At 71.8% G+C, this 111,078-nt stretch carries 108 protein-coding genes, 1 tRNA gene and 2 pseudogenes (2 of these 111 cut by a window edge); 56 read left to right on the forward strand and 55 right to left on the reverse strand.

The window, feature by feature from the left end:
• From lysX to ABD831_RS00610, 4 genes are all read left to right on the forward strand, one after another.
• Positions 1-1,598 carry the final stretch of a bifunctional lysylphosphatidylglycerol synthetase/lysine--tRNA ligase LysX gene (lysX, locus tag ABD831_RS00595; protein ID WP_344940028.1) on the forward strand. 1,735 nt of this gene lie to the left of the window's left edge, so the window shows 1,598 of its 3,333 coding nt (coding positions 1,736-3,333); its start codon lies beyond the left edge, outside the window; it ends in the stop codon at positions 1,596-1,598.
• Positions 1,589-2,704, forward strand: a complete 1,116-nt coding sequence (locus ABD831_RS00600; RefSeq protein WP_344940031.1) for an alpha/beta hydrolase — start codon at positions 1,589-1,591, stop codon at positions 2,702-2,704. The genes lysX and ABD831_RS00600 overlap by 10 nt, the downstream gene beginning before the upstream one ends.
• Positions 2,697-3,713 (forward strand): SGNH/GDSL hydrolase family protein, encoded by a 1,017-nt coding sequence (locus ABD831_RS00605; protein ID WP_344940033.1) that lies wholly within the window; start codon positions 2,697-2,699, stop codon positions 3,711-3,713. The genes ABD831_RS00600 and ABD831_RS00605 overlap by 8 nt, the downstream gene beginning before the upstream one ends.
• A gap of 72 nt (positions 3,714-3,785) precedes the next feature.
• Positions 3,786-5,471, forward strand: a complete 1,686-nt coding sequence (locus ABD831_RS00610; RefSeq protein ID WP_344940036.1) for an alpha-amylase family protein — start codon at positions 3,786-3,788, stop codon at positions 5,469-5,471.
• Between the two features lie 30 nt (positions 5,472-5,501).
• Here the strand turns inward: ABD831_RS00610 and ABD831_RS00615 are convergent, their stop codons facing one another.
• On the reverse strand, positions 5,502-6,470 hold the full coding sequence (locus ABD831_RS00615; RefSeq protein ID WP_344940039.1) for an SDR family NAD(P)-dependent oxidoreductase: 969 nt from the start codon (positions 6,468-6,470) through the stop codon (positions 5,502-5,504).
• A 57-nt stretch (positions 6,471-6,527) separates the two neighbouring features.
• On the opposite strand from ABD831_RS00615, the gene ABD831_RS00620 reads away from it, so the two are divergent.
• Positions 6,528-7,709 (forward strand): zinc-dependent alcohol dehydrogenase, encoded by a 1,182-nt coding sequence (locus ABD831_RS00620; protein WP_344940041.1) that lies wholly within the window; start codon positions 6,528-6,530, stop codon positions 7,707-7,709.
• A gap of 66 nt (positions 7,710-7,775) precedes the next feature.
• The gene (locus ABD831_RS00625; RefSeq protein WP_344940044.1) at positions 7,776-8,144 is read left to right on the forward strand and encodes a hypothetical protein; all 369 of its coding nucleotides are present in this window, start codon (positions 7,776-7,778) and stop codon (positions 8,142-8,144) included.
• Positions 8,145-8,193: 49 nt separating this feature from the next.
• On the opposite strand, the gene ABD831_RS00630 is transcribed toward ABD831_RS00625, so the two are convergent.
• On the reverse strand, positions 8,194-9,066 hold the full coding sequence (locus ABD831_RS00630; protein WP_344942973.1) for an SDR family oxidoreductase: 873 nt from the start codon (positions 9,064-9,066) through the stop codon (positions 8,194-8,196).
• A 208-nt stretch (positions 9,067-9,274) separates the two neighbouring features.
• Between ABD831_RS00630 and ABD831_RS00635 the strand changes: the two genes are divergently transcribed.
• On the forward strand, positions 9,275-10,093 hold the full coding sequence (locus ABD831_RS00635; RefSeq protein WP_344940046.1) for a sigma-70 family RNA polymerase sigma factor: 819 nt from the start codon (positions 9,275-9,277) through the stop codon (positions 10,091-10,093).
• A gap of 15 nt (positions 10,094-10,108) precedes the next feature.
• On the opposite strand, the gene ABD831_RS00640 is transcribed toward ABD831_RS00635, so the two are convergent.
• Positions 10,109-10,882, reverse strand: coding sequence for a GAF and ANTAR domain-containing protein (locus tag ABD831_RS00640; RefSeq protein ID WP_344940048.1), 774 nt, complete (start codon positions 10,880-10,882; stop codon positions 10,109-10,111).
• A 124-nt stretch (positions 10,883-11,006) separates the two neighbouring features.
• On the opposite strand from ABD831_RS00640, the gene ABD831_RS00645 reads away from it, so the two are divergent.
• The 5 genes from ABD831_RS00645 (at position 11,007) to ABD831_RS00665 (ending at position 16,735) form a co-directional block, all read left to right on the forward strand.
• A complete protein-coding gene (locus tag ABD831_RS00645; RefSeq protein WP_344940051.1) occupies positions 11,007-12,359 on the forward strand; it encodes a cation:proton antiporter domain-containing protein in 1,353 nt (450 codons plus the stop codon).
• Between the two features lie 200 nt (positions 12,360-12,559).
• Positions 12,560-13,666: a glycosyltransferase family protein gene (locus ABD831_RS00650; RefSeq protein WP_344940054.1), complete on the forward strand. Its 1,107-nt coding sequence runs from the start codon at positions 12,560-12,562 to the stop codon at positions 13,664-13,666.
• The gene (locus ABD831_RS00655; protein ID WP_344940057.1) at positions 13,654-14,736 is read left to right on the forward strand and encodes a glycosyltransferase; all 1,083 of its coding nucleotides are present in this window, start codon (positions 13,654-13,656) and stop codon (positions 14,734-14,736) included. The genes ABD831_RS00650 and ABD831_RS00655 overlap by 13 nt, the downstream gene beginning before the upstream one ends.
• Complete coding sequence (locus ABD831_RS00660) at positions 14,733-15,788, forward strand: glycosyltransferase (RefSeq protein WP_344940060.1); 1,056 nt, start codon at positions 14,733-14,735, stop codon at positions 15,786-15,788. The genes ABD831_RS00655 and ABD831_RS00660 overlap by 4 nt, the downstream gene beginning before the upstream one ends.
• A complete protein-coding gene (locus ABD831_RS00665; RefSeq protein WP_344940063.1) occupies positions 15,785-16,735 on the forward strand; it encodes a galactosyltransferase-related protein in 951 nt (316 codons plus the stop codon). Before ABD831_RS00660 ends, ABD831_RS00665 begins: the two co-directional genes overlap by 4 nt.
• Before the next feature lie 25 nt (positions 16,736-16,760).
• On the opposite strand, the gene ABD831_RS00670 is transcribed toward ABD831_RS00665, so the two are convergent.
• Entirely contained in the window at positions 16,761-17,288 is a 528-nt protein-coding gene (locus tag ABD831_RS00670; RefSeq protein WP_344940066.1) for a universal stress protein, read from the reverse strand.
• 180 nt (positions 17,289-17,468) lie between these two features.
• Here ABD831_RS00670 and ABD831_RS00675 point away from each other — a divergent pair, with 180 nt between their 5' ends.
• The 6 genes from ABD831_RS00675 to ABD831_RS00700 all read left to right on the forward strand — a co-directional run bounded on the left by ABD831_RS00675 (position 17,469) and on the right by ABD831_RS00700 (position 23,795).
• On the forward strand, positions 17,469-18,134 hold the full coding sequence (locus ABD831_RS00675; protein ID WP_344940069.1) for a hypothetical protein: 666 nt from the start codon (positions 17,469-17,471) through the stop codon (positions 18,132-18,134).
• Positions 18,135-18,141: 7 nt separating this feature from the next.
• Positions 18,142-18,651, forward strand: coding sequence for a pyridoxamine 5'-phosphate oxidase family protein (locus tag ABD831_RS00680; protein ID WP_344940072.1), 510 nt, complete (start codon positions 18,142-18,144; stop codon positions 18,649-18,651).
• A 127-nt stretch (positions 18,652-18,778) separates the two neighbouring features.
• On the forward strand, positions 18,779-20,512 hold the full coding sequence (locus ABD831_RS00685; RefSeq protein WP_344940075.1) for a sensor histidine kinase: 1,734 nt from the start codon (positions 18,779-18,781) through the stop codon (positions 20,510-20,512).
• Positions 20,488-21,267 carry a response regulator gene (locus ABD831_RS00690; RefSeq protein ID WP_344940078.1) on the forward strand — a complete coding sequence of 260 codons (780 nt, stop codon included), beginning with the start codon at positions 20,488-20,490 and terminating at the stop codon, positions 21,265-21,267. Before ABD831_RS00685 ends, ABD831_RS00690 begins: the two co-directional genes overlap by 25 nt.
• 353 nt (positions 21,268-21,620) lie before the next feature.
• The gene (locus ABD831_RS00695) at positions 21,621-23,162 is read left to right on the forward strand and encodes an LCP family protein (protein ID WP_344940081.1); all 1,542 of its coding nucleotides are present in this window, start codon (positions 21,621-21,623) and stop codon (positions 23,160-23,162) included.
• A gap of 84 nt (positions 23,163-23,246) precedes the next feature.
• Positions 23,247-23,795 carry a copper chaperone PCu(A)C gene (locus ABD831_RS00700; protein WP_344940084.1) on the forward strand — a complete coding sequence of 183 codons (549 nt, stop codon included), beginning with the start codon at positions 23,247-23,249 and terminating at the stop codon, positions 23,793-23,795.
• 11 nt (positions 23,796-23,806) lie between these two features.
• Here the strand turns inward: ABD831_RS00700 and glsA are convergent, their stop codons facing one another.
• Both glsA and ABD831_RS00710 read right to left on the reverse strand, forming a co-directional pair.
• Entirely contained in the window at positions 23,807-24,859 is a 1,053-nt protein-coding gene (glsA, locus tag ABD831_RS00705; RefSeq protein WP_344940088.1) for a glutaminase A, read from the reverse strand.
• On the reverse strand, positions 24,856-26,370 hold the full coding sequence (locus tag ABD831_RS00710) for a leucyl aminopeptidase family protein (RefSeq protein WP_344940091.1): 1,515 nt from the start codon (positions 26,368-26,370) through the stop codon (positions 24,856-24,858). The genes glsA and ABD831_RS00710 overlap by 4 nt, the downstream gene beginning before the upstream one ends.
• 118 nt (positions 26,371-26,488) lie before the next feature.
• On the opposite strand from ABD831_RS00710, the gene ABD831_RS00715 reads away from it, so the two are divergent.
• A complete protein-coding gene (locus ABD831_RS00715) occupies positions 26,489-28,294 on the forward strand; it encodes an SLC13 family permease (protein WP_344940093.1) in 1,806 nt (601 codons plus the stop codon).
• Positions 28,295-28,488: 194 nt separating this feature from the next.
• Here ABD831_RS00715 and ABD831_RS00720 read toward each other — a convergent pair whose 3' ends face one another.
• The 3 genes from ABD831_RS00720 to ABD831_RS00730 form a co-directional block, all read right to left on the reverse strand.
• Positions 28,489-28,695, reverse strand: coding sequence for a hypothetical protein (locus ABD831_RS00720; protein WP_147065972.1), 207 nt, complete (start codon positions 28,693-28,695; stop codon positions 28,489-28,491).
• 96 nt (positions 28,696-28,791) lie between these two features.
• The gene (locus ABD831_RS00725) at positions 28,792-31,632 is read right to left on the reverse strand and encodes a winged helix-turn-helix domain-containing protein (RefSeq protein WP_344940096.1); all 2,841 of its coding nucleotides are present in this window, start codon (positions 31,630-31,632) and stop codon (positions 28,792-28,794) included.
• Between the two features lie 456 nt (positions 31,633-32,088).
• Positions 32,089-33,525 carry an FAD-dependent oxidoreductase gene (locus ABD831_RS00730; protein WP_344940099.1) on the reverse strand — a complete coding sequence of 479 codons (1,437 nt, stop codon included), beginning with the start codon at positions 33,523-33,525 and terminating at the stop codon, positions 32,089-32,091.
• Positions 33,526-33,645: 120 nt separating this feature from the next.
• On the opposite strand from ABD831_RS00730, the gene ABD831_RS00735 reads away from it, so the two are divergent.
• Positions 33,646-34,014: an ArsR/SmtB family transcription factor gene (locus ABD831_RS00735; RefSeq protein WP_344940102.1), complete on the forward strand. Its 369-nt coding sequence runs from the start codon at positions 33,646-33,648 to the stop codon at positions 34,012-34,014.
• A gap of 12 nt (positions 34,015-34,026) precedes the next feature.
• Here ABD831_RS00735 and ABD831_RS00740 read toward each other — a convergent pair whose 3' ends face one another.
• The 4 genes from ABD831_RS00740 to arsB form a co-directional block, all read right to left on the reverse strand.
• Positions 34,027-34,566 carry a DinB family protein gene (locus ABD831_RS00740; RefSeq protein WP_344940105.1) on the reverse strand — a complete coding sequence of 180 codons (540 nt, stop codon included), beginning with the start codon at positions 34,564-34,566 and terminating at the stop codon, positions 34,027-34,029.
• A 97-nt stretch (positions 34,567-34,663) separates the two neighbouring features.
• Positions 34,664-35,086 (reverse strand): arsenate reductase ArsC, encoded by a 423-nt coding sequence (locus ABD831_RS00745; protein ID WP_344940108.1) that lies wholly within the window; start codon positions 35,084-35,086, stop codon positions 34,664-34,666.
• A complete protein-coding gene (gene arsA / locus ABD831_RS00750) occupies positions 35,083-36,912 on the reverse strand; it encodes an arsenical pump-driving ATPase (protein WP_344940111.1) in 1,830 nt (609 codons plus the stop codon). The genes ABD831_RS00745 and arsA overlap by 4 nt, the downstream gene beginning before the upstream one ends.
• Positions 36,912-37,898 (reverse strand): ACR3 family arsenite efflux transporter, encoded by a 987-nt coding sequence (gene arsB / locus ABD831_RS00755; protein ID WP_425582784.1) that lies wholly within the window; start codon positions 37,896-37,898, stop codon positions 36,912-36,914. Before arsB ends, arsA begins: the two co-directional genes overlap by 1 nt.
• 292 nt (positions 37,899-38,190) lie before the next feature.
• Between arsB and ABD831_RS00760 the strand changes: the two genes are divergently transcribed.
• A complete protein-coding gene (locus ABD831_RS00760) occupies positions 38,191-38,535 on the forward strand; it encodes an ArsR/SmtB family transcription factor (RefSeq protein ID WP_344940114.1) in 345 nt (114 codons plus the stop codon).
• Positions 38,536-38,563: 28 nt separating this feature from the next.
• On the opposite strand, the gene ABD831_RS00765 is transcribed toward ABD831_RS00760, so the two are convergent.
• The gene (locus tag ABD831_RS00765) at positions 38,564-39,400 is read right to left on the reverse strand and encodes an aldo/keto reductase (protein WP_344940117.1); all 837 of its coding nucleotides are present in this window, start codon (positions 39,398-39,400) and stop codon (positions 38,564-38,566) included.
• 115 nt (positions 39,401-39,515) lie between these two features.
• Between ABD831_RS00765 and ABD831_RS00770 the strand changes: the two genes are divergently transcribed.
• Complete coding sequence (locus tag ABD831_RS00770; protein ID WP_344940120.1) at positions 39,516-40,484, forward strand: aldo/keto reductase; 969 nt, start codon at positions 39,516-39,518, stop codon at positions 40,482-40,484.
• Here ABD831_RS00770 and ABD831_RS00775 read toward each other — a convergent pair.
• Complete coding sequence (locus ABD831_RS00775; protein WP_344940123.1) at positions 40,420-40,914, reverse strand: hypothetical protein; 495 nt, start codon at positions 40,912-40,914, stop codon at positions 40,420-40,422. The genes ABD831_RS00770 and ABD831_RS00775 overlap by 65 nt on opposite strands.
• A 158-nt stretch (positions 40,915-41,072) precedes the next feature.
• Here ABD831_RS00775 and ABD831_RS00780 point away from each other — a divergent pair, with 158 nt between their 5' ends.
• Positions 41,073-41,441, forward strand: coding sequence for a YidH family protein (locus ABD831_RS00780; RefSeq protein WP_344940127.1), 369 nt, complete (start codon positions 41,073-41,075; stop codon positions 41,439-41,441).
• Between the two features lie 20 nt (positions 41,442-41,461).
• Complete coding sequence (locus ABD831_RS00785; protein WP_344940130.1) at positions 41,462-41,770, forward strand: DUF202 domain-containing protein; 309 nt, start codon at positions 41,462-41,464, stop codon at positions 41,768-41,770.
• A 57-nt stretch (positions 41,771-41,827) separates the two neighbouring features.
• Here the strand turns inward: ABD831_RS00785 and ABD831_RS00790 are convergent, their stop codons facing one another.
• Complete coding sequence (locus ABD831_RS00790; RefSeq protein ID WP_344940133.1) at positions 41,828-44,035, reverse strand: MMPL family transporter; 2,208 nt, start codon at positions 44,033-44,035, stop codon at positions 41,828-41,830.
• Between the two features lie 274 nt (positions 44,036-44,309).
• Here ABD831_RS00790 and ABD831_RS00795 point away from each other — a divergent pair, with 274 nt between their 5' ends.
• Positions 44,310-44,870: a TetR family transcriptional regulator gene (locus tag ABD831_RS00795; protein WP_344940136.1), complete on the forward strand. Its 561-nt coding sequence runs from the start codon at positions 44,310-44,312 to the stop codon at positions 44,868-44,870.
• Between the two features lie 8 nt (positions 44,871-44,878).
• Here ABD831_RS00795 and ABD831_RS00800 read toward each other — a convergent pair whose 3' ends face one another.
• Both ABD831_RS00800 and ABD831_RS00805 read right to left on the reverse strand, forming a co-directional pair.
• Positions 44,879-45,316: a DUF7144 family membrane protein gene (locus ABD831_RS00800; RefSeq protein ID WP_142176870.1), complete on the reverse strand. Its 438-nt coding sequence runs from the start codon at positions 45,314-45,316 to the stop codon at positions 44,879-44,881.
• Positions 45,317-45,412: 96 nt separating this feature from the next.
• Positions 45,413-47,443 (reverse strand): alpha/beta-hydrolase family protein, encoded by a 2,031-nt coding sequence (locus ABD831_RS00805; protein WP_344942977.1) that lies wholly within the window; start codon positions 47,441-47,443, stop codon positions 45,413-45,415.
• Positions 47,444-47,556: 113 nt separating this feature from the next.
• Between ABD831_RS00805 and ABD831_RS00810 the strand changes: the two genes are divergently transcribed.
• Complete coding sequence (locus ABD831_RS00810) at positions 47,557-48,993, forward strand: ATP-binding protein (protein WP_344940140.1); 1,437 nt, start codon at positions 47,557-47,559, stop codon at positions 48,991-48,993.
• A 13-nt stretch (positions 48,994-49,006) separates the two neighbouring features.
• Here the strand turns inward: ABD831_RS00810 and ABD831_RS00815 are convergent, their stop codons facing one another.
• The 3 genes from ABD831_RS00815 to ABD831_RS00825 are packed head-to-tail and all read right to left on the reverse strand — an operon-like array spanning position 49,007 to position 52,810.
• Positions 49,007-50,149, reverse strand: a complete 1,143-nt coding sequence (locus ABD831_RS00815; RefSeq protein ID WP_344940142.1) for an ABC transporter ATP-binding protein — start codon at positions 50,147-50,149, stop codon at positions 49,007-49,009.
• Positions 50,146-51,762 carry an ABC transporter permease gene (locus ABD831_RS00820; RefSeq protein WP_425582769.1) on the reverse strand — a complete coding sequence of 539 codons (1,617 nt, stop codon included), beginning with the start codon at positions 51,760-51,762 and terminating at the stop codon, positions 50,146-50,148. The genes ABD831_RS00815 and ABD831_RS00820 overlap by 4 nt, the downstream gene beginning before the upstream one ends.
• Positions 51,763-51,769: 7 nt before the next feature.
• Positions 51,770-52,810 (reverse strand): iron ABC transporter substrate-binding protein, encoded by a 1,041-nt coding sequence (locus ABD831_RS00825; protein WP_344940145.1) that lies wholly within the window; start codon positions 52,808-52,810, stop codon positions 51,770-51,772.
• A gap of 167 nt (positions 52,811-52,977) precedes the next feature.
• Here ABD831_RS00825 and ABD831_RS00830 point away from each other — a divergent pair, with 167 nt between their 5' ends.
• Positions 52,978-53,325, forward strand: a complete 348-nt coding sequence (locus tag ABD831_RS00830; RefSeq protein WP_344940147.1) for a histone-like nucleoid-structuring protein Lsr2 — start codon at positions 52,978-52,980, stop codon at positions 53,323-53,325.
• Between the two features lie 48 nt (positions 53,326-53,373).
• Here the strand turns inward: ABD831_RS00830 and ABD831_RS00835 are convergent, their stop codons facing one another.
• The 6 genes from ABD831_RS00835 to ABD831_RS00860 form a co-directional block, all read right to left on the reverse strand.
• Positions 53,374-53,598 (reverse strand): hypothetical protein, encoded by a 225-nt coding sequence (locus ABD831_RS00835; protein WP_344940150.1) that lies wholly within the window; start codon positions 53,596-53,598, stop codon positions 53,374-53,376.
• A gap of 175 nt (positions 53,599-53,773) precedes the next feature.
• Positions 53,774-54,400, reverse strand: coding sequence for a DUF3618 domain-containing protein (locus ABD831_RS00840; protein ID WP_344940153.1), 627 nt, complete (start codon positions 54,398-54,400; stop codon positions 53,774-53,776).
• Positions 54,397-54,849 carry a phage holin family protein gene (locus ABD831_RS00845; RefSeq protein WP_344940156.1) on the reverse strand — a complete coding sequence of 151 codons (453 nt, stop codon included), beginning with the start codon at positions 54,847-54,849 and terminating at the stop codon, positions 54,397-54,399. Before ABD831_RS00845 ends, ABD831_RS00840 begins: the two co-directional genes overlap by 4 nt.
• The gene (locus tag ABD831_RS00850; protein WP_344940159.1) at positions 54,846-55,721 is read right to left on the reverse strand and encodes a hypothetical protein; all 876 of its coding nucleotides are present in this window, start codon (positions 55,719-55,721) and stop codon (positions 54,846-54,848) included. Before ABD831_RS00850 ends, ABD831_RS00845 begins: the two co-directional genes overlap by 4 nt.
• A 146-nt stretch (positions 55,722-55,867) precedes the next feature.
• The gene (locus tag ABD831_RS00855) at positions 55,868-56,524 is read right to left on the reverse strand and encodes an HAD family hydrolase (RefSeq protein WP_344940162.1); all 657 of its coding nucleotides are present in this window, start codon (positions 56,522-56,524) and stop codon (positions 55,868-55,870) included.
• On the reverse strand, positions 56,521-57,234 hold the full coding sequence (locus ABD831_RS00860) for a GAF and ANTAR domain-containing protein (protein WP_344940165.1): 714 nt from the start codon (positions 57,232-57,234) through the stop codon (positions 56,521-56,523). The genes ABD831_RS00855 and ABD831_RS00860 overlap by 4 nt, the downstream gene beginning before the upstream one ends.
• A gap of 139 nt (positions 57,235-57,373) precedes the next feature.
• Here ABD831_RS00860 and ABD831_RS00865 point away from each other — a divergent pair, with 139 nt between their 5' ends.
• Positions 57,374-58,114, forward strand: a complete 741-nt coding sequence (locus tag ABD831_RS00865; RefSeq protein ID WP_344940168.1) for a GAF and ANTAR domain-containing protein — start codon at positions 57,374-57,376, stop codon at positions 58,112-58,114.
• Positions 58,115-58,144: 30 nt separating this feature from the next.
• On the opposite strand, the gene ABD831_RS00870 is transcribed toward ABD831_RS00865, so the two are convergent.
• Positions 58,145-58,468 (reverse strand): ANTAR domain-containing protein, encoded by a 324-nt coding sequence (locus ABD831_RS00870; protein WP_344940171.1) that lies wholly within the window; start codon positions 58,466-58,468, stop codon positions 58,145-58,147.
• Positions 58,469-58,628: 160 nt separating this feature from the next.
• Here ABD831_RS00870 and ABD831_RS00875 point away from each other — a divergent pair, with 160 nt between their 5' ends.
• The 3 genes from ABD831_RS00875 (at position 58,629) to ABD831_RS00885 (ending at position 64,325) form a co-directional block, all read left to right on the forward strand.
• Positions 58,629-58,913, forward strand: a complete 285-nt coding sequence (locus ABD831_RS00875; RefSeq protein WP_221628611.1) for a hypothetical protein — start codon at positions 58,629-58,631, stop codon at positions 58,911-58,913.
• A gap of 97 nt (positions 58,914-59,010) precedes the next feature.
• Positions 59,011-62,955 (forward strand): Pls/PosA family non-ribosomal peptide synthetase, encoded by a 3,945-nt coding sequence (locus tag ABD831_RS00880; protein WP_344940177.1) that lies wholly within the window; start codon positions 59,011-59,013, stop codon positions 62,953-62,955.
• Complete coding sequence (locus ABD831_RS00885) at positions 62,952-64,325, forward strand: M1 family metallopeptidase (RefSeq protein WP_344940180.1); 1,374 nt, start codon at positions 62,952-62,954, stop codon at positions 64,323-64,325. The genes ABD831_RS00880 and ABD831_RS00885 overlap by 4 nt, the downstream gene beginning before the upstream one ends.
• A gap of 17 nt (positions 64,326-64,342) precedes the next feature.
• Here ABD831_RS00885 and ABD831_RS00890 read toward each other — a convergent pair whose 3' ends face one another.
• On the reverse strand, positions 64,343-65,044 hold the full coding sequence (locus ABD831_RS00890) for a 4'-phosphopantetheinyl transferase family protein (protein ID WP_344940183.1): 702 nt from the start codon (positions 65,042-65,044) through the stop codon (positions 64,343-64,345).
• Positions 65,037-65,282 (reverse strand): three-helix bundle dimerization domain-containing protein, encoded by a 246-nt coding sequence (locus ABD831_RS00895; RefSeq protein ID WP_344940186.1) that lies wholly within the window; start codon positions 65,280-65,282, stop codon positions 65,037-65,039. Before ABD831_RS00895 ends, ABD831_RS00890 begins: the two co-directional genes overlap by 8 nt.
• 322 nt (positions 65,283-65,604) lie before the next feature.
• Here ABD831_RS00895 and ABD831_RS00900 point away from each other — a divergent pair, with 322 nt between their 5' ends.
• The 5 genes from ABD831_RS00900 (at position 65,605) to ABD831_RS00920 (ending at position 69,123) form a co-directional block, all read left to right on the forward strand.
• Complete coding sequence (locus ABD831_RS00900) at positions 65,605-66,687, forward strand: sigma-70 family RNA polymerase sigma factor (protein WP_344940189.1); 1,083 nt, start codon at positions 65,605-65,607, stop codon at positions 66,685-66,687.
• The gene (locus ABD831_RS00905) at positions 66,680-67,603 is read left to right on the forward strand and encodes an STAS domain-containing protein (RefSeq protein ID WP_344940192.1); all 924 of its coding nucleotides are present in this window, start codon (positions 66,680-66,682) and stop codon (positions 67,601-67,603) included. The genes ABD831_RS00900 and ABD831_RS00905 overlap by 8 nt, the downstream gene beginning before the upstream one ends.
• Positions 67,603-68,016, forward strand: coding sequence for an STAS domain-containing protein (locus tag ABD831_RS00910; protein ID WP_344940195.1), 414 nt, complete (start codon positions 67,603-67,605; stop codon positions 68,014-68,016). Before ABD831_RS00905 ends, ABD831_RS00910 begins: the two co-directional genes overlap by 1 nt.
• Positions 68,013-68,354 (forward strand): phosphatase RsbU N-terminal domain-containing protein, encoded by a 342-nt coding sequence (locus ABD831_RS00915; RefSeq protein WP_344940198.1) that lies wholly within the window; start codon positions 68,013-68,015, stop codon positions 68,352-68,354. Before ABD831_RS00910 ends, ABD831_RS00915 begins: the two co-directional genes overlap by 4 nt.
• Before the next feature lie 217 nt (positions 68,355-68,571).
• A complete protein-coding gene (locus ABD831_RS00920) occupies positions 68,572-69,123 on the forward strand; it encodes an ABC transporter substrate-binding protein (RefSeq protein ID WP_344940201.1) in 552 nt (183 codons plus the stop codon).
• Between the two features lie 116 nt (positions 69,124-69,239).
• On the opposite strand, the gene ABD831_RS00925 is transcribed toward ABD831_RS00920, so the two are convergent.
• A complete protein-coding gene (locus tag ABD831_RS00925; RefSeq protein ID WP_344940204.1) occupies positions 69,240-70,286 on the reverse strand; it encodes a LuxR C-terminal-related transcriptional regulator in 1,047 nt (348 codons plus the stop codon).
• Positions 70,287-70,783: 497 nt separating this feature from the next.
• On the opposite strand from ABD831_RS00925, the gene ABD831_RS00930 reads away from it, so the two are divergent.
• Both ABD831_RS00930 and ABD831_RS00935 read left to right on the forward strand, forming a co-directional pair.
• Positions 70,784-71,473 (forward strand): GIN domain-containing protein, encoded by a 690-nt coding sequence (locus tag ABD831_RS00930; protein WP_344940207.1) that lies wholly within the window; start codon positions 70,784-70,786, stop codon positions 71,471-71,473.
• Positions 71,474-71,636: 163 nt separating this feature from the next.
• Positions 71,637-72,848, forward strand: a complete 1,212-nt coding sequence (locus ABD831_RS00935; RefSeq protein ID WP_344940209.1) for an amidohydrolase — start codon at positions 71,637-71,639, stop codon at positions 72,846-72,848.
• Between the two features lie 57 nt (positions 72,849-72,905).
• On the opposite strand, the gene ABD831_RS00940 is transcribed toward ABD831_RS00935, so the two are convergent.
• The gene (locus ABD831_RS00940; RefSeq protein WP_344940212.1) at positions 72,906-73,322 is read right to left on the reverse strand and encodes a hypothetical protein; all 417 of its coding nucleotides are present in this window, start codon (positions 73,320-73,322) and stop codon (positions 72,906-72,908) included.
• A gap of 338 nt (positions 73,323-73,660) precedes the next feature.
• On the opposite strand from ABD831_RS00940, the gene ABD831_RS00945 reads away from it, so the two are divergent.
• A complete protein-coding gene (locus ABD831_RS00945) occupies positions 73,661-74,137 on the forward strand; it encodes a CoA-binding protein (RefSeq protein WP_142176847.1) in 477 nt (158 codons plus the stop codon).
• A gap of 79 nt (positions 74,138-74,216) precedes the next feature.
• Complete coding sequence (locus tag ABD831_RS00950; protein WP_344940216.1) at positions 74,217-75,221, forward strand: YihY/virulence factor BrkB family protein; 1,005 nt, start codon at positions 74,217-74,219, stop codon at positions 75,219-75,221.
• A 2-nt stretch (positions 75,222-75,223) separates the two neighbouring features.
• Here ABD831_RS00950 and ABD831_RS00955 read toward each other — a convergent pair whose 3' ends face one another.
• Together ABD831_RS00955 and ABD831_RS00960 are read right to left on the reverse strand one after the other, a co-directional pair.
• Entirely contained in the window at positions 75,224-77,620 is a 2,397-nt protein-coding gene (locus ABD831_RS00955) for a lysylphosphatidylglycerol synthase domain-containing protein (RefSeq protein ID WP_344940219.1), read from the reverse strand.
• Positions 77,621-77,930: 310 nt separating this feature from the next.
• On the reverse strand, positions 77,931-78,377 hold the full coding sequence (locus ABD831_RS00960; protein ID WP_344940222.1) for a DUF6325 family protein: 447 nt from the start codon (positions 78,375-78,377) through the stop codon (positions 77,931-77,933).
• A gap of 327 nt (positions 78,378-78,704) precedes the next feature.
• On the opposite strand from ABD831_RS00960, the gene ABD831_RS00965 reads away from it, so the two are divergent.
• Positions 78,705-79,370 carry a hypothetical protein gene (locus tag ABD831_RS00965; protein ID WP_344940225.1) on the forward strand — a complete coding sequence of 222 codons (666 nt, stop codon included), beginning with the start codon at positions 78,705-78,707 and terminating at the stop codon, positions 79,368-79,370.
• On the opposite strand, the gene ABD831_RS00970 is transcribed toward ABD831_RS00965, so the two are convergent.
• From ABD831_RS00970 to ABD831_RS00980, 3 genes are all read right to left on the reverse strand, one after another.
• A complete protein-coding gene (locus ABD831_RS00970; RefSeq protein ID WP_344940228.1) occupies positions 79,363-80,187 on the reverse strand; it encodes a bestrophin-like domain in 825 nt (274 codons plus the stop codon). The two genes, ABD831_RS00965 and ABD831_RS00970, sit on opposite strands and share 8 nt — an antisense overlap.
• Positions 80,188-80,462: 275 nt before the next feature.
• Positions 80,463-81,245, reverse strand: coding sequence for a hypothetical protein (locus ABD831_RS00975; protein ID WP_344940232.1), 783 nt, complete (start codon positions 81,243-81,245; stop codon positions 80,463-80,465).
• Positions 81,246-81,648: 403 nt separating this feature from the next.
• Positions 81,649-82,596: an AraC family transcriptional regulator gene (locus ABD831_RS00980; RefSeq protein WP_344940235.1), complete on the reverse strand. Its 948-nt coding sequence runs from the start codon at positions 82,594-82,596 to the stop codon at positions 81,649-81,651.
• A 167-nt stretch (positions 82,597-82,763) separates the two neighbouring features.
• Between ABD831_RS00980 and ABD831_RS00985 the strand changes: the two genes are divergently transcribed.
• On the forward strand, positions 82,764-83,153 hold the full coding sequence (locus ABD831_RS00985; RefSeq protein WP_344940238.1) for a nitroreductase family deazaflavin-dependent oxidoreductase: 390 nt from the start codon (positions 82,764-82,766) through the stop codon (positions 83,151-83,153).
• Positions 83,154-83,701: 548 nt separating this feature from the next.
• On the opposite strand, the gene ABD831_RS00990 is transcribed toward ABD831_RS00985, so the two are convergent.
• A tRNA-Tyr gene (locus ABD831_RS00990) sits at positions 83,702-83,782 on the reverse strand.
• A 136-nt stretch (positions 83,783-83,918) separates the two neighbouring features.
• On the opposite strand from ABD831_RS00990, the gene ABD831_RS00995 reads away from it, so the two are divergent.
• Complete coding sequence (locus ABD831_RS00995) at positions 83,919-84,413, forward strand: YajQ family cyclic di-GMP-binding protein (protein ID WP_344940241.1); 495 nt, start codon at positions 83,919-83,921, stop codon at positions 84,411-84,413.
• An 84-nt stretch (positions 84,414-84,497) separates the two neighbouring features.
• Here the strand turns inward: ABD831_RS00995 and ABD831_RS01000 are convergent, their stop codons facing one another.
• Positions 84,498-85,286: a DUF4031 domain-containing protein gene (locus ABD831_RS01000; protein ID WP_344940244.1), complete on the reverse strand. Its 789-nt coding sequence runs from the start codon at positions 85,284-85,286 to the stop codon at positions 84,498-84,500.
• Between the two features lie 146 nt (positions 85,287-85,432).
• On the opposite strand from ABD831_RS01000, the gene ABD831_RS01005 reads away from it, so the two are divergent.
• A complete protein-coding gene (locus tag ABD831_RS01005) occupies positions 85,433-85,723 on the forward strand; it encodes a WXG100 family type VII secretion target (RefSeq protein WP_344940247.1) in 291 nt (96 codons plus the stop codon).
• A 217-nt stretch (positions 85,724-85,940) separates the two neighbouring features.
• Here ABD831_RS01005 and groL read toward each other — a convergent pair whose 3' ends face one another.
• From groL to ABD831_RS01020, 3 genes are all read right to left on the reverse strand, one after another.
• On the reverse strand, positions 85,941-87,572 hold the full coding sequence (gene groL / locus ABD831_RS01010) for a chaperonin GroEL (RefSeq protein WP_344940249.1): 1,632 nt from the start codon (positions 87,570-87,572) through the stop codon (positions 85,941-85,943).
• 223 nt (positions 87,573-87,795) lie between these two features.
• Positions 87,796-88,221 carry an HIT family protein gene (locus ABD831_RS01015; RefSeq protein ID WP_344940252.1) on the reverse strand — a complete coding sequence of 142 codons (426 nt, stop codon included), beginning with the start codon at positions 88,219-88,221 and terminating at the stop codon, positions 87,796-87,798.
• Positions 88,222-88,265: 44 nt separating this feature from the next.
• Positions 88,266-88,799 (reverse strand): hypothetical protein, encoded by a 534-nt coding sequence (locus ABD831_RS01020; protein WP_344940255.1) that lies wholly within the window; start codon positions 88,797-88,799, stop codon positions 88,266-88,268.
• 104 nt (positions 88,800-88,903) lie between these two features.
• Here ABD831_RS01020 and ABD831_RS01025 point away from each other — a divergent pair, with 104 nt between their 5' ends.
• Positions 88,904-89,800 (forward strand): MBL fold metallo-hydrolase, encoded by an 897-nt coding sequence (locus tag ABD831_RS01025; RefSeq protein ID WP_344940258.1) that lies wholly within the window; start codon positions 88,904-88,906, stop codon positions 89,798-89,800.
• A 360-nt stretch (positions 89,801-90,160) separates the two neighbouring features.
• Here the strand turns inward: ABD831_RS01025 and ABD831_RS01030 are convergent, their stop codons facing one another.
• From ABD831_RS01030 to ABD831_RS01060, 7 genes and pseudogenes are all read right to left on the reverse strand, one after another.
• Complete coding sequence (locus ABD831_RS01030; protein ID WP_344940261.1) at positions 90,161-90,853, reverse strand: type IV toxin-antitoxin system AbiEi family antitoxin domain-containing protein; 693 nt, start codon at positions 90,851-90,853, stop codon at positions 90,161-90,163.
• Positions 90,854-91,105: 252 nt separating this feature from the next.
• Complete coding sequence (locus tag ABD831_RS01035) at positions 91,106-92,155, reverse strand: P1 family peptidase (RefSeq protein WP_344942984.1); 1,050 nt, start codon at positions 92,153-92,155, stop codon at positions 91,106-91,108.
• Positions 92,156-92,172: 17 nt separating this feature from the next.
• Positions 92,173-92,637: a GNAT family N-acetyltransferase gene (locus tag ABD831_RS01040; protein ID WP_344940264.1), complete on the reverse strand. Its 465-nt coding sequence runs from the start codon at positions 92,635-92,637 to the stop codon at positions 92,173-92,175.
• 99 nt (positions 92,638-92,736) lie between these two features.
• Positions 92,737-93,054 (reverse strand): annotated as a pseudogene (gene napA, locus ABD831_RS01045) (nucleoid-associated protein NapA); the annotation flags it as partial.
• 172 nt (positions 93,055-93,226) lie between these two features.
• Positions 93,227-94,588 (reverse strand): pyridoxal phosphate-dependent decarboxylase family protein, encoded by a 1,362-nt coding sequence (locus tag ABD831_RS01050; protein WP_344940267.1) that lies wholly within the window; start codon positions 94,586-94,588, stop codon positions 93,227-93,229.
• 66 nt (positions 94,589-94,654) lie between these two features.
• Positions 94,655-95,302, reverse strand: a complete 648-nt coding sequence (locus ABD831_RS01055; RefSeq protein WP_344940270.1) for an HAD family hydrolase — start codon at positions 95,300-95,302, stop codon at positions 94,655-94,657.
• A 9-nt stretch (positions 95,303-95,311) separates the two neighbouring features.
• Positions 95,312-96,490 carry an N-acetylglucosamine-6-phosphate deacetylase gene (locus ABD831_RS01060; protein WP_344940272.1) on the reverse strand — a complete coding sequence of 393 codons (1,179 nt, stop codon included), beginning with the start codon at positions 96,488-96,490 and terminating at the stop codon, positions 95,312-95,314.
• Positions 96,491-96,534: 44 nt separating this feature from the next.
• Here ABD831_RS01060 and ABD831_RS01065 point away from each other — a divergent pair, with 44 nt between their 5' ends.
• The 4 genes and pseudogenes from ABD831_RS01065 to ABD831_RS01080 form a co-directional block, all read left to right on the forward strand.
• Positions 96,535-97,212, forward strand: a complete 678-nt coding sequence (locus tag ABD831_RS01065) for a uracil-DNA glycosylase (RefSeq protein ID WP_344940275.1) — start codon at positions 96,535-96,537, stop codon at positions 97,210-97,212.
• Complete coding sequence (locus ABD831_RS01070; RefSeq protein ID WP_142176827.1) at positions 97,209-98,033, forward strand: GDSL-type esterase/lipase family protein; 825 nt, start codon at positions 97,209-97,211, stop codon at positions 98,031-98,033. Before ABD831_RS01065 ends, ABD831_RS01070 begins: the two co-directional genes overlap by 4 nt.
• Before the next feature lie 215 nt (positions 98,034-98,248).
• Positions 98,249-98,905 (forward strand): hypothetical protein, encoded by a 657-nt coding sequence (locus ABD831_RS01075; RefSeq protein ID WP_344940279.1) that lies wholly within the window; start codon positions 98,249-98,251, stop codon positions 98,903-98,905.
• A gap of 30 nt (positions 98,906-98,935) precedes the next feature.
• Positions 98,936-99,208: pseudogene (locus ABD831_RS01080) on the forward strand (DUF559 domain-containing protein); the annotation flags it as partial.
• A gap of 121 nt (positions 99,209-99,329) precedes the next feature.
• Here ABD831_RS01080 and gabT read toward each other — a convergent pair.
• On the reverse strand, positions 99,330-100,667 hold the full coding sequence (gabT, locus tag ABD831_RS01085) for a 4-aminobutyrate--2-oxoglutarate transaminase (protein WP_344940282.1): 1,338 nt from the start codon (positions 100,665-100,667) through the stop codon (positions 99,330-99,332).
• A gap of 368 nt (positions 100,668-101,035) precedes the next feature.
• Between gabT and ABD831_RS01090 the strand changes: the two genes are divergently transcribed.
• Positions 101,036-102,568, forward strand: coding sequence for a S53 family peptidase (locus tag ABD831_RS01090; RefSeq protein WP_344940285.1), 1,533 nt, complete (start codon positions 101,036-101,038; stop codon positions 102,566-102,568).
• A 144-nt stretch (positions 102,569-102,712) separates the two neighbouring features.
• Here the strand turns inward: ABD831_RS01090 and ABD831_RS01095 are convergent, their stop codons facing one another.
• Genes ABD831_RS01095 through ABD831_RS01105 form a run of 3 tightly spaced genes read right to left on the reverse strand, consistent with a single transcriptional unit; the run spans position 102,713 to position 104,063 of the window.
• Complete coding sequence (locus ABD831_RS01095) at positions 102,713-103,153, reverse strand: VOC family protein (protein ID WP_344940287.1); 441 nt, start codon at positions 103,151-103,153, stop codon at positions 102,713-102,715.
• 5 nt (positions 103,154-103,158) lie between these two features.
• Positions 103,159-103,674 (reverse strand): SRPBCC family protein, encoded by a 516-nt coding sequence (locus ABD831_RS01100; protein ID WP_344940290.1) that lies wholly within the window; start codon positions 103,672-103,674, stop codon positions 103,159-103,161.
• The gene (locus ABD831_RS01105) at positions 103,671-104,063 is read right to left on the reverse strand and encodes an ArsR/SmtB family transcription factor (protein ID WP_344940293.1); all 393 of its coding nucleotides are present in this window, start codon (positions 104,061-104,063) and stop codon (positions 103,671-103,673) included. The genes ABD831_RS01100 and ABD831_RS01105 overlap by 4 nt, the downstream gene beginning before the upstream one ends.
• A gap of 141 nt (positions 104,064-104,204) precedes the next feature.
• On the opposite strand from ABD831_RS01105, the gene ABD831_RS01110 reads away from it, so the two are divergent.
• Genes ABD831_RS01110 through ABD831_RS01125 form a run of 4 tightly spaced genes read left to right on the forward strand, consistent with a single transcriptional unit; the run spans position 104,205 to position 107,301 of the window.
• Entirely contained in the window at positions 104,205-104,600 is a 396-nt protein-coding gene (locus ABD831_RS01110) for a TOBE domain-containing protein (RefSeq protein ID WP_344940296.1), read from the forward strand.
• A complete protein-coding gene (gene modA, locus ABD831_RS01115; RefSeq protein ID WP_344940299.1) occupies positions 104,597-105,409 on the forward strand; it encodes a molybdate ABC transporter substrate-binding protein in 813 nt (270 codons plus the stop codon). The genes ABD831_RS01110 and modA overlap by 4 nt, the downstream gene beginning before the upstream one ends.
• A gap of 36 nt (positions 105,410-105,445) precedes the next feature.
• The gene (locus tag ABD831_RS01120; RefSeq protein ID WP_344940302.1) at positions 105,446-106,231 is read left to right on the forward strand and encodes an ABC transporter permease; all 786 of its coding nucleotides are present in this window, start codon (positions 105,446-105,448) and stop codon (positions 106,229-106,231) included.
• The gene (locus ABD831_RS01125) at positions 106,228-107,301 is read left to right on the forward strand and encodes an ABC transporter ATP-binding protein (protein ID WP_344940305.1); all 1,074 of its coding nucleotides are present in this window, start codon (positions 106,228-106,230) and stop codon (positions 107,299-107,301) included. Before ABD831_RS01120 ends, ABD831_RS01125 begins: the two co-directional genes overlap by 4 nt.
• An 18-nt stretch (positions 107,302-107,319) precedes the next feature.
• Here ABD831_RS01125 and ABD831_RS01130 read toward each other — a convergent pair whose 3' ends face one another.
• Together ABD831_RS01130 and ABD831_RS01135 are read right to left on the reverse strand one after the other, a co-directional pair.
• A complete protein-coding gene (locus tag ABD831_RS01130; RefSeq protein WP_344940308.1) occupies positions 107,320-108,600 on the reverse strand; it encodes an MFS transporter in 1,281 nt (426 codons plus the stop codon).
• Positions 108,601-108,828: 228 nt separating this feature from the next.
• A complete protein-coding gene (locus ABD831_RS01135) occupies positions 108,829-109,725 on the reverse strand; it encodes a peptidoglycan DD-metalloendopeptidase family protein (RefSeq protein ID WP_344940311.1) in 897 nt (298 codons plus the stop codon).
• Positions 109,726-109,858: 133 nt separating this feature from the next.
• Here ABD831_RS01135 and ABD831_RS01140 point away from each other — a divergent pair, with 133 nt between their 5' ends.
• The gene (locus ABD831_RS01140; RefSeq protein ID WP_344940314.1) at positions 109,859-111,004 is read left to right on the forward strand and encodes an acyl-CoA dehydrogenase family protein; all 1,146 of its coding nucleotides are present in this window, start codon (positions 109,859-109,861) and stop codon (positions 111,002-111,004) included.
• 40 nt (positions 111,005-111,044) lie between these two features.
• Positions 111,045-111,078: the 5' portion of an SDR family NAD(P)-dependent oxidoreductase gene (locus tag ABD831_RS01145; RefSeq protein WP_344940317.1), read on the forward strand. It continues 743 nt past the right edge of the window; the window shows 34 of its 777 coding nt (coding positions 1-34); the start codon lies at positions 111,045-111,047; its stop codon lies off the right edge, out of view.

The raw sequence follows: 111,078 nt of genomic DNA on the forward strand, positions 1-111,078 counted from the left end.
AGCTCGACGCCGACCACCTCGCGCAGGCCGCAGCCGTCGAGGCGGCCGCCGTCGACGTCGCCGACCTCGGGCCGCGTCGCTCGGACCAGTTCCGCCACCGGGCGGCGATCCTCGACCGCATGCGTGAGGCCGGTCTCGACCCCTATCCCGTCGGCGCCGGGTCGGCCACCACCACGGCGATCGCCGACCTCGGTCCGTCGCACTGGGACGAGCCATGCACCGTCTCGGTGGTCGGTCGCGTGCGGCAGGTACGCGACCACGGCGGCGTCGTCTTCGCCACCCTCGTCGACGGTGGCGCCTCCGTCCAGGTGCTGCTCGACGCAGCCCGGTTGGGGCGCGAGCGCCTCTGGCAGCTGACGGCGTTCGTCGACGTCGGCGACCTGGTGCGTGTCGACGGCACGACCGGCCTCTCCCGCTCGGGCACCCGCAGCCTCCTCGCACAGACCTGGCGGATGGAGGCCAAGTCGCTGCACCCCGTCCCGTTCCGAGCCTTCGACGACCCCGCGGCGAGGGCCAGGCAGCGCTCGACCGACCTGCTGGTGCACCCCGGTGACGTCGAACTGCTGCGGCAGCGCTCGGCGGTGGTCGCATCCCTGCGTCGCAGCCTCGGCGACGCCGGCTTCCTCGAGGTCGAGACGCCGATGCTCCACACCACCCACGGCGGTGCGAGCGCCCGGCCGTTCCACACCTTCATCAACGCCTACGGCATCGACCTGTCCCTGCGCATCGCCCCCGAGCTGCACCTGAAGCGACTCCTCGTCGCCGGCCTCGGGCCGGTCTTCGAGCTCGGCCGCAACTTCCGCAACGAGGGCGCCGACGCGACGCACAACCCGGAGTTCACCTCGCTCGAGGTCTACCAGCCCCATGCCGACTACACGACGATGCGCCACCTCACGGAGCGGCTCGTCCGCGACGCGGCCCGCACCGTCCACGGCCGCGAGGCCCTCCCCCTGCCGAGAGACGGGGCAGCCCGTGGGCGCGGCGGCGAGGTCGGGCTCGTCGACATCAGTGGTGAGTGGCCCGTCGTGCCGGTGGTCGAGGCCGTCTCGGAAGCGGTCGGCCGCCGGATCACCATCGACACCGACATGGACGTGCTGCTCGGGCTCGCCGGAGCGCACGGCATCCCGGTGCGACCGCAGATGCGGGCCGGCGCGGTCATCGAGGAGCTCTACGCCGAGCTCGTCGAGCCGGCGACGCTGCTGCCCACCTTCTACACCGACTTCCCGATGGAGACCTCCCCCCTGACCCGGCCGCACCGCACCAAGGCGGGACTCGTCGAGCGCTGGGACCTCGTTGTCGCCGGGATGGAGGTCGGCACGGCATACAGCGAGCTCACCGACCCCGTCGACCAGCGGGCGCGCCTCACCGAACAGTCGCTCAAGGCCGCCGCAGGCGACCCCGAGGCCATGGAGCTCGACGAGGACTTCCTCCAGGCCCTCGAGCTCGGCATGCCGCCGACCGGCGGCCTGGGTCTCGGCGTGGACCGGCTCGTCATGCTCCTCACCGACACCTCCATCCGGTCGGTGCTCACCTTTCCCTTCGTCCGCCCGACCTCCGGGCCGCGACCCGACCGTGAAGCGAGCCCTGCATGGAACTGACCGACCCGGGCGTCATCGTGCTGCTGGCCGGCCTCGCCCTCGTGCTGTTCGCCCTCGTCGTCGCAGGGCTGCCCCGGTGGGGCAACGCCGGGGTGCGAGCCGTCGTGCGAGGCGTTCAGGTCGTGCTGCTCAACTTCCTCGTCGTCGCGCTCGCCGGCGCGGCACTCAACGACCAGTACCTCTTCTACTCCAGCTGGGGGGACCTGTTCGGTTCGCGCTCCGCGTCGGTGCAGGTGCACCACGGCGGAACGACGCCCGAGGTCGTGGCGGCTCCCGTGCAGGGTCCGGGGCTGCGCGGGGTGACGACGCCGACGGTGCTGCCGCCGCTGCCGCAGCCGGGGTCACGCCTGCAGAACTACACCGTCGTCGACACGCGGTCGAACGCCGAGGGACAGGTCTTCGTCTACCTGCCGGTCGGCTACGACCCCAGGTCGCCGCGGGCCTACCCGGTCATCGTCGGGCTGCACGGCTTCCCGAGCGGGCCTCGGGGGTTCATCAGGCTCAACTTCATCAGCACCGTCGACGCGCTGACCGCGGAACACCGGATGGCGCCGTCGATCGTCGTGGTGCCCCGCATCGACACGCCGGCCGGGCTCGACACGGAGTGCGTCAACGGGGGTCCCGGGATGCCGCAGACCGACACCTGGCTCGCGCACGACATCCCCGCCTGGACGGCGCACCACTTCCGCGTCCAGAGGGCGCGGACGTCGTGGGCCACGGTCGGCTACTCCTACGGGGCGTGGTGCGCCGCCTCGCTCTCGATGCGTCACCCCGACGTCTTCGGGGCCGCGGTCGTCCTGCTCGGCTACTTCCGCCCCGACTTCAGTGCCGCCTACGACCCGCTCACCGCCAAGTCGGAACGGGGCTACGACCTCGTGACCATGGCGCACACGGCGCCGCCGCCCGTGGCGATGTGGGTGCTGACCTCGAGGGAGGACCCGCTGTCGTACCCGACGACGTCGAAGTTCCTCAGCGTCGCCCGTCCGCCGCTCGACGTCACCGGCACGGTCCTGGCCCACGGCGGCCACCGCGACTCGGTGTTCACGCCCTACGTCCCCGCGTCGTTGGCGTGGCTGGCCCAGACCCTGCCGGGTTTCCGTGCCTGACGGTCGACGGGGTATGCCGCGTGGCGCCTCCTCGGGCACGCGCTCGGGACCCGCGTGGCGGGCGAGGCCGCACCACGTGCTCGTGGCCCTGCTCGGCATCGCCGTCCTCGTCGCGCTCGCCGTGAGCGGCGTCGTGCCGGGCCTCGACTCGATCACGTCGGCGGGCGGTCCCGGCTCCGCCGCCTCCGTCCCCTCCGTGCCGGTCCCGGCGAGCAGGTCGTCCGCCGCACCGACCGGGGCCGGAACACCCTCGGCCCCAGCAGCCCTCCCGCCCGGCCCGCTGACCCTCGTCGGGCTCGGGGACTCCGTGCCCTCCGCGGGGTCGTGCGGCTGCACGGGCTACGTCGAGCAGGTCGGCAGCCGGCTCGAGCAGCTGACCCACCACGGCTGGGTGGTGCACAACGACGCCAACGGTGGCTGGACGACCGCCGACGTCGAGGGCGACCTGGGCTCGGCCCCGACCCGCTCCCACCTCGCAACCGCCGACCTCGTGCTCGTCGAGGTGGGCGCCAACGACTTCGACCTCGACCGGGTCGACGACCAGGGCTGCTTCCCGGCGGCGGGGTCGTCCTGCTGGTCCGCGACGATCGCCGGCCTGCGCGACGGGCTGACCCGGATCATCCAGGGGATCCGCAGCCTCGACCACCGCCCCGACCTGCGCATCGCCCTGCTGGGCTACTGGAACGTCACGGTCGACGGCTCCGTGGGACGCGCCCTGGGTGAGGACTTCGTGCTCGGCAGCGACGAGCTCACGCGCCTCGTCAACACCACGGTCGAGCAGGTGGCGGCCGCCACGGGGGCGGTCTACGTCGACGCCTACACCCCCCTCAAGGGACAGACGGGCACGCGCGACCCCACGGCAGACCTGCTCGACGACGGCGACCACCCCAACGCCTCCGGTCACACCCTGCTCTCGACGGCTGTCGTCGACGAGCTGCGCACCATCGGAGCCGTCGCGACCTGGACGGCGCCGTCGGGGCCCGGGCGCCCGGCCTCACCGGGGCATTGACGCCTGCCCTCCGGTGCGGTTGCGTGTCGCGCAGGGCATCTCGCCCGAGGAGAGAGGAGTCCGGCCGTGCGGATGAGTGACACCGGGGACATCTGGTGGAAGAACGCCGTGGTCTACTGCGCCGACATCCAGACCTTCTCGGACTCCGACGGCGACGGCATCGGCGACCTGCGCGGCATGACCGACCGCATCGAGTATCTCGCCGACCTCGGGGTGACCTGCCTCTGGCTCATGCCCTTCTACCCGACGGCCCGCAAGGACGACGGCTACGACATCACGGACTTCTTCGGGGTCGACCCCGAGCTCGGGACGCTCGGCGACTTCGTCGAGCTCGTCCGCACGGCCGACGCGCACGGCATCCGCATCATCGTGGACTTCGTCATGAACCACACCTCCGACCAGCACCCGTGGTTCAAGTCCGCCCGCCGCAGCCGCGACGACCCCTACCGCGACTACTACGTCTGGAGCCGGACCAAGCCCAGGTCGAGCAAGAAGGACGTCGTCTTCCCCGACGAGGAGGACAGCATCTGGGAGCGCGACGAGACCACGGGCGAGTACTACCTCCATCACTTCTACAAGCACCAGCCCGACCTCAACGTCGCCAATCCGGCTGTGCAGGAGGAGATCTCGCGCACCCTGGGATTCTGGCTGGCTCTCGGCGTCTCGGGGTTCCGCGTCGACGCCGTGCCCTTCCTCTTCGCCCGCGACGGCGTCCCCGGCATCGAGGACGCCGCGGCCGAGGCGGCCTTCAACCCCGACCGCTACCTCGGCGACGTGCGCTCCTTCGTGACCAGGCGTCGGGGAGACGCCGTGCTCCTCGGCGAGGTCAACCTGCCCTATCCCGACCAGCTCCGCTTCTTCGGTGGCGCCGACGGGGACGGCCTCAACATGCAGTTCGACTTCATCGGCATGCAGCGCTTCTACCTGTCCCTGGCACGGGGAGACGCGGGACCGCTCGCGGAGGCGCTCCGCGAGCGACCGGCTCTCGACGTGACGAGCCAGTGGGCCAGCTTCGTACGCAACCACGACGAGCTGACGCTGGACAAGCTGAGCACGAAGGAGCGCCGTGAGGTCTTCGCGGCGTTCGGTCCCGACCCGGACATGCAGCTCTACGGTCGGGGCCTGCGCCGGCGGCTGCCGACCATGGTCAGCGGTGACCAACGGCGCCTGCGCCTCGCCTACTCCCTCGCCTTCTCGTTGCCGGGCACACCTGTCCTCTTCTACGGCGAGGAGATCGGGATGGGTGAGAACCTCGACATCCCCGGCCGCCTGGCCGTGCGCACGCCGATGCAGTGGACGCCGTCACCGAGCGGCGGCTTCTCCTCCGCCCCTCCGCGCCGGCTCACCCGGCCCATGCCCACCGGCCTCTGGGGGCCCGAGCACGTCAACGTCGTGGACCAGCGGAAGGACCCCGACTCCCTCTGGTGGTTCGTGCGCGCCCTGGCCCGCCGGTACCGGCAGCTCCCGCAGAGCGGCTGGTCGACGGTCGAGGTGCTGGACCACCCGGTCCCCTCGGTCCTGGCGCACCTGAGCCGGTGCGAGGAGTGGGCGCTCCTCGCGCTCCACAACTTCGGCGAGGACGGCGCCATCGTGCCCCTCACCCTCTCCGACGTGCCGGAGGGGGCGCGGCTCGTCGACGTGCTGGGGAGCCTGCCCGACCTTCCCCTGGACCCGTCCGGTCACCTCGAGCTCGACCTCGGGCCCTACGGCTACCGTTGGCTGCTCGTCGCCGGCGCCGACGAGGAACCGCTCCTCTGACGGACCCCCGGGCGCGCCCGTCCCCCGCGCTCACTCGAGGTTGCGTCGTGCCGCCCGTTCACCGAGCGTCGTCAGGCGGTCGACGAAGGACGACCCGAGCCGGCGTGCCGCCTCGCGACCGTCAGCGGTCCGCGCGCCCTCCCGGCCCGGCGCGTCGGGCAGGAGCCGACCCACCAGCCCGAGGACGCGCGTCGTCGTCCCCGGTGCGAGGCCGCGCACCCGGATGCCGAGCCAGGCCAACGGCGTGAGGACGACCATCGGTCGACCGGCCAGCACGGCGTCGACGATGCGCCGCGCGGCGCGATCGGCATCGACCGAGACGAGCGGCAGCGAGGCGGCCGGCGCGAACCACGCATACTCCGCCGGCGCGTCGCCGCCGAAGCGCGCGTGCTCGTGACCACCGGTACGCATGAGGCCGGGCACGATCGTCGTGGCCGTGACGCCGGTGCCGCTGAGAGCAGCGGCGAGGCCGTCCGAGAAGCCGACCGCCGCGAACTTGGCCGTGGCATAAGGCAGCAGGTGCGGCGGCGACACCATGCCACCGATGGAGGTCACCGTGCCGATCCGGCCGTGACCGCGACGACGCATGTGCGGCAGCACCGTCATGGCCGCGTGGATGGGACCCCACGCCATGGTGTCCATCGCGTCCTCGAAGTCGTGCAGGACCAGCGACTCGACGGGCGCGGCCTGGATGACCCCGGCCACGGTCACGAGCACCTCGATCGGGCCGACCGTGTGCTCTACCCGGCCGACGAGCTCGCCGACCTCGTGCCGGTCGCGCACGTCGCACCGCTGCGTCGACACCGGCCCCCAGTCGGACAAGGTTGCGGTCGCGCGCTCGAGCTCGTCCCCGTCGCGGGCCGCCACCACCACGCGGTGCCCGCGGGCCAGCAGCTCTCTCGCGATGAGCAGGCCCAGACCCCGGGAGCCGCCGAGGACGACGGCGACAGGCCTGTCGTCGTGACCCGGGCTCTCGGTGGCAGGCGATCCTTCGGTCATGTCCATGCTCGCTCCCAGCGGGTTTTCCCTCGCACCGCCATGGGTAGGTGCCAGCACATGAAGGCACTCACCTGGCACGGCATCGAGGACGTCCGCGTCACCGACGTACCCGACCCCGTCATCACTGACACCACCGACGCGATCGTCCGCGTCACGTCGACGGCGATCTGCGGCTCCGACCTGCACCTCTACGGCGTCCTCGCCCCCTACCTCCAGCCGGGCGACGTCCTCGGACACGAGTTCATGGGCAGCGTCGAGCAGGTCGGACCGGACGTGGCGACCCTCGCCGTCGGGGACCGGGTCGTCGTGCCCTTCAACATCTCCTGCGGACGCTGCTGGATGTGCCAGCGCGGGCTCTTCGCCCAGTGCGAGACGACACAGAACACCCAGACGGGCAAGGGCGCGAGCCTCTTCGGCTACACGAGCCTCTACGGCTCCGTGCCCGGCGGACAGGCGGAGTACGTCCGGGTGCCGCACGCGGACTTCGGTCCCATCGTCATCCCCACGGAGATGCCCGACGAGCGCTTCCTCTACCTCTCGGACATCCTGCCGACCGCCTGGCAGGCCGTCGAGTACGCCGATGTGGGCGCCAACGACACCCTGGCAGTCCTCGGCCTGGGTCCCGTCGGACAGCTTGCCGTGCGGTCGGCCCTGCACCGTGGGGTCGGACGCGTCATCGGGGTCGACCTCGTCCCGGACCGCATCGAGAAGGCTCGAGCCAGCGGCGCCGAGGTCATCGACGCGAACGACACCGACGTCGCCCAGGCGCTCCTCGACCTGACGGACGGGCGAGGACCGGACGCCGTGATCGACGCCGTCGGCATGGAAGCACACGGAAACCCGTGGTCGGAGAAGGTGATCGGGGCAGCGAGCCGACTTCCCAAGCCGGTCGCCCGGCAGGCCATAGAGCGTGTCGGCATCGACCGTCTCGCCGCCCTGCACACAGCGGTCGCGGCCGTCCGCCGGGGCGGCACGCTCTCGATCAGCGGCGTCTACGGCGGATCGGCCGACCCCATGCCGATGATGGAGCTCTTCGACAAGGGACTGACCGTCCGGATGGGCCAGTGCCACGTGCGACGTTGGAGCGACGAGCTGCTCGACATCGTCCGCGCCGAGGACGACGTGCTCGGGCTCGAGGGACTGGCCACGCACCACGCGGGCCTGGCCGACGCACCGGACCTCTACCGGGTCTTCCAGGAGAAGCAGGACGAGTGCCTCAAGGTCGTCCTGACGCCCTGATCACCGCACGACCGCGCGGGGGGAACACAGAGGAACGACGAGGAACGCACGACCGAAGGAGACGCCATGAGCGTGACGAGTTTCCAGGACCTACCCCTCGCCGACCGCGACCGCGAGTGGGACGGCGACGCAGCCGAGAAGCGGGTTCGCGAGTGGGCGGGTGCCACGAAGGAGCCCAACGAGAAGTACCGCGACGCCCACGTCTGGTACGACGCCGAGCAGAAGTCGAACTTCACGGCATACAAGCTCCTCGTCGCAGACGTCGTCGACGGCAGGCTGCGTGCGGTGCCCCGCGGCGTCATGGCCGCCGCCGCGGTCATGCAGGGGTCCCGGGGCGGCGTGGACCTTCCCGAGAAGGACCGCGACCGTGTCCGCAGCCACCTCGCGAAGTACTACGCCAAGATGGGCGAGGACGCCCCGTGGGAGCGCGACTGAGCCGTCGCGCCCTCATCGATCCCCCGGCCACCCTGCGGTCACACTCCGGTCAGAAGACCGCTCCCCCGCCGGTGACGCCGAGGATGGTGCCCGACACGTAGCTCGCGTCGGCCGGCGACGCGAGGAAGACGTAGGCCGGGGCCACCTCGCCGGGCTGGCCGGCGCGTCCCAGCGGTGTGTCGGCGCCGAACGTCTCGATCTTCGCGCTGTCGCGGGTGGCCGGCTGCAGCGGCGTCCAGATGGGACCAGGAGCTACCGCGTTGACGCGAATTCCCTTGGGGCCCAATGACGCAGCGAGGTTGACCGTGAGGTTGTTGAGCGCCGCCTTGGTCGCGGCGTAGTCGAGCAGGGCCGGTGACGGGTCATAGGCCTGGATCGAGGTCGTATTGATGATCGATGAGCCCGGCTGCAGGTGCGGCAGCGCCGCCTGGCAGAGCCAGAGCACCGCGTGCAGGTTGGTGCGCATGACACGTTCGACGTGCTCGGGCTGAAGTCCCTCGAGCCCCTCCGGACCGCGGGCCCAGTGGTAGCCGGCGTTGTTGACGAGGATGTCGAGCCCTCCGAGGCCCCGGACCGCGTCGGCCACGGCGCGCAGGCAGTTCTGCCGCTCGACGAGGTCACCAGGAACGAGAACCGCTGCGCCACCGGCCTTCTCGATCCACTCGGCGGTGTCCTCGGCATCGGACTGCTCACCCGGCAGGTAGCTGATCGCGACGTCGGCGCCCTCGCGGGCATAGGCGATGGCCACCGCACGCCCGATCCCGGAGTCACCGCCGGTGATGAACGCCCTTTTTCCGTCGAGCTTTCCGTGACCGACGTACGTCTCCTCGCCGTGGTCGGGCCTCGGCTCCATCAGGCTCGTCAGGCCCGGGGGCTCCTGCTGCTGGGCGGGAAACCCACCCTTGTCGTCGTGACGCACCATGCTCTCGGCGCGGTCGGCGATGTCAGTCACGGGCCCATCCCTTCGGTCGGCGGCGCTACCTCCTGCACCTACCCACTCGCCGGTCTCGAGGACCGGGCGGGACGGCCGCCGCCCATTGCGCAATCGCCACGGGCGTGGCACTGTCGAAAGGTCTGAGCGGTCCAACCACAGTGCCGACTCCGTCATCCGAAACATCCGGAGATGAGTCATGGCGCAGCACACCCCTCACACCCGACCGTCGTTCGCGGAGCGCGACGCAGAGACCTCGGAGCTCTTCGAGCGCCTGGCGTCGAGCCGCACCGCGGAGGAGTCCGAGCAGGTCGTCGAGCAGATTGTGCTCCTCTACCTCGACCTGTGCACGACCATGGCCGGACGCTACGACGGACGTGGCGTCGAGCACGACGACCTCGTCCAGGTCGCCCGCCTCGCGCTCGTCAAGGCGATCCGTCGCTACGAGCCCGGCCACGCCCCCTCGTTCGCGGCCTACGCCGTCCCCACGATCTCCGGAGAGCTCAAGCGCTGGTTCCGCGACCGCGGTTGGGTCGTGCGTCCGCCGCGCCGGCTCCAGGAGCTGCGCGCCGACCTCCAGGCCGTGCGCGCCGAGCTCGAGCAGGCACTGGGAGCCACTCCCACCGACGCGGACCTCGCCGAGGCCGTCGGCGCCACGGTCGACGAGGTGCGTGAGGCGGCGTCCGCCGCGACCGGTTTCCGCCCCCTGTCGCTCGACTGCAGCCCGGCCGACGACGACCGACCGGGCCTGTCGACCTTCCTCGCCGCCGACGACGACCGGATGGAGGGCGCGGACGACCGCGTGTGCCTCACGGAGGCCCTGACCGAGCTCGACGACGACGAGCGCGAGCTGCTGCTCATGCGCTATGTCGAGGGCATGACCCAACGGGAGATCGGCGAGGCCCGAGGGGTCAGCCAGATGCAGGTGTCGCGCACGCTGAGGCGCATCACGGTGCAGCTGCACGACCACCTCGCCGAGCAGCCGGCGGCCACCGAGGAGATGAACACCGCCTCCTGAGCCCGGTCAGCCCGGTCAGCCCGTGGCGCCCTCGCGTCCTGCCGGCGACCCCGGGGGACGGCCCGAGATGGCGGGCAGGGCGCCCGTGTCGACCACCTGGAGCGCCACGTCGTGCAGCTTGCGGTTGGAGTTCTGGCTCGCCATCCGCAGCAGGCCGAAGGCCTGCTCTCGCGTCACGTGGTGGCGGGCCATGAGGATGCCCATGGCGACCCCGATCTCCCGGTTGCTGGCCAGCGCCTTCTGGAGGTTCTCGACCTGCAGCTGGTTCGCCGACAGCGCCACGGCGAGGGCACCGTGGGTGGCCAGCATGAGTCCGACCAGCTCGGCACGCTCGTCGAACGCTCCCACCTCGTCGGCGTAGATGTTGAGCCCGTCGATGGTGTCGTCCACCTCGTGGCCGAGGCGATAGCTGAGCATGCTGAGCAGACCGAGCTCGCTCGAGACCTTCGCGCCGTACTCCGGCCACCGGTCGTCGTGGCGCAGGTCGCGGGGGCGGTAGAGGGTGTCCTCGACGATGGCGTCGAGGCAGGGGCCCGAGCCGAGGGCGTACTGGATGTCGTCGGCACGCTGGGCCAGCTCGTCGGTCGCCGCAACCGTCCGGAAGCGGCCGTGGTCGTAGCTGGTGATGCTCGCGCAGCGAGCTCCCGGGACCCGGTCGACGGCCATCCGGGCCACGGCGTCCAGCGCCGCCGACGGACCCATGGACTCGAGCTCGGCGCCCAGCTGGGCGAAGGACTCGGCGACGGCTCGAAGCTCGTCGTCCGTCTGCTGCGCCCGGTCGTCACCCATTCGGTTCCACCACCTCCACGCAACGACGGTAACGCTCGGAGCCGGCAGGTGATGGTCGATCGGCGGCTGAACCGGTCGGGTATGTCACGGGGAGGCCAACCCCGAGGAGTACCCGCGTGTCGTCATGTCCATCAACCTGATCTACCTCATCGCCGGAGTCGCGATGTTCCTCGCCGCGGTGCTCCCCTCCGTGCTCGACCGGTATGCCGTGTCGGCGGCGATGGTGCTCCTCGTCCTCGGCATGGCCATCGGACTGCTGCCGCTTCCCGAGGGGATGCGCCTGGACCCCGTCGCCATCCGACCGCAGGTCGAGCGGGTCACCGAGTTCACGATCCTCGTCGCCCTGATGGGCGTCGGCCTCGCCATCGACCGCTCGTTCGACTGGCGCAGCCGGGCCGCGTGGGCGGCCTGGTCTCCGACGTGGCGCCTGCTGGCCGTGGCGATGCCCCTGACGATCGCGTCCGTCGCCCTGCTCGGGTGGGGACTCGGGCTCGCGCCGGCGGCCGCCTTGCTGCTCGGCGCGGCCCTGGCGCCGACCGACCCGGTGCTGGCCAGCGACGTGCAGGTCGAGGGACCCGCGGTCGACGGCACCGGCGACTCCGGCACCGACGACGACGAGGCGCTGGGCGAGCCTGTCGACGAGAAGGACGACGTCCGGTTCGCGCTGACCTCGGAGGCGGGCCTCAACGACGGCCTGGCCTTTCCGTTCGTCACGGCTGCCGTGCTGATGGCCTCCGCCGGCGGTCTCTCCTCGATCGGCTCGTGGGGCCTGCACTGGTTCGCCTGGGACCTCGTGGGCAAGGTCGTCGTGGGGGTTGCCGCGGGTGTCGCGGTCGGCTGGGTCCTGGCTCGCATCGCCTTCCGGTCGTCGCGACGCTCACTCCGTCTCGCCGAGCAGGGGGAACCGCTCCTGGCCCTCGCGGCCCTCGTCATGACGTACGGCTTCAGCCAGCTCGTCGGGGGCTACGGCTTCGTGTCGGTCTTCGCCTGCGGCATGACGCTGCGCGCGGCGGAGCGCAACCACAACTACCACCGGTCGATGCACGAGGTGGTCCAGCGGCTCGAGCGACTGCTCACCCTGCTCATCCTCCTCATGCTCGGCATGTCCATGACCAAGGGCGTGCTCGGCGAGCTGGACTGGCGGGGCGTGGTCATCGCCCTCGCCCTCGTCTTCGTGGTCCGACCCGTCGCCGGCTGGGCCAGTCTGCGTCTGCGAGCCCGCGAGCCCGGGCTGCCCGGCGGCCTCGGTCGCAAGGAGATGCTCGCGACCGCGTTCTTCGGGGTGCGTGGCATCGGCTCGCTCTACTACCTCTCCTTCGCGGCCGGCGAGCACGCGTTCGCCGACGAGCGGTGGCTCTGGTCGACGGTCGCCTTCACGATCCTGCTCTCGGTCATGGTCCACGGCACGCTGGCGACGCCGGTCATGCGGTACCTCGAGCGACGCCGCGACCGGGCCGGCGCCATCCCCGTGGACTGACGCGGCCCCCGCGGAGCCCGCACGACAAACCGCTGGAACCACCCATAACCCCACACATCGGGCACGTTCGAGGCAGTCGGTGTGCCTGGCGCGGTTCGCGGGTATGAGAAGTGCCGGAGGCTCCAGCCCAGCGGCCCCCGACCCCGCGCCGACGCCCCCTCGATCGGTGTGCGTCGGCTGGTGCACCGAGAGGCAACCGGTTGAGTCCCGTCATCGCGTCCGTTCCCGCAGGCCACGTCTACGTCCGACACCTCGCCCCACCGGACGGGGAGACGACGGTGACCCGGCTTCCCGACCCGCGCCCGCGCGCGGACGTCCCCGACGCCCAGTGGTGGCCGCCCCGGATGCTCGAGCCGGGCTGGGTCGACGAGCACGCGGACGAGTTCGACGTCATGCACGTGCACTTCGGCTTCGACGCCGTCTCACCCGACGACCTCGCCGACGTCGTCGCGAGCCTCCGCCGCCACGGCAAGCCGCTCGTCGTCACGGTGCACGACCTGCGCAACCCGCACCACGTCGAGCGCGGACTGCACGACGCCCAGCTCGGGGTCCTCGTCCGGGCGGCGGACGCTGTGCTCACCCTGACTCCCGGCGCGGCGGCGGAGATCGCGGCGCGATGGGGCCGCGACGCGCTCGTCGTCCCCCACCCCCACGTCGTCGAGGAGCCGTGGCTCTCCCGGGAGCGGGCGCCGCACCCCGGTTTCGTCATCGGCGTCCACGCCAAGAGCCTGCGCGCGAGCATGGACCCGCTCCCGGTCATCGAGGAGATCGTCGCCACGCTTCCCGACCTCCGGGGCGCCCGGCTCCGCGTGGACGCCCACACCGACGTCATGACCCCGGGCCACCCCAGGCACGCGACGGACCTCGAGCCGCGACTGCGCGCGCTCGCCGACAGCGGCCAGGTGGACCTGCACGTGCACGACTACTTCACCGACGCCGAGCTCTGGGACTACCTCCAGTCGCTGGACGTGTCGGTCCTGCCCTACCGCTTCGGCACCCACTCAGGCTGGCTCGAGGCCTGCTACGACCTGGGAACGACGGTCGTGGCCCCCGACTGCGGCTACTACGCGGAGCAGCGGCCCTGCATCCTCTACGGCGTGCCGGGGTCGGCGCCCGCCCGGACCGAGGGCAGCGCCCCGCCGCTGCGCGACGCCCTGCTGCGCGCCCACCGCGACCGCCCGGCGTGGCGGGCCGACCCGGACGAGCGCTGGCGCGAGCGCCTGGAGATCTCCCGGGTCCACGAACAGGTGTATGCCGCAGCGCTGGCCGACGTCGCCGCGAAGGGGGGTGCGTCGTGCACGTCGTAGTGCTGGCTGCCTCGAAGCACCCGATCGCCGAGCCCTTCGCCGGCGGCCTGGAGTCCTTGACCTGGCACCTCGTGCGCGGCCTGCGCCAGCGTGGCGTCGACGTGACGTTCTTCGCCGGTCCCGGCAGCGACCCCGCCCTGGGCGCCCATGAGCTCGACATCGCGCCGCTGCGCCTCAGCGACACGGCTCGCGCAGACGTGTCGATGGTGCCGGAGGCATGGCTGCGGGAGCACCACGCCTACCTGCAGGTCATGGTGGCTCTCCAGCGACGCGAGGACATCGACGTCGTCCACAACAACAGCCTTCACCACCTCCCCGTCGCCATGGCGCACTCGCTGCACGCGCCCGTCCTGACGACCCTGCACACGCCTCCGACCCCGTGGCTCGAGGCCGCCATCGCCATCGACGCCCGGCCGCGGGACGCCCTGCGGCGTGGCCGTTTCATCGCCGTCAGCGAGCACACGGCTGCCTCCTGGTCGCACGTCGCCTCCGCGGACGTCGTGCACAACGGTGTCGACGTCCGGCGCTGGGTCGCCGGCCCGGGCGGCGACGAGCTCGTGTGGGTCGGTCGCATCGTTCCCGAGAAGGCCCCGCACCGCGCCATCGCGATGGCGCGCGCCGCGGGGCGGCGGCTGCGTCTCGCCGGGCCTGTCGGTGACGCCGAGTACTTCGCCCGACATGTCGCCGGAGAGCTCGGCGACGGCGTGACCTACGTCGGCCACCTCGACACGGACGGCCTCGTGGCCCTCGTGGGCAGCAGTGCCGCCACGCTCGTGACGCCCGAGTGGGACGAGCCCTACGGCCTCGTCGCCGCCGAGTCGCTGGCCTGCGGCACCCCGGTGGTCGCGCTGGACCGCGGCGGACTGCGGGAGTTCGTCGTGCCCGGTGTCGGTGTCCTCCTCCCGCACGACGCCTCCGGGGCCGAGGCAGCGCAGGCCGTGGCGACCGCGGTCGGGCTCGATCGTGCGGACTGCCGCGCGCACGCCGTCGCCGCCTGCTCGGTGGACCGCATGGTGGAGCAGTATCTCGGCCTCTACCAGTCGCTCGCCGCCCTGCCCGGTGCCGCGTGATCGGCTACTACGTCCACCACCAGGGCCTGGGCCACCTCACGCGACTGCAGGCCGTCGCCGCGCACCTACGCTCGCCCGTCACCGGCCTCAGCTCCTTGCCCAGGCCCGCCTCCTGGGACCAGGACTGGGTGCAGCTCGAGCGCGACGACACGATGTCGTCGCCGACCATCGCCGCCGCAGACCCGACCGCCCACGGGGTGCTGCACTGGGTGCCCCGCCATGACCCAGGGCTGGCCGGCCGCGCTGCCGCGGTCTCGGACTGGATCCGCCACGCCCGTCCCTCCCTCGTCGTCGTCGACGTGTCCGTCGAGATCGCCGTGCTGAGCCGCCTCTGCGGTGTGCCGGTGGTCGTGCTCGCCATGCCCGGCGTCCGCACCGACCGCACCCACACCCTCGCGTACGACCTCGCCGACGCGCTCCTCGCGCCGTGGCCGGAAGCCGCGCACACCGAGGGGTGGCCGCGGGCCTGGCGGGCGAAGCTCTGGGCGGTCGGCGGCCTGTCCCGTTTCGACGGCCGACGCCCCGGTCCCGCTCGGTCCGTCGCCCCGGGAGCCCGACGTCGCGTCCTGCTCCTGTGGGGCGGTGGTGGGCGTGGCACGTCGGCCGCCGAGGTCGCGGCCGCACGAGCCGCCACGCCGGGCTGGAAGTGGGTCGAGCGGGGTCCCGGGTCGCCCTCGCCCGACCTGTGGGCCGACCTCGCGGCGGCCGACGTCGTCGTCACCCACGGCGGCCAGAATGCCGTCGCCGAGGTCGCGGCCGCTCGCCGGCCCGCCGTCGTCGTGGCCCAGCCACGTCCGTTCGACGAGCAGGTGGCCACGGCCCGGGCGGTCGACCGCCTCGGCGTCGCCGTCGGGGTCGGGACGTGGCCGGACGCCGCAGACTGGGCCGGCCTGCTCGACCGTGCCCTGTCGCGGGGAGGTGAGGGCTGGCGTCGGTGGTCCACGGGTCATGGCGCAGCCTCCGCCGCCTCCCGGCTCGACGCGATGGTCGACCGTCACCGCGCAACGACCACGCAGATCCCGTCGACCCGGGCTGCGCGGACCGCTTCATGACCGACCCGAACGGCCCCCGACACGGCGCACGCGCGAGCGCGGGGGGCCTCGCCGTCGTCACCATCGTGCACGGGCGTCACCAGCACCTCGAGCGCCAGCTGTGGGGCCTGCGCCAGCAGACCCGCCTGCCCGACGCCCACGTCGTCGTCGCGATGGACGACCCGCACGTCGAAGCCACAGCCCGCAGCCACGCGGGCGACTGGGCGGTCCACACTGCGGCCACGCCACGTCAGGACGGCCACCTGCCCCTGGCCGCCGCCCGCAACCTCGGCGTGGACGTCGCCGCCCGGGCCGGCGCGGACCGCGTCGTCCTGCTCGACGTCGACTGCATCCCCTCGCCACGACTCCTGGAGCGGTATGCCGCCGTGCTCGGCGACGTGGGCAGCCGCAGCCTCGAGCTGGACCCTCCCGAGGCCGGCGCGGGCGCCATCGCCGCGCCTGTGGTCCTGGCCGGGGAGGTGGCCTATCTGCCGCCCGCGCCGGAAGGCAGCGACTACCGCGACCTCGGGCTCGCGGCCCTGGACCGGCTCGCCGACCCGCACCCGGGACGTCCCGTCCTCTCCGCCGACGACGTGCTCCCGGCTGCCGACCTGCGGCTCTTCTGGTCGCTGTCCTTCGCCGTCACCGTGTCCCACTGGCGCGCGATCGGCGGCTTCGACGAGGGCTACGTCGGCTACGGCGGAGAGGACACCGACTTCGGGCAGCGCCTCGGCGCCGCCGGCGGTCTCCTCCTGTGGGTGGGCGGCGCCCGCGCCCACCACCAGCACCACCCGACGTCGTCGCCCCCGGTGCAGCACGTCCACGACGTCGTCGCGAACGCCAACCGGTTCGCCGAGCGCTGGGGATGGTGGCCCATGGAGGGATGGCTCGAGGCGTTCGCCGCACGAGGACTCGCGCACCGGTCGGCCGACGGCAGCTGGCAGGTCAGCGGCCCGGCGCTCGTCTGAGCAACCGGTCGTCCGAGGGACCTGCTCAGCGCGCGAGGACCACCGTGCTGAGCGCGTGCTCGAGCACCGCTCGGCTGGTCGAGCCGAGGGTCATCCCGACGAAGCCGCCACTACCCGTCGCCCCGAGCACCACCTCCTCAGCGGTGGCAGAGAGGCGGATGAGCTCCTCGGCGGCGTGCCCGGAGAGCACGCGTTGCTCGACGACGACGTCCGGGAAGTCCGCCGCGACCTCGTCCACGACCTCCCCGAGGTAGGCCTCTGTGGCCTCCTGGGGGTCGGCCGTGAACCACCACGGCGACGCGCCCACACGCTCGGGCGGCGCCAGTGGGTAGAGGTGCCACACCGCGGCGGCGACGACCACGTCGCCCTTGGCACGCGCGTCGGCGCAGGCCCAGCGCAGCGCGATGCGGCTCTGCTTCGAGCCGTCCACCCCCACCACGATGCGGCCCCTCGACCCGGACTCGTGAGCCTCGGGCTCTCGCTCCACGGGTGCTGCCGACCGTGTGGCGTCGGCAGCCGTCGGTCCGCCGTCGGGGCGTGTCGTCTCGTCCATGGTGCTCACCTCTCCCCCGAGCCTGCGCCCTCGTCCGGCGACGCGACAGGTGCATCGGTCCTGTCCGGTTCGGGACCTTGGTCCCACCCGTGGCGCGACCTTCGGCCATACCTACCGCAGGCCCGAGACGCGCACCATCGACGCAGCGCCGCACCCGGCGGCTTCGACCAGGAGAGCACCATGTGCACCGTCCTCATCACGTACTCCACCCCGCAGCCGCCCGGGGAGTCCACTGCCCCGGCGCCCGTCGCCGCTGACGACCGGGGCACCAGCCCCGTCCCGGAAGCGCCGTCGACGCCGTCCTTCGCCGACACGACGGCCGGCATCGACGAGGCCATCGCGGCTGCCGTCGCCGACGAGCTCACGCGAGCAGGCCACCGGGTCGCCTGCCGTCCGAGCGTCGCCGTCACCACGACGAACGGCTTCGACCTCGTCGTCGGCGTCCACCACCTGCGAGTCAGCCACTGGAAGGGCGGGACGCCGCGGCCGGTCGACGCGGACGACCCGGAGGCCGCCGAACCGGGACGGGCCGAGAGGCTCGCGGCGGGCGAGGACCAGCCGGACGTCGCGTCGACGATCCCGATGACGTGGTGCGCCGACTGGCGCGCGGTCGACGCCTGGGCCCGGAGTGTCGGCGACCACCTCGTCCACGTACTCGAGCTGCGCACCGAGCTGGCCCGCGTCCGGGCCGAGCTCGATCGGTGCCGGACCATGCTGCTGGCGGCGACGCCCGAGCCCCGCGCACTCTCGGCCGCCGAGCTCGGCCGTCCCGTCGCACGGGGGGCGGCTCCAGGCGTCCACCGGCCGCACCGGCGGACCCAGGACAAGCAGACGACAGGAGCGTGAGACGCCCATGTCCGGACAGCTGACGGGTCCTGAGCGCGCTGGGGCGTGGCACGCGCACCGGTCGAGCCGCAGGATCAACTACGTCGACCTCACGCCCGACGAGTGCCAGACCCTCCTCGAGTCCCGGGACATCGGACGCATCGGCTGGAACGCCGGCCACGGTCCGCAGATCTTCCCCGTGAGCTATGCGTGCGTGGCCGACCTCGTCGTCTTCCGCACGTCACCGTTCGGGGTCCTCTCCGAGCTCGTCCGCCCGAGCCAGGTCGTGTTCGAGGTCGACGACCTCGACCCGACCCGGCACACCGGCTGGAGCCTCATCGCCCACGGACGCGCCCAGGCCGTCGCGTCGCCGGCGCTGCTGACCCACCTGTGGACCGTCGACGGCGCGGAACCCTGGGCAGGCGGCGTCCGCAACGTCTTCATCGGCATCACGATCGAGCGGCTGACCGGCCGGTCCTTCGGCTCCCAGCGGGTGCCCTCCGCTGCACGAGGAGGCGCCCACTCGCAACCTTCATGACAACCTTCACGAACCTGCCCGCAACCGCCCCCGGCGGAGGCAGTCGGGCCTAGCCTTGGTACATGACGTCGACGCGCGCGACGACCCCGGACCCGGTCGCAGCGTGGCCCGCGAGGACTGCCCGCTGATGGTCCGGAGCGCTCTCTCCCTCCACGACCCGTCAAGCCCTCCGGGCTCGGCGGAGGAACGCCTGCGCGGCCTCCTGGCCGCCAACCGGTCGGTCGTCTCCGAGCTCGCCCTGCCGGGCGTGCTGCGACGCATCGTCGAGGCGGCGCGCGCCATCGCGGGGGCGCGTTACGCCGCGCTGGGGGTGATCGGGCCCGACGGCATGCTGGAGCAGTTCATCCACACGGGCATGGACGAGGCCACGGTCGAGCGGATCGGCCAGCTGCCCACCGGTCGCGGCGTGCTCGGTGCGCTCATCGAGCAACCTGCACCGATCCGACTGCACACGATCTCCGACGACCCGCGGTCCGTCGGCTTCCCGCCCGGGCACCCGCCCATGGTGGGCTTCCTCGGGGTGCCGGTTCGCTCCCGTGGGGAGGTCTTCGGCAACCTCTACCTCACAGATCGCCTCGACGGGTCGGACTTCAGCTCCGACGACGAGGAGCTCGTCGTCGCGCTGGCGGCGAGCGCGGGCATCGCCATCGAGAACGCACGTCTCTACGAGGAGTCGCGGCGCCGGCAGGAGTGGCTGCGCGCGTCCGCGGAGATCAGCCGTGACCTGCTGAGGCCCGGACTCGGCGACGAAGTCCTCGTGCGCATCGCCGACGCCATGCTGCGGCTCGCCGACGCCGACGTCGTCACCCTCGACTTCCCTGAGGCGGACGATCGGGACGCGTCCGTCCACGAGAGCCCGGACGGCGCGGGCCGTCTGTTCATCGAGGTCGCACGCGGGGTGGAGACGGACCACCTCGTCGGGACGGCATACCTCGCAGGCCCGTCGCTCGCCGGCACGGCGATGCGCGAGCGGCGACCTGCCCTCGTCGACGGGACGTGCCCGGCGCAGCCCGCGCTCACGCCAGTGATCGCGGACGGGATCTGGGGCCCGGCGATGGCGTGCCCGCTCGTCGGCGAGGAGGGCGTGCGCGGCGCGGTCGTCGTGGCGCGCCGCGTCGGGAGCAGACCCTTCAGCACGGCCGACGTCGAGACGGCCGAGCAGCTGGCGCTGCACGCCGCCGTCGCGCTGGAGCTGGCTGACGGGCGGCGCGACGAGGAGCGCATCGCCATGCTCGAGGACCGCCACCGCATCGCACGCGACCTCCACGACCACGTCATCCAGCGGATCTTCGCCACCGAGCTGACCCTCGAGGCGGCCAAGGGGCGCGCCATCGACGTCGCCGTGCGCGAGGCGCTCGGGCGCGCGGTGGAGGACCTCGACGAGACCATCCGACGCATCCGCGCCGCCATCTTCGAGCTGCAGGAGCCGACGTCGTCCTCCCCGGATGCCCGGGCCGTCCTGCTGGAGGTCGTGACGTCCTCGTCGGCCGGTCTCGGTTTCGAACCAGCGCTCCGCCTCGAGGGCCCGGTCGCAGCCGTGCTCGACCCTCCGCTGCTGCACGACGTGACCGCCGTCCTGCGCGAGGCGCTGACCAACGTCGTCAAGCACTCCGAGTGCTCCAACGTCGACGTCCACGTGGCCGTCACCGCATCGTCGGTCACCGTCGAGGTCACCGACGACGGGCCGCCGTCCGCGCTGAACAGCTCGGCCGGCTCTGGACGAGAGCACCCGGACGGTGGCAGCCACCGACGTGGTCTGGCCAACCTCGCGAGCCGCGCACGAGCGCGCCACGGTGAGTGCACGCTGACCACGGACGAGAGGGGAACGGTGCTGACATGGATCGCACCCCTGACGGCGTGACACCGCCGATCACGGTCTTCCTGCTCGACGACCACGAGATCGTCCGGCGCGGCCTCGTCGACCTGCTCGAGTCGCACGACGGCTTCAGGGTCGTCGGTGAGGCCGGCACCGCCGCCGAGGCGCTGCGCCGCATCCCCACGCTCGCGCCCCAGGTCGCCCTGCTCGACGCGCGCCTGCCCGACGGGAGCGGCATCGACGTCTGCCGCGAGGTCCAGATGAGCAGCCCCAGCACCCGGTGCCTCATCCTGACCTCCTACGACGACGACGACGCCCTCTTCGCGGCCGTCATGGCCGGCGCCTCCGGCTACCTGCTCAAGCAGATCCGCGGGCCCTCCCTGACCGAGGCCGTCGCCCACGTCGCCGCGGGACACTCCCTCATCGACCCGGCCCTCGTCGAACGCCTGCTGGAACGCATCCGCCGCCCCGACGCCGAGGGCGCCGGCCAGAGGCAGAACGGCCACGACAGCCACGGGGGGCGGCCCGGTCACGGTCCAGGACACGGCCGGTCCGGGCCCTGGACCCCTGCCGACTCCCTCACCGACCGCGAGCAGGAGATCCTCGACCTCATCGCCGAGGGCCTGACGAACCGGCAGATCGGCGTCCGTCTGCACCTGGCCGAGAAGACCGTCAAGAACTACGTCTCCGGCCTGCTGGCCAAGCTCGGCTTCGAGCGCCGCACCCAGGCAGCCGTCTACGGCGCCCAGCACGGGATCCAGCACGGTCCCGAACCGGTCGAGCACCACGGACGACCCTGACTGCACACGGCGGCCCACGGCGGAGGGCCGTGTAACGCATCGTCGTCGGCGCCGATGGTGTGAGTGAGACGGCACCCGATCCCCCGAGCGGGTGCCGTCTCGCTGTCCGCCGACGTGTCGTCTCCTGCGGACGCCACCGCCGCCCCTGCTGGTTGAAGGGCGACGATGCCGCCACGTGCCTTGTACCCGCCCGGAGCTCGGACGAACAGGACATCTCCGGCCGAGGTCGGACGCCGGCTGCGCTCCACTGCCCTCACGCCGCGGCGGCGCGCTGCGTTCGCCACCTGCGTACAGGCGCCCAGCGGCATCATGGATGGCGGATGACCTGCGTGGTGCGGGCCGGGAGGAGGGCGATGGATGCGGAGAGGCCGCGCTCGCGTCGGGCCGTCGCGCTCACGGCCCTCGGCACGCTGCTGCCTGGGGCCGGACTGACGCAGACCCGGAGCCGCTGGATCGGGTGGGTCCTGCTCACGGTCACGCTGACCGGCCTCGCCGTCGGGGCGCACGCCGTGCTTGCTCGCGGCGTCACGGCCGTCGCCCTCGACCTCGCGTCGCGGCCCGAGATGCTGATGCCCGCGGCGCTCGCCATCGCGCTCTGGGGGCTCGTGTGGTGCGCGTCCATCGTGCTCACCGCCGTCCAGGCCAGACCACCCGGGCTCAGCCGGGGACGCAGGTGGCTGCTCGCGGCCTTCACCACGGTCATGGTGCTCGTCGTCGGGGGCGGGACCTACATCACCGTCGACTACGCCCTCATCACCCGCGACACGGTGGGCGCCGTCTTCTCGGCCTCGCCGTCGGGGCCCGGCGCCCAGGGCGCCGCGAGCAGTCGGGACACCGGGGACACCGGAGACACCGGAGACACCGGGAGCACCGACCCGTGGGCCGGGCAGGCGCGGGTCACCGTGCTGCTCCTCGGCTCCGACGCCGGCGCCGACCGCACGGGCGTCCGCACCGACTCGATGATCGTCGCGAGCATCGACACGAGGTCGGGACGCACGACCCTCGTCTCGTTGCCGCGCAACCTGCTCTTCGCGCCGCTCGCCCCGGACAGCCCGCTCCGCGCCCGCTACCCGTCGGGTCACTTCGGCGAGCCGGACCGCACCTGCGCCCAGAACACTCCCGGCGCGACCGGCCAGTGCCAGCTCACCAACCTCTACGGCGAGGCCGAGGCCTATGCCGCCGACCACCCCGGCGCCTACGCCAAGGGCGTCGTGCCCGGACGGGAGGAGATCCGGGGCACCGTCCAGCAGATCGTGGGGCTGCCGATCGACCATGTCGTGGTCATCGACCTCAGGGGGTTCTCGCTCCTCGTCGACGCGATGGGCGGCCTCGACATCACCGTCAAGGACGCCGGGACCGGCGGCCCGCTGCCGATCGGCGGCCACGTCACGGCGGACAACCGCGTCGTCGGCGTCAAGGAGTGGTTCACGGCGGGGCGCCAGCACCTCGACGGCTGGCACGCGCTCTGGTACGCCCGGTCACGCGCCGGTGACAGCGACGACTACAGGCAGGCCCGCCAGCGCTGCGTCGTCCAGGCCATCCTCGACCAGGTCGACCCCGCCGCGATGGTGCGGCAGTACCCACGGCTGGCCCGGATCGCTCGCGACAACATCTACACCGACATCCCCGTCCGCAGCCTGCCCGCCTTCGTCGAGCTGGTCGAACGGGCCCGACGCGCACGGGTCGACAGCGTCTCGCTGACCCTCGCCGACGGCATCAAGCCCTGGGACCCCGACTACGCGAGGATCCGCACGCTGGTGCGCAGGGCCGTTGCGGCGCCGAGGCCCGCCGCGGCGTCCCCGACGACGGCGCCGACGGTATCGCCGCCCACGACCTCGCCGCGCCGGCTCACCCCCACGCCGAGCCCGACGACGACCCCGTATGCGCAGTGCTGAGTCGTCGCGGCCCGCTGCCCCACCGCCCGCGATCACCCGCCGCGGGGGAGTCGCGCGGTCGGCGCCGCTCCTAGCGTGGCGGGCATGAGGACCAGCCCGATCGTCGTCGCCGCGCTCCTGACCGCCGGCCTCGTGCCGCTCTCGGCGTGCACGTCGCAGCCGGACCCGGTGCAGCAGCGCATCACCAACCCGGCCCGGGGCACGAGCGTCAACGCGCAGGTCGGCAACATCCGCCTCCTCGCGACCCGCATCGACGCTCCCGAGGAGCGCAAGCTGCTCGGAGGCTCCAACACGGGCCTGTTCACGACGCTCGCCAACGACGGCGACACCGCCGACCGGCTGGTGGCCGTCAGCACGGTCTATGCGCGGCAGGTCGTCATGCGCCAGGGCACGGACGGCGCGCAGAGCCCGGTGTCGATCGAGGTCCCCGGCGCAGGCGTCGTGTCGCTGCAGTACCCGGGCGGACTGCACCTGGAGATGGTCGACCTCAAGGTCGACGTCCGGGCCGGGCGCCTGCTGCCGGTGACGTTCCGCTTCGAGAAGGCCGGCACCGTGACGGTCAACGTCTTCGTCGACGGTTTCGGACTGCCCACCGTCTCGCCGGTCTCGCCCGTGGCGCCCGCGACCAGCTAGTCACGCCCTGGTCAGGCACCGGGCAGAGCGACGTGCGGGTCGGCCGCCGAGGCGAAGACGTTGAGCCCCAGGACGTGGCTCAGGGAGCGGGTGATCAGCTGCCCGCGCACGCTGTTGCCGGCGTCGTCGAGCGGCGGTGACCACACGGCCAGCCCGCCCTTGCCCGGCGCCACCGTCACGACCGCACCGCTCACCCCGCTCTTGCCCGGTAGCCCGACCTCCCAGAGCCAGTCGCCCGACAGCTCGTAGAGGCCGGCCGTCGCCATCACGGCGAGCACGTGGGCGCACGTCCGGTCGGAGACGACGCGCTCCCCCGTCATCGGGTTGACGCCACCGTCGGCCAGCGTCGCCGCCATGACGGCGAGGTCGTGGACGTCGACGGACACCGAGCACTGGCGGGTGTAGAGGTCGGTGGCGACGTCGGGGTCGCAGTGGACCCGACCGTAGCTGTGCAGCAGGTGGGCGATGCCGCGGTTGCGCAGGTTGGTGCCCGACTCGCAGGCGTAGACGTCGTCGTCGACGGCGAGACGCCGGCCGGCGAACGCCGACAGGCCCGCGAGGACGACGTCCCAGGCGCTGGCCGCCCCGGCGTCGCCGCCACGCAGGTCGGCGACCTCGGGCGCCAGGCTGGTGGCGGCGATGGCGCCCGCGTTGACCATCGGGTTCATGGTGCGGTGGTCGTGCACCTCGACGGCCATGACGGAGTCGAAGGGCAGCCCGGTCGCGTTGGCGCCCAACAGGTTCCGGGCCCGGTCGGCTCCCAGGGCCTCGACGACGAGCGCGAGGACGAAGGGCTTCGACACGCTCTGGATCGAGAAGCGCACACCGGCGTCACCGACCTCGAAGGCACTCCCCGTCACCGACGCCACCGAGGCCGCACAGGCCGCCGGGTCCGCGTCGGCCAGCTGGGGGATGTAGGTCGCGACGACGCCGTCGGCGACGTGCCGGTGCCGGTCGTATGCCGCCTGCACCAGCTCACGGACCGTGGTGTCCTCGGGCAGGTGCCCGGTCGACACCTGGCCGAAGGGTCCGTCCGGGGACAGGTCGGTCACGGGCAGGCTCACGCGTCTGTCTCGGTCACCTCGAAGGTGCAGGCGAGCTCGACGAGCAGCCGGGTGCCGAAGCCCGTCGCCCCCTGGTTGCGCCAGCCGACGGCCTCGGGCAGCTGCGCGGTGCCGGCGATGTCGATGTGCGCCCACGGCTTGCCGCCGACGAACTCCTCGAGGAAGAGCGCCGCGGTGATCTGTCCCGCGTTGGGCCCTCCCAGGTTGGTCATGTCGGCGATGGGTGAGTCGAGCTGCTTGCGGTAGGGCCGGTGCAGCGGAAGCGGCCACACTGGCTCGTCGACGGCGGCACCGGCTGCCCGCACCTGGTCCACCAGCGCGTCCGAGTTGCCCATGACGCCGGCGATGTCGACGCCGAGGGCACGCAGGCAGGCACCGGTCAGGGTGGCGATGTCGACGATGGCGTCGACGTCGAGCTCCACGGCGAGCGCGAGCGCGTCGGCCATGACGAGGCGGCCCTCCGCGTCGGTGTTGCGCACCTCGACGGTCTTGCCGTTGCGCATCCGGAGCACGTCGCCGAGCTTGAGGGCCGACCCGGAGGGCATGTTGTCGGTGCACATGAGGTAGCCGGTGACCTCGGTCTGGCAGCCGGCGTCCCGCAGGGCCGTCATGGCGGCGAGCACCGTGGCGGCACCGGTCATGTCGTTCTTCATCTGCGCGTGCGACTCGTCGCTCGGCTTGATGCTGATCCCGCCCGAGTCGTACATGATGCCCTTGCCCACGAGCGCGAGGTGACCGCGCGACGGACCCTCGGGCACGTAGTGCAGCCGGATCATGCGGGGCTCCTCGACACTGCCGAGGTTGACCCCCAGGAGCCCACCGCAGCCGAGCTCGACGAGCTCGTCCCTGCCGACGACCTCGACCTCGAGACCAGCCGGAGGTCCGAGCTCCTGCGCCACCTCTCCGATGCGGGCCGCGGTGAGCGCTGCGGCCGGGCAGTTGGCGAGGTCGCGCCCGAGGGCTGCGGCACGTGCGAGCACCTCACCGCGGCGCACCCCCTCGACGACTGCCTCCGAGTCCGCGGCGGGGGCGACGATGACGAGTCGCTCGAGGGATCCGCCGTCGTGGGAGTCACTGATCCGGAATTCCCACCGGGCGAGCAGGACTCCCTCGGTGACGGCCCGTGCGAAGTCGCCGGGTGACAGCCCGATCTCCCGCGCGGGCAGCTCGACGGCCAGCCGGCTGTGCTGGGGCACCGCCCTGGCGAAGGTCGCTGCGAGGTCCCTGAGGACCGCCTCGTCGAGGTCGTCGGCGCCACCGATGCCGACGGCGACGAGCGCACGCCCCCCGCTGGGAAGCACGAGCGTCTGGCCGCGCCTGCCGGTGAAACCGACTGCGGCGAGGGCAGCCGCGTCCTGTCCGAGCTCGCCCGGTGGGTCGGAGCCCTCCGCCACGGGCACGGCGACCGCACCGACCTCGTCTGGTCCCGGCAGCTGCGTGACGACGTCCACGGCGGCGGCCGACCGTGTCGAGGGAACGGGATCCAGGGTGCGCATGGCGGGAGTGCTCACGCCGACTCCTTCCGGAGGCATGGGTCTTGGTCGCTTCGAGCATGTCCGCCCTGCGCTTCCTGCCGATTCACCCGTCGCGGGTGACCGCGTCCCCGGCCGGGACCCCGACGATGGGAGCGTGAGCCCGGCCACCACGAGCCTGGTCGTTCTCGCCGCGACCGTCGCCCTCTTCGTCTGGAACCGTCTCCCCGTCGGGAGCGTGGCCGTGCTGACCTGCCTCGCGCTCTACGCGACCGGCCTCGTCGACGCCCACACCGCCCTCTCCGGCTTCGGCGACCCCGTCGTCGTCTTCATCGCGTCCCTCTTCGTCGTCAGCGAGGCCATCGACTCGACGGGCGTGACGACCTGGGCAGGACAACGCCTCATCGATGTCGTCGGCGACGGGGCGGTGCGGCTCACTGTCGCCGTGCTCGGCCTGTGCGCCGTCCTCACGGCCGTCATCACCCTCAACGGGTCCGTGGCGGCCCTGCTGCCCATGGTGCTCGTCCTCGCCACCCGCATCAGGCGCTCACCGTCGCTGATGCTGATGCCGATGGCCTTCGCCGGGAGCGCCGGCTCCCTCCTGGCCCTGACGGGCAGCCCCGTCAACGTCATCGTGTCCAACGCCGCCGTCGAGGCGGGCTCGCAGCCTTTCCGCTTCTTCGACTTCGCGGTGGTCGGCCTGCCCCTCGTCATCGCCACGGTCGGTCTCGGCGTGCTGCTCGGTCCACGGGTGCTTCCCCGTCGGTCCTCGTCCCAGCCCGTGCGCGACCTCGGGCGACACGCCAACCGGCTCGCCGCCTACTACGAGCTGCACGACGGCTTCTACCGCCTGCGCGTGCGACCCGGCTCCCCCGTCGTCGGGGTGCCGGCCGCCCGGCTCGACCTCACGGCATACCCCGGCGTGACGCTCATCGGCGTGCAGAGCGCGGGGGGCCACTCCGTCACGGGTGCGACGGAGGTCGGCGACGACGACGTCGTCATCGTCAGCGGCGCCAGCGACGCCGTGAGCCGCCTCGTGCCCGAGCTGCGCCTGGCGGTCGCGATGCGGCCGATCACGGTGGAGACCGCCGGTCTCATGAACCGGGAGGTGGGCGTCGCGGAGGTCGTCGTGCCGCCGCGCTCGCCGCTCGTGGGCGAGACCTCCTTCCCGGGCCAGATGCGTGCGGCCGACCTCGTCGTGCTCGGCATCCGCCGTCTCGGCAAGGATGTCGGGGCGGCGTCCCTCGAGCTGGTGGCCGGTGACAGCCTGCTGCTGCACGGCACGTGGTCCTCCATCGAGGAGCTGGTCCACGACCGCGACGTGCTTCTCGTCGACTCCCCCGATCTCGTTCGGAGACAAGCGGTTCCGCTCGGTCCACGGTCGGGGCGGGCCATCGCCGTACTGCTCGCCATGGTGGTGCTGCTCGCTCTGGGACTCGTGCCGCCGGCGATCGCCGGGCTCGCCGCCGCGACGGCCATGGTGCTGACGAAGGTGGTGAGCGTCAACCAGGCCTACCGCGCCGTCTCGTGGCAGACCGTCGTGCTCATCGGAGGACTCATCCCGCTGTCCACCGCCATCGAGACGAGCGGTGCCGCAGACCTCGTCGCCAGGGGGCTCATCGACGTCGTCGGCAGCGGCCGCCCGTACCTGCTGCTCGCCGCCCTCTTCACCGTCACGGCGGTCGTGGGTCAGGTGGTGAGCAACACGGCGACGGTGCTCATCGTGGTGCCGATCGCCGTCGCCGCAGCCCAGGAGACGGGCGTCTCGGTCCAGCCCGTGCTCATGCTCGTGGCCGTCGCCGGCGCCGCGTCGCTCCTCACCCCGATCGCGACACCGGGCAACATGATGATCATGGGACCGGGCGGCTACCGCTTCGGTGACTACTGGCGGCTGGGGCTCCCGGTCCTGCTCGTCTGGATGGCCGTCGCCCTCGCGGTCATCCCGCTCGTGTGGCGATTCTGACCTGCGTCGAGCACGCCGACGCCGCCGAGCGGCAGCGCCGTCAGCGGGTAGCTGACGAGCAGAGCGCGACGACGACCTCGACGCCCGAGACGACGGCGGCCGGGACCCCCACCCGCGGCGATGACGAGCGCCGCCACCACGGTGGGGCGGGCTCCTCCGACTCGTCGGACACGGGCTCTCAGTCCGTCGGTCCGTCAGTCCGGGAGCCGGCGCAGCTCGAGCAGCGTGAAGCCGAGATCCTGGAACCGGTCGAGGATGCCGTGCAGGTGCGGGGCGTCGACGACGTCGCCGTACATGACCGATCCCGTCGTGCCGGTCGCGACGGTCGACTCCTCGAGCTCGGGGAAGGCCGATCGGGCGACGTCGGGGATGTGCTCGACCAGGATGAACTCGTAGCGCACGCTGCCCCCTCCACGGGTCGATCCGATGCCGAAGCTCCTGGTTCGATCGTGCCGCGCCCCGTCCGGTGGGGCGTCACCCCGGGCGGGTGAGCCTGCCTAGAGGAGGCCGAGTCGGCGGGCGGCGGCGACGGCGTCACGCCGGGAGCCGACCCCCAGCTTCTGGAAGAGGGAGCGCAGCTGGGTCTTGACGGTGTTGCGGCTCACGGCCCGCGCCTCGGCGATCTCGGCGACGGTGAGCAGCGAGGGGAGCTCGCGCAGCAGGCTCAGCTCCCGGGAGCTGAGCGCGACGTCGAGGAGCGGCTCGGCCGGGACGTCGCTCGTCGCCCGCACGTGCTCGCGCAGCTCGCGCGCGAACGGCTCCAGCTCCCCGAAGCGACCCGCTCCGGCTGCGAGGAGGTCTGAGACTTCGGGCGCGACCTCGAGGACCATCCGCAGGGCGCGCTGGGGTGCGGCCAGGGTCAGCGCGGCGACCAGCTCCTCGTGCGCCACGGTCGGCTGGGTGTTGCGATGGGCCACCACCGCGGCGACGAGGTGCACGGTGACCGAGACCCGCAGGGCCTGCGTCCCGGAACCGGTGTCGGGCGCAGGGGCCAGGAGCGGAGCCACGGCTGTTCGCGCCGCAGTGTCGTCGCCGGCGCGCAGGTGTCGGACCGCGGCCATCGTGACGACCTCGGCGGCGGCCCCGGGAGCTTCCTTGCTCAGCTGCTCGATCTCGTGTGCGAGCCGCGGAAAGCCGGCCAGCAGGACGATCCGGTGGGCGCGAGCGAGCTCCCCGACGGCCAGGCGAGGGGTCATCGTCACGTGCCCCGCGGTGCGGGCACCCGCCATGACCCGGTCCACGACGTCCTGCCGGATCCCCGGCTGCTCGGCAGCCTCGAGGAGATCGAGGTTGGCCTCGAGCATGCGTGCCAGACGTCCCAGCTGCTCGAGACCTCGCGCAGCCGTCGACAGCGCACCGGTGGACGCCTCCACCTCCCCGTCCGACACGGCCCGGTCGCGGGTCAGGCTCGCGGTCCCCTCGGTCATCATCGACTCCACGACGCCGAGCAGCTCGAGCGCGGTCCGGTTGCGGTCGCGGGCGGTCGCGTCGTCGAGGACGTTGAAGGCCGCCCAGCCGGCGAAGACGTGGGCAGGGAGCAGACGGGGCGAGGTGGCCCACGGTGTGCCTTCGGACTCCGCGAGGGCACGCTCGGACCAGGCCGCCATGTCGACGAGGTCCTCGAGGCTGGCCGCTGCCGCGGCCAGGCCCACCATGGCCTGCAGCGCGGGCAGGGGGTGACCGGCCGCCCGGGCGGTCGCCAAGGCCGACCGGTAGGCCGTCCTGGCCTCGGCGAAGCGTCCGTCGCCGAGAAGGACGTCGCCGCTCGTCAGCTCGTCGAGCAGGGTGAGGTCGGTGTGGGAGTGGGGCACGAGACCGCGCCCGCGGGCCCGCTGCTCCCCGGACCACGTGGTGAAGGTCGAGCTCAGCGCGGCGGCGAGCCCCTCGGCGAGCTGTTCGGCACCGCTCGACCCGGACTCCTGCATCCTGTCGTCGGGACCGGGGTGCCGCGCGGGCTCCTCGCCCACGAAGGACAGCCAGCGCAGCCCGACCGCCAGGAGTCGCTCGAGCGGCAGCATCGCGGGGTCGACGGCGGGGGCGCCGTCGCCACTCGGGGCCTGCGTGAACCACGACCCTGGTTGCGTCACGAGCGAGGTGAGCTGGCTTCTCGCTGCCTCGGGGTCGGCCAGGTCGAGGCTCGCCAGCGCCGCGACGGCCGTCATGACCGGGTCGCCGGCGTGCACCGTGCGCACGGCCGCCTCGACATCCGACGCGCGCCCGTCGAGCAGCAGGTGGAGGGCGTGCTGGTGGATGACGTCGCTCATCAGGTCGAGGTCACCCGCGGCCTCCGCGTGACGCAGCGCCTGTCCCGGGACGTCGTGGGCGGCATACCACTGGGCGGCTCGTGCGTGCACCTCCCGGGCGCCGCCCACACTGCCTGCCTCGAGCATCGCGCCGAGGTAGCTGCGCAGGAGCACGTGGTAGCGGTAGGTCGGCGTGCCGACCCGGTCGACCGTCACCATCGCGTTGTCCGCGGAGAGCGCGTCGAGGAGGGCCCCCGCGTCGTCGCGCCCGGTGACCGCAGCGCCGAGGTCTGCCGTGAGGTCGTCGAGGACCGAGGTCGACAGGAGGAAGTCACGCGTCGACTCGTCGAGGCTCGAGAGCACCTCCTCCACGAGGTAGCCGGACATGGCTCGGTCGCTCCGCGCGAACTCGCGCAGGAAGGCGTCGGCGTCCCGGCCTCGGGCGAGCGACACGGCGGCGAGCGCGACGCCCGCGGCCCAGCCCTCGGTGAGCTCCTGCAGGTGGCGCACCTGCTCGTCCTCGAGTGTCAGGTCGTGCCGCGAGAGCAGCTCGCGGGTGTCGTCGAGGGAGAAACGCAGGTCGTGCTCACGCACCTCGACCAGCCGCTCCTCGAGGCGCAGGCGGGCCAGGTGCAGCCCCGGCTCGGACCGGGTCCCGACGACGACGTGCAGGTGGGAGGGCGCCCAGCGGACCAGCATCTCGACGAGGTCGAGGCAGCGCGGGTCACGCACGAGGTGAAGGTCGTCGAGGACGAGCCACGTGTCCTGCGGCGCGGTCCGCGTCAGCTCGACCAGCCACGTGACGAAGGCGTGGCCGACCATGCTCGGCACGGTCTCGTCCGTGGGCCCAGCCCCCGCTCCCGCGGCCCGCACGGCACCGAGCAGCGTCTTCGCCATGACCTGGGGGTCGTTGTCCTCGCGGTCGAGCGAGGCCCACCCGACGTGCCCTCCGCGCTGCTCCAGCTCGCCCGACCAGTCCGCGAGGAGGGTCGTCTTGCCCGTGCCCACGGACCCGGCGACGAGCACCATGGTGCCGCTGCCGCGCTCGGTCGCGGACGCGAGGGGGGTCGGTGCCGGGATCGTGGCGCGACGCACGGTGCGACCCGTGAGTCCTGGGGCCCGGTGCTTGGGCGACGGACGCGGAACGACCGTCTCGTCACCCCCGGCGCGGCTTCCGGTCGTGCTGACGGTCCCCGAGTCCACGATGGTCAGCGACCGTCGCGGCGCCCGGTGCGTGTCGTGCACGCGTCGGCGGGTCCGGTCCTTCGACTGCTTCTGGCGAATGCGGCTGCAAGAGTCATCTCGGTGCACTTTCGGGAGGGGTACGCCTAGGACACGTGCGGACCGACCGCTCGACCGCCGTTCACCACGTGCCTCCGCGGTGAACGGCCACTCGGCCCGGTTTCACCGTACCTTCGCTCCGTCGCCCCGGCGCGCTTTCGGCGTGCTGCCGGCAGGAGCGTCCACGTGGCGGGCTCTCGGGCCGGGGGCAGCGCGGAGCCGTAGCCGCGAGGGAGCCGGAGCCGTGAGGGAGCCGCCGGTCGTGGTCACTCAGCACGCAGTGGGCCGGCGCCCTCCACCGCTGCTCGACGGTGCACCGATGCTGACGAGCTGCGGAGCCGTGGGTGCGCAGCACCCGCCACCCTGCTCGCCGTCGGCCTTCGTGGCATCCGAGTCGTCGAACAGACCCGCGCCTCCACACACTCCGGTCTCGGGCAGGGTGAGCTCGACGCGCGCGGCCGCCTCGCGGTCACCGGCCAGCGCCGCAGCGACGGAACGCACCTGCTCGTAGCCGGTGAGGGCCAGGAAGGTCGGCGCGCGCCCGTAGGACTTCATGCCGACGACGTAGACGTCCTTCTCGTCGTGACCGAGCTCGGCGGCTCCGTGCGGGTAGACGGTGCCGCAGGAGTGCACGTTGGGGTCGATGAGCGGGGCGAGACCGACGGGCGCCTCGAGTCGGTCGTCGAGACGCAGGCGCAGCTCCGACATGATCGAGTGGTCGGGCCGGAAGCCGGTCAGCCCGACGACCTCGTCGAGGCCGTCGACGCGGCTGCCGTCCTCGCCGACGAGGGTGAGCGCACCGCCCCCGTCGGGGCGCGAGGCGAGCTCGACGGCTCGGGTGCGGAAGCCGGTGACGACCTCGACGTGCCCCGCCGAGACGGCATCACGGGCCCGCACGCCGAGGGCGCCGCGCGCGGGCAGCTGGTCGGCCTCCCCGCCGCCGTATGCGTTGTCGACCCTCCCGCGGCGCAGCACCCACACAGCCGTCGTGCCGGGCACCTGCTCGGCGAGTCCGGCGAGGACGACGAGAGCCGTCAGGGCGGAGTGGCCCGAACCGACGACAGCCGTGCGCCGGCCTCCGAAGCGGGCGACGTCGTCCGGGGACGCGGCGTCAGGGACCCGGTAGGAGATGTGGGCGGAGACCGCGGGTTCCTGCTCGCCGTCAGCGGGGTAGCCGTCGCCGCCGAGCGGGTTGGGGCTGGTCCACGTGCCCGAGGCGTCGACGACGGCGCGGGCGGTGACCCGGTCCGTGCGGCCGTCCGCGTGCCGGACGTGGATGGTGAAGGGCTGGTCCTCGCGGCCGGAGTCGACGACGCGGTCGCGGCCCCGGCGGGCGATGCCGGTCACGGTGCGTCCGAAGCGGACCCGGTCACCGAGGGCGTCGGCCAACGGCTGCAGATAGGACTCGACCCACTCGTCGCCGGTCGGGTAGCGCTCCGCGTCGGGCTCGGTCCAGCCCGACCTGGACAGCAGCCGACGAGCGGCCGGGTCGACGAGCTCGGACCACCGGGAGAAGAGTCGGACGTGGCCCCACGAGGCGACGGAGGCTGCGGCCCGGCTCCCACGCTCGAGCACGAGCGGCGCGAGGCCGCGCTCCAGCAGGTGCGCCGCTGCCGCGAGGCCGACCGGACCGGCGCCGATGACGACGACGGGCTCGGCGGCGGCGGGCTCCGTCGGCGCGGGGTGCGTGGGGGTGGTGCTGGTCATGGGACAACCTCCGGGGTCGCGCAGCGGCGTCCGTGCCGGGGACCGCGCTGATTCGATGCATGTCGATGTCTCGTCACTCGTCATCTTGCAACTGGCTTCGACAGATGTCAACATAGACACATGTCGAACCCGCTTGAGCTCCGCGACGTCTCCTCCGACAGCCGCCAGGGTCAGCTGTGCTGCGCCCCCTTGTCGCGTGCAGCGCTGAACGAGGCCGACGCGGCTCACGCAGCAGAGATGTTCAAGGCCCTCGGGGACCCGGTGCGGCTCAGGCTGTTCTCCAACATCGCCTCGTCGCAGGGCGGCGAGGCCTGCGTGTGCGACATCCAGGACGTCGGGGTCTCGCAACCGACGGTGTCGCACCACCTGAAGAAGCTCCGCGAGGCCGGGCTGCTCGAGTCCGAGCGTCGCGGGAGCTGGGTCTACTACCGCGTGTCACCGGGCGTCCTTGCCGTCATGGCCCGGCTGCTGGCGCCGGCAGCGAGCTGACCGCCTCGGACCTCACGCCTGCTCGAGCGTGAGCTGGGTCCGGTGGAAGTCGTAGTGCGCGATGCCGTAGGCATACACCTCGGCCAGCGTCATCGTGTCGTGGAAGAACGGGTCCCACCCGACGGGGAAGTGCATCCGACGGCCGAGGGTCGCCTCCGGCTCGGCATCGAGCCTACGGTGCAGCTGCGCGACGGTGCGGTCGAGCTGCGCGGGCAGACGGGGGCCGTGGAAGACGAGCGCGCCCCCGACCGACCCGAGGTAGTTGACGGTGTGGAACGGTCGGGTCGCGGCATCGAGCACGGCTGCGAAGCGGCGACCGAAACGGTCGGGCAGCCGCCCGAAGAGTCGCACGAGCGGCAGGAGCCGGCGCACGATCAGGAAGCCGAAGGCCATGTGCCACAGCAGCTGGCCGTTGGTCCACCGGGTCCCGGCGGTGCGACGACGCAGGTCGGCCGGGGTGGCGTGGCCGACGAGGTCGCGCAGGTCGGCGCGGACTCGCTCGAGCTCGTCGTGGAGGTGCTGCCGGTCGGTCGGCTGACCGCTGGTGGCCATGAGCCAGTCTCGCGCCGGGTCGCCCGGCAGGGAAGGCCTCGCGGGGCCCGCCGAGTCGGGCGTTCCCCCTCCCGTCCGACCAGGTGGCACGGGCTCCTCAGACGCGTCCGTCGACCGGGGCGACGTCGAGCGACGCGAGCAGGCCGAGGACCCGCTGCCTGATCTCGTCGCGGATGGGTCGCACCGCCTCGACCCCCTTGCCGGCGGGGTCGGCGAGCTCCCAGTCCTCGTAGCGCTTGCCGGGGAAGATCGGGCAGGTGTCGCCGCAGCCCATGGTGATGACGACGTCGGACTCCTTCACCGCCTCCGTCGTGAGGATCTTGGGGCTCTCAGCGGTGATGTCGATGCCCTCCTCCGCCATGGCGGCGACGGCCGATGGGTTCACCTGGTCGGCGGGGGCGGACCCCGCGGAGCGCACCTCGACCTCGCCGCCGGAGAGGTGCGCAAGATAGGCGGCCGCCATCTGCGACCGTCCGGCGTTGTGGACGCAGACGAACAGGACGGAGGGCTTGTCGGTCATGAGGTCTCCTGGGTGGTGGGGGTCAGGGCGGGCGTCGCGGTCAGCTCGGACAGGGCGGGGGCGCCGACCGGCTCGTGCGCCAGCATCGGCAGCACGGCCACGCGGTCGCAGAGCCTGGCGACCGATGCGAGGGACGGCGACTCCGCACGGGCTCGCGCCCGGAGGAACGGCGAGGTCGGAGCCGCCGCGGTGAGGCTGGCATTGACGACCCAGGCCCACGGGGTGATCCCGGCGCGCGCCAGGTCGTCCCGCAGCTCCCGGGCCTCGAGCACCGGCGTCGTCTCCGGCAGGGTGACGATGACCACCTTGGTCCGGCTCGGGTCCTGCAGCCGCATCAGCGGGGTGACGAAGCGTGGGCCGTCGCCCATCTGGCGGGTGATCTCGCGGTGGTAGGAGCCGGTCGCGTCGAGCAGGAGCAGGGTGTGACCGGTCGGTGCCGTGTCGAGCACGACGAACTGCTTGCGGGCGCGGAAGACCACGTGCGAGAACTGCTGGAAGACCGCCACCTCGTCGGTGCACGGCGACCTGAGGTCCTCGGCCAGCGCGGCGCGTCCCGCGTCGTCGAGTGCCTTGCCCTTGCCCGCCATGACCCGGTCGCGGTACTCGGCGATGGCCCGCTCCGGGTCGATCCGCTCGACGGTGAGGTGCGCCACGTCGGCCTGCAGCGTCTCGGTCAGGTGCGCGGCCGGGTCGGTGGTCGTGAGCAGCACCTCGTGGCCTCGGGTGGCGAGCTCGAGTGCGAGAGCAGCGGCGACCGTGGTCTTGCCGACGCCGCCCTTGCCCATGCACATCACGAGGCCGTTGCCGTCGGCCTCGAAGTCGTCGACGAGGCGGCGCAGGCTCGTGAAATCCTCTGCCAGGGAAGGGATCTCGTCGCCCACTGGCGTCATCGTCGCGCCGTCGAAACCGTCGACACCGTCGAGAAGGTGTCGCAGCGCCGGGACGCCGACGGTGTTGAACGCGAGCAACGGGACGGTCGTGCGTGGCAGCGCGGCGAGGTCGTCGGGGACGGCGGCCAGCGCTGCGGTCTCGCGCGCCCGGATGGCGTCGAGGAGGACATCGTGCCCTGGCGGGGTGACGGCATACGTCGGCATGACGCCGTTGACGACGAGGTGCGCGTCGGACATGCCGAGTGCGCGCAGCTCTGCGTACGTGCGAGCGGCCTCGGCGATCGCCGAGCGTTGCGGACGCGTGACGATGACGAGGCGCGTGCGCGCGGGGTCGGTCAGCGCTGCCAGCGCACCGGCGTAGTCGTGGCGCAGCCGGTCGAGGCCCGCGACCGGCCCCAGGCACGACACGTCGCCCTTGCCGTCGGACAGGTAGGTGGTCCACTCCCCCGGCAGCTGCAGCAGACGGAGGGTGTGCCCGGTGGGGGCGGTGTCGAAGAGGACGTGGTCGTAGGCGGCCGTGGAGGTCTCGTCGGCCAGCAGCGAGGTGAACTCGTTGAAGGAGGCGATCTCGGTCGTGCAGGCTCCGGAGAGCTGTTCGGTCATCGCTGAGAGCTCGGGCACCGGCAGGACGTCGCGCACCGGGTCGATGATCGCGGCGCGGTAGGCGTCGGCCGCCTGCTGCGGGTCGATCTCCAGGGCGTCGAGGCCCGGGACGCCCGGCACCGCGGTGATCGCGTTGCCCACCGTGGTGCCGAAGACCTGCCCGACGTTCGAGGCCGGGTCGGTGCTCGTCAGCAGCACGCGCTTGCCCTGCCCGGCCAGGACGACCGCCGCCGCGCAGGCCAGCGAGGTCTTCCCGACGCCGCCCTTGCCCGTGAGGAACAGGAAACGGGGCACCGTCTCCAGGAACGGCAGGTTCGGCAGGGACGCAGTCATCAGGGGCCCGTCGGAGCGCTGAAGCGCTTGCGCAGGGCGAGGCTGACGTAGACGAGGGCGACGAGGGCGGGCACCTCGATGAGGGGACCGACGACCCCCGCGAGCGCCTGGCCGGAGGCGGCCCCGAAGGTGGCGATGGCGACGGCGATCGCGAGCTCGAAGTTGTTGCCCGCCGCGGTGAAGGCGAGCGTCGTCGTGCGCTCGTAGCCCAACCCCAGGCCGGCGCCGAAGGCGAAGCCACCGCCCCACATCACCGCGAAGTAGACGAGCAGGGGCAGCGCGATGCGCACGACGTCGAGGGGCCGTGAGGTGATCGCGTCCCCCTGGAGGGCGAACAGGATCACGATGGTGAAGAGGAGTCCGTAGAGCGCCCACGGTCCGATGCGGGGGATGAAGGTGCTTTCGTACCAAACACGCCCGCGCCGGCGCTCACCGATGCGTCGGGACAGGAACCCGGCCAGCAGCGGGATGCCCAGGAAGATGAGGACGGACCGGGCGATGTCCCACGTCGAGGCGTCGATGCCGGTCTGCTCGAGGCCGAGCCACCCGGGCAGCACCGTGAGGTAGAACCAGCCGAGGCCGGCGAATGCGACGACCTGGAAGACCGAGTTGAGGGCCACGAGCACGGCGGCGGCCTCCCGGTCACCGCACGCGAGGTCGTTCCAGATGATGACCATGGCGATGCAGCGTGCGAGCCCGACGATGATGAGGCCGGTGCGGTAGGCGGGGAGGTCGGGCAGGAAGATCCACGCGAGTGCGAACATCAGCGCGGGCCCGAGCACCCAGTTGAGCAACAGCGAGCTCACCAGCAGGCGCTGGTCGCCCGTGACGGAGTCGAGCCGGTCGTAGCGCACCTTGGCGAGCACCGGATACATCATGACGAGCAGGCCGAGGGCGATCGGGAGCGAGACCCCGCCGACCTCCACGCGCGACATCGCGTCGCCGAGACCGGGCACGAGTCGGCCGAGGAGCAGACCGGCCACCATGGCGAGGCCGATCCAGACGGGCAGGAAGCGGTCGAGGGTCGAGAGCTTGGCGACCACTGGGTCGTACCGGTCGTGCCCTTCCTTCCCTGGCCGGGCCGTGTCGACGGGGAGGCTGGGGTTGGGACGACTGGTCACCGGTGTCCTTCGCAGGCTGGTTCTGGGGCGGCTGACGACTGCATCGACACACGTCGATACTCCAACGTTGGCAGCCACATCAACCCGTGTCAATATGGATCATCGTCGATGACGATGATCACACGGTGACACCGGCAGTCCCACGAGAGGCGGACGCATGAGCGTGACCACGCTGAGCACGACCCCGCGGCAGATCTCGGCCTGCGGCGCCGCCCCCGTCGACGTCCTCGACCGCACCGAGGCGGAGCGCCGCGCCGGCCTGCTCAAGGCGCTGGCCGACCCGGTGCGACTCCAGCTGCTCAGCATCATCAGCGCCTCCCCGGGCCAGGAGGCCTGCGTGTGCGACATGACCGACGCCGTGCAGGTCTCGCAGCCGACGGTGAGCCACCATCTCAAGACGCTCGTCGACGCCGGCATCCTCAGCCGCGAGCGTCGCGGCAGCTGGGCCTGGTTCCGGCTCGAGGCCGAGCGCCTCGACGACGTGCGCCGCTTCCTGGCCTAGGGCGAGCCTCCCCCGCGGGGCCCGCTCCTCACATCTCCTCGTGCGTGTTCGGGTCGCCGCCGAAGAGGCGGCCGTCAGCGCGCCCGAGGGCGCTGATGGCTGCCACCTCGTCCGCGCTCAGCTCGAAGCCGAAGAGCTCGAGGTTGGTGCGCTGGCGCTCGGGGTCCGCCGACTTGGGCAGCGGAACGACGCCGAGCTGCACGTGCCAGCGCAGGATGGCCTGTGCCGGCGTGACGCCGTGGGCCTCGGCGGCCGCGGCCACGGGGTCGGCGGCGAAGGGCGCGTTGCGCTTGCCCAGCGGGCTCCACGCCTCGGTGAGGATGCCGAGCCGCTCGTGGGTCGCACGCAGCCGTTCCTGGGGGAAGAGCGGGTGCAGCTCGACCTGGTTGAGCACCGGCGTCACGCCCGTCGCCTGGATGACGTCGCCGAGGTGCTGCTCGGTGAAGTTGCTGACACCGACGGAGCGCACGAGACCGCGCTCACGGCAGTGGACGAGTGCCCGGTAGGCGTCGACATAGAGCCCGACGCTCGGGTTGGGCCAGTGGATGAGGGCGACGTCGACCTGCTCGAGACCGAGGCGCTCGAGCGAGCCCTCGATCGAGGCGACCGCCCGGTCGAAGGCGTGGTCCCGCCCCGGCACCTTCGTCTGCACGACGATCTGGTCGCGCGGCACACCGGACCGCCGGATGGCCTCGCCGACCTCCACCTCGTTGCCGTAGTTGACCGCCGTGTCGAGCAGCCGGTAGCCGGCCTCCAGGGCGGACACCATGGCGCGTATGCCGTCCTCGCCCGTGAGCGGGTAGGTGCCGAAGCCGGTGGCGGGCAGGGTCGTGCCGTCCTGGAGCGTGCGTGTCGGGATCGCCATGCCCCCGACCCTACGCAGGGGCGCGCCGGGGGCGCGAGGACCGTCCCGCCCCTCGTCGGGTATGGGTCCATCGGCTCGGCACTGCGTCGGGCAGCCACTCCGGAAGGACACCGTCATGGAGTACACGCGTCTCGGACAGTCGGGACTGCAGGTCAGCCGGATCGCGCTCGGCTGCATGAGCTTCGGCGACAGCAGCCGCGGCAACCACGCCTGGTCGCTCGACGAGGCCTCGAGCGAGCCGCTCTTCCGGCAGGCGGTCGAGCTCGGCATCACCTTCTGGGACACCGCCAACGTCTACAGCCTCGGCTCGTCCGAGGAGATCGTCGGCCGCGCCATCACGACCTACACGCGCCGCGAGGACGTCGTGCTCGCGACGAAGGTGCACGGTCGCATGCATGACGGTCCGGGCGGAGCAGGCCTGTCGCGCAAGGCGATCCTCGAGCAGGTCGATGCCTCCCTGACCCGTCTGGGCACCGACTACGTCGACCTCTACCAGATCCACCGCTTCGACCCCGAGACGCCGGTCGAGGAGACGATGGAGGCGCTCCACGACGTCGTCAGGGCCGGCAAGGCGCGCTACATCGGGGCGTCGTCGATGTGGGCGTGGCAGTTCGCGACGATGCAGCACACCGCCGACCTCGGCGGCTGGACGCGCTTCGTCTCGATGCAGGACCAGTACAGCCTCATGCAGCGCGAGGAGGAGCGGGAGATGTTCGGCCTGCTCGCCGCCCAGGGTGTCGGCGCGATGCCGTGGAGCCCGCTGGCCCGGGGCCGCCTCGCCCGCCCGTGGGGGACCGAGACGAGGCGCACCGGGAGCGACGCGTTCGGCCGGACGCTCTTCAGCGACCGCGACAAGCCGATCGCCGACGCCGTCGAGCAGGTCGCCGGGGCCCGGGGCATCCCGATGGCCCAGGTGGCCCTGGCCTGGGTGCTGCGCCAGCCGGTCGTCAGCGCCCCCATCGTGGGCCCGACCAAGGAGCACCACCTCGCCGACGCGGTCGCCGCCCTCGACGTCCACCTCACCGACGACGAGGTCGCTGCGCTCGAGGCGCCCTATGCGCCGCGCGAGCCCACCGGCTTCTGACGACCCCGACGAGCAGCGGGGCGAGGAGGTAGGTGAGCAGGACGTAGGGCCACAGGTAGCCCTGCTCGACGTGCCACCCCACGAGGATCTCCTGGACCGGCCGCCCGATGAGCAGGCTGCCGCCCCACTCGAACACGAGCCACAGCGTCATCCAGAACGCCCCGGCAGCGAGCAGGGACAGCGGGCGGTGGTCGGGTGCGAGCCGGTTGATGACGTAGGCGAGCACGACGATGAGGAGGATCCGGGTGGCCATGGCGATCTGGTGGGCGTGCAGCTCTCCGACGCGCGGCGCGTAGACGCGGTCCATGAGGACGAACGCGTTGACCGCGGCCAGCGGCACCTCGGCCAGCCACACGCGGAACGTGATCATGAGCAGGTGCGCCCTGGGGCTGAGCGGTGTCGAGTGGCGGGTCGCGGCCGGTGCACTCATGGGCTCCTCCTCGCGGTCACGCTCCAGCACACCGCGGCCCGGCACCCCGGGGTAGTGCCCTTGGTCCTGCGCGGGAGTGAGCACTCGGCGGAGCGTGTGGGGGATGATCGGGACGTCGCACGGTCCGGTGCGACCGGTGTCGCGGAGAAGAGGATGCAGTGACGAGCGAGGACCACCCGCGTTTCCCGCGCTCCGTCTTCGACGGGGGCGAGGACCCGGACCCGCGCTTCAGCCTCGCCAACGAGCGGACGTTCCTGGCCTGGATCCGAACAGGTCTGGCGTTCGTCGCAGCCGGGCTGGCGCTCGAGGCCCTTCAGGTTCCCTTGGCGCCGTGGCTGCGCGTCACCGTCGCCGTGGGGCTCGTGCTGGCGGGTCTCGCAGCCACCGCACAGGCCTGGCTCTCCTGGGTGCGCACCGAGCGCGCGATGCGCCACCTCACGCCCCTGCCGTCCTCGGGCCTCAAGCTGCCCATCGCCGTCCTCCTCGGCCTGGTCGGGCTGGCCGTCCTGGTGGGACTGCTGCTGTGACCGTGCCGCAGGGGCCCGGCATGCAGGCCGAGCGCACGTCGCTCGCGTGGCGTCGCACGGCCCTCTCGGTGGCCGTCGGCTCGCTGGCCGGGCTGCGCGTGCTGCCCCCGCAGCTCGGAGCGTTGGGGTATGCCGTGTCGATCCTCGGACTGCTGTGGAGCCTCGACCTGGCGCTGAGTGCGCGACGCCGCTACCGCGACGGGCAGCGGCTGCTCGGCGCCGCGGGAGGGGCCACCACCGCTGGCACGACCGTCGCGCGGACCGCCCTCACGAGCGGAGGCTTCGCGCTCGTCGCCCTCGTCGCGCTCGTCCTGCTCGTCCGCCGCTGACGACGCGACCCCGGATGCCGCGCCCCCTCTCGCACACGGCATACGGGATCGGCCGGGTCAGCGGACTGCGGCCACCTCGGCGGGTTCGCCTGCGGGACGGAGCTTCTCGCCCTCGATGTCGACGTTGGGCAGCGCCCGGTCGAGCCACCGCGGCAGCCACCACGCCCTGTCGCCGAGGAACGACATGACCGCCGGCACGAGAGACAGGCGCACGACGAACGCATCGACCGCGACCCCGAAGGCGAGGGCGAAGCCCATCGACTTGATGATCGGGTCGTCGACGAGGACGAAGCCCGCGAAGACCGACATCATGATGAGCGCGGCCGCGACGACGACGCGGGCGCCGTGGCCCACGCCGGCGACGACGGCCTCGCGCGCCGTGTCGCCGTGCACGAAGTCCTCGCGCATGCGCGAGACGAGGAAGACCTCGTAGTCCATGGCCAGGCCGAAGAGGATGCCGATGAGCAGGATCGGCAGGAAGCTGACGAGCGGTCCGGCGGTGTCGAGGCCGACGAGAGAGTTCAGCCAGCCCCACTGGAAGATCGCGACGGTCGCCCCGAACGCCGCGCCGATCGTCAGGAGGAAGCCGAGCGTGGCCTTGAGCGGCACGAGCACCGAGCGGAACATCAGCATGAGCAGGACGAAGCCGAGGCCGACGACGACGAGCAGGTAGACGGGCAGGGCCGCGGCCAGCTTGTCGGACACGTCGACACCGACGGCCGTGACCCCGGTGACCGAGATCTCCGCGCCGGTCGCACCGGCCGTCACCGCGAGGGCCGAGCGCAGGTCGCGCACGAGGTCGAACGTCGCCTCGGCGGTCGGCCCCGACTTCGGGATGACGGCGAGGATCGTCGTGCGACCGTCGGCACTGGTCTGGCCGGGAGCCACGGCGAGGACGTCACCGAGGCCGGTGGCCGCCTTGGCAGCGCCGGCCGTGGCCTGCTGCACCTGCTGCTGCGAGTCGCCGTGGACCACCATGACGAGGCGGCCGTTGAAGCCCTCGCCGAAGCCCAGCGAGATGAGGTCGTAGGCCACGCGCTTGCTGCTCGTGACCGGCGCGGTGCCGTCGTCGGGCAGGGCCAGGCGCATGTCTGCCGCGGGCAGCGCGACCGCACCGAGCAGCACGACACCGGCGATGAGGACGGGGACGCGGTGGCGGACCGTGAAGCGGCCCCAGGCGAACCCCCGGTTGCCGGCGGCCTCGTCGAGGTCGGTCCCCGCACTCTCGCCACGTCCGACACCGGCGCGCTCGGCACGACGCTGGCGGCGCGAGAGCACCCGGTCGCCGGCGAAGCCGAGCAGCGCCGGCAGCAGGGTGACCGCCACGAATACGGCGACGAGGACCGTCCCGGCGGCGGCGAGACCCATCGCGGTGAGGAACGGGATGCCGACGACGGAGAGTCCGGCGAGCGCGATGATGACCGTCAGCCCGGCGAAGACGACGGCGGTGCCGGCCGTGCCGACGGCGCGGCCCGCGGCTTCCTGTCGCTCGAGGCCGAGGGCGAGGTTGTGCCGGTAGCGCGAGGTGATGAAGAGGGAGTAGTCGATGCCGACGGCGAGCCCGAGCATGAGGGCGAGCACCGGTGTGACGCTGGACAGCTGGACGGCGTGGCCCACGATGAGCAGGCCGATCATGCCGACGCCGACACCGATGAGCGCGTTGACCATCGTCATGCCGGCGGCGACGAGCGAGCCGAAGGTGATGACGAGCACGACCAGCGCGACGAGGACGCCGATGCCCTCGGTCGAGCCGATCTCGGGGGTCGCGAGCAGGGGCTCGCCGCCCGCGGCCACGGCCCAGCCGGCGGGCGCTCCCACCCCGAGCGCCTCGTAGGCAGACCGCTGCTCGGGGGTCAGCTCGTCGGCCGTCTTGTCGAACTGCACCGTGACGAGGCCGTAGCGCCCGTCCTGGCTGATCGCCCTGGTGTCGAGCGGGCTCAGGGCCGCGACGACGCCGGGGAGCTTCGCGGCCCGCGCCACGACGTCGTCGAGGACCGCCTTGGAGCCCGGGGCGACGACGGTCTGGCCCTCGGGGGCCCGGACGACGACGGTGCCGGACGCGCCGCTCGCCTGCGGGAACTCCTTGGACAGGGCCTCGAGGGCGCGCTGGGACTCGGTGCCGGGGATGGTGACGCTCGAGGTGGGCGCACTGCCGAGGGTCAGCAGCACCCCGGCGAGGACGGCGAGCAGGACGAACCAGGTGGACGCGACGACGCCGCGGCGACGGAACGCGAGGCGTCCGATCCGGTAGAGCAGGGTGGCCATGGGAGCTCCAGAGAGGGACAGGTCAAGAAACGGGGCCGGGCGTCACTGACCAGCGCCTCCAAAGTTAACCGAACGGCTAAGTCCGACACAAGCCGATCGGCTAACTCCGCTACGCTGACGACCGGCCGAGTCCGACACGGCAACACACCCGGAGGCCGCCGGCTGCGGTGGTTGCAGCCACAGACGCCGGCGCGTGCTCGGTGTGTTGCGGGGGCGGCGACACGGGACGACACGGCATACGACATCGACCAGCGAACGTGACGAGGAGGACGGCATGGCTCGACCACAGGCCCCCCGCGGCCACGGCCGCCGGCGCGTCATCGACGCCGCCGTCGAGCTCTTCGGCGAGCACGGCGTCACCGGGACGTCGCTGCAGATGATCGCCGACCACCTCGGCGTCACGAAGGCCGCCGTCTACTACCAGTTCCACGCCAAGGAGGACATCGTCCTGGCGGTGCTCGAGGAGGCGCTCGTGGATCTCCGGGCCTTCGTCACCCTCGCCGAGACGGAGCCCTCCCCCGACGAGGCCGCCATGGTCGCGCTGCGCGGTCTCGTCGACCTCATGATCGGGCACCGGCAGGCCGTCGCAGCGCTCATGCGTGACCCGGAGGTCGAGCGCATCATGGCGACCCACGACGACCTCAACTCCCTGGTCGGGCGGCTGACGGCGCTGCTCCTCGGCCCCTCCCCCGACCTGCGCCGGCGCATCGCCGTCTCCGTCGTCGGAGCCGGCGTCGCCCAGGCCGGCATCGACCCGCTGCTCGCCGATGTCGACGACGAGACGCTGCGCGCCGAGCTGCTCGACCTCGCGCCGGCGATGTTCCCCCGGACCTGAGGGACGACTCAGAGCTCGCCGAGGTCAACCGTGGTCAGACCCCAGATGACGAAGACGTCGAGGGCGATGATGACGATGGCCCACACCGGGTAGTACGGCAGCCACAGGAAGTTCGCCAGCGCCGAGAGCACGGCCAGGGCGACGCCCACCGAGCGGGCGAAGACGTTGCCGGTGAAGATGAAGCCACCCGCGACAGCCGCGGACAGGCCGATGATCATGTGCAGCCAGCCCCACGTCGTCGCGTTGAAGGTGAAGACGTAGTTCGGCGTGTTGACGAAGAACTTGGAGCCGTTGACGACGGCGATGAGCCCCTCGGCGAACTGGAAGATGCCCACGACGAGCATGATGGTGGCGCCGAAGGTGCTCGCGCCGGCGGCCCAGAGGGTGCGGGTGCGATGGGCGGGAGCCGCTGAGGCTGCCGAGGCAGCGGGGTCGGCGGTGGTCATGTCAACCTCCGATCGGAGTGTTCGGTCATCGTCGATGCTACGAACGCCTGCACCGGGGCGGCTCATCCGTAGAGGATGATCCGGCGCCCGGAGCGCTCACTCGAACGCACCCTCGCGGAACTCCTCACGGCGACGCACCGCTGCCTGGATCGACTGCATCTGCTCCTCGCTGCACTGCAGGTCGTAGACGTCCCGGATGAACTCGGGCAGGTCGGCGCGGTAGTCGTGCGCCCACGCGGCGAACGCGCCGGGCACCTGTGCGTTCTTCATGTCGATGAGGGTCTGGAAGAACGTCGTGACGGGTCGCCACCGCATCCCCGCCGGTATGCCGCGTGGCGACCGTCCGGGGACCTCCTCTCGGAGCGGTCGGTCGGGTCCCAGCCAGGCCGGCCTGCGGTTGAGCAGGTCGAGGCCGAACTTGGTGACGCCGTCGTTGTCGTGGCTCAGCAGCACGTAGCGCACCCGGGCCCGGGCCTCGTCGCCCAACGCCATGAGCTGCTCGTGGTCGTTGACGACCGCCACGAGGGCCGGGTCGACGTCGAGCCGGGGGGCACCGGTGACCTCGTGCATCCACTTGCTGCCGCCGGGGGTGCCGATCCACAGGGCACGGTCGATGCCGAGCGCCTGCGGCCCGAGCGTCCCCCACCCCAGGAGCACGTCCTGGCTGGTGTGGGCCCCGAGCGACTCCCCGAAGAGCACGACCTCCGGGCGCTCGTCCGGAGACATCGCGCGCACCCGCTGGAAGATGCGCAGCCACAGCAGGCGGTTCTGCTCCCGGGCGTCGCGCACCTTGCCGAGCGACAGCGGCGACGGACGCCTGGAGTACTGCATCGTGACGCTCGCGACGTCGCCCCGGGTGAGGTACTGCGCGGCGGCGATCGCGACGTAGTTGACGTAGCCGGTCCCCGTCGGTGAGACGAGCATGAGCAGGGAGCGCGACCACGCGTCGGTGCGGTCCATCTCGGCGATCGCGAGGTCGACGCGTTCGGACGGCGTCGGTGCGCTGTCGAGGCCGACGAAGACCTGGATGGGGTGCGCCCGAGCCGGCTCGCCCATCACGGTCGCGATGGAGAGGTCGGCCGGCACGCTCCCGTCGGGCAGGGTCGGCGGCGTCGCGACCGGCGCGGGTCGCACGTAGGTGACGGCGTGCCGTCGTCCCTCGCGGCCGAGCGACTCCCAGGGGACGAGGCTCGCGGGGTCGCCGCTCACCATAGGGTCGGTCCACACCCCGGGTGCGGCGCGCATCCACGGGTCCACGGTCGTCGTGACCGCCTCGACCCTCTGCATGACCCGGGTCCACAGGGCGTTGAACGCGACGCCGGCGCCGGCGAGGAACACGGCGTGCGAGGCGACCTGCCACGCGAGCCCGGCGCCGAGGTCCTGTCCGGGAGCCAGTCGCCTCACCTGCTCGGCGGTCCACCGCTCGCCCCAGGCGGCGCCGTAGAGGACGGCGAGCACGCCACCCCCCGCTGCAAGACCCCGAAGGGTCGGGACGTCATCGGCCGCGCCGAGCCCCGGTTCCGTGCCGGCGCGGCGGGCGCGCTCGACGACGGCAGACGTCGCCAGCCCCACCGGGATGGAGAGGGGCAGCGCCGCGAGGCGCCCGCCTGCCCCGACAGTCCGGTCGAGTCGGCGCACACCGGCCGTCGCGCCGATGAGCGCCGATCCGGACAGCGCGGTCGCCCCCATCCGCCAGGCACCCTGCCGCAGGACACCGTCGGTGGGCGTCGAGACGCCGCGACGGTCGAGGTATGCCGCGAGGCCCAGTCCCAGCGGCGCCATCGCCAGCTCGCAGCCGAGCGTCGCGACGGTGCGGCGTCGCGCGGCGGACCACGAGTCCGGGAAGATCGGCCAGGTGGCCGCCGAGCCGGCGATGACGTCGAGGACGTCCTGCGCCGTCAGCGCCATGAGGTAGGTCGTGCCGGTGGCGAGGCCGGTGATGATGCCCTGGTCCTGCCACGTGCGCTTCGACAGCGACGGTGCCAGCGTCGACGGCGTCACGAACGCAGCCATGACCAGGCCCGCCTTCTGCCCCGTGTGGACGAAGTCCGACTGCTCCATGAACCCTCCCCGGCGCTCGAGCGGTCGCGAGTGGACCTGACGTCGCACCCGCCCACCTTCGAGCATGGTCACGTCGGGACGCCTGGAGCTCACCCCTCCAGGGTGATCTTCCCGCGTGTCGTGAGGCCGTGGGCCCGCAAGGGTGCCCACAGAGCATCAGGCGTGAGCATCATGGATCCATGACTGCGAACGTCGAGGTCGACCCCCCCACAGCTCCGACGTCCGAGCCGTCGGCGCTGACCCATCTGGAGTCTCAGGACGGCCGGTCCTTCGTCGCGCGCGGGCCCGGGAGCGAGCGCCCGCTACCGGGTGACTACCTCGAGCTCGAGGGCGAGGACGGCATCCTCGCGTTCGTCGAGGAGGTCAGCGACGAGGCGTCCGGCACCGGCTTCGCCGCCACGGGGACGCTGATCCAGGTCGGGGGCGGCCCCGGCCCGGGCCGACCGACCGACTCTCCGTGGCACGAGGTTCCTGTCCGGGCGACCCGCCCCGACACGGTGCAGCGGCTGTTGTCCGGCGCCGATTCCCGGCTGCACCTCGGCCACCTCGCGGGCCAGGAGGCGGTGGGTGTCGCGCTCGTGCCGAACCGCCTCAACCGGCACACCTTCTGGTGCGGGCAGAGCGGCTCGGGCAAGACGTATGCCCTGGGCGTCCTGCTCGAACGCATCCTGTTGACCACGCGGCTGCCCATGGTCGTCTTCGACCCCAACAGCGACTTCGTGCGCCTCCACGAGAAGGCCGTCCAGACAGAGACGGAGGACGAGGACCAGGCCCACGCCCTGCATGACCGTGAGGTGGTGATCCTGCGGCCCGACGACGACCAGAGCCCCCTGCGGGTGCGCTTCACCGAGCTGACGCCTCGAGCCAAGGCCGCCGTCCTGCGCCTCGACCCGGTGGTGGACCGAGCGGAGTACAACGCGCTCCTGCGCCTTTTCGCCGGCGACTTCCACACCGTCGACGCAGGCCAGGTCGTGCCGCACCTGCACTCCCTCGGGGACCCGGACGCCGAGGCCCTGGCCCAACGCATCGAGAACCTCGGGATCCTGGAGTGGACGAAGACGTGGGCCTTCGGGGCCGCGCCGGTGACCGAGGTCATCGCGCGTCGCCCGGCCGCGACGGTGCTCGACCTCGGCAGCTACGAACGGCACGAGGAGCAGCTCACCGTAGCCCTGGCGGTCCTCGACGACCTCTGGGCTCGACGCGCCGAGCGCCGGCCCCTGCTCATCGTCGTCGACGAGGCGCACAACCTGTGCCCGCCCGACCCCGAGACCCCGCTGGGGGTCGCGGTGCGCGACCGACTCGTCCAGATCGCCGCGGAGGGTCGCAAGTACGGCCTGTGGCTGCTGCTCTCGACCCAGCGTCCCTCGAAGGTGCACCCCGGCATCGTGAGCCAGTGCGACAACCTGACCCTGATGCGGATGAACTCGCGCGACGACCTCGACCAGCTCGCGTCCATCTTCGGCTTCGTGCCCCGCGGCCTGCTCGCCCAGGCGGCTCGCTTCCGCCAGGGGGAGGCGCTCCTCGCCGGTGGGTTCGTGCCGATGCCGAGCATCGTCCACATGCGCACGCGGGTCACGCCGCAGGGCGGCACCGACGTACCGGTGCCGATGCCCTGACGGCTCCTGCCGTTCAGTCCTCCGGGGGGAAGGCGATGGCCTCGCCCTCGATGCGCAGCCGCAGCTCGGTGCCCTTCGCGGCGATGAAGGCGTTCGAGTGACGGATGCTGATGATCTCTCCCCCGCGGGCGAGTGCCGAGGTCTCGCAACCGGGTTCGCGTCCCGAGGTCAGCTCGAGGCGGACGGTGCTCTCGGGGCCGAAGTAGTCGGTGTCGACGACGACGCCGCGGATCGGGCCGTGCTCGTCGACGCGGATCTGCTCGGGACGCAGCATGAGCTGGACGCGGCCTCGGTACGTCGTCGGGGCCAGCCGGACGGCGCCGAGCGAGCACGTCGCCGTGGTGCCGTCCACCCAGGCCTCGAGCATGACGGCGTCGCCGAGGAACACGGCCGTGGCCCGGTCGACGGGCCGGGTGTAGACCTCGAGCGGGCTGTCGACCTGGGCCAGGAGCCCGTCGCGCATGACGGCCACCTGGTCGGCGAAGCTCAGCGCCTCGGCCTGGTCATGGGTGACGAGAACGGTGGTGATGCCGGCGTCGTGGAGGACCTTGGCCACGGTGCGCCGGGTCGCGACCCGCAGGCCGGCGTCGAGGGCCGAGAACGACTCGTCGAGGAGCATGAGCTCGGGTTCCCGGGCGAGGGCCCGGGCGAGCGCCACGCGCTGTTGCTGGCCGCCGGAGATCTCGTGCGGGCGGCGGGCCGCGAGGGCGGGGGCGAGAGAGACCATCTCGAGCAGCTCGGCGACCTTGGCCTGCGTGGCCCTGCGACCCTTGGGCAGCCGAGACGTGTCGATGCCGAAGGCGATGTTCTGGCCCACCGTGAGGTGCGGGAAGAGGGCCCCGTCCTGGGCGACGTAGCCGACGTCGCGGTGGTGCGCGGGCACCCAGGCGTCCCCGCCCGCGAGCGCGCGGCCACTCAGGGTCACCGAACCCGCCTCAGCCCGCTCGAAGCCGGCGATGAGACGGAGCAGGGTCGTCTTGCCCGAGCCCGACGGGCCCACGATGGCCGTCGTGCTGCCCGGGTCGACCGAGAGCGTGACCCCGCTCAGAACCTGCTGGGAGCCGAAGCTCTTGACGAGGCCGTCGACCTCGAGACGGCCGCGGGCGCCCGGGTCGTGGTAGTCGACCGACGGGGTCGAGGATGTCGTGGATGTCATTGTCCGGCCGCTTTCTTCGACTGCTGGAAGAGCAGGTAGGTCATCGGTGCCGACAGCACGACCATGAGCAGGGCGTAGGGGGCGGCGCCGGCGTAGTCGATCTCGCTGCTCTTGGCCCAGAACTCGGTCGCGAGGGTACGCGTGCCGTTGGGCGAGAGCAGCAGGGTCGCCGTCAGCTCGTTGACGATGGCGAGGAAGACCAGGGCCGCTCCCCCGGCGGCTGCGGGAGCTGCGAGGCGCAGGGTCACGCGGGCGAAGGCCGCGAGGGGACGGACCCCGAGCGCCTGGGCGGCCTCCTCGAGCTCGCGGGGCGCCTGCGCCAGGCCCGAGCGCAGGCTGACGAGCGCGCGGGGCAGGAAGAGCAGGACGTAGGCGGCGACGAGCACGAACGCGGTCTGGTAGACGCCGGGCACGAACCTGATGCTCACCGTGACGAAGGCGAGTCCGACGACGATGCCGGGCATCGAGCTCGTGACGTAGTTGGACAGCTCCAGCGACCGGGTGAACCAGCTCGGTCGGCGCACTGCGAGGAAGGCCATCGGGAAGGCGACGAGCGTCGTCGCCGCCGCGCCCGCCACGCCGTAGACCAGGGTCTGGACCAGGGCCGGCACCAGCTCACCCGGAGACCAGATCGCCGCGCCGCCGAGCACCACCCACCGCACGACGAACCACATCGGCACCCCGACGGCCAGCACGACGAGGAGCAGGAGCGAGAGCTGGGCCGGCGCGTGGAGCCGGCCCAACGGCATACGCCCGGGGGCGGCCTGCCCTCCCGAACCCACCCGGGCGTAGCGCGCGGTGCCCCGGCTGCGGACCTCCGCGACGAGGAGCAGCAGGCACAGGACGACGAGCACGCTCGCGAGCATGTTGCCCGCGGCTCCGTTGAAGGTCGACTGGTACTGCACCATGATCGCCGTCGTGAAGGTGTCGAAGCGGATCATCGCGAACGCGCCGTACTCCGCGAGCAGGTGCAGCCCGACGAGCAGCGCGCCTCCGGTCATCGCGAGCCTCAGCTGCGGCAGCACGACCCGGCGGAAGACCTGCCACGGGCCGAGCCCGAGCGAGGCCGCCGACTCCTCGAGCGCCGGGTCGAGACGGCTCAGCGTCGCCGCGGCAGGGATGTAGACGAGCGGGAAGTACGACAGCACCGAGATGAGCACACCCGACCAGAGTCCGGCGAGCGACGGCACCGCGGACACCCAGCCGTAGCTGTTGACGAAGGCCGGGATCGCCAACGGCGCCGCGAGCGCCAGCGCCCAGAACCGGTGGCCGCGCAAGCGGGTCCGCTCGACGAGCCAGGCGCCGCCGACGCCCAGCGCGAGGCACAACGGCACCGAGACGACCATCAGCAGGATGGTGTTGAGCAGCAGCTCGCCGACGCGGGCGCGGAAGATGAGCTCGACCGCGGTGTCCCAGCCGGTCGCCACGGTCATGACGATGACGTAGCCGAGCGGCATGAGCGAGAAGAGCGCGATCAGGACCGCGATGACGGCGAGAACCGGTGGTCGCCGACGCCCGGACGCCGGGACCGGGCGGGAGCCCGGGCCCGGCGTGGGAGCCGTGCCGGTGTCGGGTGCGCGGTGCGCGCCCGGTGCGGTGAGGTCGGTGGTCACCGGAGAACTACAGCAGACCCGCCTGAGTCATCAGATCGGTGACCGTGGCGGAGTTGAGCTTGGCAGGGTCGACCTTCGGGGCCTGCAGGTCCTTGAGCGGCACGAGCGCCGGGTTCGAGGGCACGCCGGAGGCGACGGCGTACTCGAAGGACGTGCCCTTCTGCAGCACCTCCTGGCCGGTCTTGCCGGTGATGAACTTCAGCAGGGACTGGGCGGCCGCGGCGTTCTTCGACGACTTCAGCACCCCGCCGCCGGAGACCGAGACGAACGCCCCAGGGTCCTGGTTCTTGAAGTAGTGGGTGCCGAGGTTGGCCGAGTTCTCGCCGGTCTTCGCCTGGTCGCCGTAGTAGTAGTAGTGGTAGATCAACGCGGTCTCGACCTCGCCGGAGTTGACGGCCTTCATCGCGGTGCTGTTGCCCTTGTAGGCCTTGGCGTTGGTCTTCATCGCCGTCAGCCACTCGTTGGTGGTGGCCTCGCCCTTCAGCTCGAGCAGCGCCGAGACGATGGCCTGGAAGTCGGCGCCCGACGGCGACGCGGCCCAGCGGCCCTTCCACTCGGGCTTGGCGAGGTCGAGCATCGACGCGGGGAGCTGGTTCGGCTGCACCTTGCGCTTGTCGTAGACGAGGACGGTCGAGCGGGCCGCGATGCCGGTCCACTTCCCCGTGGACGGGCGGAACTCGACGGGGACCTGGTCCAGCGTGGCCTTGTCGACGTCGGCGAAGAGGCCGGCGTTCTCGACCTGCGTCATGGCCGGGCTGTTCTCGGTGAGGAAGACGTCGGCCGGCGATGCCGCGCCCTCCTGCATGAGCTGGTTGGACAGCTCGGTGTCGGAGCCGTTGCGCACGGTGACCTTGATGCCGGTCTGCTTCGTGAACGCGTCGACCCACTCCTGGGTGAGGCTCTCGTGCTGCGCGTTGTAGACGGTGATGCTGCCCGAGCCGCCGGTCGATCCGCCGTCCGCGGACGAGCCGGACCCGCAGGCCGCAAGGCCCAGGACGCCGACCGTCGCGATGGCGACGCCGATGGAGGTATGGGAACGGGAGGTCATGTGAGCTGCCTTCGTGGTCCGAGAGGCGAGCCGGTCGCAGGGACGGCTCGCTGGTAGGTAAGGCTTACCTTACATTGCGTTCCGGACGCCCTCGACCACCCCTGCAGCGAGCCCCGACACGGCCACTGCTGCGTCGCGGCCGGTCCGCTGCGCACTACGCTGCAGCCATGCGTCAGACCATCGTGTCCCTCGTCGACGACCTCGACGGGTCCGACGCCACCGAGACGGTGACCTTCGGCATCGACGGGCTCTCCTTCGAGATCGACCTGTCCGAGGCCCACGCGGACCAGCTCCGCTCGAGTCTCGACGGGTGGGTCGCCATGGCTAGGCACGCCGGCGACGAGCGCCGCACCGAGCCCGGCACGCGCACCCGCTCCACGACGGTGCTGCCCGCCGTCGGCGAGTCCCGCAACGCGCTCATCCGCGCCTGGGCCGCCGAGCACGGTCACCATGCACCCGCCCGGGGCCGCATCCCCCAGGCGATCGTCAACGCGTACAACGCCGCCCAGCGGTAGCGTGCTCAGGGCCCGCTGCGCCAGGCGATTCGGGCGACGGAGGGAGAGTCAGCCCTGCGGGCGCGCTGCGCGGTCGCGGAACTCCTGCTCCGTCAGCCGCTGGCCGGACACCCAGTACTGCACCGAGCCGTCCTCGGCCTCGACGGCCGGCCCGTCGAGGCGGTGCAGCCGCGCCGCCGTGAAGTAGAGAGTGTCCCCGCGAGCGACGATGACCTTGTCGTAACCGCCCGTGGGGTGGGGGGTTCCGCTTCTCCAGTCAGGCTGCGACGTCACGTTCTGGTGTCTCCGAGTCAGGTGGGGGAAGGGTGGCCGACCGTCGTCAGGCTACCGGGAGCGTGCGCGGGACGACGCCGCTGGCACCTGTGCGGGCACCCCGGTAGGTCGAGAACGGCTCCCGACCGCGGGTTGCGTCGGGAGCCGTCGTCGTCGTGCCGTGGGTCAGGCGAGCTCAGCCGGCCGAGCTGCCAGCCTCTTGGGCGTGGCTCCTGGCACTCTCACCGACGTCCTGCGCCGCGGACTGGCCCTCCTGCTTGACCGTCTGGGCCGAGTCCTGGGCGTGGTCCTTCACTGCCTGGACGGCCTCCTGGGCCGGCTCCTTGAGGTGCTCGGCGCCCTCCTGGGCCATCTGCTTGACCGTCGACTGAGCCTCGTCCAGCACCGGCGCCGCACGGTCCTTGACCGCTTCGGCCATCTCGGTCTCCTTGCTGCTCGCAGGTAGCAGGGAGCCGAGGAGCCAGCCGGCCCCGAGAGCGACGAGCCCTGCGGCCAAAGGGTTTCCGCGAGCCTGGCGCTTGACGCTGCTGGCCGCACCGTGCGCGGTGTCGCCCACGCTCGAGGCCATCGACGACGCGCTGTCGGAGGTGGCGTGACCGGCGTCCGATGCCGAGCCCATGATCTGGTCCTTGAGCCCGGCAGCCCGGTCCTTCACCTTGTCGGCGCCCTTTCGCGCCATGTGGCCCGGGGTCACCGACTCGCCGAGCGCGTTGACGTCACGGCTCAGCTCGCTCCGCGTGCGCTCGATGTCGGCCCGGATGACGTCCGGGTCCTCGCTGGTCGACTGGTAGTTCGTGCTCACAACGTCTCCTCGTGTCCCTTGAGCGCCTCGGGGACCTGCTTGGTGGTCTCCACGGTGCGCTCCATGCCTTGGATGTTCTTCAGGTCTCGGCGACCGAGGCTGTACAGCACGGCTCCGATGACGGCCCAGACGGCCATGACGATGACGGCTGCCCAGCCCCGGCTGTCGAGAGCGGACGAGAGCCACTCCCAGACCGCGAGGGACAGGAACAGCACGGCCATCCAGCCGGCGAGCGCGGCACCGCCGAACTTGCCGCCGGCCTTGCCGGCCTGGGTCACGGACTGCTTGGCCTCGGCCCGAGCCAGCGCGATCTCCTGTCGCAGCAGGGTCGACAGACCCTGGCTGACGTCGGCCACCAGCTCACCGATCGAGGCCTGGTCCGCCTTCTCGTGACCGGTGGGCTCGGTGGGCGCGCTGCGGTACTGCTCCTCCGGGAGCGCCGTGCTCATCGCGACTCCCCGAGGACCCCTGTGGTCGGACCGGGGTGGGTGTAGGCGGCCGGGTCGATACCGGCGTCGACCCGCGTCGGGTCGGTGCCCTCGAGATCGACGGGCTCGGCCACGTATGCCGTGTCGCCCGCGTACGCCGTGTTGCTGCCATAGGCACCAGGGGTTGCGGTGCCGGCGCCGTTGCTGGTGCCGGTGCCCGTGGCCGCCGCGGACGAGGACGGGGTGTCGCTGCTCGACGAGTCGCCCGTCAGCCCGCGCGTCATGCGGCCCCCGACGAGGCCGAGGATGGCAGCGCCTGCGATGAAGGCACCGGGACGACGACGGGCGAAGGAGCGCACCTCGTCGAGGATCTCGCCCGGCTGGCGGCCCTCGAGCCAGCTGGCCGCGGCGTCGAGACGCGAAGCGCCCTGCCGCGCCAGGTCGGTCGCCATGCCGGACTCGCCCTGCTGGCTCTGGGCCATGCCGGACAGCTCGCTGCTCAGGGACCGGAGGCCCCCGACCGCACGCTGGGTCTGACCGGAGGCCTGGTCGGTCGCCTCACCGGTCAGCTGGGTGAAGAGCTGACGGAGCTGCGTACGAGCCTCGTGGGCCACGTCCTTGGCCTCCGTCGCGGCCGTGGAGGCCACGCTCTTGGTGCTCTCCTTGGCGTCCTGGGCCACCGCACCGGCGTGCTCCTTGGCACGGTCCTTGGCGCTGGAGTCATCGGCGTAGCCGGCACGTCCCCCGGTTCCGAGGGTCACCTCGTCGACGGCCGCGGAGCGGGTCACCGTCTCGCCCGAACCGGTGGTCGCGTCCAGGTCGGCGCTGCCGTAGGCGGGCACGTCCGTCTCGAACGTGCTGGGGGCCTCGGGGGTGTCGAATCGTTCTGTCATTCGGTCGGTCATGGGTCTGTTGCCCTTCCGGGATCGGCGCAGTCCTGAAGTCGGCCCTTGTCTTGAGCGTCAGGATGCTGTGCGCCGTCCTGTCCAGAGATGTACCCCTCGACCACCCGGGTAAACGCGAATCCCCTTCCGGGCCTTCAGAAACGGTCGAGCAACCCCTCCGTCAGCGCGTCCGTGAGGTCCTGCGGTCCGTCGAAGACGGCTGACGCACCGGCCCCGCGCAGCTCGTCCTCACCGAAGCCCCCGGTGCGCAGTCCGATCGACGACAGCCCTGCCGCCCGGGCTGCCTGGGCGTCCCACGTCGCGTCGCCGACCATGACGCCACTCGACCCGTGGACGCGGTCCATCGCCGCGAGGAGCAGGTCCGCTGCCGGCTTGCTCTCCTCCGCGTCCTCCGCGGTGGTCCAGGCATCCGCCAGTGACTTCCCGTCGAAGAGGTCGAGGAAGGCCTCGACGTGCTGCGGCTGACCCGAGCTCGCCAGCACGACGCTCAGGCCACGCTGCTTCAGCGTCTCGAGCAGGTGTCGGGAGCCGTCGAAGGGCCGGACCTCGCCGATGAGCTGGTCGAACTCGGTGGTCCACCGGTCCCGCAGTGCGTCCCCGTTCTCGTCCTCGGCGACCTGCCCCGCGACCTCGGCCACGAGCCTGTCCCCGCCCATGCCGATCGCCCGGTGGATGCGCCACAGCGGTGGGAACAGGTCGTACCGCCCGAACGCACGGGCCCACGCGATGGAGTGGTGGTAGTTGCTGTCGACGAGCGTGCCGTCGACGTCGAGGATGACGGTGTCGATCATGGGTGGGACCTACCCTCCCCGGAGCCGACGTCCACCAGCAGGCGCGCCACGGCGACGACCGTCACGCCCGCGCGGGCGGCAGCCTCCTCGAGCTGGTGCCGGGCCTCGTCCTGAGGGATCGAGTGCGCGGAGACGAGGACCCCCACCGCCAGGTCGACGAGCGCCAGGTCCTCGAGGCGCTCGACGGAGCGGGCGGCACGGAGCCGGCTGTCGAAGGCGAGGTCGGCGTTGGTGACGGCCCCCGGGGCCCAGGCCCCGAAGAGGCCGGCGAGCTCGTCGTGTCGGCCCTCGAAGGTGTCGGGCTCGGCGCCGTAGATGTTGACGCTTCCGACCACCCGCGGGCCGTCGAGCAGCGGCAGCGACAGCGTGCTCGCCACACCGGAGTTGCCGCTCGCCCGTGCGAACAGCTGCCAGCGGCCCTCGTCCATCAGGTCGTCGTGCTGCGTCGCGACGGCCTCACCGCTGTCGACCGCCTCCTCGCAGGGACCCCCGTCGAGGTACTGCATGGCGTCGAGTCGGGCCACGGACAGCGCGCTGGTCAGGTAGGTGAAGGTGACGTCCTGCTCCATGACGCTGATGCTGAAACCCACGAGTCCCGGCATCCGCTGCCGGAGCGCCGTCGCGGCCTCCTCGAGATCGGGGCCGAGCTGGTCGTCACCGGCCTCGGAGAGACGGCGCAGGGCTTCTCTGGTCTCTGGAATGGGTTCCACGCGATCGCCCGTACCCGGTTCCCCGGGGTTCTCCCATCGCCCCCACGTGTCCCCGTTGCACCGCGAGGCGGCACGGGTAGGAGACCCGGGGGTCGACGCGGACCGCGCCTCCACCTTCGTCACGACGGGAGCCAGACCGATGAACGACACGAGCAGGACCGACGTCGCCGACCACCTGCGCCGCGTGGCCGAGGACTTCGAGCAGCTGGGTGACGAGCTCTCCCACTCACCGCACCCCGACCGTTACGAGGCCGTCCTCAAGCTGGCCGTCGAGCGCGTGCCGACGACCCGGGCCGCCAGCATCACGACACTGGAGCACGGTCGGTTCGTCACGGCTGCTGCCACGGACGACCTCGCGCGGCGCGCCGACCGCATCCAGTACGAGCTGGGTTCGGGTCCCTGTGTGGACGCCATCGTGGACCGGGCCATCTTCCAGCCGAAGGACCTCGAGACCGACGACCGCTGGCCCGAGTACGGCCGCCGCGTGGTCGCGGAGCTGGGCATACACAGCATGCTGTCCTACCGCATGCGGCTCGAGTCCGCCGGTGTCATCGCCGGCCTCAACCTCTACGCCGACGCGGTGGGCGCCTTCGACGACCACGACCTGGCAGAGGGCCTGCTGCTGACGACCCACGCCGCGCAGGCGGTCTCGGTGGCCCATCTCGCCGACCGGACGCGGAACCTCGAGCAGGCGCTCGTCTCCAACCGCGACATCGCCACGGCCGTCGGCGTCCTCATGGGTCAGCACCGGCTGACGAGGGACCAGTCCTTCGACCTGCTGCGCATCGCGAGCCAGAACACCAACCGCAAGCTGCACGACGTCGCTCTCGACGTCATCGACACCGGCACCGTCGACGTCTGGCCGCACAGCCGCGGCTAGGACGCGCACTCGCCGGGGGCGGTTGAGGGTCTAGAGCATGCCCCCGTCCACGACCTCCTGCGCCAGGACGTACAGCTTGCGGTTCTGCGCCATGCTCGCCTCGCGCAAGCGGTCGAACGCCTCGGCCTCGGTGATCTTCTCCATCGCCATGAGCACCCCGATCGCGGCCCCGATGGTCCGGGAGTGCAGCAGGGCGTGGGTCAGGTGTTCGGCTCGCATCTCCGAGTCGTCCAGCCGCTCGAGGGCCTCGAGGAGGTACTCCTCCGTCGTCTCCGGTCGGGTCTGGGACTGGAAGTGGGACTGGGGGTCGGACTGGGACTCCGACTCCGACACAGATGCACGGCGCTGGCTCACGGCATACTCCTGTGGTTCTTCTCGACGGGGCGGGCCACGGGTCGGGCTCGTTGCAAGCCTACGAAAGGAAGCCGCGCGCTGGCTAGTTCCTCGGGGGCGTCGCATCCGCTGGGTGGGCCCTCGCTGGTCGCCACCCGGAGGGGTGGGGGACGATGTCCGCATGGCGAAGTCAGGACGAGGCCCGCGGTTCTTCAAGCGCAGTGGTGACGACCTGACGGTGAAGGACGCGGAGGGGCACAAGCACCACGCCGCCCTCGGCCCCGTCGACGCGGACAGCACGCACGAGGACGGCGCCTTCGTCCTCGGCTACTGCAAGAGCTGCGACTGGACGGGACCGGCGCGCCGGGCACGCGACAAGGCCCGCAAGGACGCCCTCGCCCATGTCGACGACTGCCCGAGCAAGGGCAAGGTCCGTCTCGGCGTGAGCGAGAACGACCCCCGCTGACGATTCGGGCGAGCAGCCCCGTACGTTCACCCGGCAGCGCTAGGTTCGGCAGGGTGGCGGTCGACGCGTCGGGCGTCGACCCTGACGAGGAGGGCGCGTGGTGGATCCCCTGCTGGCCGGCGCCCGAGCCACCGCCCCCCGCACGCTCGTCGACGTGCTGTCCGACGTCACCGCGCGCCACCCCGATGCGCCGGCCGTCGACGACACCCGGACGGTCCTGACCTACGCGGAGCTCAGCGAGCAGGCCCGACGCCTGGCCCTCGAGCTCGCGGCCGCGGGCGTACGCCGTGGGGACCGTGTGGGGGTGCGCGCACCGTCAGGCACGACCGACCTCTACGTCTCCGTCCTCGGCATCCTGCACGCCGGAGCGGCGTACGTCCCCGTGGACGTCGACGACCCGCCGGAGCGGGCCGACCTCGTCTTCAGCGAGGCCCGGGTGACCGCGGTGGTGGGCGCGCGTCGGCAGATCACCGTGCCCGCGGACGTCCGGGGCTCGCGGCGCGCCACGGCCAGGCCGCCGCGGGGCGTCCTGCCCGAGGTGGGCACCGGCGACGACGCGTGGGTCATCTTCACGTCGGGATCGACCGGCGTGCCCAAGGGCGTGGCCGTGTCGCACCGATCGGCAGCGGCCTTCGTCGACGCCGAAGCACGGATGTTCTTGCAGGACAGCCCGATCGGACCGGGTGACCGCGTGCTCGCGGGTCTCTCGGTCGCCTTCGACGCCTCGTGCGAGGAGATGTGGCTCGCGTGGGGCCACGGGGCGTGTCTCGTGCCCGCGCCCCGCGCGCTCGTCCGCACCGGCATGGACCTCGGGCCGTGGCTCGTGGCCCAGGAGGTCACGGTCGTGTCGACCGTGCCGACCCTCGCGGCCCTGTGGCCGGCCGAGGCGCTCGAGCCGGTCCGCCTGCTCGTCTTCGGCGGCGAGGCCTGCCCGCCCGAGCTCGCCGAGCGGCTCGTCACCCCGGAGCGCGAGGTGTGGAACACCTATGGTCCGACCGAGGCGACGGTCGTCGCGTGCGGGGCCCGCCTGGACGGCGCGGGGCCCATCCGGATCGGGCTGCCTCTCGATGGCTGGGACCTCGCGGTCGTGGGCCCGGACGACGAGCCCGTCGGTGTCGGCGAGACCGGTCAGCTCATCATCGGCGGCGTGGGCCTCGCCCGCTACCTCGACCCGGTCAAGGACGCGGAGAAGTACGCCCCGATGCCCACCCTCGGCTGGGACCGCGCCTACCGTTCCGGCGACCTCGTCGTGAACGACCCCGACGGCCTCGTCTTCGTCGGTCGCGCGGACGAGCAGGTCAAGCTCGGTGGGCGCCGGATCGAGCTCGGTGAGGTCGACGCGGCCCTGCAGTCCCTGCCCCGGGTCTCGGGGGCGGCGGCGGCCGTGCGGACCACGACCGCCGGCAGCCAGGTCCTCGTCGGCTACGTCGTCCCCGACGCTCCGGACTCGTTCGACCGGACCGCAGCGCTGGCCCGGCTGCACGAGGAGCTGCCCGCCGCCCTCGTGCCCGTCCTCGCGGTCGTCGAGACGCTGCCGACGCGCACGTCCGGCAAGGTCGACCGGGCTGCGCTCCCGTGGCCGCTGCCGGACGCCTCCGACGACGACGGGCCGAGCGACCTCTCCGGCACGGCCGCCTGGCTCGCCGCACAGTGGACGGCCGTGCTCGGCACGACGGTGCGGTCCGCCGCGGCCGACTTCTTCGACCACGGCGGGGGCAGCCTCTCCTCGGCCCGCCTCGTCTCCCTGCTGCGCGAGCGCTACCCGACGGTCACCGTGGCCGACGTCCACGCCCACCCGCGCCTCGGCGCCCAGGCGGACCTCCTCGAGACGATGGACACCGGGGACGCGTCCCGGGTCGACCGCACGGTGCGGCGCATCCCCCGCCGCACCCAGCTCGTGCAGACGGTCGTGTCGGTCGTGCTCCTCACCGTCAAGGGCCTGCAGTGGCTGGTCGGCCTGGTCACGCTGACCGAGCTGCTGCGGCTCTCCCACCTCGCGTCCTGGTCCGTGCCCGTCTCGTGGTGGGCCATCGCGGTCGGATGGGTGGCGTTCATCAGCCCGCTCGGACGGATGGGCCTGTCCGCCCTGGCAGCTCGCGCGCTGCTCGCCGGCGTCCGTCCGGGCACGTACGCCCGGGGCGGAAGCGTGCAGCTGCGACTCTGGGCCGCCGAGCGGTTCGCCGACGCGATGGGCGCCATCACCATGGCCGGCGCACCGTGGATCATCTACTACGCGCGGATGCTCGGCGCCTCGGTCGGCCGGGGTGTCGACCTGCACAGCGTGCCGCCCGTCACCGGCATGCTGACGATCGGGGCCGGCGCGAGCATCGAGCCCGAGGTCGACCTCTCCGGCTACTGGATCGACGGCGACGTCGTGCACGTCGGCCCGGTCCACATCGGGCGTGAGGCGGTCGTGGGCGCCCGCAGCACCATCGGCCCCGACGTCCACATCGGACGTGACGTCGTCGTCGAGGCCGGCTCGACCGTCCTGAGGTCGGTGCGCCCCGGACGCGTCGTCGCGGGCTCACCGGCGCAGCGCGTCACCGGCCCCGGCCGCTCGGGGTGGCCGACCGCGCGACCACCCGAGGCGCGGGCGTGGCTCGCGGTCTACGGGCTCTCCGGCGTCGTGCTGTCGGTCCTGCCCTTCCTCGCCCTGCTCCCCGGGGTGCTGCTCGTCGGCGGCGCCGTGGCGAGGGCGGGGGCGCGCGAAGCCGTCGTGACGGCATACGCCGCAGTACCCGTCGTGACGGTGCTCGGGCTGATCACCCTGGCCGCCGTCACCATCGTGCTCGTCCGGCTGCTCGGGCTCGGGCTGCGGGAGGGCTACTTCCCGGTGCGCGGCAGGGTCGGATGGCAGGTGTGGGCAACCGAGAGACTCCTCGACCAGGCGCGCACCCTCCTCTTCCCGATCTACGCCAGCCTCGTGACCCCGTCGTGGCTGCGCGCCCTGGGCGCCACGGTCGGCCGGGACGTCGAGGCCTCGACGGTGCTGCTGCTGCCGTCCATGACCTCGGTCGCCGACGGGGCCTTCCTCGCCGACGACACGATGGTCGCGGGCTACGAGCTCGCCCACGGGTGGGTGCACATCGCCCCGGCCAAGGTCGGCAAGCGGGCCTTCCTCGGCAACAGCGGGATGACGGCTCCAGGTCGGCGCGTGCCCAAGCACGGACTCGTCGCCGTGCTCTCGGCAGCGCCCCAGAAGGCGAAGGCCGGGTCGAGCTGGATCGGCAGCCCACCGGTGCGGCTGCGACGACCGCCGCAGGGCTCGGAGGGCGAGCGGACCTTTGCACCACCCTTGCGGCTCAAAGTGTTCCGTGGGCTCGTCGAGCTCTGCCGCATCGTGCCCGTCATGGTGACGGTGGCGATCGCGGTCAGCGTCCTCATCGCGCTCCAGTGGCTCGTCGGCGTCGCCGGCCTCGCCGGGGCCGCGGCCCTGGGCGGGGTCGTCCTCGCAGCCGCCGGAGCCGTCGCCGCCACCATGACGACCCTCGCGAAGTGGGTCGTCGTCGGGCGCATCGGCGCGGTCGAGCACCCCTTGTGGAGCTCGTTCGTCTGGCGCAACGAGGTCGTCGACACCTTCGTCGAGATGGTCGCCGGACCGTGGTTCGCCTGGACGGCTACCGGCACGCCGGCGATCAACGTCTGGCTGCGCAGCCTGGGCGCCCACATCGGGCACGGTGTCTGGTGTGAGACCTACTGGCTGCCGGAGGCGGACCTCGTGACGCTGGGTGACGGCGCCACCGTCAACCGGGGCTGCGTGCTCCAGACCCATCTCTTCCATGATCGAATCATGAGCATGGACACGGTCACGCTCGAGGACGGAGCCACCCTGGGACCCAACGGGGTCATCCTCCCGGCGGCCAGCATCGGCAGGGCTGCGACGGTCGGCCCGGGTTCCCTCGTGCTGCGCGGCGAGTCCGTGCCCCGCGGGACCCGCTGGACGGGCAACCCGATCGCGTCGTGGAGCGGTGCCAGGGTCGGGGTCGTGGACGTCGCGGCACCCCCGCCGGTGTCCGGTTCGGTCCGGGCCGACGCACCATGAGCGGCAGCCTCGTCCAACAGGCCCACGCGCTGACCGACACCTACACGCCCGACCGCGGCGACCCGGCATACGTCGTCACGCACTACGACCTCGACCTCGACTACAAGGTGTCGACCAACCGCCTCACGGGCCGGGCGGTCCTCGACGTCACCGTGCTCGAGGACGTGCGCCGGCTCGTCGTCGACCTCGTCGGCTTGCGCGTCCTGAAGGTCGCCGTGGGAGGCGTCCCCGCCAAGTGGGTTCACCGGGGCCCTCGTGTGTTCGTCACCCCGCGCGCCCCGCTCCCCCGCGGTCAGCGCACCCAGGTCGCGATCACGTATGCCGGCACGCCCGGCCCCGTGCGCACGCTCTGGGGGGACGTCGGCTGGGAGGAGCTCACCGAGGGCTCCCTCGTCGCCGCGCAGCCCAACGGCGCCTCGACCTGGTTCCCGTGCAACGACCATCCGAGGCACAAGGCCACCTACCGTCTCGCGTTCGAGTCCGACTCGCCCTACGACGTCGTGGCGACCGGCACCCTCGTTGAGACCCGGGTCCGCGGGAGCCGGACGCGCCGCGTCTTCGAGCAGCACGCGCCGATGGCGACCTACCTGGCGACGGTCCACGTCGGGCACTACGTCCGGCGGACCCTGCCCCCGACAGACGTTCCGATCACGGTGCTGCTGCCCGTGGTCCACGAGCGTCCCGTCATGCACGACCTCGCCCGACTCCCCGAGATGACCAGGCTCTTCGGGTCGCTCTTCGGCCCGTACCCCTTCGACGACTACACCGTCGTCGTGACGGCCGACGACCTCGAGATCCCGCTCGAGGCGCACGCGCTGGCGACCTTCGGGCCGAACTGGCTCGACGGGCGCCGGCGTCACGAGCGCCTCGTCGCCCACGAGCTCGCGCACCAGTGGTTCGGCAACAGCCTCACCCCGGCGACCTGGGCCGACATCTGGCTCAACGAGGGTTTCGCCTGCTACGCCGAGTGGCTGTGGGCCGCCCACGCGGACGACGTCCCGGTCCGGACGAGCGCCCAGGGTCACTGGGCGCTCCTCGCCCGGCTGCCGCAGGACCTCGTCCTCGGCGACCCGGGCCCCGACCTGATGTTCGACGACCGCGTCTACAAGCGCGGCGCGCTGACCCTCCACGCGCTGCGCCTGCAGGTCGGCGACGGCGTCTTCTTCGAGGTGCTGCGGGACTGGACGGCGACGCACCGGCACGGGTCGGTCACCACGGACGAATTCGTCGACCTCGTCGAGGCGCACGTGCGTCTCGCGTCGGGCACCGCAGGCGGCGCCGCTGCCGCCGGGCGGGCGAGGGACCTCCTGGAGCAGTGGCTGTGGGGCACCGACCTGCCGCGGCTCGAGCCGGTCACGACGGCCTCCTGACCGGGGAACCGGGCGACTCAGTGGTGGCGGACCTCGAGCGGCCCTGAGCCGGAGGCGAGGGCCACGGCGGCAACGCACCCGGTCGGGGCGTCGACGTCGACCACGGACACCCACGGCAGGCCCGGCACGACCTCCGCGAGGACGCCCTCGCGTGGCGTGACGAACGACGCGGGATCGACGCGCAGCCCCACGCCGAGGGCCTTGAGTGCGGCTTCCTTGCGCACCCACGCCGTGGCGTTCGCGGTGGCAACGCCTCCGCCGACGGCGCCGCCGTTGCCGCGTTCGCGGGCGTGCAGGGCCACCTGCCCGAAGCCCTCGAACTGCGTTCCGGCGACCTGCTCCACGTCCACGCCGACCGGCCCGGAACGAGTGAGCGCGAGGGCGACGACGGTCCCGGCCCGGCTCAGCGACAGGTGGAGCCCGGGGTCGTCGACGAGGAGGGGGCGACCGTGCTGACGGCCGCAGTCCGGACAGGTCCGGTCGAAGCGCAGCGACTCAGGGGACCGGCCGAGGAACCGACCGATCTGCGACCTCGCCAGCACGTGGAGCTTGACGTAGGCCCTCGCCGACGGCCCGTCGCCGAGGCGGGCCCAGCGGTCGCGCTCGTGCTGGTCCAGCGGGTCGAGCGGGTCGAGCCGGTCGGCGTCGCGCCCACCCTCAGGGGGTGCGGCCCCGAGGGCCGTGTCACGCACCCAGACGTCGACGGACGCGTCACCCATCCGTCGCCGCGGACGGCGTGGGATCGACCCCATCGCTGTCGTCACGCACCGCGAAGGCCAGCCGGTCGCGCGCCGCGTGCTCGACGAGCACCGGCACGAAGTCACGCACCGGGCCGGTGAGCTCCGAGTGCGCGAGCCGCACTGCGGCCTCGACCACATCGGCATCCAGCTGGGGGAAGTGCTCCTGCAGTCGCAGCCGGACGTCGCTCAGGGACCTCATCTCGTCGGCACGGTCCACGCCTCAAGGATCGGGGTGCCGGGCCGCACCCGCAAGCCCCGTCCAGCACGAGGCGTGGGCGCCCACGCGGCACTCGCACGAGGCGCGGGGGTCGTGCGGCATCCGGCGAGACGACCGGCCCCCCGGAGTCGTCCCCGCCCAGCCACGCCTCCGTGCGCTGGAGCGCGAGCATCAGCAGCAGGCCCACCCCGGGTGCACCGAGCGTCAACAGGGTCATGTGCGTCCTTCCGTGGGTCCGCCCTCCGGAGGGCGGTTCACCAGAGACGACGCCGTGTGGGCGACGGGATGACGTGGTGGACGCGGCAAGGGGTACGTAGCGGGCGTGAGCGCAGCCGAGCGCGCCGGGCCGCCGTCCGGTCACAGCGCGGAAGACGTCGCGGACCTGCTGCCCATGGTCCGCCGCATCGTCCGCGCCCGGGTCGGCGCGCACCCCGCCGCCGAGGACCTCGTCCAGGAGACGTTGACCCGGGTCCTGGCGGCATCCTCGACGATCGAGCCCGGCATGCTCGAGCCGTATGCCATCGTGACGGCCCGCAACGTCGTGGCCACGATGTGGCGGGACGCCGACCGTCGGCGCCGCAACCAGCACCGCGTCCTCGACCTGAGCACCCCCGACGCGCCGGAGACCCAGGTCGTTCTCGACGAGGAGCAGTCGGCGATGGCCACCGCCCTCGCGCGCCTGAATGAGCGCGAGCGCCGCACCCTCCTCGACCACGAGGTCAAGGGCACCGACACGCGCACGCTCGCCGAGCGCGACGGCAGCACGGCCGGCGCCGTCGCGGCGCAGCTCAACCGGACCCGGGCACGCCTGCGCGTCGAGTACCTCATCGCCGTCGAGCAGGTCGACCCACCCACCGACCGGTGCCGGGCCGTCCTGCTTGCCCTCAGCAGCGGCGACCAACGGCGCCAGCGCGAGGTGCAGGCTGCCCAGCACCTCCTGGAGTGCGAGCCGTGCTCACGCCTCAGCCAGCCGCTCCTCGAGCGGGGTCAGCAGCGCGACGACAGCCTGCGCATCGCCGTCAGCGGTGACCCGGACATCGTCTCCGCCAGAGTCGCGGCACGCGAGCTCGCCACGCGGCTCGCCTTCGGCCCCACTGACCTCACGGTCATCGCGACGGCCGTCTCGGAGGTGTGTCGCAACATTGTCCGGTTCGCCGGCTCGGGGCAGGTGTGGCTGGAGCTGCTCGAGGCCCCACGCCGCGGCATCCAGATCGTGGCCCGCGACGGTGGGCCAGGCATCCCTGACGTCGAGCAGGCGCTCGGCGACGGTTTCAGCACGTACGGCGGACTCGGCCTGGGTCTGCCCGGGGTGCGTCGGCTCATGGACGAGTTCGCGATCGCGAGCGAGCCCGGACACGGGACGACCGTCACCATGACGAAGTGGGAGAGGACCAACGATGAATGACCGAACCGAGGAGCGCCAAGCTCCGGGCGCTTCCGACCCGCGGCGTGATGGCCAGGCAGAGAGCAGACCCGAGGGCGGGGAGCACCTGCTCTCCCAGCTCGTGTCGCACCTGCGCGAGCACCGCACCCGTCTGCGTCGGGACTGGGCCGAGCGGATCCAGCAGGCGCACCTGCTGACGGCGATGACGCCGCAGGAGATGGCCGCCGAGACGACGTCGGTCTACGACAACTACGTCGAGGTCCTCGAGACCGGGAGCGTCGAGGCGCTGCAGCACTACGCCCGCGACCTCTCAGAGCGGATCATCCCGCGCGGCGTCGAGACCCACGAGGTCGTCGGCATCGTGCTGCTCCTGCGCGACGTGCTCGCCCGATCGCTCTTCGAGAAGTACCAGCGGGACTTCGCGCTGCTCAACGAGGTGCTCGACGCCTACGAGCCGGCTGCGAACCGCATCGCCAACACCGTCGCGGTGAGCTTCGTCGACGAGCGCGAGCGCGTGATCCGTCAGCAGCAGGACGCGATCCGCGAGCTGTCGACGCCGGTGCTGCCCGTCCGCGAGCGCCTGCTCATCCTGCCGATCATCGGGGTGCTCGACAGCGAGCGCGCGAAGCAGCTCACCGAGCAGCTGCTGACCGGTATCCGCAAGCACCGCGCCAAGGTCGTCGTCATCGACATCACCGGCTCGCCCGACGTCGACGAGGCGGTGGCGAACCACCTCGTGCAGACCGTCGACGCGTCACGCCTCATGGGTGCCAGCGTCATCATCACGGGGCTGTCGCCCAAGATCGCCCAGACGCTCGTGACCATCGGCGTCGACCTGAGCAAGATGAACACGATCGGCGACCTGCAGGGCGGCCTCGAAGAGGCCGAGCGGCTCCTCGGCTACACCGTGACCCGGAGGGAGGGCAGCACGAGCTGATGAACGGCGGACCGGCACTGGTGTCGATCATGCGGCAGGGATCGACCCTGATCGCATCGGTCCACACTGCCCTCGACGACTCCGAGCTGGTCCGCTTCGAGCACGACCTCGTCGACCAGATCGGTGAGCACCGGTCGCGCGGCGTCATCATCGACGTCGCCGCCCTCGACGTCATCGACTCGTTCGCAGCCCTGACCTTGCGCCGCATCGCCGAGATGGCACGGCTGCGTGGTGCGCTCACGGTGGTCGTCGGGATCCAGCCAGCGGTGGCCTTCACCATGGTGCAGCTCGGGATGGGCACCGGGAACGTGCCGACCGCCCTTGATCTCGAAGAAGGCCTGCAGCTGCTGGCCGAGCAGGCTCTGCCCGCCGGTCCGAGCCGGTCGTCGACGGCAGGCGACGGCTCCCGGTGACCGGTCCCACAGCGCCCACCGGTCCCACCGGTCCCACCGGTCCCGGCAGCCGGTCGCCCCTCGAGGACCTCACGCAGGACTACCGCGCCACGCTGCTGCGCTTCCTTCCCCGGCGGGACGAGGCAGCGCGCGAGTCCGCCTACGAGCTCGGGCGCCGCGCGTTCGCCGCCGGCATCAGCCTGCTCGACGTGTGCCGGATGCACCAGGAGCTCGCCCTCGAGGTCCTGGTGGACACCAGACCCGAGGAGTACGTCGCGGTCACGGATGTCGCCGGCGAGCTTCTCCTCGAGATGCTGGGGGCCTACGACATGACCCATCGGAGCGTGCTCGATCCGTAGACCCCGGCGCGGACGCCTTGCTCGCGGCTGCATGACGTGGGATCCCCGCGGCTGTCGGTGTTCGCAAGGTCGGGCTTCGTGCTCAGTAGAGGTCACGCCCGGCGACCCGGCCGCAACCCGAGTAGGGATCATCACGTCATGACGGGCGCCTTCAGGGCTCTTCAGGGGTGACCGACGGCCCACGAGGCCGTTCGCACCCCGATCAAGGAGTCACCGAATGAAGCTCACCACCAAGCTTTGTGCCGCCGGAGCCACGCTTGCCACGACCGCCGCCCTCGGCCTCGTGCCGGCTGTCTCCGCCTCCGCCGCCCCGACGGCCGCGCCCACCGCTGCAGCCGCAGCGAGCACTCCCCGCGCGACTGCCTCCTCGACGATCAACCAGACGATCGCCGGGGTCGGCACGTTCGTCGGCTCGTTCAGCCCGACCGGCTTCACCAACCAGAACGGTCAGCTCGGCGTCACCGGGCTCGTCACCGGAACCCTGACGACCCTCACAGGTCAGCAGGTCCCAGTGAGCCAGACGGTCACGACGACGGTCCAGAACGCGACGGCGGCGGGCTCGTGCGACATCCTCAACCTCGTGCTCGGGCCGCTGCACCTGAACGTGCTGGGCCTCAACGTCGACCTCAACCAGGTGGTCCTGAACATCACTGGCCAGACAGGGGCGGGCAACCTGCTCGGCAACCTGCTGTGTGCCGTGGCCGGCCTGCTCGACGGCACCGGCATCAACGGGCTCGCCTCGCTGCTCAACCGCCTGCTCGGTCTCTGACCCGGCGCTCGCCCCGCCGTCCCGTCCGGGCCTGATCTCACCCGGGCACCCGATGGCGCCGACCCTCCCCGGTCGGCGCCATCGGCGTTGCGGCCCCCGCCTCGACGTCCGTGCGGTCAGAGCGTCGTGGCGCCGGGAGGGCCGACGTCCCTGTCGTCCTCCCCGCTCCTGACGAGCCACCGGAGCTCGCTCCGGTGCTCGAGCCCGAGCTTGGCCAGCACCGAGGCCATGTGGGTCTTGACGGTCGCGGTGCCGATGCCGAGCGCCTTGGCGACCGCAGCGTTCCCGGGGTCGCCGTCCGGCCCGGTCACGAGGTCGACGACACTGCGCTCGCGGGGCGAGAGAGCCTCCAGCGGGTCGGTCCGTCGCTCCCGCTGCGCGTCGGGGTCCGCATGCCCTCCCAGGCGCGTGATCAGCGCGGCCTGCACCTCGAAGCAGCGTCGGCTCAGCCGGCTCAGGGCCGCTGCGCGCTCCTCGGCGTCGTCGAGGCCGCCCACGAGCTCGATCTCGGCGGCCAGCGCGGTGAGGGCCGACGTCGCGTGGTTGACGGCCATCAGCGTGCCGGCACGGCCGGCGTCCTCGAGCTCCGGGTAGACGGCCCCGAGGTTCAACCGACGACGCGGGCTCACGGCCTGGATCCGGTCCAGGAGCACCGCAGCGAGCCACGTCAGGGCCGCCACGACCTCGTCCGTCATCACCCCCGGCGTGTCGGAGAGGGCCCCCACCGCGCCGACGACGCGGCCCTCGGTCAGCATCGGCACGACGACGGCGTCGGCGGACGGTTCGAGGTCACCGAACCGGATCCCTCGGTTCAGCAGCGCACCCTGGTCGTCCTGGTAGCGATAGGGCCTGCGGGACGCGACCACCCAGGCCACCACCCCGGCGGGGCCGTAGGTCATCGTGCCGGCCTCGGCGTAGCTGCCGTTGCTGAAGAGGTAGGGGTAGGAGATGCGACGGTCGTCCTCGCGGAGCAGCGCCACGTAGAAGTCGTCGAGGACGGTGATGGCCCCGATCGCTGCCCGGCACGCGTCGTAGACGGTGAAGACGTCGGCACGGTCGGCCTCGTGGATCACCTGGTCGGCATAGCGGAGTGCCCGGATCGTGGAGTCGCTCAGCACCGTGTCATCGCCCTTCCACCGCTGGTCCCGAGCCTGCGCCGTCACCCGTGGCAGGCGGAGCCACGGTAGTACGCCGCCACCGCCCGCGGGGCTGTTTCGTCCCGAGGACCTCCGCCGGAGGATGATCCTCGAGGTCCCCCTCGGACGGATGCCTTGCCCCTGCGGGAGACGTCACCATGGCAGAGCCGGTCGCTGGCTCGAGGCTCCCCACGGGTGGGATGTCGGGAACTTTGGGGCCGCGCTGGCGGTGTGCGTGCCACAGGGGGGGGTATGCCGCCACCGGCTCAGTCTCGTCCCCCGCGGACGAGTCGCGGCAGCCCCGGTTCTCGACCCTTTGGGGAGGGGGCCGAGAACCGGGGCGCTTGCCGCTGCCCTGGTTGGCCTGCTCCGTCTGCACGGGCCCCATGTGCCGTGTTCGCCCCTGTTCGCAGGACGACAGCGCCGCTCGAGCGCCGAGGTCGACCGTCTGCGGGCGAGACACGGGACCTTGGTCCCTGCCTCGACAGGTCCGCCACCCCGCACGCTGGAGCAGGGAGGCAACCATGACGTCACGGACCAGACTGCGACTCGACCGACGGCGCCCCTTCGGCCTCGCCCTGGCCGCGGGGGTCGTCGTGCTGGTGACCGCCTGCAACGTGGGATCGACGGGCGGCATGGTCGTCGGCTCCGGCGACGTCGGTTCGGAGACGCGCAGCGTCGCGCCGTTCACCGAGGTCAGTGCCGGCGCCGGCATCCAGCTGCAGCTGGCGACCGGGCCGCAGAGCGTCGTGGTCACGGCCCAGCCCAACATCACCGCCATCACACGGACCGACGTGTCCGGGTCGCGCCTCACGGTCGACACCACCCGCGGCTACGTGACGGCCCAGGGGCTGATCGTGAAGATCAGCGTGCCCGACCTGACCGCGGTCGAGCTGTCCGGCGGCGCCAGCGCGTCCGGCTCGGCAGGGACAACCAAGGACCTGACGATCCAGATGTCCGGCGGCGCACGGGCGACGCTCGCCGGGACCACCGGCAACCTCACGCTCACGGCCAGCGGCGGAGCGCTTCCCGACCTGGGTGGGCTCCGCGCCACGAACGCGACGGTCGACCTCAGTGGCGGCGTGGTGGGCTCCGTCGCCGTGAGCGGCACCCTCAAGGGCTCGGCCTCCGGGGGCGTCGTCCTGACCCTGACGCGTCAGCCGGCGAGCACTCAGGTCGAGACCTCGGGCGGTGCCGTCCTGCGCAACCCGTGACGTCTCACCCTGTCACGAGGCGCCCTGCCCCCGATGGCGGCAGGGAACGGGTGCTCGGCCTCGGCGGCTACCTCGTGCGAGCCGCTGACCGGACGGGAGAATCGGTCACAGCGCCGCCGGGTACGTTCGGTCAGGGACCCGACCCCGCGCGGGAGGAGCAGCGATGACGTCGGCTGACGAGGTGCTGGACGGCCTGGACCGCATCCGCGCGTGGCAGGAGGACTTCTACCGCGACCTCCACTCCCATCCCGAGCTGAGCGGTCACGAGTCGCGCACCTCGGACGCCGTCGCCGCGCGGCTCGCGGCCTGGGGCTTCGAGGTCCACCGTCCCGGTGGCGGGGTCGTGGGAGTGCTGACCAACGGGACGGGAGCGACGGTGCTGGCTCGCGCGGACATGGACGCCCTGCCCGTGACGGAGCTGACCGGGCTGCCGTATGCGTCGACGCAGACCGCGGTCGACGAGACGGGTGCGACCGTGGGTGTGTCACACGCCTGCGGGCACGACGTCCACGTGACCTGCCTGCTCGGCGCTGCAGAGCTGCTCGCCGGACGTCGAGACCGGTGGAGCGGGACGTTCGTCGCCCTCTTCCAGCCGGCGGAGGAGACGGCGTCCGGCGCCAACGGCATGCTCGAGGACGGACTGGCCGAACGCATACCGCGTCCCGACGTCGCCATCGCCCAGCACGTCCTCGGCCTCGAGGCCGGCATGATCGGCACGATGGTCGGGCCGGTGATGTCTGCGGGCGACAGTGTGCGGATCACGTTGTTCGGCAAGGGATCTCATGGATCGATGCCGCACCTCAGCGTCGACCCGGTCGTGCTCGCGGCCTCCGTGGTCCTGCGCCTGCAGACCATCGTCGCTCGTGAGACCAAGCCCGGCGAGTTCGCCGTCGTCACCGTCGGGAGCAGCATCGCCGGGACGAAGAGCAACATCATCCCCGACCGCGCGGTGCTGCTGCTCAACGTGCGCACGTACGACGAGGCGGTGCGCCGTCACGTACTCGAGGCGATCGAGCGCATCGTGCGCGCCGAGTGCGAGGGGGCAGGCTCCCCGGAGCCGCCGACCTTCGAGTACTACGACCAGTACCCCCTCACCTCCAACGACGCGAACGTCGCCGCGAGGGTCGGCGCCGCCTTCGACGAGCACTTCCCCGAACGGGTGGTGGACCTCGGCCGCGTCACGGCCAGCGAGGACTTCAGCCGCATCCCGGACGCTTTCGGCACGCCCTACTTCTACTGGGGCATGGGCGGATTCGCCGCTGGGGTCGACGCGCCGCCCAACCACTCCCCCTTCTTCGCCCCGCTCGTGCAGCCGACGCTCGACACGGGCACATCGGCTCTCGTCGTCGCCACGCTCGCCTATCTCGGGACCTGACGCACTGGTCTGCAGCGGACCGCTCGCGGTCCCGTGGCGTCGACGTCGCGCGAAGGCTCAGCCGGCGCCGAAGGTGGCACCGAGCGTCTCGGCGGCGGCGGACGCACCTCGGTGCGAGAAGGACGTGCCGTCGGGCAGCCGCACCAGCCACTCGGACGCGTTCGGGACGACACCCCGTCCGGTGAACCTGCACCCGCCCCCGACGAGGTTGCCGGCAGCGTCCACGTGCGGTCCCGCATAGATGAAGGCCGTGACGGCCCTGTCGATCGTCACCGTGGCCGTCGCGGGGTTCGACGATGCTGCCCGGCCGTAGGCAGGTCGGGTCTCGGTGAACCGCACCACGCTGCCGATCGCCAGACCCAGCCGGTTGCCCGGGCGGTGGATCGTCAGGGGGCACGGATGCGAGCTTCCGGCGGCGAGTGCACGAGCGTCCTCGGGGGGCAGCTCGCCGCCGACCTTGAGGTCCAGGGACATCGTCGTGGTGAGCGGAGCCGGCGGTCGCGACGTCGACGGGCCCGCGCACGGGTCGCACGAGGACGGGGGCGCCGAGCATGCCGCGCCCCAGACGACAGCCAGCGCCAGCGCGCTGACCGACCGCACTCTCACCCCTCCCCGTCTCATGCGAGCAAGAGTGCCCCGGCGCAGGCACGCGCGCATCGACTTCTGCACGCCGAGATGTGAGCGAGGCCAGGTCGGGCCCTCTCGCCACCGCACGACAGGACCTTCGGCCCTGACGGGGCCGCGGCCGTCGGAGCAGGCTGGATCGGCGAGGAGCGGCGCAGCCCACGTGCCGCGCGCGAGGGAGGACCGAGATGCAACCGATCAAGGACGCCGCAGCCGACTTCCTCAGCCGTCACCGTGTCGCCGTCACCGGAGTCTCGCGCGATGCCGGCTCCCACGGCAGCAACGCCGTCTACCGGCGGATGCGCGAGCGGGGCTATGAGGTCTACGCGGTCAACCCGAACACGGACCAGGTCGAGGGAGATCATGCCTATCCGGACCTGGCCTCCATCCCGGGCGGCGTCGAGGCCGTCGTCATCGGCACTCGTCCCGATCGCGCGCAGGCAACGCTCGAGGAGTGCGCCGGACTGGGCATCAAGCAGGTCTGGATGCACCGCGGCCCGGGCGGCGGCAGTGTCTCCGAGGATGCCGCCCGGTGGGGCCGGGACCACGGGATCACCGTCATCGCCGGCGGCTGCCCGCTAATGTTCGAACCGACGTCCGACACGGGCCACAAGGTGATGCGGTGGATGTTCAGCCTCAACGGCAACGTGCCTCGTCAGGTCTGACGAGACACGTCCGCCCCGACGGGTGATCCCGTCGGACGGATGGCCGTCCCCGCATCTCATCGAGCTGAGGGGAGGCCTGATGCCTCCGGAGCAGGGAGCCGACGGTTCGCACCCGACCCGGCCGGAGGCCTACGTGGCCCGAGTGGTGGGTTGGGCGGACGCCGTCCAACGACGCCATGCCGTGTTCGGTTTCCCCTACGCGGTGATCCGGAAGTACGGCGATGACGCGGGCGGCCGGCACGCAGCGCTGATCACCTACTACGGCTTCCTCAGCATCTTCCCCCTCCTCCTCGTCGCGGTGTCCGTCCTCGCGAAGGTCCTGGCCGACAACGCCGCCCTGCGCGCCGAGATGGAGGAGGCCCTGGTCCCGCCACCCCTCCGAGAGACCGTCGACGCCGCACTGACCTCGATGCCGCCATCGGGCCTGCCCCTCGCGGTCGGACTCATCGCGCTGCTCTTCTCCGGCATGGGGGTGGTCTTCTCGGCGTACGAGACGCTCAACCACCTGGCCGGGGTTCCCGTGCGGTCCCGCTTCGGGTTCGTCGCCCGCTATGCCCGCGTCCTGCTCATGCTCGTCATCGTCGTGGCAGCCGGTCTCGTCGTCGCCGCACTGACCGTCGCCGCAGCTGCACTGCCCGACGTGGTGCTGCTGCAACGTGTCTCGGTGATCGCCTCGACCGTCGTCGTCGTGTTCGTCGTCCTCGTCGCCGCTGCCAAGGTGCTCGTGGCCCGGCCGGTGCTCCTGCGGGATGCGTGGCCGGCTGCGGCCGGGGGCGCCCTCACGGTGACGTTCGTCCTGTCGGCCGGAGCGCGGCTGCTCGCGATCCTCGTCACGAAGGCCGGTCCCGTCTACGGGAGCTTTGCGACCGTTGCCGGCATCTTCGCGCTGCTCTACCTCGTGAGCCAGGCGCTGCTCTACTCCGCCGAGACCGCCGTGGTGCGCCACCACCGCCTCTGGCCCAGAGCCGTCGACAGCACCAGCCCGACACCCGCCGACGTTCACGCCCTGACCCTCCTGGCCACCGAGCAGGAGCGCCTCGCGCAGGAGCGCATCGAGGCCAGGTTCGGTCCGCCCCGGGGATGAGGTCAGAGATACCCGTGCCGCTCGAGCCACCTCGAGGCGAAGAAGCCTTCGGTGGCGGGCAGGTAGAAGGTCGACACGCGCCAGATGACGGTGGCGGCGACAGCGACCTCGCTGGTGACGCCGAGCGGCACGAGGAGCCCGGCCATCAGCGCCTCCGAGACACCGATTCCGCCGGGGACGGGGACGACTCCCTGGAACAGGGCCGTCACCACGACCACGACCGTGCACCGCATCAGGCCGAGGGGCGACCCCACGGAGTAGAGGGCGGCCCACAGGATGAGGCCCCAGAGGAGCTGGATCAGCAGCTGGACCCCGAGGAGGCCGATGGCCCGCGAGGGTGATCGCATCAGCTGGACGAACGCGGACCATGCCGGCCCCAGCACCGGTACCACCCGTTCCCGCAGCCGTCTCACCCTCCAGAGGGCCACCAGTGCGGCCACGGAGACGAGCAGCACGACCGCCAGCACCACGGGCCAGTTGACGGCGCCGAGCGAGGTCGCCGAGAGGTCGAAGGACACGGCACCTGTCGCGAAGGCGACCACGAGGATGGCGAGCTGGGCGATGAAGCCGGACAGGCCGTCGATGCCGCCCTGGGTCACCGCGACCGTCGGCGACACACCGTACTTGTACAGGAACGCCGCGTTCATCGTCACGCGACCGGCGACACCGGGGATGGCGAACGAGATGAACGCGATGGCACTCTGCAGGATGGTCGCCGGACGGAGCGGAAGTGACCGACCGACCGAGAACATCATGGAGGCGGCCTGCGGGAAGAAGGCGATCTGACCCAAGGCGATCGCGCTGAGCACGAGCCACCAGGTGGCGTCCTTGAGCTGCGCCCAGAGCTGGGCGTAGTCCACGCCCGCCAGCACGGGAATCAGGGCCCCGACGAAGAGCAGGAGGACGGCGAGCATCAGCACGTCCCGTGGACCGACCCGCCGCAGCTTCACCGGCTCGGGCTCCGGGACCCCGGTCTCCGTCACGACGCGGGTCCGCAGCTCCTTGAGCTCCCGGGCCGTGCTCCGCGGGTGCCGCCTCTGACGTGACGGCAGCGCAGGCAGCTGGAGGTAGGGCAGGGCCGCGCCCAGCCGTTCGTCCCCGAGGGAGGCGCGGGCCGTCGTCACGGTTCGCTCGACCCCCACGAGCTGCGCCAGCCCGAAGAGCAGCCGTGCCGTGTCGAGGCGCTTGTCGCGCTCCTCCGGGTCCAGGGAGCCGGCGGCGAAGTCGGCGAGGACGAGCCCGTCCTCGTCCTGCCGGACGGCACCGACGTCCAGCGCGCCGTGGCTGATGCCGGCGTCGTGCAGTCGCGCCAGGTCGTGCCACAGCCTGACGAGGGCGGCGTCGGTCACCCCGTCGAGGTCGACGGAGTCCAGACGGGTCCCGCGCCGACGGGTCACGAGGATCGCCACCTCGCCGGAGGTGCTGGCGGCCGCCAGCACCTCGGGGACCGCCACGCCGGCACGCTGGGCGAGCAGGGTGACGAGCGCTTCGTGCTCCGCGGCCTGCAGCCGCGAGAAGGTGAGGCTGCCGCCCTCCCCGCGGTAGACGAGCATCCGCCACATCCGTGCCGCGAACTGCGAGTCGGTCGCGTCGCGACCGAAGGCCTTGATCTCAAGTGGTGCACCGTCGCTCGCGGTACCGACCATCCGGCGCACCCCCCACGACTGGTCCGGGTCGATCCTGAGATCGGTCGGCTTGATGCCCAGGTCCTCCATGGCCTCCGCCACCGACGCGACGGCCGGGTAACCGCACGGGGACCCGAAGGCCAGCAGGACACCGCCTGCGCTCACCATCCCGATGCCGAGCGCCCCGACCGAGCCGCTGAGCGCACCGAAGCCCAGCACCGGCGCGGCCACGCCGGTCAGCACGACGAGCGCCCACCCCAGGCGGCGCATCGGTCGGGCCAGATGCGGTGACGCGGCGAGCAGCATGCCCGAGACCGCGGCGACGCGCAGGACCGGGAACTGCGGTGTCGCCGGCCCGGCGGCATACTCCGGGAAGAGCGTCGGCCACAGTGTGCCGAACGCCGCCATGCACCCGAGCGTGCCCAGGACTGCGACCGCACCCGCCGCCACGACGTCGCGCAGCGCGGCTGCACGTCGGGCCGCCGCGAGCACGACGACGACGCCGACCGTGTAGGCGAGCGTCGCGGTGGTGACCAGGTGCAGGAGCGAGGCGACCCAGTCCGGCACCGCTACGACGACACCCGGGGAGTCCGGGACCCCCGCGTGCGTCCTCACGGCCCACGCGACGAGCATGCCCCCCACGACGACGGAGGTCAGGTCGCTCGCGCGGCGAACGCGAGGCTGGTCGTCGACGGCGACGAGGTAGTGGGAGTGGTGGAACGCCGGTCGCGCGCGGATCCCTCGGCTCCCACCGACCTTGCTCGCCGGTCCCATCACACCCTCCACCACAGATGACGTCCGGGTCGCGCCCCGGGAACCTCACGGCATACGACCGTATGCCGCGTGCGTCGCAGGTGCTCACGTGTCGGTCAGGGCCACGGGGCCGCGGTACGGGCACGTGCAACGTGGGGTGGCCCACCACCGGAGGCCACCCCACGCCCACCTCACGGGTCAGCGGCGATCGCGGCGGTCTTCGCGCCGGTCCTCACGACGCTCTCCGCGACGGTGCATCCCGTGCGCGACGACGACGGCGCCGCCGACGGCGGCCACCGTCCTTCTCCTGCGTCTGGCTGCGAGTGGCATGTCAGGCTCCTTCCTCTTCGTCGGACTCCATGGCGGCGATGATGGCCTGGATCGGGATCCGCCCGCTGGCCACGAGCTGGCCTCCGGCGTGCCTCACCGCCGCACCGAAGGGGGCCGCCCACAGGTTCTCCCACACGAGGACGGCCGCCGAGCTTCCGGGTTCGATCGTCTCGACCAGGTCGGCGACGTCCTGCTCGCTGAGCAGCATCGCCAGATCCTTCTCGTACGAACGGAGCTCGCCGATCTCGCTGTCGTCCAGGTCGGAGGCCTCGAACGCCTCGACGCTGCCGTCCTCGTCCTTCTTGAGGAACAGCAGGTCCAGGACCCGGATGAGGTCTCGATCCACGTAGTCCTTGAGGATCGGGGCGACCTCGCCGTTGAGCTTGTTGCCAGCGAACTCCACGACGAGCCAGTCCACCGGGCCCAGCTCGTCGACGTTGATCGTCATGTCATGTTCTCCTTCTCGTTGGCGTCGGATGCGGTTCCCCGGTCGAGCAGAAGGTCGGGGTCTGGTGACGGTCCAGGACGACCAGGGCGTCGGGGCGAGACACCGCCGCGGGTGCGCCCTGTGTCTGCTCCAACGCTAGGAGCGCTCGGGAGGCGAGGCCTCATCCGGAGGGGATGACCCGCGCAGCGGGGACCGGGACCGGGACCCGGTCCGTGGCGAAGGACCGGGGGCCGGTGACGCGAGCCGCTGGCAGCGCCCGGCGAGCGGACTGACTGACTGACTGGCGATAACGGTGGACGCGTGCCCGTGTTGAACTACGCTCCGAGAATGAGCAGGGCCACGGCTCCTCGCACCTTGACGTCACGGTTCTGGCGGGGGCGACGCTCCGCTGCCGTCGCCGGGATCGTCTTCGGCGTCCTGCTGCTGGCCGCGCTGACGATGGTGCGACTGGCGCTCTCGGACACGGACATCGACTCCCTCCGGTCCGACCCCTCGAGACGCGCGCTCATCGGGCTGAGCCTCAACCTCGTCCCGTTCGCCGGCATAGCGTTCCTCTGGTTCATCGGCGTGGTCCGCGACCAGCTGGGCGAGGTCGAGGACCGCCTCTTCTCGACCGTGTTCCTCGGCAGCGGCCTGCTCTTCCTCGCGATGCTCTTCGTCGGTTCGGTGACCACGAGCACGGTGCTGTCCCTCGTCTCCGCGCAGAACGCGAGCGCCGAGCTGTTCGACTACGGCCGCGTGACCACCCAGGGGCTGATCTCGGTCTACGCGCTGCGGATGGCCGCGGTCTTCACGCTCTCGGTGAGCACCGTCGGCATGCGGACCGGGGCCCTGCCCCGCTGGGTGGCGTACAGCGGTTACGTCGTCGCGCTGGGTCTGATGGTGGCGGCCGGCGAGCACAAGTGGGTGCAGCTCATCTTCCCGGCCTGGGTGCTCATGGTGAGCGTCGTGATCCTGGCGACCAGCCCGTCCGAGCGCGGCACGGTCACCTAGCGACCCCGCGCTCGTCGCACGGCGGGTCGGCCGTGACGCCGACGACCTGGAGCTGGGTCTCCATCAGGCCGAGCGTGCGCTGCATCTCCGTCGGTCGCAGCGTGCCGATGCCCGTGCCGTGGGGGTGGTTGAAGAACACCACGAGCATCATGAGCACCGTGATGACCACCGTCACGCTGCCCATCAGCACCCCCTGGGTGAGCGCCCGTTCCCCGCTGTCGGCGAAGAACAGCATGAAGACGAAGAGGGCGAGGCTGAGCAGCACGAGCGCGATCCACAGCGGCACGGGGATGATCCCCTCCGCGGAGTGCAGGCGGGCGTCGCGCGCCTCCTGCCGCTGGGTCGTCTCGTCCATCCACCGGTCGTAGGCCGACTGCTCCGTCGCCGTCGCCGGCTGAACCGACCTGATGGTCAGGAACATGCGGGCACCCCAGGGGTTGATCGCGTTCCCGAACGTGCCCGCGTCCACCGCGTCCCACTCGGCCCCCGCGACGGACCGCGCGTAGCAGACGAGCTCACCCGTGAGCTGGCGGGAGACCTCGGAGGGGAGGAACTGGGCGGTCTGGGTCATCTGGGCGACGATCGTGGCCTCGGTCGCCGCTCCCGCCCGGGAGTCGTCGTAGGACTGGAAGGCCAGGAAGATGATGAAGCCGAGCAGCACGGAGAAGCCGGTCGCGAGGACGCCGAAGACCCCCGCAGCCCGGTCGCCGTCGCTGAAGTAGCCGCCCACCGGGGCTGTCCGGCGCACCAGCAGCATGGCGGTCACCGTCGTCGCCGTGAAGGCGACGGCGATGAGCAGCCCCCAGAGGAGGTTCACCGTCGGCGGTCTGGCGCGGTCGTGGGAGCCATGGGTGAAAGTCTGTGGGTTGCCGTGCCCCTCCGTCTGCACATTCGACTGGTTTGCCGGTTCGGCAGCCGGTGGAACGGACCTGCGGTCCGAGTCGCAGGTCTGGCGTCGAAGGAGCGACCCACGTCCGACGTCGGGCCACGGTCCCGCAGCGCCACGACACCAGGTGAGCCCCATGTCCGACAAGCAGGGCAGCGACGACCGCATGACGACGTAGGGACCGAAGGCGACGAGCTAGCCGCCGGTCAGTAGTCGACTCCCTTGACCGGAACCACCAGCGGGCCGGTCGCGACACGTCGTGCCGCATCCTTCAGGAGTGACTGTGGCTCACCGTTGAACACGTCGACGCCCTCGGCGATGCAGATGATCATCGAGTCAAGGGACCTGACGGGGAAGGTCCATTTCAGTCTCACTCCCTCGGGCAGCACGCTCCTCATGAGCTGTATGCGGGTGAGGCCTGTCCGCGCGCCCCGCCACGAGCCGCCCTGGACGAGCCAGACACCCGTGGCACCCAACAGCTCGCACGCCGCCGCGGTGGCATCTGGAGTGAGCCCATCGGTGTCCAGCACCACTCGCACTCGGACTGCGCGGCCCTGCATGGCCTCGACCAGCGTGCCGACGTCGTCAGCGAACCCCTGCCCGTCGTCGGCACTCAGCCGGTCGGCGCTGGCCAGCATGCCGAGGTCGGTGGCGCCGGCGTCCGCCAGCCGTCGCGCCTCCGTCAGCAACGTCTCAGTGGCGAGCGGCTCCACATCCCCGTTGCGCCAGCCAGGGATGGTGACCACTCCGACCGACGTCCCGGCCAGGTGCCGAGCCACCGTCGGCACGACCTCAGGTAGCGCAATCACGCTGGACAGCCCTTGGCGTAGGGCGAACGCACAGCCGTCGCGTACCGCCTGGCTGGTCTGCTCCGAAGGGTAGAGGCGGTGCTCCAGCCTGGCTGCGACCTCCCCCAGGTTCAAGGGCCGCCGTTCCAGCGGGAAGGGCCTCGCTGTGCCGTGGAACGGCACGTCACGCGTGGTGCACACAGATGTCCCTTGGTGTGGGGAAGACGGTTGCCCGGTCACTGGTCGCTCCGCGAGGTCGTGCACAGGTGGGGTGGATCAGGGTGAGCGGTCCCGAGCAGTCGGGGGATGTCCCGGGACCGCTTCCTGAGCTGCAGCGCTCGCCCGCGGAGGAGCACGCAACCCGTTGCGGCCGGCTCGAGTCTCGTTCTCGCACCGGCCACAACTTTCGGATGTCGCGAGCACGCACCTTGGTGGGTCAGCCCGGTCGACGGGTGGGGCTGCTACCGACCGCACTGACCCGCACACCTGCAGGACATCCGTCACCATGCAAGCGGGTTGTGGTCACCTTTGCCTAGCCGGCTCGCGCAGGCCCATGTCCGAATCGCGCAACGAGCATGCGGGGCACCTCCCAGGCCGCACGTTCCTATCCCGGTGGCCGCTTCAGGGTCTGGGCTGGCAGCTCCGTGAATGCCTGGCGATAGGCCGCAGCAAAGCGGCCCAGGTGCAGCATCCCCCAGCTGTATGCCACCGTCTCGACGGTCGTCGTCCCAGGCGTAGCCCGCTTCAGCTCCTCGTGGATGCCTTTGAGCCGCAGGTCGCGCAAGTAGGTCATGGGCGGCTTCCCGACGTGCTTGTGGAACCCACCCTGGAGAGAGCGCACACTGACGTGGACAGCTCTGGCCAGCACCGTGCTCGACCAGGCCTCTGCCGGGCGTTCGTGCAGCAGGTCGACGGCGCGCACAACCGCACGCGGAACTGCCGGCACGTCGGGACGGTCGAGCTCTTCGATGTGGCTGTGCGCGTGCCCCAGGAGAAGGGCGTCCAGGAGGGTCCGTTCCAGCTGACGTCCAGCGGCCGGGTGGGACAACAGACGTCCCCGACTCGCAAGCTCTCCAGCGACCAGATGCACCATGCTTCGCCAGACACGCCCTTCGGGCGTGGCGAGGCTCATGTGGAACGGCAGGTGCAGCGGCCGCTTGATGGGATGCCCGAGGAGCTCCTCGAGTTCGTCCTCGAGTGTTGAGCTGGGGATCATGAGGCAGAGCTGGACAGCGTCGGAGCTCCATTCGATCTCAGCGGGTGCGCCGGCCGGAAAGACCGCGGCCTGGCTGCTCGTCGTTGCCACCGGCGCGGAGCGCCCCACGCAGGAGACGACTGAACCGACCAGCGGGGTGTTGACATGGATGTGACGAGCCTCCTCGGTCACCAGGCGGATTCGGCGTCCGTACTCCAGCTGTCCGACCGTGGTCGTCCCAAGACGCACTGTGGCCAAGCGCATCGTCAGGGCGCCCGGTTCCAGAGCTACGAGGCGGTTCGGCAGATAGACCTCGGCGACAGCTGTCTCAGCCTCGTCGAGTGCAGCCGTTGTCACGACCTCCGCCTCCATGGAGCTGCCCGCGCCCCCCATACTCTTCATTCGAGAACCAACGGCTTCGCCCCTCGGACCTGTCCAGTGCGGCCACTATAAGCAGTCGATGCGCGAGGACGAGCGCTCGCCGTACAGTGGCAGGAACGGTTCAGTCGAGAGGATCGCGCGCCGTGCACCCCGACAGCTCTCAGAGCGAAGCCATCCTGGCCGCGTTGAACCACAGTCCGGTCATCGATCTGACGACGACCGGCCGGAGGACCGGTCGACACCGGCGCATCGAGATCTTTCTGCACAACGACGACGGCCAGCTGTTCATCACCGGAATGCCCCGAGCCGACCGGACGCGTGACTGGATCTACAACATCGAAGCCGACCCCCATGTCGTGATCCACCTGAAGCAGTCGGTCGTCCTCGACGTGCCCGCGACGGCGCGAGTGGTCACCGAACCTGAAGAACGCCGGCCCTTCATCGAGGCGGCCGCCAGGCGTTGGCGCCGCACGGATGTGCCGGACATGCTCCGACACAGCCCACTCATCGTGCTTACCGTCGAGAGTGGATGAGGACCCGGAGCATCGAGCGTACGACGAGCACCCCCGGCTGGCCGGAGCCGACGTCTCAGATCCGTGAAACCGCTTACAGGTGCGCTCTGGTCCGCTTGGATGAGGACGAGCCCACACCCCCGGTGGGCTTGCAGGCTGCCTCACGTCCGACCCCACCCCAGGACAGGGCAATGCGTCGCCTCGAAGCGATGCGGGCGGCGCCCCCGTTCCCACCCGGGAGCGCCGCCACCGCTCATCGCCCCCCGCGATGACCCCCGGGCTGGCACCACGCTGACACGGCGGGGCTGGTCTGCGTCTCTGAATCGCCCGATTCACAGGGAGGAGACGAAGCCGACAGGTAGGCGGGCAAGCGAGCCAGAACAGCAACGTGCAACTGCAGGTGCCGGCGCATCGTCGGACGTGAAGAGGCCGGCCGCCGACGTGTCGAGCTCGCGCTGAGCACAGCGACGGTGTCGTCCACGGTCACCGTCAGCCGATCACCAACGGCAGACAGCAGAAGGGCCTCCAACCGACGTTTCCGCTGGTCAGAGGCCCTTCCGAGCACTGGGTGGCAGGTGAAGGATTCGAACCTTCGTAGCTCTCGCGACGGATTTACAGTCCGTTTCCATTGGCCGCTCGGACAACCTGCCTTGGTGCGTCTGGAAGGATAGCAAGAGATCGGGCGCGGTCCGAAATCGGGGCCACGGCGACGCTTTCGTCGCGTCTTCGAGCATCCGCGCACCACGCCTGACAGACCAGACAACAGCATGCGGAAGGACCCCACCGATGGCCGACTCGTCGTTCGACATCGTCAGCAAGTTCGACAAGCAGGAGATCGCCAACGCGGTCAACAGCGCCAGCAAGGAGATCGCGACGCGCTACGACTTCAAGAACGTCGGAGCCGCCGTCGACCTCGCCGGCGAGGTCATCAAGATGAAGGCGAACACCGAGGAGCGTTGTCTCGCGGTCCTCGACGTCGTCCAGACGCACCTCGTGAAGCGCAAGGTCAGCCTCAAGCACCTCGACGTGCCGGAGGCCGGTCCGCGCCTCTCGGGCAAGGAGTACCACCTCGACGCGCCCCTCAAGGAGGGCATCTCGCAGGAGAACGCGAAGAAGATCAACAAGCTCATCCGCGACGAGGGACCCAAGGGCGTCAAGAGCCAGATCCAGGGCGATGAGCTGCGCGTCTCGAGCAAGTCCCGCGACGACCTCCAGGCCGTCCAGCGGATGCTGCGCGAGGCCGACCTCGACGTCGCGCTGACGTTCACCAACCAGCGCTGACCCGCCGGGTTCTCCTGTCCCACAGGCGAACCACGACGACCGACCACGTATGCCGTCCGCCTCGGCGGGCGGCATACGTGCGTCTCAGAGGGGGCGCGCGAGACCGCGCAGGTCCGGGAACACCTCGACCGCCAGGGGCCACCAGAAGAGGTGGCCGCACAGCTCGGCGTACTCCTCCGGCGTGACCCAGCGGGTCTCGTGGATACCGTCGTCGCCGTCGGTGATGTCGGGGCGCGCGTCGTCGAGACGGGTGCGGAACACCTGGAGGAACGGCTTGTCGCGCGTGAAGAGGTTGTCGTCGGTCCGCGGCGTGAATCGCTCGTAGCCGCAAGGGATCACGTCCGAGTGACGCAATCGGAGGCCCGTCTCCTCGAACGTCTCGCGGACGGCGTTCTCGACGGGAGTCTCGTCGACCTCACGCCATCCGCCGGGCGAGCCCCACTCACTGCGACGGACGCTGTGCACGACGACGAAGTCGCCCCTGCGGTCGCGCACGAAGACCATGGCTGCGAGGACTCGCGCCGGGTCGAGCGGGTCGTCGGACGCGACGAGGTCGACATCGCTGGTGCCGTTGGGGAACGGCACGTCGAGGATGCGGCGCACGCCCCGGTCCCGCTTGCGCTTGCGCAGCCGCAGCCCCGAGGAATTGAGGCGACGAACGAGGTCGACCCCCGTCGTGGGCGTGGCCCCTGCCTCGACGGCAGCCTGCCACCGGCCCTCGGGCACGTCGTAGTGGTCGCCGTCGAACGACCGCGGGTGCAGGGCGGCGGCCCGGGCGACCTCGTGCAGCTCCTCGTAGGAGGCGTCGCTGACGAGGTGGGCGAAGAGCCGACCGTGTGCAGGCCAGATCGGCTGGTCGATCCACACGGTCATGGATCGAAGCCTAGGCCAGCCCGCTCGCGCGTGCCGTGCCCCTCCCCCCCTGTGGATGACGCCGGTCGCCGCTCCCCTTCCCGACCTAGCCTCGAACACACGTGGCCGCCACCGTCCGGTCGGCCCACCGACCGAGGAGTAGACCCATGTCCCGTTCCGTCGTTGACACCGAACGCATCGCCGCAGCGGCCGCCGACATCAACCGGCTCGCCGAGACGATCACGTCGAGCACGTCCGAGCTGCGCGGCCGGCTCGCCGGCATGGGCGCGGACTGGCAGGGGCCGGCCAAGGTCGAGTTCGAGCGCGTCATGCACGACTACCAGCGCATCCAGGCGCAGATGACCGAGGCGCTGGCCGACGTCGGCCGCCTCACCCTCAAGGCGTCGTCTGCCTACGCCGAGCACGAGAACGCGACCCGCGCCCTCTTCGCCCGCTGACGAGGGCTCCGCAGAGCCATCCGTCGTCCCCGGACGACCCGGCGCCTGACTCCCTGGACGGCGCCGGGTCCGCGCCGGAGGCGGCGCGCTCCCGCCCCTACGGTCGAGCCGCCTCCGGCGCACCGCCCCTCCCACAGACGCCGAAGGGCGGCTCCCCCGCGAGGAGGAGCCGCCCTTCGAACGTGTGGTGCTGTGGTGCTGTGCTGGACCGGTGGGCTCAGAAGCCCATGCCGCCCATGCCACCCATGTCGTCGCCACCGGGCATGGCCGGCGCGTTCTTCTCGGGCTTGTCGGCGATGACGGCCTCGGTCGTGAGGAAGAGCGCCGCGATCGAGGCTGCGTTCTGCAGCGCCGAGCGCGTCACCTTGACCGGGTCGATGATGCCGGCGGCCAGCAGGTCGACGTACTCACCCGTGGCGGCGTTGAGACCGTGCCCGGCCTGCAGGCCGCGCACCTTCTCCGCGACGACTCCACCCTCGAGACCGGCGTTGATCGCGATCTGCTTGAGCGGGGCCTCGGTTGCGACGCGCACGATGTTGGCGCCGGTCGCCTCGTCACCCTCGAGCACGAGCTCGTCGAGCGCCTTGGCGGCCTGGATGAGAGCGACGCCACCACCGGCGACGATGCCCTCCTCGACGGCAGCCTTCGCGTTGCGGACGGCGTCCTCGATGCGGTGCTTGCGCTCCTTGAGCTCGACCTCGGTGGCCGCGCCCGCCTTGATGACGGCGACGCCACCGGCGAGCTTGGCGAGGCGCTCCTGGAGCTTCTCGCGGTCGTAGTCGGAGTCCGACTTCTCGATCTCGGCCTTGATCTGGGCGATGCGGCCCTCGATCTGCGAGCGGTCCTCGGCGTCCTCGACGATGGTCGTCTCGTCCTTGGTGACGACGACCTTGCGAGCGCGGCCGAGCAGGTCGAGGGTGGCGTTCTCGAGCTTGAGACCGACCTCCTCGGAGATGACCTGACCACCGGTGAGGATGGCGATGTCGGTGAGCATGGCCTTGCGGCGGTCGCCGAAGCCCGGAGCCTTGACGGCGACGGACTTGAACGTGCCCTTGATCTTGTTCACGACGAGCGTCGCGAGGGCCTCGCCCTCGATGTCCTCGGCGATGATCAGCAGCGGCTTGCCGGACTGCATGACCTTCTCGAGCAGCGGGACGAGGTCCTTGATGCTGCCGATCTTGGAGTTCGCGACGAGCACGTAGGCGTCGTCGAGGACGGCCTCCATGCGCTCGGTGTCGGTGACGAAGTACGCGGAGATGTAGCCCTTGTCGAAGCGCATACCCTCCGTCATCTCCAGCTCGAGGCCCATGGTGTTGGAGTCCTCGACGGTGATGACACCTTCCTTGCCGACCTTGTCCATCGCCTCGGCGATGAGGCCACCGATCTCCTCGTCGGCCGCCGAGATGCTGGCGGTCGAGGCGATCTGCTCCTTGGTCTCGATCTCCTTGGCCTGCTCGAGCAGGCGGGCGGTGACGGCCTCGACGGCCTTCTCGATGCCGCGCTTGAGGGCCATCGGGTTGGCGCCGGCGGCCACGTTGCGCAGGCCTTCCTTCACCATGGCCTGGGCGAGCACGGTCGCCGTCGTCGTGCCGTCACCGGCGACGTCGTCGGTCTTCTTGGCAACTTCCTTGACGAGCTCCGCGCCGATCTTCTCGTACGGGTCGTCGAGCTCGATCTCCTTGGCGATCGAGACGCCGTCGTTGGTGATCGTGGGGGCTCCCCACTTCTTCTCCAGGACGACGTTCCGGCCCTTCGGGCCGAGGGTGACGCGGACTGCGTCGGCGAGGATGTTCATGCCCCGCTCGAGACCGCGGCGTGCCTCTTCGTCAAAAGCAATGGTCTTGGCCATTCGGGTGGTTCCTCCCACACGAAACGTTGGTGGTGGACCGCATGACGCCCGCGACGGACGGGACCGGTCTCCCCAGCTTCAGGTAGCTGCGGACCCAGCCCCTCGGCATACGGCCCATTTCTGTCACTCCCACTGGGAGAGTGCTAACGCCATTATTGGCACTCTCGGGGTGAGAGTGCAAACGTTCGGCACGCTCTGGTCGTGCGTATGCCGTGTGCTCGGCTCAGGCGCCCGGTGCCGGCGCGAGCGCACCTGCGATGCGCGCGGCATACTCCACCGACTCCTGCTCGGACGCGTACTTCGTGCGCGGCCAGAAGAAGCCGCGCAGCCCGTCGCCCTTGGTGCGCGGAACGACGTGGACGTGCAGGTGCGGGACCGACTGGCTCACGACGTTGTTCATCGCGACGAAGCTGCCCTGCGCACCGAGGGACTCCACGACGGCGGCGGCGAGGCGCTGGGCCGCGCCGAGCAGCGTGGCGTGCAGCTCGGCGGGCAGGTCGAGCAGGGTGTCGACGTGCTGCCGCGGCACGAGGAGCACGTGCCCCTTGAACACCGGGCGGCGGTCGAGGAAGGCGACGAGGTCCGGCTCGTCGAGCACGAGGTCGGCAGCAACGTCACCGGCGACGATCGAGCAGAAGACGCAGTCCATGGCGACAGGCTGCCATGAAGCGCCGACGAGCCGGCTCGTGCCGGCTAGTGACAGATGATGAGCAGGACGCAGCCGCCGCTGCTCGACGTGGGCGACGGGCTCGACGTGGGGCGGGGCTTCTTCGTCGACGTGGGCTTGGGCTTGGGCCCGGGGTTGTCGCGGGTCGGGCTGGGCGCCGCGGTCGAGGTGGGCGCGGGGGCCGTCGTGGCCTGGCTCGGGGACGGCGCCGGCGCCGTGACGGTGGGCACCGAGGAGGTCGGGGCGGAGGCGGGGTCGACGACGGCCGTGGCCGCGGGGCGGCTGCTCGTCCGACCGGCCGCGCCGGGGGTCCCGGTCGCGCTGGCTGGGTCGGAGGAGTCGGGCGAGCCCCAGCCGTCGTCGGTCGACGTGCTGGCCCAGTCGCCGCCGGGCAGGCCGGGGAACCCGCCGGAGGCCATCGCCTGCTCGCTCCAGCTGTCGCCCGACCAGTAGGCGACGGCGCCGGTGGTGAGCAGGGCCACGGCCGCGAGGACGGCGGCGACGACGAGCTTGCGTCGGGACTTCGAACCGTGCGTGGAGGAGCGGAACTCGGTCGACATGGGTCACCAACGTAGACGAACCCGACGTCTCGCGCCTGTTCGAGCCGTGGCCGCTACGGTGGATCCATGCCCGTCGAGACGTGGATCACACCACGGCAGTCCGCATGACCGCGCCTGCCGCCGGAGGCGCGCCGGGCCCGACCACGGGCGGGTTCGTCGAGGTCGCCGACCGCGTCTTCGTCGCCCGCTACCGCCAGTGGGACGTCAACGTCGGACTCGTCCTGGGGCGTCACGGGGCCGTCGTCGTCGACACCCGGGCCAGCGACGTCCAGGGCGCCCAGGTGCTCGACGACATCCGCCGCCTCGGCCGCGACATCGAGGTGCGCCACGTCGTCAGCTCGCACGTGCACTTCGACCACACCTTCGGCAACGCCGCGTTCGAGACGGCCATCGTGCACGCCCACGACAACGTCGGGCGCACCACCCAGACCGCCGCCGATCACATCAAGGCCGCCTTCCGCGCCGATCCCGGCGCCGGGCCGGAGTACGGCTACACCGAGCGCGATGCCGCCGAGGTCATGGCGACGGTCGTGCGCGGCCCGGACCGCACGTTCGGCTCCAACGCGACCATCGACCTCGGTGACCGCGTCGTCACGATGGCGTATGCCGGCCGCGGCCACACCGACGGCGACGTGGCCGTGCTCGTCCCCGACACCGAGGTGATGTTCCTCGGCGACCTCGTCGAGGAGAGCGCGCACCCGTCGTTCGGCCACGACTGCTGGCCGCTCGAGTGGGCCGACACCCTGAGCTCCCACCTCGTCCAGGTGTCGGAGAGCACGGTGGTCGTGCCGGGCCACGGCCGTCCGGTCGACGAGGCGTTCGTGACCCGGCAGCGCGACGAGATCGCCTCCGTCGCGGCGGTGATCCGCGAGCGCCGGCTCGGTGCGGCCTCGCTCGAGGAGGCGCTGCGCGACCCGGACCCGCGCCTGCCCTACCCGCTCGACCACCTCGAGTCCGCGATCCGCCGCGGCTGGGAGCACCTCACCCCGCCCGTCGCCTGACCTCGGCCGACTGCCCTGCCGATTGCGGTGGATCACCGGCGCCTGGTGCCGGACATCCACCGCACTCCCCTACTGCGCTCACCACGTCCCCGACCGCGCAGCGCGCCGAACACGCGGTTGCGGCGCCCGTCCACCCCCGGCTCCTGAGGAGGCGCACGACCGCGGTGGCCGTGCGACAGGGGTCCGTGACGTGGACCCAGCCCAGTCGGACCGTCACGTCCCCGGCTACGGCGGACTCGACGTCACGCTCGAGGTCGAGCCATCGCGCATCCGCCGTCCCGTGAACCAGCCGACCGTCCAGCTCGACGACCGCAGACTGCTCGGAGTACTCGACATCGCGGTACGTGCTTCCGCGCCGTGTCAGGAGTCGGCGCTGACGGCGACCCCGCGGGAGACCATGGGGACGCTCGACCTCCCGGAAGTAGCGTCGTTCCAGCACGGATCGCACGCCGGCTGCGGCATGCCCAGCACCTCGAGAAGCAGACGCCTGCGCTTCAGCCGGCTGCGCAGCCGTGTGGTCACGAGGATGCGAGTCGGAGTGGTCAGCCCCTGCTGGCAGGCCGCCGAGATGACGCTCACAGCGTCGCTGTCACGGGCCGCGTGGTCGGCGACGTCGATGACTGCCTCCTCGAGCCTGAGGCGCGGCGGCGAGTGGTGGCTCTGCGCCTGGCTGGCGAGGTTCGTGCGCCGCACCACGACGACGCCGCGCGGGGCCTTGACGTGGCGGTCGCGCTCGACCGCCAAGTGGACGATGAGGTCCCTGGCCTGACGGTCTGCGGAGGGCCCACCGCCGTCGGCCAACCCGTGTACCCGAAGTGCCGACGGTCCGGCGAGCACGGCCGGCGCCAGCGCCAGGACTGCGGCCCAGGCCCGCTGGATCCACACGAGTGGACCGGTGTGGTTGACGTAGACGCCCGGGTGGACGACCGCCCACTCCCGACGGCGCAGGAGTCGTTCGACGTCGTTGTCGTCCAGACCGGCGGCCAGGACCTGCCGACGCGAGATCACACCAGCCTGCGATCGGAACGCACCGTCGACGGTCGCCGGTTCCATGCCATGACCCTGACCCCTCGAGCAGGCACTCGGACGGGGATCTGCACGAGCTGTGGACGCACCCGTGCTCGCGACCGAGGGATGTGGACAAGCCCTCCCCGCAGCCGCGCAAGCGAGAGCAGTCAGCCGGGAACGTCGTGAATGCGGTGGATCACCGGCGTCTGGTGCCGACGATCCACCGCACCGACACGACTGACCTGACCTCCCGACACGTGTCTTCGAGCCGGGTCAGTCGGGGTGCGGCATCGGCGCTCAGTCCCGCACGGCCGACGGGAAGGCATCGGACCAGGACCGCAGCCTGATGCCGCCCTCGCCCGAGCGGTCGACGGAAGTCGCGGCCAGCAGCGCGTGGACGACCGCTCGCGCGACGCAGTCGGCCCCTGCCTCCATGACCAGGGTCTGCTCGACCGGGTCGGGCGCAGGCCGTTCGCCGGTGGCCAGCGTGAACAGGGTGTCCCCGTCGAAGAGCGTGTGCACCGGCTTGAGTGCGCGCGCCAGGCCGTCGTGCCCGACGCCGGACGCCTTCTGGCACTGGGCCTTCGTCAGGGTGGCGTCGGTAGCGATGACGCCGATCGTCGTGGCGAGACCGGGCCGTCCGGCGCTTGCCGCGACCGCCTCCGCCCGCACGCGCGACGCGTCGAGCTCGGCCGAGCCCGGCCTCCCGACGTGCGCCAGCTCGTCCCCGAGACCCAGGCCCACGGCATACGGAAGCCCCGTCGCGGGGTCGACGGCGGAGCCGGCGGCGTTGACGGCCACGAGCGCAGCGACGGTCGTGCCCGACGCGAGCACCACACTCGCCGAGCCGATCCCGCCCTTGAAGCCACCGACCCTGGCTCCCGTGCCCGCGCCGACGCAGCCCTGCGCCACGGCTGAGTCCGACGCGTCGGCGTATGCGGCCCTGCCGTCCTCTGCACGAGGACGGTGGCCCCACGAGCCGCCGCGTCCCAGGTCGAAGAGGATCGCGGCCGGCACGATCGGCACCACCTGACCGGGCTCGCCCACGGGCCAACCGATCCCGTCGTCGAGCAGCGCATCCATCACCCCGTCGGCGGCAGCAAGGCCGAAGGCCGATCCCCCACCGAGGACGACCGCGTGCACCCGGTCGACGAGGTTGCGCGGGTCGAGCAGGTCTGTCTCGCGGGTGCCGGGCCCGCCGCCACGCACGTCGACGCCCGCGACGGCTCCACCGGACGGAGCGAGCACGACGGTGACGCCCGTCAGCCACCCCGGCTCGTCGCGCGTGTGGTGGCCGACCCGCAGGCCTGCGACGTCGACGAGCGAGTTGGTCGGCCCGGGAGCCATGGCCGGCCGCGCACCGCTCACTGCGGGTCTCGAAGCTCGAACTCCATGAGGCGACCCGGCGAGGTGAAGCCGAGGCGTTCGTAGAACTCCTGCGCACGGTCGTCCGGGGCGTTGAGGCGGATCCACTTGACGTCGGTCGTGCGCGACCACTCGATCATGGCCTCGGTCAGGGCCCGGCCCACACCGCGGTCACGGCAGCCCGGCACGACGAAGAGGCCGCCCACGTGCAGCCACGAGACGTCCTTGCGCCCGGGCCATGGCAACGCCCGGATGCGCCGGGTCTCGAGGATGCCGGCGTGCTCGCCCCGGCTCTCGGCGATCCACGTCGGGCGGTCGGGCCGCTCGGCCAGCCATGCGTCGACGAACCGGTCGAGGTAGCCCGTCTCGGACGGCATACCGAGCTCGCGGGCGAACTGCAGGTGCAGCGCGGCGACGACGAGGGCGTCGTCCGCCGACGCGCGACGGATCGTCACCTCGGCCATGAGGGAAGTGAACCACGGTGGCGCTCACAGGTGGCGCAACCCCGGCCCGACCGCGTCACGTGGCTCAGCCGGTGGGACGGCCCACCCGGGGGGACGTGCTCAGACGTTGATGCCGAGGCGACGGCTCGTGCGCGCCCGCTGGCGGCTCGCGCGCATGCGGCGGAGGCGCTTGATGAGCATCGGGTCGGCCTCGAGGGCCTGCGGGCTGTCGAGGAGGGCGTTGAGCACCTGGTAGTAGCGCGTGGAGCTCATGTCGAAGAGCTCCTTGATGGCCTGCTCCTTGGAGCCGGCGTACTTCCACCACTGGCGCTCGAAGGCCAGGATCTCGAGGTCGCGCGCACTGAGCCCGTCCTCGGACTCGTGGCGGTGCGGCTGCGCCGTGGCGTGTTCTGTGCTCATGTCCCCGTCTCGCTGCGGTCGTGCGCTGTGCGTGTCATGCGTTGGCTCCGGTCACACCCTAGACCGAAATGACAAGGGTGTCATTCAGTTCGGGCATGGCGCGGCATGTCGTCGGAGGCGCCTCGCACGCCCTGAAACATCGGTCACACAGGCCCCTCTGGACCCACGCAGCGGGCCCGCCCGGGCGCTGTCAGGACATCGTGTCGAGGATGGCGTTGACGTCCTCCTTCGTCGTGTGCGGGTTGACGATGGCGAAGCGCGTCAGCGTCTCGCCGCGGAAGGTCGTCGGCACGACGAACGCGAACTCCTCCCCCAGCAGCCGGTCGGTCCAGGCCTGGTAGTCGTCCGGACCCCAGCCGAGACGGCGGAAGACGACGACCGACAGGTCGGGCTCGCGGACCGCCTCGAGGTAGTCGCGGCGCCCGATCTCGTCGGCGGCGAAGCGGGTCACCTCGAGGGTGCTCTCGATGGCCTCGACGTAGGCGTCCGTGCCGTGCACCGCGAGCGAGTACCAGAGCGGCAGGCCACGGGCGCGGCGCGTCAGCCCGATCGAGTAGTCGGTCGGGTTCCACTCGGCGGACTTCGTGATGACGTCGAGGTAGCCCGCCTCCTGCGTGTGCGCGATGCGCGCGAGCTCGGGCTCGCGGTAGATCAGCGCGCAGCAGTCGAACGGGGCGAAGAGCCACTTGTGCGGGTCGACGATGAACGAGTCGGCGTGCTCGATGCCGTCGAAGAGGTGGCGCACCGAGGGCGCGGCCAGGCCGGCGCCGCCGTAGGCGCCGTCGACGTGCAGCCACAGGCCGTACTCGCGGCACACCTCGGCGACGGACGCGAGGTCGTCGACGACACCGAAGTTCGTCGTGCCGCTCGTCGCGACGACGGCGAAGAACGTCTCGGGGCCGTGCTCCTCCAACGTCTTTCGCAGCTCAGCGCCGGTCAGGCGCAGCTTGTCGTCGACGTGGACCCCGCAGACCTCGGCGTCCATGACCGCAGCCATCGAGACGACGGACGAGTGCGCGTTGTCGGTCGCGGCGATGCGGTAGGGGCGGGCTCCCGTGCCCGCCTCCTTCGCGCGGGCCCTGGCCGTATGCCGTGCCACGACGAGCGCTGACAGGTTGCCCACCGTGCCACCGGGCACGAAGACGCCGCCCGCGGACTCGGGCAGACCGGCGAGGTCGCTGATCCAGCGCAGCGCCTGGTTCTCGGCGTAGACGGCGCCGGCGCCCTCCATCCACGACCCGCCGTAGATCGACGAGGCGCCGACGACGACGTCGAAGGCGGCGGCCTCACGGGTCGGGGCGCACGGGATGAAGGAGAGGTAGCGCGGGTGGTCCGTCGAGAGGCAGGCCGGCGCGAGGGTGTGCTCGAAGAGCTCCATGGCGCGCGTCGACCCCAGACCCTCCCGGGTGATGGTCTGGCCGGCGGCCGACCTCAGGTAGTCCTCGGTCTGGGCCCCGTCGAGCGGGATCGGGTCCATGAGGAGCCGCTCGCGGGCGTAGCTGAGGACCTTGTCGACGGCGACGTGGTCGGCATCCTTGTCGAAGCTGTGCACGCACAGATGCTAGGCCCTGCGACCGGGTGCCACCGACCCTCCGGAACCATGGCCCGGGGCCTCCGGTCAGCCGAGGAGAGCGGCGCGCAGCTCGTCGGCGCTCGCGGCGACGGCCGTGGGGCGCACCGCGTGCAGGGCCTCGGGCAGGCCCGCACCCCACGTGACGGCCACGGTGTCCATGCCGGCCGCCTTGCCGGCGAGCACGTCGACGACGGCGTCCCCGACGTAGACGGCGTCGTTGAGGCCGCGGCCCATCCGGTCGAGGGCGAGCAGCAGCGGCGTCGGGTCGGGCTTGTGCCGCTCCGTGTCCTCCATCGCGACGAGCACGTCGACGTGCTGGCTGATCCCGAGGATGTCCATCGCCTGCTGCGCCGACTCGCGCCGCTTCGAGGTCGCCACCCCCACGTGGACTCCGGCGGCACGCAGGTCACCGAGCACGTCGACGACGCCGTCGTAGCCGCGGATGAGCCGCTCGGTGTTGTCGGCGTTCCAGGTCAGGTAGGTCTCGTAGAGCACGTCCGCGTGCTCCGGCGAGTGGTCGCGGAAGGCGCCGATGAGCGGCCGGCCGATCCACGAACGGATGACGTCGGGGTCCTCCTCGCGGCCGAGGACCGTCCGGAACGCGTGCTGGTAGGACTCGACGATGAGGTTGATCGTGTCGGCCAGCGTGCCGTCGAGGTCGAAGACGGCGGTGGACCAGCGGGGAGAAGTCACCGGCCGAGCCTAGGGCAGCGAGGGGTCCAGCCACCGCCCGCGTCTCATGACCCGGGTCGGTCGCGCGGCCCCGTCGACGACCACGACGTCGGCGCGCGATCCCACCGCGAGCGACCCCCGGTCGGCCAGCCCCAGCGCGCGGGCAGGGGTGCGCGTGGCGGGGCGCACGGCATACGCCATCGGGACGCCGGCGGCCACCGCTCGCGCGACGATGTCGGCGACGTGGCTCGTGCCGCCCGCGATCGACCCCGGCGCCGTGCCGTCGGCGTCACGGGCCAGGCGGGCGACGCCGTGGTCGACGACCACGGACAGGCCGCCGAGGACGTAGGCCCCGTCGCCCACGCCCGCCGCGGCCATCGCGTCGGAGACGAAGGCGACGTGGTCGGCGCCGACGAGGTCGAGGACGGTGCGCACCGTGTCGTCCGAGAGGTGCGCGCCGTCGGCGATGAGCTCGACGGTCACGTGCCCCCGAGCGGCCGAACGCATCAGTGCCGCAATGGCGCCCGGCTTGCGGTGGTGCCAGGGGTCCATGCCGTTGAAGAGGTGTGTCGCGAGGTCGGCACCGGCCGCGACGGCCTGCTCGACCTGCGCGTAGGTGGCTGTCGTGTGACCGATCGCGGCGTGGATTCCGGCCGTCGTGAGCCAGCGGACGAGGTCGAGGCCGTGGGCACGCTCGGGGGCGAGCGTCACCTGACGGATGTGGCCGCGGCCGAGCCCGATGAGGCGCTCGACCTCGGCGAGCGTCGGTTCGCGCAGCAGCGTCGGGTCGTGCGCGCCGCACCGCGCCTCGGAGAGCCATGGGCCCTCGAGGTGGATGCCGTCGACGACCCCGTCGTCGGCGAGCTCGGCGAGCATCGCGACGCCCCGCTCGAGGTCCCGGGGGCTCATCGTGACGAGGCTCGCGAGCAGGCTCGTCGACCCGTGCGCGTGGTGGTGCTCGGCGGCTGCGGCCGCTGCGTCGTCGCGCAGGTCGGTGAACGCCGTGCCGCCACCGCCGTGGCAGTGGATGTCGACGTATGCCGGCACCATCGTCCCGCTCACCCGCTCGGCCGCACCCGCGCCGGGTGGGGGTTCGGCGCCCTCGGGGACAGAGGTGACAGCCGTGATGCGCTCGCCCTCGACGCGGACGAGGACGTCGGGCAGCACCGTGTCGTCGACGAGGGCGGGTCCGCGCAGTGTGAGGTTCATCGGGGTCGATTCTGTCGCACACGGGGCGGGGGTAGCGTGTGGGCGTGCCATCCAGACCCCTCGCCGATCTCGTCCACCCGACGTGGGTCCCGGCGCTCGAGCCGGTGGCTGACACCATCACGGAGCTGGGTGAGTTCCTCCGGGGTGAGGTCGCGGCCAGGCGCGGCTACCTCCCGGCCGGCGACCGGGTCCTGCGGGCCTTCTCGCTGCCGCTGCCCGACGTGCGGGTGCTGGTCGTGGGCCAGGACCCCTATCCGACGCCCGGGCACCCGGTGGGGCTGAGCTTCAGCGTCGCGCCCGACGTGCGGCCGGTGCCCCGGTCGCTGCAGAACATCTATGCCGAGCTGGGCACCGACCTCGCGCTGCCCACACCGGGCAACGGCGACCTGACCCCATGGTTCGAGCGTGGCGTCATGCTGCTCAACCGCGTGCTGACGGTGCGCCCGGGCGCCAGCGCCAGCCACCAGGGCAAGGGCTGGGAGACCGTGACGGCGCAGGCGATCTCGGCGCTCGTCGAGCGCGGCGGCCCCCTCGTCGCGATCCTCTGGGGGCGCCAGGCGCAGTCGCTCGCCCCGATGCTCGGCGACGTGCCCCGTATCGAGTCGGCGCACCCGTCACCGCTGTCGGCGCGCTCCGGCTTCTTCGGCTCGCGGCCGTTCAGCCGCACCAACGACCTCCTCGCCCAGCAGGGCGCGGCACCCATCGACTGGAGGCTGACATGACCCAGCCCACCCCCGAGGTCTCGAGGCCCTCGGTCTGGACCCGCTTCGTCGCCATCGGAGACTCGTTCACCGAGGGCATGTGCGACGACGACCCGACCTTCGGCCACGACGGCGAGTTCGCCGGCTGGGCCGACCGGCTCGCCTCGCACCTGTCGGAGATCGCGCGCGCCGAGGGACTCGACTTCGGGTACGCCAACCTCGCCGTGCGGGGTCGCAAGCTCGCCGACGTCGTCGGTCCGCAGCTCGAGGATGCCCTGTCGCTCCAGCCCGACCTCGTCAGCATCGTCGGCGGCGGCAACGACATCCTGCGCCCCAAGGCCGACCTCGACGGCCTCGCCGCGCGGCTCGAGGCCGCCGTGGCCCGCATCCGCGCGACGGGCGCCGACGTGCTCATGGCGACACCCGTCGACCCGGCCGACGCGCCGCTCGTCAAGGCCACCCGCGGCCGTGCCGCCATCCACACCGCCAACATCTGGAGCATCGCCCGCCGCAACGGTGCCCACGTCATCGACCAGTGGGGCCTGCATGCGCTGCGCGACTGGCGGATGTGGAGCGAGGACCGCATCCACATGACGACCGAGGGCCACCGCCGCGTCGCGCTCGCCGCGCTCGAGTCGCTCGGGCACACGCCGGCCGAGACCGACTGGGCGACGCCGCTCGAGCCGGCGCCGCCGATCGGCCGCCGCGAGGCGCTGCAGGCCAACGCGCAGTGGGCCAAGGAGTACGTCGGCCCGTGGGTCCACCGCCGCCTCACCGGCCGCTCGTCTGGCGACCAGCGCCAGGCCAAGCGCCCCGAGGTGGCCCCGCTCGACCAGCCCTGAACCCAGCCACCCGCTGACGTATGCCGTGTGCGACCTCCGCGACACGGCATACGCCCCGCTTCGGCTGGGACGGATGACGCGGCCTCACCCCCGGCGCCTGACCGGCTGAGCACGATCCGCCAACGCCAGACCGGTGAAAGTGCGTCATCGGTCCCGATACCGGGGCTGTGGAGAAGCTCGGCGCGCCGCCACCCCGCGCGGTCAGGCTCGGGCGCATGGCGAGACAGCGGCGTGGCCGCACGCCGGTCGACGTGGTCACCGCCGTGCACCGACTCGGTGGGACGTGCACCTGGCGCGAGCTGCGAAGAGCCGTCCCCTGGCGTCTCATCGGCCGCGCCGTCGAGGCGGGCCTCGTGACGCACCCGGGCAACGGTGTGTACGCGCTGCCGAACGCAGACGAGGGCCGGGTGGTGGCCCATCGGTTGACGGGTGTCGTGTCGCACCGCGACGCCGCCCTGCACTGGGGCTGGAAGGTGAAGGTGGCGCCAACGCTGCCCGACGTCACTGTCCCCACGGGCCGCAAGCTGCGCGACAGCACTCGTCGGCTCGCGACAACGCACCGGCGCACCCTCGCGCTCACGGACGTCTCGGACGGCTGGGTCACGACCACAGTCAGAACAGTCATCGACTGCTGCCTCGACCTGCCCTTCGACGAGGCCCTGTCGGTCGTGGACTCCGCGCTGCGCAGCGACCGGCCCCGTCACGTGGTGGTCGCAGCGGCAGCGAACCTCGGCCCGCGGCACCGCGCTCGGGTGCTGCACGTCGTCCGCCTCGCCACCCCCAAGGCCGCCAACCCGTTCGAGTCGGTCCTCCGCGCGATCGTCCTCGGTGTCGATGGCACGAGCTGGGACCCGCAGCACCCGATCCGCTAGGACGACTTCTACGCGAGGGTCGACCTCGCCGACGAGTCGCTCGGGATCGTGCTGGAGGCCGACAGCTTCGAGTTCCACGGCGAGCGGTCCGCGCTGTCACGCGACTGCGTGCGCTACGACGAGCTCGCCTCGCGCGGCTGGATCGTGCTCCGCTTCATGTGGGAGCAGGTGATGCTGCGCCCCGGCTGGGTCGCGCAGGTCGTCGCGCGGACGGTGCGCCGGCGTCGAGCTGAGCGGGGCTTCGCGGACCCCACCGAGCCGGGACCGGTGACGCACCTTGGCCCGTCGGAGGCGGTGGCCTGAGCACCATGTCGCTCGCCGGGCGGGAAGGTGCGTCATCAGTCCCCGAAGTGCCCAGCCGAAGAGGACGTATGCCGTCCCGCTGGGTCAGCGGGACGGCATACGTGCTCGGGTCGTTGGGGTCTCAGACGGAGGCGGCGAACGCCTTCTCGAAGATGTCGAGGCCCTCGTTGAGCAGCTCGTCGCTCGCGGCGAGCGGCGGCAGGAAGCGGAAGACGTTCCCGTAGGTGCCGCACGTCAGGGTGACGAGACCCTCGGCGTGGCAGGCCTTGTTGACGGCGCCGGTCAGGGCGGCGTTCGGCGTGAGGTCGCCGGGGCCGTTGACGAGCTCGACGGCGAGCATGGCGCCGCGGCCCCGGATGTCGCCGATCTGCGGGTACTTCTCCGCGAGGGCCTTCAGGCGCGGGACGAAGAGGGCCTCGACCTGCCTGGCGCGGGCGCAGAGGTCCTCCTCCTTCATCGTCTCGATGGCGCCGAGGGCGGACGCGCACGCGACGGGGTTGCCGCCGTAGGTGCCGCCGAGACCACCGCCGTGGATCGAGTCCATGACGTCGGCACGGCCGGTGACGCCGGCGAGCGGCAGGCCGCCGGCCATGCCCTTCGCCGTCGTGATGAGGTCGGGCACGACGCCCTCGTGCTCGCTGGCGAACCAGTCACCGGTGCGGCAGAAGCCGGTCTGCACCTCGTCGGCGATGAAGAGGATGCCGTTGTCGGTGCACCAGTCGGCGACCTGCTTGACGAATCCCGGTGCGGGGACGATGAATCCGCCCTCGCCCTGGATCGGCTCGAGGATCACGGCGGCGAGGTTGTCCTCCCCCACCTGCGCGTGGACCTGGCTGACGAACGCGTCGAAGCTCTCCTTGGCGCAGTCGGCGGGGCCACCCGGCCAGCGGTAGGGGTAGCTCATCGGCGCCCGGTAGACCTCGCCGGCGAAGGGCCCGAACTTGTGCTTGTAGGGCATGTTCTTGGCCGTCAGCGCCATCGTCAGGTTCGTGCGCCCGTGGTAGGCGTGGTCGAAGGCGACGACGGCGTTGCGCCCGGTGAAGTGACGCGCGACCTTGACGGCGTTCTCGACGGCCTCGGCGCCGGAGTTGAAGAGCGCGGTGCGCTTCTCGTGGTCACCCGGCGTCAGGTCGTTGAGGGCCTCGGCGACCTCGAGGTACTCCTCGTAGGGCGTCACCATGAAGCACGTGTGGGTGAAGTCATGCACCTGGGCGGTGACGCGGTCGACGACGCGCGGCGCCGAGTTGCCGACGGTCGTCACGGCGATGCCGGAGCCGAAGTCGATGAGCTGGTTGCCGTCGACGTCGACGAGGATGCCGCCACCCGCACGCTCGACGTAGACGGGCAGGCCGGTGGAGACGCCGGCGGACACGGCCGCCGTCTTGCGGGCCTGGAGCGCGGCCGACTTCGGGCCGGGGATCGCGGTCTGCAGGAGCCGCTGCTGGGGGACGTTGCTCATGGGGGTCAGTATGCCGTCCGGCGGCGTTGCCGGGGAACCCGGCCCCGCGCATGCGAGCTGCGCAATCCGTCGTCACCACGGGCATCCAGCTGGGCATACCGTCGCGTCGTTCCGTGCACACCACTGAATGTGCACGTGAGGCGAGGGCGCGCCGTCTCCGGTCTTCCATGGTCGGGAGCCGACCGCCTTCCCGACCTCCCGAAACCTGCGAGCAACCCGTGAATACGCACTGAATATCCGGTGAGTTGTGGTGGCGGCACCACGACAGCGGTTCCCTGAGTAGTGGCTGTCGACGCCGATGTCCTGCCGCCGCCCAGCCAGAGGATCCGATCCGCAGATCACAGGCACTCGGGGAGCTTGGAGCAACCATGATCCACACGCAACCGAGAGCGGTGGCGACCATCAGCGCCCTCGCCCTCGCCACCCTCGGCGCGGCCACGAGCGGCGCCCTCGCACCGGTCAGCGCGGCACCTGCACCCACGGTCCGGACGACCGCGTCCCTGTCGGGTCTCCACCCGACCGTGTCCGACTACGTCCAGATCTCCGCCTCGACGACTCCGCCCACCGAGGCACAGTGCTACTCCGTCGGGCGGCGGTGCTTCACGCCGACGTCGACGCGCGCGGCCTACAACGTCCAGGGCCTCATCGACAACCACCTCGACGGCCGGGGCATGACCATCGCCATCGTCGACTCGCACGGCAGCGACACGATGGCGCACGACCTGCACGTGTACGACCAGGCGTTCGGCCTTCCTGCGATGTGCGGTGAGGAGTCGGTGAGCTGCACCACCGGCATGCCGACCTTCAGCGAGCTGCACCTCCAAGGCAACCCGGCGACCAAGGCGCCGCCGTCGACCGGCAAGGGCACCGGCCTGCAGGACAAGGCCGCGTGGGCGCTCGAGGTGTCGCTCGACGTCGAGACGGCCCACTCGATGGCTCCCGGCGCAAACATCCTGCTCGTCACCACTCCGAACTCCGAAACGCTCGGCGTCCAGGGCTTCCCGCAGATGATGGCGGCCGAGCAGTACGTCGTCGACCACCACCTCGCCAACGTCATCTCGCAGAGCTTCGCCTCGGCGGAGGATGCGTTCGGCAGCACACAGTCCCTGCTGAACCTGAGGCACGCGTTCATCTCTGCCGCCCAGAACGGCGTGACGGTGCTCGGGTCGTCGGGGGACGGCGGCACGGCGAACACGATGAAGCAGCCCGTCAAGTCCGGGGGCGCACTCATCCCCTACCCGACGGTGGAGTGGCCGGCGTCCGACCCGCTCGTGACCGGCGTGGGCGGCACCTACCTGTGCACCGACGCCGAGGCGACCGCCGGTCGCGTCGTCGACAGCATCCACCCGCCGGCCAAGTGCCAGGCGAACCCGGGTGCGGCCGAGGTCGGGTGGACCTTCTCGGGCGGTGGCTTCAGCCACGTCTTCGCCAAGCCCGACTACCAGTCGACCCTGCCCGCCGGCAGCACGGCGATCGGCACCAAGCGCGGCGTCCCCGACATCGGGCTGCAGGCCAGCGCGGGCACCGGCGCGCTCGTGTACCTGTCGCTTCCGCCTGACGGAGCCAGCGGGCTCATCTGCGGTAGCGCCCCGTGCAGCACCGGGTGGTACGACATCGGAGGTACGTCCCTGTCCTGTCCCCAGTGGGCGGGCCTCGTCGCCATCGCCGACCAGATCAACGGCGGCGGGCTGGGCCTGATCAACCCCGGTCTCTACCGGATCGGCTCCAACCCCGCTCGGTACGCCGCCGACTTCCACGACGTGACGCTGGGCAACAACACGGCAGACCCGAGCGTCGAGGGCTATCCGGCCACGACCGGTTGGGACCCGGTGACCGGACTCGGCACTCCGGATGCGGGCGTGCTGCTGCCCGACCTCGTCCAGGCAGTGCACGGCCACTGAGCACCGGCCGACCGGGACCTGAACCCGAGACCCCGCGCGAAGGGGGCTCGAGTCGGGCCTGATCCGTGGCAAGGTGCCCACTCGAACATCGAGTGGGCACCTTGTCGCGGGAACCCAGGGGGCGGGGTCCGACAGGTCGGGGTCTCAGTGCTCGAGGTCCTCGCCGAAGCGGCCTCGGGCCTCGTGCGGGATGAGTGGCCTGTCGGCGCGGGCCTTGATCTGCTGGACCGCCCACGAGTTGCCGTCGGGGTCGGAGAAGCCGAAGAAGGTGCCACCGTCGCGCGGGTCGATGGTCTGGACCTCGGAGCACTCCACCCCCCTGCTCACGAGCTCGGCACGCGCTGCCTCGGCGTCGGCGACGACGAGCTGGATGCCGTGGAGCGATCCGGGCTCCATCGCCCGCTGTGACGGCAGGTCGCCGACGACGATGGAGCAGCCCGAGCCGCGGGGTGTCAGCTGGGCGACGTGCATGTGCTCGTTCTGGGTGTCGTGGTCGAGGTCGAAGCCGACCTGGTCACGGTAGAAGGCGATGGCCGCGCCCATGTCGCTGACCGGGACGATGACGACCTCGAGGGTCCAGTCCATGATGCTCAGCCCTGCGCTGCCGCGGCCGACGCGGACGTCTTCGTGGCCGAGGCCGCGGCGACGAGCTCGTCGAGCCGCTCGTAGCCCTCGGCCATCCCCTTCTCCATGCCGCTCTCGACCATCATGTCGCGCCCCTCGACGGTGCGGCCGATGCTGCGGCCCTCGAGCCGGCAGCGGCCGTCGCCGAGGTCGACGAAGCGCATGAACTCGATGGCCACCTCGTCCGGTGCGCCCTCGAACTCGAAGGTCTGGATGGCGAGGTCGTTGTCGCGGACGGTGTGGAAGGTGCCGTGGAAGCCGTAGACGTTGTCGCCGTCGCGATGGGTGTAGCGGTAGCCGCCGCCGGACGTGAAGTCCCAGCGTTCGATCTGCATCTCGTAGCCCCGCGGCCCGAGCCACTGCCGGACGAGCTCGGGGTCGCGGTGGGCGTTGAAGACGGCCTCGACCGGTGCGTCGAACTCGCGCGTGAAGTCGATCCACGGCACGCCGGCGGGGATGTCGAGGGTGAGTGGGTTGGTCATGACTGCTGCTCCTTGTCCGTGCTGATCTGTGTGGTTGCCCCGGCGGTCCCGGGGGTGGTGGTGCGTTGGAGGACCGCGTCGAGCGACCGAAAACGCTGCTCGGCGGCGAGCCGGTAGCGGTCGATCCAGGCCGTCATGGCCTCGAGACGAGCGGCCTCGAGGTGGACCGGGCGGCGCTGCGCGTCTCGGCTCCGGCTCACGAGCCCGGCCAGCTCGAGCACCTGGATGTGCTTGCTGACAGCCTGTTTGCTGATCTCGAACGGTTCGGCGAGCTCGTTGACGGTGGCGGCGCCCCGGCTGAGGCGGGCGATGATGGCGCGCCGGACGGGGTCGGCCAGGGCCGCGAAGGCGCGGTCGAGGTCGGCATCCGAGACGGGCGAGAGAATCATGGTCAACGAACTCCTTGATCAACTGATTGGTTGATTACACGTCGCGACGACGGGATCTGTCAACCCCTCCCCGAGAACATCTGGCAGTCGGTCCAGAACAGCACCCCCTGAACCCGCAGATGCGGAGGTAGAGTCGCCTTCATGCCGCATCTGCGCATCACCGAGGCTGCCGCCCTGCTCGGCGTCTCCGACGACACCGTCCGCCGCATGGTCGACTCCGGACGACTCGACGGCGCCACCGACGACGCCGGGCGCCGCACCGTCGACGGCGCCCAGCTCGCCGCCGTGGCCCAGGAGCTCGCCCACCCGGCTGCTGTCGGCACCATCGGAGCGGCGTCCGCCCGCAACCGGATGCGCGGGATCGTCACGGCCATCACCCGGGACACCGTCATGGCCAAGGTGGAGCTGCAGTGCGGTCCCTTCCGCATCGTCTCGCTCCTGTCGAGCGAGTCCGTCGACGACCTCGGGCTCGAGGTCGGCTCCGTCGCCGTCGCCAGCGTCAAGTCGACGCACGTCGTCGTGGAGGTCCCGGCATGAACGCCGGACTCCGTCACCGACGCGCCCAGCGGCTCGTCCCGGCCGTCGCGACCGGGGCGCTGGCCGCGCTCCTGGCCGCGCTCCTGGCCGCGCTCCTGGCAGCGTGCGGGACCGCGACCCCCTCCGCCGGCACCGGGGCGACCTCCCTCCGCGGCACCGTGACGGTGCTGGCTGCCGCGTCGCTCACCGAGTCGTTCGACCAGCTGAAGAAGGACTTCGAGGCGGCCAACCCCGGGGTCACCGTCGAGACCTCCTACGGCTCGAGCGCGACGCTCGTGCAGCAGGTCGACAACGGGGCACCCGCCTCGGTCATCGCCCTGGCCGGCACGTCCGCGGCCGAGCCGCTCGACAGGCGCCTGGTCAAGGACACGAAGACGTTCGCGACCAACGACCTCGAGATCGCCGTCCCTCCCGCCAACCCCGGCGCGGTCACGTCGATCGACGACCTCGCCAAGCCGAGCGTCAAGGTCGTCGTCTGCGCCGACACCGTGCCGTGCGGCAAGGCGGCGCAGGCCACCTTCTCGAAGGCGCGCATCGTGCCCAACGTCGTGAGCAAGGAGGTCGACGTCAAGGCGACGCTCGCCAAGGTCAAGCTCGCCGAGGCCGACGCCGCAGTGGTCTATCACTCCGACGTCGTCGCCGCGAAGGGCTCCGTCACGGGCGTCGAGATCCCCTCCCGGCTCAACACGAGCCTCTCCTACCCGGTCATCACGCTGTCCGACGACGCCGCCAGCCGGGCCTTCGTCGCCTACCTGCTGAGCGCCAAGGGGCTCGCCACCGTGCAGTCCTTCGGCTTCGGCGCGCCCTGAGTGCCGCTCGCCCGGCCACCGGAAGGACGACGTGAGATGAGGTATGCCGGCAGGTGGCGTTCCCGGGTCGCCCTCGGCGTCCCGGCAGCGCTGGCGCTCCTGCTCCTCGTCGTCCCCCTCGTGGCGCTGCTCCTGCGTGCCGACTGGGCCCGCATCCCGGCTGACCTCGCGACGCCGACCGTGCTTCCGGCGCTACGGCTCTCGCTGACGACGACCTCCGTCACAGCCGCCCTCTGCCTGCTGCTCGGCACTCCCCTGGCCTGGTTCCTCGCCCGCTCCGACCACCGGGCGACGAGCTGGGTGCGCGCCCTGCTGACCGTGCCGCTCGTGCTGCCACCGGTCGTCGGCGGCGTCGCCCTGCTCATGACCTGGGGACGCAACGGGGTGGTCGGTCAGCACCTGACGCCCTTCGGCATCCAGATCCCTTTCACCAGCGTGGCCGTCGTGCTCGCCGAGACCTTCGTCGCGATGCCCTACTACGTGCTCGCCGTCGAAGGGGCGATGCGTGGTCTCGACCCCCGGCTCGAGTCGGTGGCGCGGACGCTCGGCGCCACCGACCTGCGCTACCTGCGCACCGTCGGCATCCCCCTCGTGCTTCCCGGGATCGCGAGCGGCCTCGCCCTCGCGTGGGCGCGCGCGCTGGGTGAGTTCGGCGCGACGATCACCTTCGCCGGCAACTTCCCCGGCCGCACCCAGACCCTGCCGCTGCTGGTCTACGTCGAGCTCGAGCGCGACCCGCAGGTCGCGATCTCGATCAGCATCATGCTGCTCGCCGTCAGCGTGCTCGTGCTCGGCGTGCTCCGTGGCCGGTGGTTGCGATGAGCTCGCCGACCAGAGGCGACAAGGCACTCGACGCGCGAATCCGCCTGTCCCGCGGCGCGACCGAGGTCGACGTCTCGCTCACAGCCGAGCCCGGGCAGGTGATCGGCGTCCTCGGTCCCAACGGCGGCGGCAAGACCACGTCGGTGCTCGCGCTCGCCGGGGTGCTTCCCCTCACCGAGGGACACGTCCGCGTCGGGGGCGCCGTCTGGGACGACGGGCGGCGCCGGCTCGCGCCCGAGCAGCGCCAGGTCGGCCTCATGCTTGCCGACAGCCTGCTCTTCCCGCATCTGCGGGCCCTCGACAACGTCGCCTTCGGTCCACGCAGCCGCGGCGTGCCGCGGCACCGCGCCCGCGAACGGGCGCGCACCGAGCTCGAGCGGGTCGGCCTCGCAGACCGCGAGTCGTCGAGGCCGCGCGAGCTCTCCTCGGGCCAGCAGGCTCGGGTCGCACTCGCGCGCGCCCTCGCCACCGACCCCGCACTGCTGCTCCTCGACGAGCCCCTCGCAGCCCTCGACGCGGACACGCGCGCACGCACGCGCAGCGACCTCGCAGCCCGCCTGGCGGCATACGACGGCGTGACCGTGCTCGTCACGCACGACCCGCTCGACGCACTGACGCTCGCCGACCACCTCGTCTTCGTCGAGGACGGACAGGTGACCCAGACCGGCACCCCCGCCGAGGTGCTGAGCGAGCCGAGGAGCGCCTACGTCGGCACCGTCGTCGGGTTGAACCTGTATGCGGGACAGGGCGACTCGCACGGACACGTTCGCACTGCGGATGGCGGGCTGCTCGTCACGACGAGCCCGACCGAGGGACGCGTGTGGGCGACCGTCCCGCCGAGCGCCGTGTCGCTGCACCTGCACGTGCCGGAGGGGTCACCGCGCAACACGTGGCGGCTGCGCATCGCCTCGGTGACGATGCAGGGCCAGTCGGCCCGGGTCGGCCTCGTCGGCGACCTGCCGCTCACGGCCGAGGTGACCCTCGAGTCCGTGACGGCCCTGGGGCTGCAGGTCGGTCAGGACGTCTGGGCAGCCGTCAAGGCCACCGAGGTGCGCACCTACCTCCGCTGACGACCGTGCCCGGCGACCTCACCCCTCGTTGGACGGCTCGAGAGGACGGCCCGCGGGCCTGCCGGCAGCGCGACGGACGCGAAGGAAGGCGAGGACCGTCGGCGCCTGCACGACTGCAGCGACGACGAGCGCGACGGGAATCGAGGTCCGCGTCGCCAGAGCGCCGAGCGGTGGTCCGCCGGCGACCTGGCCGATGGCGTTGGCCTGCCCGTTCATCGACAGCACGGTGGCGCGCGTGGACCCGTCCAGGTTGCGGTTGACCCACGTCGACTCGATGGGCGCGCTGAACGCCATGGCCGCACCCCGCAGCCACACGCAGGCCAGGACGAGCCAGAGGTTGCCGAGCAGCGCGACCCCGATGACCGCGACGACCTGGAGCATCGCGGCGAGCGCGACGGGCAGGCCGGGATCCTCGTCGACGACACGACGCGGGAGCCATCGGCCGCTCGCCAGCGACGCGACGAGCGAGACGACCGTGCCGACCAGCGCGAAGACCGTGAAGGCGATCGCCTCGTCACCGCCGAAGACCGCCGGCATCTCGAAGGTGTCGAGCACCCGGACCCGCCAGAGCCGGTCGAAGACCTCGCTCGCCAGCCCGACGAGCAGGCTCACGAGGAGGAAGACGCGCACGACCTGACGGCTCCGCGCGATCCGCAGCCCCGAGACGAGCTGGTCGCGCATGTGGCCGAACGTCTCCCGGTCGCCCCGGGGCGTCGGATGGAAGTGCCGCTCGGGCATGACGGCCCAGAGCCCGACCGCCAGGACCATCAACGTCACCCCTGCGGCGATGACCGGGGCGCGCAGGCCCAGCAGGCCGAGCGCACCGGCAGCCAGCGTGCCGACGATGCTGAAGGTCAGGTCGATCTGGGTCTCCCGGGTGAAGACGGGCCCCACCGACTCCTCGCCCACCTCGTCGGTGATCCAGGCCTGCAACGCTCCCGACGTGAACGTGTAGCCGATGCCCCACACGACGTTGCCGATGACCGCGGCGGCGAAGGTCGCGACGATGCCCTCGAACGCGAAGCCCGCGCCGATGAGGAAGAAGCCGATGAGGACGGACACGCGCCGGCTGTACAGGTCTGCCACGATCCCGGTCGGGACCTCGAACAGGAAGCACGTCGCCTCGAGGACCGTGCCGACGAGCACCATCTGGAACGGGTCCAGCCCGACGACGCGGTACTGGAAGACGAGATTGAGCGTGAAACACAGGGCGAAGGCGAAGGCCGCGACCGCCGTGAGCACGTAGAAGGTGGACGTCGCGTCCGCCTCGCGCAGCGGTCGTCGCAGGAGCCTGAGCACCGTCCGACGGTAGGGCCCCCGGGCAGCCCACGTCTCCTGCTTTCCCGGGACGCGCGGCAGGCGTCGACGCGCTGCGCCGACGCCTGCCGCTGGGCCGTCCTCCCGGTCAGCCGGTGTACGCCGTGGTCGCGACGTCGATCGGCTCGGGGACCATCGCCGGCACGGAGGCGGCCGACACGATCCCCGCCGTGAGGGTGGCGGCCGCGAGCAACCGCTCCATCGCCGGCATCACGGGAGCTCGAGGAAGGCGTTGCGGAGCAGCGGCTGGTTGTTGACGAAGCCGTAGCCGGCGCAGGCGCTGGCGCTGCACGAGACCCGGGAGTCGACGCCGACGCGCATGTCGATGTGCAGGTGCGAGTCGGTGCACAGTGCGTGGTACTTCGTGCCGACGTAGCCGATGCGCTGGCCCTTGCTGACCGACTGCCCGACCGTGACGACCGGGGCAGGGCTGTCGTCCATGTGCGCGAAGTACCAGAGACGACCGAAGCCGTCCTTGACCGTCACCGTGCTGCCGACACTGTCACAGCCCGTGCTGCCGGCCCGGACGTTCTTGGTCATGACGGTGCCGCTCACGGGCGAGAGGACGGAGGTTCCGGTCGCGGCGAAGATGTCGGCGGCGTTGTAGTCGTGGTGGCAGTTGTCCTTGCTGTCCCAGCACCAGTGCGGCGTGCGGTTCTTGATGTCGGCCTGGTCGACGGCGAGCGGGAAGCGCAGCGAGGCGTCGCCGACGATCTGCGACGCGTTGTTGTTCTTGACGTTGGCGTTGAGGTCGACCTGGGCGCCGTCTGGGATCTGGTCGTAGACGCCGCCGAAGTCGCTGTTGTAGAAGACGAAGACGGGCTTGCCGGTGCGGTTCCACACCGAGGCGGTGTTGTTCTTGACGCACTGGCCCTGGCCGGACCCGCTGCTGACGAACTCGATGCAGCCAGAGCCGCTGCCGTAGTCACGCTGGGAGTTGACGAGGTCGACGCGCGACCCAGCGTTGCCGCTGTTGTAGTAGAGACAGAACTCGCCGGACTCACACACTCCGTTGCGAGCGGTGGCGCTGGCGGTGGGGGCCGTACCGACGAGCGCGGCAGCGACGCCGAGCATGGCGACGAGGCCGACTGCGAATCTCCTGAACATCGGATGTCCTTCCGGATGGCGGTGGGGTGATGTGCCCGGTACGCCCCACTGAAGCGGTGCCTCCTAACAAGCCCCTAACCCCGACTGCGTCTCACACTTTGGACGAAATGCTCGGACGTCCTAGTATCTAGCCATGCCAGCGACGAGGCTGATGCCGACCGACGAAGCAGCCGACCTGATCGAGCTGACCCGCGAGATCTGCCGCAAGGAGCTCGCCCCGAAGGTCGACGACGCCGAACGCGCCCGCACCTTCCCCGAGCAGACGTTCCGCACCCTCGGGCGGGCCGGCCTGCTGTCGCTGCCGTACGCCGAGGAGTTCGGCGGCGCCGAGCAGCCCTACGAGGTCTACCTGCAGGTCGTCGAGGAGATCGCGTCCGTCTGGATGAGCGTGGCGGTCGGGGTCAGCGTCCACGGCCTCACGGCATACCCCGTCGCGACGTTCGGCACCCGCGAGCAGCAGCAGGCCCTGCTGCCCGGGATGCTCTCCGGCGAGCAGCTCGGCGCGTACTGCCTGTCCGAGCCCCTCGCCGGCTCCGACATCGCCTCCATGACGACGCGCGCCACGCGGACCGGCGATGGCTGGTCGCTCAAGGGCACCAAGGCCTGGATCTCGCACGCGGGCCACGCCGACTACTACACGACCTTCGCGCGCACCTCCGACGACGGCGGCAAGGGCCTCTCGACCTTCATCGTCCCGGGCGACGCCGCCGGACTGTCCTTCGCCGAGCCGGAGCGGAAGATGGGCCTGCACTGCGACCCCGTCTCGCAGGTCATGTTCGACGGCGTGCCCGTCGACGGTGCGCGACTCATTGGTCGCGAGGGCGACGGCATGAAGATGGCACTCTCTGCCCTCGATGCCGGTCGACTCGGGATCGCCGCTGCCGCAACCGGACTCGCGCAGGCCGCCCTCGACGCAGCGGCCGACTACGCGAACGAGCGCCAGCAGTTCGGCCGGCGCATCGCCGACTTCCAGGGCCTGGCCTTCCTCCTCGCGGACATGGAGGCCGCCGTCACCTCCGCGCGGGCCACCTACCTGCACGCAGCCCGGCTCAAGGACGCCGGCCGCGGTTTCGGCAAGGAGGCGGCGGTCGCCAAGCTCGTCGCCACGGATGCCGCCATGAAGGTGACGACCGACGCCGTCCAGGTGCTCGGCGGCGCCGGCTACACCGAGGACTTCCCGCTCGAGCGCTACATGCGCGAGGCGAAGGTGACCCAGATCTTCGAGGGCACCAACCAGATCCAGCGCCTCGTCATCTCGCGTCAGCTCCTCGCCCGCTGACCCGGTACCCCTGACCCCGTCGACGCCCGAAAGGCCTGTCATGCAGCTGAACTCGTCCACCGTCGCCGTCGTCA

The sequence above is a fragment of the Terrabacter ginsenosidimutans genome (assembly GCF_039539425.1).
GTDB lineage: Bacteria > Actinomycetota > Actinomycetes > Actinomycetales > Dermatophilaceae > Terrabacter > Terrabacter ginsenosidimutans.

Coding starts and splice junctions, on each gene's coding strand:
- ABD831_RS01140 (WP_344940314.1), top strand. CDS start 109,859: ATGCCAGCGACGAGGCTGATGCCGACCGACGAAGCAGCCGACCTGATC.
- ABD831_RS00680 (WP_344940072.1), top strand. CDS start 18,142: ATGTCCGGACAGCTGACGGGTCCTGAGCGCGCTGGGGCGTGGCACGCG.
- ABD831_RS00765 (WP_344940117.1), bottom strand. CDS start 39,400: ATGGCGATCCCGACACGCACGCTCCAGGACGGCACGACCCTGCCCGCC.
- ABD831_RS00950 (WP_344940216.1), top strand. CDS start 74,217: ATGCCTCCGGAGCAGGGAGCCGACGGTTCGCACCCGACCCGGCCGGAG.
- ABD831_RS00670 (WP_344940066.1), bottom strand. CDS start 17,288: ATGGACGAGACGACACGCCCCGACGGCGGACCGACGGCTGCCGACGCC.
- ABD831_RS00810 (WP_344940140.1), top strand. CDS start 47,557: ATGACTGCGAACGTCGAGGTCGACCCCCCCACAGCTCCGACGTCCGAG.
- ABD831_RS01125 (WP_344940305.1), top strand. CDS start 106,228: ATGAGCTCGCCGACCAGAGGCGACAAGGCACTCGACGCGCGAATCCGC.
- ABD831_RS00630 (WP_344942973.1), bottom strand. CDS start 9,066: ATGGTGCGTCACGACGACAAGGGTGGGTTTCCCGCCCAGCAGCAGGAG.
- ABD831_RS00675 (WP_344940069.1), top strand. CDS start 17,469: ATGTGCACCGTCCTCATCACGTACTCCACCCCGCAGCCGCCCGGGGAG.
- ABD831_RS00920 (WP_344940201.1), top strand. CDS start 68,572: ATGAAGCTCACCACCAAGCTTTGTGCCGCCGGAGCCACGCTTGCCACG.
- ABD831_RS01070 (WP_142176827.1), top strand. CDS start 97,209: ATGACCCAGCCCACCCCCGAGGTCTCGAGGCCCTCGGTCTGGACCCGC.
- ABD831_RS01060 (WP_344940272.1), bottom strand. CDS start 96,490: ATGAACCTCACACTGCGCGGACCCGCCCTCGTCGACGACACGGTGCTG.
- ABD831_RS01110 (WP_344940296.1), top strand. CDS start 104,205: ATGCCGCATCTGCGCATCACCGAGGCTGCCGCCCTGCTCGGCGTCTCC.
- ABD831_RS00930 (WP_344940207.1), top strand. CDS start 70,784: ATGACGTCACGGACCAGACTGCGACTCGACCGACGGCGCCCCTTCGGC.
- ABD831_RS00700 (WP_344940084.1), top strand. CDS start 23,247: ATGAGGACCAGCCCGATCGTCGTCGCCGCGCTCCTGACCGCCGGCCTC.
- ABD831_RS01075 (WP_344940279.1), top strand. CDS start 98,249: ATGGCGAGACAGCGGCGTGGCCGCACGCCGGTCGACGTGGTCACCGCC.
- ABD831_RS00845 (WP_344940156.1), bottom strand. CDS start 54,849: ATGAGCACGGCGCTCCCGGAGGAGCAGTACCGCAGCGCGCCCACCGAG.
- ABD831_RS00610 (WP_344940036.1), top strand. CDS start 3,786: ATGAGTGACACCGGGGACATCTGGTGGAAGAACGCCGTGGTCTACTGC.
- ABD831_RS00855 (WP_344940162.1), bottom strand. CDS start 56,524: ATGATCGACACCGTCATCCTCGACGTCGACGGCACGCTCGTCGACAGC.
- ABD831_RS00775 (WP_344940123.1), bottom strand. CDS start 40,914: ATGAGTGCACCGGCCGCGACCCGCCACTCGACACCGCTCAGCCCCAGG.
- ABD831_RS00690 (WP_344940078.1), top strand. CDS start 20,488: ATGGATCGCACCCCTGACGGCGTGACACCGCCGATCACGGTCTTCCTG.
- ABD831_RS00795 (WP_344940136.1), top strand. CDS start 44,310: ATGGCTCGACCACAGGCCCCCCGCGGCCACGGCCGCCGGCGCGTCATC.
- ABD831_RS01020 (WP_344940255.1), bottom strand. CDS start 88,799: ATGTCGACCGAGTTCCGCTCCTCCACGCACGGTTCGAAGTCCCGACGC.
- ABD831_RS01000 (WP_344940244.1), bottom strand. CDS start 85,286: ATGACCGTGTGGATCGACCAGCCGATCTGGCCTGCACACGGTCGGCTC.
- ABD831_RS00615 (WP_344940039.1), bottom strand. CDS start 6,470: ATGACCGAAGGATCGCCTGCCACCGAGAGCCCGGGTCACGACGACAGG.
- ABD831_RS00865 (WP_344940168.1), top strand. CDS start 57,374: ATGAACGACACGAGCAGGACCGACGTCGCCGACCACCTGCGCCGCGTG.
- groL (WP_344940249.1), bottom strand. CDS start 87,572: ATGGCCAAGACCATTGCTTTTGACGAAGAGGCACGCCGCGGTCTCGAG.
- ABD831_RS01030 (WP_344940261.1), bottom strand. CDS start 90,853: ATGGAACCGGCGACCGTCGACGGTGCGTTCCGATCGCAGGCTGGTGTG.
- ABD831_RS00760 (WP_344940114.1), top strand. CDS start 38,191: ATGAGCGTGACCACGCTGAGCACGACCCCGCGGCAGATCTCGGCCTGC.
- ABD831_RS00890 (WP_344940183.1), bottom strand. CDS start 65,044: ATGGGTGACGCGTCCGTCGACGTCTGGGTGCGTGACACGGCCCTCGGG.
- ABD831_RS00620 (WP_344940041.1), top strand. CDS start 6,528: ATGAAGGCACTCACCTGGCACGGCATCGAGGACGTCCGCGTCACCGAC.
- ABD831_RS01015 (WP_344940252.1), bottom strand. CDS start 88,221: ATGGACTGCGTCTTCTGCTCGATCGTCGCCGGTGACGTTGCTGCCGAC.
- ABD831_RS00735 (WP_344940102.1), top strand. CDS start 33,646: ATGTCGAACCCGCTTGAGCTCCGCGACGTCTCCTCCGACAGCCGCCAG.
- ABD831_RS00960 (WP_344940222.1), bottom strand. CDS start 78,377: ATGACGATCAACGTCGACGAGCTGGGCCCGGTGGACTGGCTCGTCGTG.
- arsB (WP_425582784.1), bottom strand. CDS start 37,898: ATGGTGGCCGGTCTGCTCCTCGGCCGACTCGTGCCCGGTCTCGGCGAC.
- ABD831_RS00625 (WP_344940044.1), top strand. CDS start 7,776: ATGAGCGTGACGAGTTTCCAGGACCTACCCCTCGCCGACCGCGACCGC.
- ABD831_RS00695 (WP_344940081.1), top strand. CDS start 21,621: ATGGATGCGGAGAGGCCGCGCTCGCGTCGGGCCGTCGCGCTCACGGCC.
- ABD831_RS00940 (WP_344940212.1), bottom strand. CDS start 73,322: ATGTCCCTGGACCTCAAGGTCGGCGGCGAGCTGCCCCCCGAGGACGCT.
- ABD831_RS00600 (WP_344940031.1), top strand. CDS start 1,589: ATGGAACTGACCGACCCGGGCGTCATCGTGCTGCTGGCCGGCCTCGCC.
- ABD831_RS01135 (WP_344940311.1), bottom strand. CDS start 109,725: ATGTTCAGGAGATTCGCAGTCGGCCTCGTCGCCATGCTCGGCGTCGCT.
- ABD831_RS01120 (WP_344940302.1), top strand. CDS start 105,446: ATGAGGTATGCCGGCAGGTGGCGTTCCCGGGTCGCCCTCGGCGTCCCG.
- ABD831_RS01095 (WP_344940287.1), bottom strand. CDS start 103,153: ATGGACTGGACCCTCGAGGTCGTCATCGTCCCGGTCAGCGACATGGGC.
- arsA (WP_344940111.1), bottom strand. CDS start 36,912: ATGACTGCGTCCCTGCCGAACCTGCCGTTCCTGGAGACGGTGCCCCGT.
- ABD831_RS00965 (WP_344940225.1), top strand. CDS start 78,705: ATGAGCAGGGCCACGGCTCCTCGCACCTTGACGTCACGGTTCTGGCGG.
- ABD831_RS00790 (WP_344940133.1), bottom strand. CDS start 44,035: ATGGCCACCCTGCTCTACCGGATCGGACGCCTCGCGTTCCGTCGCCGC.
- ABD831_RS00770 (WP_344940120.1), top strand. CDS start 39,516: ATGGAGTACACGCGTCTCGGACAGTCGGGACTGCAGGTCAGCCGGATC.
- ABD831_RS00945 (WP_142176847.1), top strand. CDS start 73,661: ATGCAACCGATCAAGGACGCCGCAGCCGACTTCCTCAGCCGTCACCGT.
- ABD831_RS00730 (WP_344940099.1), bottom strand. CDS start 33,525: ATGACCAGCACCACCCCCACGCACCCCGCGCCGACGGAGCCCGCCGCC.
- modA (WP_344940299.1), top strand. CDS start 104,597: ATGAACGCCGGACTCCGTCACCGACGCGCCCAGCGGCTCGTCCCGGCC.
- ABD831_RS00805 (WP_344942977.1), bottom strand. CDS start 47,443: ATGCTCGAAGGTGGGCGGGTGCGACGTCAGGTCCACTCGCGACCGCTC.
- ABD831_RS00635 (WP_344940046.1), top strand. CDS start 9,275: ATGGCGCAGCACACCCCTCACACCCGACCGTCGTTCGCGGAGCGCGAC.
- ABD831_RS00640 (WP_344940048.1), bottom strand. CDS start 10,882: ATGGGTGACGACCGGGCGCAGCAGACGGACGACGAGCTTCGAGCCGTC.
- ABD831_RS00740 (WP_344940105.1), bottom strand. CDS start 34,566: ATGGCCACCAGCGGTCAGCCGACCGACCGGCAGCACCTCCACGACGAG.
- ABD831_RS01025 (WP_344940258.1), top strand. CDS start 88,904: ATGACCGCGCCTGCCGCCGGAGGCGCGCCGGGCCCGACCACGGGCGGG.
- ABD831_RS00825 (WP_344940145.1), bottom strand. CDS start 52,810: ATGACCTCCCGTTCCCATACCTCCATCGGCGTCGCCATCGCGACGGTC.
- ABD831_RS01005 (WP_344940247.1), top strand. CDS start 85,433: ATGTCCCGTTCCGTCGTTGACACCGAACGCATCGCCGCAGCGGCCGCC.
- ABD831_RS00885 (WP_344940180.1), top strand. CDS start 62,952: ATGAGCGGCAGCCTCGTCCAACAGGCCCACGCGCTGACCGACACCTAC.
- ABD831_RS00830 (WP_344940147.1), top strand. CDS start 52,978: ATGCGTCAGACCATCGTGTCCCTCGTCGACGACCTCGACGGGTCCGAC.
- ABD831_RS00875 (WP_221628611.1), top strand. CDS start 58,629: ATGGCGAAGTCAGGACGAGGCCCGCGGTTCTTCAAGCGCAGTGGTGAC.
- ABD831_RS00935 (WP_344940209.1), top strand. CDS start 71,637: ATGACGTCGGCTGACGAGGTGCTGGACGGCCTGGACCGCATCCGCGCG.
- ABD831_RS00685 (WP_344940075.1), top strand. CDS start 18,779: ATGGTCCGGAGCGCTCTCTCCCTCCACGACCCGTCAAGCCCTCCGGGC.
- ABD831_RS01100 (WP_344940290.1), bottom strand. CDS start 103,674: ATGACCAACCCACTCACCCTCGACATCCCCGCCGGCGTGCCGTGGATC.
- ABD831_RS01090 (WP_344940285.1), top strand. CDS start 101,036: ATGATCCACACGCAACCGAGAGCGGTGGCGACCATCAGCGCCCTCGCC.
- ABD831_RS00850 (WP_344940159.1), bottom strand. CDS start 55,721: ATGACAGAACGATTCGACACCCCCGAGGCCCCCAGCACGTTCGAGACG.
- ABD831_RS00785 (WP_344940130.1), top strand. CDS start 41,462: ATGCAGGCCGAGCGCACGTCGCTCGCGTGGCGTCGCACGGCCCTCTCG.
- ABD831_RS00665 (WP_344940063.1), top strand. CDS start 15,785: ATGACCGACCCGAACGGCCCCCGACACGGCGCACGCGCGAGCGCGGGG.
- ABD831_RS00645 (WP_344940051.1), top strand. CDS start 11,007: ATGTCCATCAACCTGATCTACCTCATCGCCGGAGTCGCGATGTTCCTC.
- ABD831_RS00745 (WP_344940108.1), bottom strand. CDS start 35,086: ATGACCGACAAGCCCTCCGTCCTGTTCGTCTGCGTCCACAACGCCGGA.
- ABD831_RS00955 (WP_344940219.1), bottom strand. CDS start 77,620: ATGGGACCGGCGAGCAAGGTCGGTGGGAGCCGAGGGATCCGCGCGCGA.
- ABD831_RS00905 (WP_344940192.1), top strand. CDS start 66,680: ATGAATGACCGAACCGAGGAGCGCCAAGCTCCGGGCGCTTCCGACCCG.
- ABD831_RS01040 (WP_344940264.1), bottom strand. CDS start 92,637: ATGGCCGAGGTGACGATCCGTCGCGCGTCGGCGGACGACGCCCTCGTC.
- ABD831_RS01105 (WP_344940293.1), bottom strand. CDS start 104,063: ATGATTCTCTCGCCCGTCTCGGATGCCGACCTCGACCGCGCCTTCGCG.
- ABD831_RS00800 (WP_142176870.1), bottom strand. CDS start 45,316: ATGACCACCGCCGACCCCGCTGCCTCGGCAGCCTCAGCGGCTCCCGCC.
- ABD831_RS00910 (WP_344940195.1), top strand. CDS start 67,603: ATGAACGGCGGACCGGCACTGGTGTCGATCATGCGGCAGGGATCGACC.
- gabT (WP_344940282.1), bottom strand. CDS start 100,667: ATGAGCAACGTCCCCCAGCAGCGGCTCCTGCAGACCGCGATCCCCGGC.
- ABD831_RS00995 (WP_344940241.1), top strand. CDS start 83,919: ATGGCCGACTCGTCGTTCGACATCGTCAGCAAGTTCGACAAGCAGGAG.
- ABD831_RS00815 (WP_344940142.1), bottom strand. CDS start 50,149: ATGACATCCACGACATCCTCGACCCCGTCGGTCGACTACCACGACCCG.
- ABD831_RS01035 (WP_344942984.1), bottom strand. CDS start 92,155: ATGGCTCCCGGGCCGACCAACTCGCTCGTCGACGTCGCAGGCCTGCGG.